Origin of the sequence: Bifidobacterium sp. UTCIF-38, from assembly GCF_006454495.1 — a bacterium.
Lineage (GTDB): Bacteria > Actinomycetota > Actinomycetes > Actinomycetales > Bifidobacteriaceae > Bifidobacterium > Bifidobacterium callitrichos.
In genome coordinates, this window is record NZ_JFAL01000008.1 from 57,672 (window position 1) to 141,038 (window position 83,367).

General features: G+C 64.7%; 78 protein-coding genes, 3 tRNA genes and 2 pseudogenes (1 of these 83 cut by a window edge). 53 read left to right on the plus strand and 30 right to left on the minus strand.

Annotated features, from left to right (window positions below; genetic code table 11):
* Nucleotides 1-1,000, minus strand: partial view of a septation protein SepH gene (gene sepH, locus BW11_RS04170; RefSeq protein WP_140444775.1) — the 5' portion only. Its footprint begins 71 nt before the window's first position; the window shows 1,000 of its 1,071 coding nt (coding positions 1-1,000); its start codon is at nt 998-1,000; the stop codon falls past the left edge of the window.
* 158 nt (nt 1,001-1,158) lie between these two features.
* Here sepH and BW11_RS04175 point away from each other — a divergent pair, with 158 nt between their 5' ends.
* Genes BW11_RS04175 through BW11_RS04185 form a run of 3 tightly spaced genes read left to right on the plus strand, consistent with a single transcriptional unit; the run spans nt 1,159 to nt 4,315 of the window.
* Nucleotides 1,159-1,452, plus strand: a complete 294-nt coding sequence (locus BW11_RS04175) for a DUF4193 domain-containing protein (RefSeq protein WP_043163868.1) — start codon at nt 1,159-1,161, stop codon at nt 1,450-1,452.
* 1 nt (nt 1,453) lies between these two features.
* On the plus strand, nt 1,454-1,936 hold the full coding sequence (gene dut / locus BW11_RS04180; protein WP_043163870.1) for a dUTP diphosphatase: 483 nt from the start codon (nt 1,454-1,456) through the stop codon (nt 1,934-1,936).
* A gap of 48 nt (nt 1,937-1,984) precedes the next feature.
* Complete coding sequence (locus BW11_RS04185; RefSeq protein ID WP_140444776.1) at nt 1,985-4,315, plus strand: bifunctional (p)ppGpp synthetase/guanosine-3',5'-bis(diphosphate) 3'-pyrophosphohydrolase; 2,331 nt, start codon at nt 1,985-1,987, stop codon at nt 4,313-4,315.
* An 89-nt stretch (nt 4,316-4,404) separates the two neighbouring features.
* On the opposite strand, the gene BW11_RS04190 is transcribed toward BW11_RS04185, so the two are convergent.
* The 5 genes from BW11_RS04190 to BW11_RS04210 form a co-directional block, all read right to left on the minus strand.
* Nucleotides 4,405-4,944, minus strand: a complete 540-nt coding sequence (locus BW11_RS04190; RefSeq protein WP_043163874.1) for a peptidylprolyl isomerase — start codon at nt 4,942-4,944, stop codon at nt 4,405-4,407.
* Nucleotides 4,945-4,975: 31 nt separating this feature from the next.
* Nucleotides 4,976-5,656, minus strand: a complete 681-nt coding sequence (locus BW11_RS04195; protein WP_140444777.1) for a methionine ABC transporter permease — start codon at nt 5,654-5,656, stop codon at nt 4,976-4,978.
* A gap of 2 nt (nt 5,657-5,658) precedes the next feature.
* Nucleotides 5,659-6,480, minus strand: a complete 822-nt coding sequence (locus BW11_RS04200; protein WP_140444778.1) for a methionine ABC transporter ATP-binding protein — start codon at nt 6,478-6,480, stop codon at nt 5,659-5,661.
* Between the two features lie 104 nt (nt 6,481-6,584).
* Complete coding sequence (locus BW11_RS04205) at nt 6,585-7,424, minus strand: MetQ/NlpA family ABC transporter substrate-binding protein (RefSeq protein ID WP_140444779.1); 840 nt, start codon at nt 7,422-7,424, stop codon at nt 6,585-6,587.
* Between the two features lie 190 nt (nt 7,425-7,614).
* A complete protein-coding gene (locus BW11_RS04210) occupies nt 7,615-8,427 on the minus strand; it encodes a Cof-type HAD-IIB family hydrolase (protein WP_181162488.1) in 813 nt (270 codons plus the stop codon).
* 61 nt (nt 8,428-8,488) lie between these two features.
* Here BW11_RS04210 and BW11_RS04215 point away from each other — a divergent pair, with 61 nt between their 5' ends.
* The 17 genes and pseudogenes from BW11_RS04215 to BW11_RS04295 all read left to right on the plus strand — a co-directional run bounded on the left by BW11_RS04215 (nt 8,489) and on the right by BW11_RS04295 (nt 26,197).
* On the plus strand, nt 8,489-9,640 hold the full coding sequence (locus tag BW11_RS04215; RefSeq protein ID WP_140444781.1) for a M20 family metallopeptidase: 1,152 nt from the start codon (nt 8,489-8,491) through the stop codon (nt 9,638-9,640).
* A gap of 20 nt (nt 9,641-9,660) precedes the next feature.
* Complete coding sequence (locus BW11_RS04220; protein WP_140444782.1) at nt 9,661-11,358, plus strand: NAD+ synthase; 1,698 nt, start codon at nt 9,661-9,663, stop codon at nt 11,356-11,358.
* A gap of 25 nt (nt 11,359-11,383) precedes the next feature.
* Entirely contained in the window at nt 11,384-11,608 is a 225-nt protein-coding gene (locus BW11_RS04225) for a hypothetical protein (RefSeq protein ID WP_043163887.1), read from the plus strand.
* A gap of 210 nt (nt 11,609-11,818) precedes the next feature.
* Nucleotides 11,819-14,194 (plus strand): formate C-acetyltransferase, encoded by a 2,376-nt coding sequence (gene pflB, locus BW11_RS04230; protein WP_043163889.1) that lies wholly within the window; start codon nt 11,819-11,821, stop codon nt 14,192-14,194.
* Between the two features lie 222 nt (nt 14,195-14,416).
* Nucleotides 14,417-15,295, plus strand: coding sequence for a pyruvate formate-lyase-activating protein (gene pflA, locus BW11_RS04235; protein ID WP_043163891.1), 879 nt, complete (start codon nt 14,417-14,419; stop codon nt 15,293-15,295).
* 49 nt (nt 15,296-15,344) lie between these two features.
* Nucleotides 15,345-16,010: a DUF3000 family protein gene (locus BW11_RS04240; protein ID WP_043163892.1), complete on the plus strand. Its 666-nt coding sequence runs from the start codon at nt 15,345-15,347 to the stop codon at nt 16,008-16,010.
* Nucleotides 16,003-17,316 carry an HRDC domain-containing protein gene (locus BW11_RS04245; RefSeq protein WP_043163894.1) on the plus strand — a complete coding sequence of 438 codons (1,314 nt, stop codon included), beginning with the start codon at nt 16,003-16,005 and terminating at the stop codon, nt 17,314-17,316. The genes BW11_RS04240 and BW11_RS04245 overlap by 8 nt, the downstream gene beginning before the upstream one ends.
* A 53-nt stretch (nt 17,317-17,369) precedes the next feature.
* On the plus strand, nt 17,370-18,737 hold the full coding sequence (tig, locus tag BW11_RS04250) for a trigger factor (protein ID WP_140444783.1): 1,368 nt from the start codon (nt 17,370-17,372) through the stop codon (nt 18,735-18,737).
* 240 nt (nt 18,738-18,977) lie between these two features.
* A complete protein-coding gene (locus tag BW11_RS04255; protein ID WP_140444784.1) occupies nt 18,978-20,393 on the plus strand; it encodes a chloride channel protein in 1,416 nt (471 codons plus the stop codon).
* Between the two features lie 72 nt (nt 20,394-20,465).
* Nucleotides 20,466-21,080 (plus strand): ATP-dependent Clp protease proteolytic subunit, encoded by a 615-nt coding sequence (locus BW11_RS04260; RefSeq protein WP_107040650.1) that lies wholly within the window; start codon nt 20,466-20,468, stop codon nt 21,078-21,080.
* A gap of 5 nt (nt 21,081-21,085) precedes the next feature.
* The gene (locus BW11_RS04265) at nt 21,086-21,787 is read left to right on the plus strand and encodes an ATP-dependent Clp protease proteolytic subunit (RefSeq protein WP_140444785.1); all 702 of its coding nucleotides are present in this window, start codon (nt 21,086-21,088) and stop codon (nt 21,785-21,787) included.
* Between the two features lie 90 nt (nt 21,788-21,877).
* The gene (gene clpX, locus BW11_RS04270) at nt 21,878-23,191 is read left to right on the plus strand and encodes an ATP-dependent Clp protease ATP-binding subunit ClpX (RefSeq protein WP_140444786.1); all 1,314 of its coding nucleotides are present in this window, start codon (nt 21,878-21,880) and stop codon (nt 23,189-23,191) included.
* A gap of 107 nt (nt 23,192-23,298) precedes the next feature.
* Nucleotides 23,299-23,372: transfer RNA gene (locus BW11_RS04275), tRNA-Arg, on the plus strand.
* Nucleotides 23,373-23,407: 35 nt separating this feature from the next.
* Nucleotides 23,408-23,481, plus strand: a tRNA-Arg gene (locus tag BW11_RS04280).
* A gap of 35 nt (nt 23,482-23,516) precedes the next feature.
* Nucleotides 23,517-23,590: transfer RNA gene (locus BW11_RS04285), tRNA-Arg, on the plus strand.
* 159 nt (nt 23,591-23,749) lie between these two features.
* A pseudogene (locus BW11_RS04290) lies at nt 23,750-25,102 on the plus strand (Na+/H+ antiporter NhaA); the annotation flags it as partial.
* 420 nt (nt 25,103-25,522) lie between these two features.
* Complete coding sequence (locus BW11_RS04295) at nt 25,523-26,197, plus strand: TIGR00730 family Rossman fold protein (RefSeq protein WP_219846721.1); 675 nt, start codon at nt 25,523-25,525, stop codon at nt 26,195-26,197.
* A gap of 39 nt (nt 26,198-26,236) precedes the next feature.
* On the opposite strand, the gene BW11_RS04300 is transcribed toward BW11_RS04295, so the two are convergent.
* The 3 genes from BW11_RS04300 to BW11_RS04310 all read right to left on the minus strand — a co-directional run bounded on the left by BW11_RS04300 (nt 26,237) and on the right by BW11_RS04310 (nt 30,000).
* Nucleotides 26,237-26,908, minus strand: coding sequence for an O-methyltransferase (locus BW11_RS04300; protein ID WP_043166595.1), 672 nt, complete (start codon nt 26,906-26,908; stop codon nt 26,237-26,239).
* Nucleotides 26,909-27,007: 99 nt separating this feature from the next.
* Nucleotides 27,008-27,973, minus strand: a complete 966-nt coding sequence (locus BW11_RS04305; protein ID WP_140444789.1) for a succinate dehydrogenase/fumarate reductase iron-sulfur subunit — start codon at nt 27,971-27,973, stop codon at nt 27,008-27,010.
* 98 nt (nt 27,974-28,071) lie between these two features.
* Nucleotides 28,072-30,000, minus strand: coding sequence for an FAD-binding protein (locus BW11_RS04310; protein WP_140444790.1), 1,929 nt, complete (start codon nt 29,998-30,000; stop codon nt 28,072-28,074).
* Between the two features lie 75 nt (nt 30,001-30,075).
* Between BW11_RS04310 and BW11_RS04315 the strand changes: the two genes are divergently transcribed.
* A complete protein-coding gene (locus BW11_RS04315; RefSeq protein WP_107043503.1) occupies nt 30,076-30,459 on the plus strand; it encodes an MGMT family protein in 384 nt (127 codons plus the stop codon).
* A gap of 7 nt (nt 30,460-30,466) precedes the next feature.
* Here the strand turns inward: BW11_RS04315 and BW11_RS04320 are convergent, their stop codons facing one another.
* Genes BW11_RS04320 through BW11_RS04330 form a run of 3 tightly spaced genes read right to left on the minus strand, consistent with a single transcriptional unit; the run spans nt 30,467 to nt 33,662 of the window.
* A complete protein-coding gene (locus tag BW11_RS04320) occupies nt 30,467-31,690 on the minus strand; it encodes a DNA-processing protein DprA (RefSeq protein WP_375137629.1) in 1,224 nt (407 codons plus the stop codon).
* A complete protein-coding gene (locus tag BW11_RS04325; protein WP_140444791.1) occupies nt 31,687-33,234 on the minus strand; it encodes a YifB family Mg chelatase-like AAA ATPase in 1,548 nt (515 codons plus the stop codon). The genes BW11_RS04320 and BW11_RS04325 overlap by 4 nt, the downstream gene beginning before the upstream one ends.
* A complete protein-coding gene (locus BW11_RS04330; RefSeq protein ID WP_375137632.1) occupies nt 33,234-33,662 on the minus strand; it encodes a YraN family protein in 429 nt (142 codons plus the stop codon). The genes BW11_RS04325 and BW11_RS04330 overlap by 1 nt, the downstream gene beginning before the upstream one ends.
* A 300-nt stretch (nt 33,663-33,962) precedes the next feature.
* On the opposite strand from BW11_RS04330, the gene BW11_RS04335 reads away from it, so the two are divergent.
* The 3 genes from BW11_RS04335 (at nt 33,963) to BW11_RS04345 (ending at nt 36,968) form a co-directional block, all read left to right on the plus strand.
* Nucleotides 33,963-34,712, plus strand: a complete 750-nt coding sequence (locus tag BW11_RS04335; RefSeq protein ID WP_140444792.1) for a DNA-binding response regulator — start codon at nt 33,963-33,965, stop codon at nt 34,710-34,712.
* On the plus strand, nt 34,709-36,109 hold the full coding sequence (locus tag BW11_RS04340) for a hypothetical protein (protein WP_140444793.1): 1,401 nt from the start codon (nt 34,709-34,711) through the stop codon (nt 36,107-36,109). The genes BW11_RS04335 and BW11_RS04340 overlap by 4 nt, the downstream gene beginning before the upstream one ends.
* An 82-nt stretch (nt 36,110-36,191) precedes the next feature.
* Nucleotides 36,192-36,968, plus strand: coding sequence for a hypothetical protein (locus BW11_RS04345; protein ID WP_140444794.1), 777 nt, complete (start codon nt 36,192-36,194; stop codon nt 36,966-36,968).
* A gap of 53 nt (nt 36,969-37,021) precedes the next feature.
* Here BW11_RS04345 and BW11_RS04350 read toward each other — a convergent pair whose 3' ends face one another.
* Entirely contained in the window at nt 37,022-37,894 is an 873-nt protein-coding gene (locus tag BW11_RS04350; RefSeq protein WP_140444795.1) for a PfkB family carbohydrate kinase, read from the minus strand.
* Between the two features lie 357 nt (nt 37,895-38,251).
* Here BW11_RS04350 and BW11_RS04355 point away from each other — a divergent pair, with 357 nt between their 5' ends.
* The 3 genes from BW11_RS04355 (at nt 38,252) to BW11_RS04365 (ending at nt 43,773) form a co-directional block, all read left to right on the plus strand.
* Entirely contained in the window at nt 38,252-39,568 is a 1,317-nt protein-coding gene (locus BW11_RS04355) for an O-acetylhomoserine aminocarboxypropyltransferase/cysteine synthase family protein (protein WP_043166599.1), read from the plus strand.
* A gap of 368 nt (nt 39,569-39,936) precedes the next feature.
* A complete protein-coding gene (locus BW11_RS04360; protein ID WP_140444796.1) occupies nt 39,937-40,992 on the plus strand; it encodes an ABC transporter ATP-binding protein in 1,056 nt (351 codons plus the stop codon).
* A gap of 45 nt (nt 40,993-41,037) precedes the next feature.
* Nucleotides 41,038-43,773 (plus strand): ABC transporter permease, encoded by a 2,736-nt coding sequence (locus BW11_RS04365; protein ID WP_140444797.1) that lies wholly within the window; start codon nt 41,038-41,040, stop codon nt 43,771-43,773.
* Between the two features lie 711 nt (nt 43,774-44,484).
* On the opposite strand, the gene BW11_RS04370 is transcribed toward BW11_RS04365, so the two are convergent.
* The 3 genes from BW11_RS04370 to BW11_RS04380 form a co-directional block, all read right to left on the minus strand.
* Nucleotides 44,485-44,694, minus strand: coding sequence for a hypothetical protein (locus BW11_RS04370; protein WP_140476345.1), 210 nt, complete (start codon nt 44,692-44,694; stop codon nt 44,485-44,487).
* Between the two features lie 106 nt (nt 44,695-44,800).
* Entirely contained in the window at nt 44,801-45,625 is an 825-nt protein-coding gene (locus BW11_RS04375; RefSeq protein WP_140444799.1) for a response regulator transcription factor, read from the minus strand.
* A 116-nt stretch (nt 45,626-45,741) separates the two neighbouring features.
* Nucleotides 45,742-48,231, minus strand: a complete 2,490-nt coding sequence (locus BW11_RS04380; protein ID WP_181162489.1) for a histidine kinase — start codon at nt 48,229-48,231, stop codon at nt 45,742-45,744.
* A gap of 148 nt (nt 48,232-48,379) precedes the next feature.
* On the opposite strand from BW11_RS04380, the gene BW11_RS04385 reads away from it, so the two are divergent.
* From BW11_RS04385 to BW11_RS04485, 21 genes and pseudogenes are all read left to right on the plus strand, one after another.
* On the plus strand, nt 48,380-49,891 hold the full coding sequence (locus BW11_RS04385; protein WP_140444801.1) for an alpha/beta fold hydrolase: 1,512 nt from the start codon (nt 48,380-48,382) through the stop codon (nt 49,889-49,891).
* Between the two features lie 42 nt (nt 49,892-49,933).
* Nucleotides 49,934-50,797 carry a pyrroline-5-carboxylate reductase gene (proC, locus tag BW11_RS04390; protein WP_140444802.1) on the plus strand — a complete coding sequence of 288 codons (864 nt, stop codon included), beginning with the start codon at nt 49,934-49,936 and terminating at the stop codon, nt 50,795-50,797.
* Between the two features lie 120 nt (nt 50,798-50,917).
* Complete coding sequence (locus BW11_RS04395; RefSeq protein WP_140444803.1) at nt 50,918-53,005, plus strand: bifunctional indole-3-glycerol phosphate synthase/tryptophan synthase subunit beta; 2,088 nt, start codon at nt 50,918-50,920, stop codon at nt 53,003-53,005.
* A gap of 27 nt (nt 53,006-53,032) precedes the next feature.
* A complete protein-coding gene (trpA, locus tag BW11_RS04400) occupies nt 53,033-53,905 on the plus strand; it encodes a tryptophan synthase subunit alpha (RefSeq protein ID WP_140444804.1) in 873 nt (290 codons plus the stop codon).
* Nucleotides 53,906-53,950: 45 nt separating this feature from the next.
* Nucleotides 53,951-54,880 carry a prolipoprotein diacylglyceryl transferase gene (gene lgt, locus BW11_RS04405; protein ID WP_140444805.1) on the plus strand — a complete coding sequence of 310 codons (930 nt, stop codon included), beginning with the start codon at nt 53,951-53,953 and terminating at the stop codon, nt 54,878-54,880.
* A 63-nt stretch (nt 54,881-54,943) separates the two neighbouring features.
* Entirely contained in the window at nt 54,944-55,612 is a 669-nt protein-coding gene (gene rpe, locus BW11_RS04410; RefSeq protein ID WP_043166536.1) for a ribulose-phosphate 3-epimerase, read from the plus strand.
* A gap of 99 nt (nt 55,613-55,711) precedes the next feature.
* A complete protein-coding gene (locus tag BW11_RS04415; protein WP_043166534.1) occupies nt 55,712-55,975 on the plus strand; it encodes a phosphoribosyl-ATP diphosphatase in 264 nt (87 codons plus the stop codon).
* A 106-nt stretch (nt 55,976-56,081) separates the two neighbouring features.
* A complete protein-coding gene (hisG, locus tag BW11_RS04420; RefSeq protein ID WP_043166533.1) occupies nt 56,082-56,933 on the plus strand; it encodes an ATP phosphoribosyltransferase in 852 nt (283 codons plus the stop codon).
* 34 nt (nt 56,934-56,967) lie between these two features.
* Nucleotides 56,968-57,588 (plus strand): CDP-alcohol phosphatidyltransferase family protein, encoded by a 621-nt coding sequence (locus tag BW11_RS04425; protein ID WP_140444806.1) that lies wholly within the window; start codon nt 56,968-56,970, stop codon nt 57,586-57,588.
* Between the two features lie 27 nt (nt 57,589-57,615).
* Nucleotides 57,616-58,599 (plus strand): DUF881 domain-containing protein, encoded by a 984-nt coding sequence (locus tag BW11_RS04430; protein WP_181162490.1) that lies wholly within the window; start codon nt 57,616-57,618, stop codon nt 58,597-58,599.
* The gene (locus BW11_RS04435) at nt 58,600-58,932 is read left to right on the plus strand and encodes a small basic family protein (protein WP_043166530.1); all 333 of its coding nucleotides are present in this window, start codon (nt 58,600-58,602) and stop codon (nt 58,930-58,932) included.
* Nucleotides 58,933-58,947: 15 nt separating this feature from the next.
* Nucleotides 58,948-59,814 (plus strand): DUF881 domain-containing protein, encoded by an 867-nt coding sequence (locus BW11_RS04440; protein ID WP_140444808.1) that lies wholly within the window; start codon nt 58,948-58,950, stop codon nt 59,812-59,814.
* Between the two features lie 90 nt (nt 59,815-59,904).
* Complete coding sequence (locus BW11_RS04445) at nt 59,905-60,342, plus strand: FHA domain-containing protein (RefSeq protein WP_043166528.1); 438 nt, start codon at nt 59,905-59,907, stop codon at nt 60,340-60,342.
* A gap of 57 nt (nt 60,343-60,399) precedes the next feature.
* Nucleotides 60,400-61,038 carry a MerR family transcriptional regulator gene (locus tag BW11_RS04450; RefSeq protein WP_140444846.1) on the plus strand — a complete coding sequence of 213 codons (639 nt, stop codon included), beginning with the start codon at nt 60,400-60,402 and terminating at the stop codon, nt 61,036-61,038.
* Nucleotides 61,039-61,081: 43 nt separating this feature from the next.
* Nucleotides 61,082-61,471 carry a hypothetical protein gene (locus tag BW11_RS04455; RefSeq protein ID WP_140444809.1) on the plus strand — a complete coding sequence of 130 codons (390 nt, stop codon included), beginning with the start codon at nt 61,082-61,084 and terminating at the stop codon, nt 61,469-61,471.
* A gap of 140 nt (nt 61,472-61,611) precedes the next feature.
* Entirely contained in the window at nt 61,612-63,039 is a 1,428-nt protein-coding gene (locus tag BW11_RS04460) for an SdrD B-like domain-containing protein (protein WP_140444810.1), read from the plus strand.
* Nucleotides 63,040-63,042: 3 nt separating this feature from the next.
* Nucleotides 63,043-64,026 (plus strand): branched-chain amino acid ABC transporter permease, encoded by a 984-nt coding sequence (locus tag BW11_RS04465; RefSeq protein ID WP_140444811.1) that lies wholly within the window; start codon nt 63,043-63,045, stop codon nt 64,024-64,026.
* Nucleotides 64,019-65,080: pseudogene (locus tag BW11_RS04470) on the plus strand (ABC transporter ATP-binding protein); the annotation flags it as partial. The gene BW11_RS04465 and the pseudogene BW11_RS04470, both read left to right, overlap by 8 nt.
* Before the next feature lie 74 nt (nt 65,081-65,154).
* Nucleotides 65,155-65,967, plus strand: coding sequence for an ABC transporter ATP-binding protein (locus BW11_RS04475; protein ID WP_375137630.1), 813 nt, complete (start codon nt 65,155-65,157; stop codon nt 65,965-65,967).
* Between the two features lie 298 nt (nt 65,968-66,265).
* On the plus strand, nt 66,266-67,543 hold the full coding sequence (locus BW11_RS04480) for an ABC transporter substrate-binding protein (protein ID WP_258184539.1): 1,278 nt from the start codon (nt 66,266-66,268) through the stop codon (nt 67,541-67,543).
* 164 nt (nt 67,544-67,707) lie between these two features.
* Nucleotides 67,708-68,322 carry a hypothetical protein gene (locus tag BW11_RS04485; RefSeq protein ID WP_140444813.1) on the plus strand — a complete coding sequence of 205 codons (615 nt, stop codon included), beginning with the start codon at nt 67,708-67,710 and terminating at the stop codon, nt 68,320-68,322.
* A gap of 122 nt (nt 68,323-68,444) precedes the next feature.
* Here the strand turns inward: BW11_RS04485 and BW11_RS04490 are convergent, their stop codons facing one another.
* Nucleotides 68,445-68,705 (minus strand): hypothetical protein, encoded by a 261-nt coding sequence (locus BW11_RS04490; RefSeq protein WP_140444814.1) that lies wholly within the window; start codon nt 68,703-68,705, stop codon nt 68,445-68,447.
* A gap of 291 nt (nt 68,706-68,996) precedes the next feature.
* Here BW11_RS04490 and BW11_RS04495 point away from each other — a divergent pair, with 291 nt between their 5' ends.
* From BW11_RS04495 to BW11_RS04505, 3 genes are all read left to right on the plus strand, one after another.
* Nucleotides 68,997-69,398, plus strand: a complete 402-nt coding sequence (locus BW11_RS04495; protein WP_140444815.1) for a DUF3592 domain-containing protein — start codon at nt 68,997-68,999, stop codon at nt 69,396-69,398.
* A 206-nt stretch (nt 69,399-69,604) separates the two neighbouring features.
* Complete coding sequence (locus BW11_RS04500) at nt 69,605-69,913, plus strand: hypothetical protein (RefSeq protein ID WP_140444816.1); 309 nt, start codon at nt 69,605-69,607, stop codon at nt 69,911-69,913.
* A 202-nt stretch (nt 69,914-70,115) separates the two neighbouring features.
* Nucleotides 70,116-70,307 carry a type II toxin-antitoxin system RelB/DinJ family antitoxin gene (locus tag BW11_RS04505; protein WP_043166511.1) on the plus strand — a complete coding sequence of 64 codons (192 nt, stop codon included), beginning with the start codon at nt 70,116-70,118 and terminating at the stop codon, nt 70,305-70,307.
* A gap of 793 nt (nt 70,308-71,100) precedes the next feature.
* On the opposite strand, the gene BW11_RS11790 is transcribed toward BW11_RS04505, so the two are convergent.
* The 12 genes from BW11_RS11790 to BW11_RS04575 all read right to left on the minus strand — a co-directional run bounded on the left by BW11_RS11790 (nt 71,101) and on the right by BW11_RS04575 (nt 81,969).
* The gene (locus BW11_RS11790; RefSeq protein ID WP_140444817.1) at nt 71,101-71,499 is read right to left on the minus strand and encodes a tyrosine-type recombinase/integrase; all 399 of its coding nucleotides are present in this window, start codon (nt 71,497-71,499) and stop codon (nt 71,101-71,103) included.
* 187 nt (nt 71,500-71,686) lie between these two features.
* Entirely contained in the window at nt 71,687-73,024 is a 1,338-nt protein-coding gene (locus BW11_RS04525; protein ID WP_140444818.1) for a sugar ABC transporter substrate-binding protein, read from the minus strand.
* A 208-nt stretch (nt 73,025-73,232) separates the two neighbouring features.
* The gene (locus BW11_RS04530) at nt 73,233-74,081 is read right to left on the minus strand and encodes an HAD family hydrolase (protein WP_140444819.1); all 849 of its coding nucleotides are present in this window, start codon (nt 74,079-74,081) and stop codon (nt 73,233-73,235) included.
* A 76-nt stretch (nt 74,082-74,157) separates the two neighbouring features.
* Entirely contained in the window at nt 74,158-75,615 is a 1,458-nt protein-coding gene (locus BW11_RS04535; protein ID WP_140444820.1) for a glycoside hydrolase family 1 protein, read from the minus strand.
* A gap of 80 nt (nt 75,616-75,695) precedes the next feature.
* Complete coding sequence (locus BW11_RS04540) at nt 75,696-77,627, minus strand: beta-glucoside-specific PTS transporter subunit IIABC (RefSeq protein WP_140444821.1); 1,932 nt, start codon at nt 77,625-77,627, stop codon at nt 75,696-75,698.
* Nucleotides 77,628-77,760: 133 nt separating this feature from the next.
* Complete coding sequence (locus BW11_RS04545) at nt 77,761-78,636, minus strand: PRD domain-containing protein (protein WP_043166499.1); 876 nt, start codon at nt 78,634-78,636, stop codon at nt 77,761-77,763.
* A gap of 601 nt (nt 78,637-79,237) precedes the next feature.
* Nucleotides 79,238-79,504: a hypothetical protein gene (locus BW11_RS04550; protein ID WP_140444822.1), complete on the minus strand. Its 267-nt coding sequence runs from the start codon at nt 79,502-79,504 to the stop codon at nt 79,238-79,240.
* A 330-nt stretch (nt 79,505-79,834) separates the two neighbouring features.
* The gene (locus BW11_RS04555; RefSeq protein ID WP_140444823.1) at nt 79,835-80,200 is read right to left on the minus strand and encodes a hypothetical protein; all 366 of its coding nucleotides are present in this window, start codon (nt 80,198-80,200) and stop codon (nt 79,835-79,837) included.
* Nucleotides 80,201-80,219: 19 nt separating this feature from the next.
* Nucleotides 80,220-80,585 (minus strand): YccF domain-containing protein, encoded by a 366-nt coding sequence (locus tag BW11_RS04560; protein ID WP_140444824.1) that lies wholly within the window; start codon nt 80,583-80,585, stop codon nt 80,220-80,222.
* A gap of 19 nt (nt 80,586-80,604) precedes the next feature.
* Complete coding sequence (locus BW11_RS04565) at nt 80,605-80,859, minus strand: hypothetical protein (protein ID WP_140444825.1); 255 nt, start codon at nt 80,857-80,859, stop codon at nt 80,605-80,607.
* Nucleotides 80,860-81,147: 288 nt separating this feature from the next.
* Complete coding sequence (locus BW11_RS04570) at nt 81,148-81,531, minus strand: DUF3592 domain-containing protein (RefSeq protein WP_258184542.1); 384 nt, start codon at nt 81,529-81,531, stop codon at nt 81,148-81,150.
* 21 nt (nt 81,532-81,552) lie between these two features.
* The gene (locus tag BW11_RS04575; RefSeq protein ID WP_107044464.1) at nt 81,553-81,969 is read right to left on the minus strand and encodes a DUF3592 domain-containing protein; all 417 of its coding nucleotides are present in this window, start codon (nt 81,967-81,969) and stop codon (nt 81,553-81,555) included.
* A gap of 225 nt (nt 81,970-82,194) precedes the next feature.
* Between BW11_RS04575 and BW11_RS04580 the strand changes: the two genes are divergently transcribed.
* Nucleotides 82,195-82,581, plus strand: coding sequence for a hypothetical protein (locus tag BW11_RS04580; RefSeq protein WP_140444827.1), 387 nt, complete (start codon nt 82,195-82,197; stop codon nt 82,579-82,581).
* Nucleotides 82,582-82,666: 85 nt separating this feature from the next.
* Here the strand turns inward: BW11_RS04580 and BW11_RS04585 are convergent, their stop codons facing one another.
* Nucleotides 82,667-82,945 (minus strand): hypothetical protein, encoded by a 279-nt coding sequence (locus tag BW11_RS04585; protein WP_140444828.1) that lies wholly within the window; start codon nt 82,943-82,945, stop codon nt 82,667-82,669.
* Between the two features lie 278 nt (nt 82,946-83,223).
* On the opposite strand from BW11_RS04585, the gene BW11_RS12025 reads away from it, so the two are divergent.
* A complete protein-coding gene (locus BW11_RS12025; RefSeq protein WP_375137631.1) occupies nt 83,224-83,322 on the plus strand; it encodes a DUF1963 domain-containing protein in 99 nt (32 codons plus the stop codon).
* Nucleotides 83,323-83,367: the final 45 nt, after the last annotated feature.

Below are 83,367 nucleotides of genomic sequence, written 5' to 3' on the forward strand. Positions count from 1 at the left end.
GGCCGTTTTCGTCCGAACCGGCGGAGGAGTCGGCGTCCGTTCCCGATGCCGCGGGGACTTGGCTGAGATCGGCTTCGGTGGGATCGGGAACAGGCGGCAGATCCCCGACCGCACCGTCGGCAGCCGGGGCGGCGGATGGCGCCTTGATGGAGATGACGGGAATATCGCCCATTGTGGCCGGCTGCGGCGCCTGCACGGTCCCGTGCCCGGAATGAGGGCCATTCGGATCCGCGCTACCCGTATCGGCTGCATCGTCGATGTTTGAAGCAGCATCCGTGGACTCCGCCGCACCCGTGCCGGTGTCCACTGCCGTGGGAACGTCGACGTCGTCGGACATTCCGGCCGCGGAGGTCATGTTTTCGGCGATGATCGGCGTCAGATCCGGACGGCGTCCGTCCACGTCGCCAAGTCCGAGGTTCTGCTCGCCGAGCAGCTTCTTCGCCGCGGGATTGAGGCACACCACGGTGTTGTCGTGCATGTCCCACGTCCATTCGGCACGCACCTTGCGCCCGGAGGCGAGGAACGTCGCCGAGATGTGCCAGGGCTCGTGGCCGCGGCGGGTGGCCTGCCACGCGAGCGTACCGCGGTCGACGCGTGCGAGCGAGAGCGTCATGTAGATGAGGTCCTCCACCGTGCGCACGCGGCTCTCCTTGGGTGCGGGCACGCGCTTGAACTGCTCGATCGCATACTGCTTCTCCATCTGCACCGATGCGGAGAAACGACGGACCAGAGCCTGATCGAGACCATAGCGTTCCGCTACCTGGGACGGATCCGCACCGGCACGGATCAGCTGCTGGATCTTGGAGATCGGCAGGGCGTCATTCGCCCTCGGCTGGCGTAGCTTGCGAGATTCCATGCGGATCTGCTTCGCCGCGAGAACCGCACGCTCCAACGCATCGTCCACCGTGACGACGAAACGCTCGCCCCCCGCCTCGAAGACCAGGTCGCCGGCATCGGAAACATGGTCGAGACGGGCCCCTCTCGGCGAATCCTCAGTCATGCGCGCACCACTTTCTGTAAAACTTGGGTCACTTCTTCAAGTATGCCCCACGTGTCGAACTTTACGAGTATTTCAAATCGTGTATCCTATGCCGAGTAAACACAGCTGGTCATAATAGTCCGCGCCCACGCGCGCGACGCACAGACGAAAGGATCGCGATGGCTCAGGATTATGATTCCCCCCGTAACAAGGACGAGGACGAGGAATCGCTGCAGGCTCTGGGGAAGAGCTCTCAGAACTCTTCGAGCGACATCGACGACGACGAGAACGCCATTGCCGAGGACTACGAGCTGCCGGGTGCCGACCTGAGCAACGAGGACTCCTCCGTGACGGTCATCCCGATGCAGGGTGACGAGTTCATCTGCTCCGAGTGCTTCCTGGTCAAGCATCGCAGCCAGCTCGCCTACATGACGGATGACGGCCAGCCCGTATGCCAGGAGTGCGCCGCCTGATATGACGTTCGATCCCGCATACAATGAGCCGGAGAACACCGAGGTTCTCGTCAAGCCGGTCGATCCGGATCAGCCGGCCGAACTCGCCGCGCTCGGCTACGCGCACGCCGGTGACGCCGGCGCCGATCTGAGGGCCGCGGAGTCGTTCGATCTCAAGCCCTTCGAGCGCGCTCTGGTACCCACCGGCGTCGCCATCGCCCTGCCGAACGGATACGTGGGTCTGGTCCATCCGAGAAGCGGTCTGGCGGTCAAGCAGGGCGTCACCGTGCTCAATGCCCCCGGCACCATCGATGCCGGATATCGCGGCGAGATCAAGGTGCCGCTCATCAATCTGGATCCCGAGCGCACCGCGCATTTCGAAGTGGGGGATCGCATCGCCCAGTTGGTCATCCAGCGGTATGTGGAGGCGAGATTCGTTCCTGCGCGGAGCCTTCCCGGTTCCGACAGGGCTGAACGTGGATTCGGCTCCACGGGTGTGGCCTGAGTCGCGTTAGGATAGAGAGCCAGAGAGCACGAACCGAGGGAGGTGGCCATGGCAGGCGATGACATGGAGTTTGATTCCGCACGCAAGCTGGGTTGCGAGGTCAGTACGGATCCGATCAACCCGCTGCTGCCGATCATGCAGGCATGCCGTGTCCACCACCCCGGTGAGGATCTGACCATTCTCGAACGCGCCTACCGTCGCGCGGTCATCCAGCATTCCGCCCAACGGCGCAAGTCCGGCGAGCCGTACATCATCCATCCGCTCGCAGTCGCCCAGATCCTCGCCGATCTCGGCATGGGTCCGTTGGTCGTCGCCGCGGGTCTCCTGCACGACACCGTGGAGGACACCGATTACACGCTCGACCAGTGCCGCTCCGAATTCGGTGACACCGTCACCGGGCTGGTGGACGGCATCACCAAGCTGTCCAAGATGGAGTACGGTGATTCCGCGCAGGCCGAGACCATCCGCAAGATGGTCGTGGCGATGAGCCGTGATGTGCGCGTGCTGGTCGTCAAGCTCGCCGACCGCGTGCACAACGCCCGCACCTGGCGCTACGTGAAGACCTCCAGCGCCGTCAAGAAGGCGCATGAGACGCTCGACGTGTATGCGCCGCTCGCCAATCGCCTCGGCATGAACGCCATCAAGACCGAGCTTGAGGAGCTGAGCTTCAAGGTCATCTACCCGAAGATCTACAACGAGATCGTCGTGCTCGTAGCTCGTCGCGCAGGGCAGCGCGACGTGTACCTCAAGCAGATCCTGGCCGAGATCCACGAGGACCTCGACGCCCAGCACATCAAGGCGTACGTGACCGGACGCCCGAAGGACTACTTCTCCATCTACCAGAAGATGATCGTGCGCGGCCACGATTTCGCCAACATCTACGATCTGGTGGGCGTGCGCATCATCGTCGATTCGATTCAGGACTGCTATGCGGCGCTTGGTGCCGTGCATGCGCGGTGGAACCCGGTTCCCGGCCGGTTCAAGGACTACATCGCGATGCCGAAGCTCAACATGTACCAATCGCTGCACACCACGGTGGTGGGCCCCGGCGGCAAGCCCGTCGAGATCCAGATCCGCACGTGGGACATGCATCGTAGGGCCGAGTTCGGCATCGCCGCGCACTGGAAGTACAAGGAGAACGGGCAGGCCGGACGCGCGTTGAGCTCGCCGGACAAGTCCGACCGCAAGCGTGAGGGCTCCGAGAGCCAGGAGCTGAGCGAGGCCGACAACCTCAAGTGGATCCAGCAGCTCGCCGACTGGACCTCCGAGACGCCCGACTCCAACGAGTTCCTGGGATCCCTGAAGGAGGATCTCGGTTCGGCCGAGGTGTATGTGTTCACGCCGAAGGGCAAGATCATCTCCCTGCCGGCCGCGGCCACGCCGATCGACTTCGCGTACGCCGTGCACACCGAGGTCGGCCATCGTACGATGGGTGCACGCGTCAACGGCCGTCTCGTGCCGCTCGACACGAAGCTCGAGAACGGCGACACCGTCGAGATCCTCACCTCGAAGTCAGACACCGCAGGTCCCTCGCGCGATTGGCTGAGCTTCGCCAAAAGCCCGAAGGCACGCAACAAGATCCGCCAGTGGTTCTCCAAGGAGCGTCGCACCGAGGCCATCGAGGAGGGGCGCGACGAGCTGACGCGCGCCATGCGCAAGCGCAGCCTGCCGATCAATACGCTCATGACCCCGGAGGCGCTGGTCGGCGTCGCCGACGAGCTCAACTTCCCGAACGCGGACGGCCTGTTCGCCGCGATCGGCGATGGGCAGATCTCCACGCAGAACGTCATCTCCCATCTGGTCAAGGATGCGGGCGCCGACGAGGTCGACGAGGAGATCGAGCAGGAGGCGCTGCCGCTCAAGCCGGTGGAGAGCCGCCAGAAGACCACCAGTTCGTCGGGCGTGTCCGTCAAGGGCGTGGGCGATGTGTGGGTCAAGCTGGCACGGTGCTGCATGCCGGTGCCCGGCGACAAGATCATCGGCTTCATCACGCGCAATCAGGGCGTGTCCGTGCATCGCACCGACTGCCAGAACATGATCGATCTTGAGAAGCGGCAGTCCGAACGCGTCGTCGAAGTGGAGTGGACCAGCACCAAGGGCGTGTTCATGGTCAAGATCCAGGTGGAGGCGCTGGACCGGCGCAACCTGCTCTCCGACGTGACGCGCGTGCTCTCCGATCATGGCGTCAACATCATCTCCGGTTCGATCTCCACCGGCTCCGATCGTGTGGCCACCAGCCAGTTCAGCTTCGAGATGGCCGATCCGCAGCATCTCAACACGCTGCTCGCGGCCGTGCGCAAGATCGACGGCGTCTTCGACGTCTACCGCATCACCGGCGCGAAGGACTCCGCCGAACCTCGTCTGCGCCGGATGAAGTAGAGCAGATCACAGGTCGTAATATCGAAGGCCCCTGATCCTTGAGCGGATCAGGGGCCTTCCCATGTTGCGTCTGGTGGCGAGGCGAACCGTCACTCGGCCACGTCGACGGACAGGATCACGGCCGGTTCGGTCGGACGGTCCATCGGATCGGTCGGCAGCGCCTCGAGCCTGTCGACCACGGCCTTCGAGTCATCGTCCGCGACCTCGCCGAAGATCGTGTGATGGCCGTCGAGCCACGGGGTCGGCACGGTGGTGATGAAGAACTGCGAGCCGTTGGTGCCGTGGACCTTGCCGTCCATGCCGCGGCGCAGACCCGCGTTCGCCATGGCCAGCAGGTACGGGCGGTCGAACTTCAGCGATGGGTCGATCTCGTCGTCGAAGTCGTAGCCGGGACCACCGGTGCCGTTGCCCAGCGGGCAGCCGCCCTGGATCATGAAGTCCTTGATGATGCGGTGGAAGGTCAGTCCGTTGTAGAACTTCTCGTGGGAGGGCTGGCCGGTGTACGGATCCGTCCACTCCTTGTCGCCGGTGGCGAGGCCGAGGAAGTTCTTCACCGTCTCCGGTGCCTTGTCGTCGAACAGGTTGATCGTGATGTCACCTTCGGAGGTGTGCATGATGATAGTGCTCATAACGCCCCAGTCTAACGTACTCGACAGCGTGTCAGCGCGCGTGGTGGTCGATGCGCTGCGCGACCCAGTCGCCGAGCGACTGGATGACCTGCACGAGCACGACGGACAGGATCACGGCCACGAGCATCACGTCGTACTGGTAGCGCTGGTATCCGTAGCGGATCGCGATGTCGCCCAGACCGCCCGCGCCGACGGTGCCGGCCATGGCCGAGTAGCCGAACAGGTTGATGAACGTGATGGCCGCACCGCGCACCAGCGAGGGCAGGCTCTCGAAGAGCAGCACCTTGGTGACGATCTGCCAGTTGTTCGCGCCGAAGCTCTGCGCCGCCTCGATCAGGCCGCCGTCCACGTCCGCGAGGGACTGCTCGACGACGCGCGCCACGAACGGGGCCGCGGAGATGACCAGCGGCACCATCGCGCCCTCGACGCCGAGCGACGTGCCGACGATCAGACGGGTGAACGGGATGATCGCCACCAGAAGGATGATGAACGGGATCGAACGTCCGATGTTCACGATCCAGCCGAGCACCGTGTTGAGTGCACGGTGCGGCCAGAGCGACTTCGGTCCCGTGATGGTCAGCAGCACGCCGAGCGGGATGCCGAGCACGTAGGCGAGCAGCGTCGACACGGCGGTCATGACGAGCGTGTCGCGCGTACCCTCGAGCAGCAGTTCGCCGTAGTCGGCGATGAATTGCGAAACGACCTGTCCCATGGTCAGCGATCCTCCCTCGTGCCGGCATCCTCGGCGTCGTCTTCGGTGTTGTTCCCGGCCTCATGCTGTTCATCGCGGCCGTTCTGCTCGTTCGCACTGGCGATCAGCGTCCTGAGGATGTCGCTCTTCGGGTGTGCGAACAGCTCCGCGGTCTCGCCGACCTCGACGATGTTGCCGCCGTCGATCATTGCCACGCGGTCGCAGATGTTGCGTGCCACGGACAGCGAGTGGGTGATGATCACCAGCGTCACGCCGAGCTCGCGGTTGATGCGGCGCAGCAGGTCGAGGATCTGCACGGTCGTCGTCGAATCGAGGGCGCTCGTCGCCTCGTCGCACAGCATGATCTTCGGTTCGTTCGCCAGCGCGCGGGCGATGGCGACGCGCTGCTGCTGACCGCCGGACAGCTGGCTGGGGTAGCGGTCCTCGAACCCCTCGAGACCGACCAGACGCAGCAGCCGGCGTCCGCGTTCGATGCGCTGCGCCTTCGGACGGTGCGCGAGCTCCAGCGGGAAGGTCACGTTGCGAAGCACGGTGCGCTGCTGGAACAGGTTGAAGTCCTGGAAGATCATGCCGATCTTCGTGCGCAGCTCGGCCAGCTCGCGGCCGGAGACGTGCGAGACGTCCCTGCCGTCGATGATCACCTTGCCCTCGGTGGGGCGCTCCAGCAGGTTGATCGTGCGCACCAGCGTCGATTTGCCGGCGCCGGAGGAGCCGAGGAAGCCGAACATCTCGCCGTCCTCGATGGTCAGGTTGATGTCGTGCAGCACCTCGTGCGCATCGGCGCCGGTGCCATAGCTTTTCTTCAGATGGTCGAATTGGATCATGGGTAGTCCTTGTCGTGGGGGAGACGCGGCGATGCCGCACGAGACGGGGCCGATGGGTCCCGTGCCGTGCGGCATCGTATCAAATGGGCGTCCGAACGATCCGATCAGAAGACCGGAACCACGGCTCCCTTGTAGTTGTCGTTGATGTAGTCGCGCACCGCGTCGGAGTTCAGGGCCTTCTTGAGCTCCTTCGTCTTGGCGGTGTTCTCGTTGCCCTCCTTGACCACGAGGATGTTCGCGTAGGTCTTCGCGGCCAGACCGTCGGCCTTCTCGAGTTCAAGCGCGTCCTTGGTCACGTCGAAGCCGGCCTGGATCGCGTAGTTGCCGTTCAGCGCGGCGATGTCGACGTCCTTGATGACGGTCGGCACCACGGCGGCCTCGAGCTCCTTGAACTGCAGGTTCTTCGGGTTGGAGGTGATGTCCTTCGGCGTGGCGTTGATGTCCTCGGGGTTCTTGAGCTCGATCAGCCCTGCGTCCTGCAGCAGCAGGAGGGCGCGGGCCTCGTTGGTGGCGTCGTTCGGCACGGCGACGGTCGCGCCGTCGGCCAGCGCGTCAAGGGACTTGGTCTTGCCCGGGTACAGGCCGAACGGCTCGAAGTGCACGGTCTCGACGGACACGAGGTGGGTGCCCTTCTCCTTATTGAAGTTGTCGAGGTAGGGCTTGTGCTGGAAGTAGTTGGCGTCGACCTCGCCGTCCTCGGTGGCGGTGTTCGGCTGGACGTAGTCGGTGAACTCCTTGACCTCCAGCTTGTAGCCGTCCTTCTCGACGATCGGCTTGACGGCCTTGTTGAGGATCTCGGCGTGCGGGGTCGGGCTGGCGGCGATGGTGATGGTCTTGTCGTCCTCGGAGCTGGTGGCGGTGGAGGCGTTGCCGCATCCGGCCAGTCCGAACGCTGCCAGCGTGATCGCGGCGATGGCGGCCGCGGCGGTCTTCGTGAAACGCATGATTCTTCCTCTCTCGATGCGTGATGCATGTGAAGCGCATGACGAACGGCGCATGCGCCTGTGTCGTCTCGTAACTATACAGACGTTGAGAGGGGAATCGTGCGGCGTGGTAATCGACGTTGGTTATAAGAGGTTATTTCGACCGTGTTTCGAAACGCTTGGGATTGCCCGGAAGATGGCGCTATCCCGCTCAGTCGAGCACGCCGAAGTGTCTGAGCGCGTTGAGCACGCCGTCGTGGTCGACGTCGTCGGTCACCCAGTCGGCCGCCTGCTTGGGCTCCTCGGTGGCGTTGCCCATCGCCACGCCGATTCCCGCGAACGTGAGCATCGTGGTGTCGTTGCCGCCGTCGCCGAAGGCCATGATCTGGTCGCGCGTCCAGCCGTAATGGTCCATGAACTTCCGAATGCCCACCGGCTTGCCGCCGTCGGCCGGAATGAGGTCGACGAAGTCGGGATGCCAGCGCACGCCCTGCACGTTGCGGCACCGGGAGACGATCTCGGCCTGCTCGTCGGGACCGATGTACGGGCTGATCTGGAACGTCTCGTGCGTCAGCGGCCGCGTATGCGGGTCGTCGATGAACACCTTCGGCGCGGTCCGGCCCAGCTGGCGCCAGGTGGCGCGCATCGTCTCGGTCACCTGATTGAAGTACACGTAGTCGGATTCGCAGTAGTTCGCGACGACGTCCGGATGGGCGTCAAGCCATGCGGTGATCGCGGTGACGTCGTCGGCTTCGAGCGGCTCCTTGGAGAGAAACCCGTCGTCGTCGCAGCAGTACTGTCCGTTGAGGCCGACGATGCCGTCGAATCTGATCGGGATCATGTCGAGCACGACGGTCATGTGGCTCGGCGCCCGGCCCGAGCAGATGAACACCTTGATCCCCTTGGCCTGCAGACGGCGCAGCGACTCGATGGTCGAATCCGGGACGATATGCGTGACGAAGCTCGTCAGCGTTCCGTCGATGTCGAAGAACACGCCCCTGATGTCGCTGCCTGCAGTCGTCACGATGAAACCTCCCGTCGATCATCTTCCAGTGTACAGGAGCGCAAGGGAGTATTTTGGAGGCATGACCGAGCACATCGAGTTGGATCCAAGTCTCATCGCAATCCGCCACTACCTGCATGCGCACCCCGAGCGCAGCTTCAAGGAGTTCGACACCAGCATCTATCTGGCCGACCAGCTGCGCGAGCACGGCGTCGAGATCCTCGACAATCCCCTGCCCACCGGAGTCGTCGGGCTGATCCGCGGCGAAGGTGGACCGGGGCCGCGCGTCGCGCTGCGTGCGGACATCGACGGCCTGCCCATCGTCGAGAACACCGGCCTCGACTTCGCATCCGTCAACAAGGGCGTCATGCACGGCTGCGGGCACGACCTGCACATGACCGGCCTGCTGGGCGCGGCCTTCTGGCTCGCCGCGCACCGTGACCGCTTCGCCGGTTCCATCAAGATCCTCTTCCAGCCGAGCGAGGAGACCGGCCAGGGGGCCCAGGCGATGATGGACGCCGGTCTGCTCGACGACGTGGACGCGATCATCGGCACGCACAACAACCCCAACTATGCGCCCGGTCAGATCGCCGTCGGCGCGGAGCCGATGATGGCGGGCTGCGTGCGCTTCCAGGTCACGCTGCACGCCGAAGGCACGCACGCCGGCTATCCGCACAAGGGCACCGGTCCGATCGAGGCGATGGCGAGCATGATCCTCGAACTGCAGACCATCGTCAGCCGCAACATCTCCGCTCTGGACCCGCTGGTGTTTTCCATCACCGAGGTGCACGGCGGACGCGTGTGGAACGTCGTGCCCGCAGAGGCCGGATTCCAAGGCACCGTGCGCTACTTCCACAAGGAGGACAGTCTGCTTGCCGAACGCCGGTTCCGCTCCATCGTGGGGCACACCGCCGAGGCGTTCGGCATCACCGCCGACATGGAGTGGGACGACTTCCAGGATCCGGTCGTCTCCGACGCGGCGCTGGCGCTGCCGGTCGCCGAGGACGTGCGCGACTACGCCTCGCTCGAGCCGATCCGTCCGTCCATGGCGGGGGAGGACTTCTGCGAGTTCGCCAAGACGACCCGCTGCGTGTTCGCGTTCATCGGCTCCAACGGCGAACCCGGATGCGCCGACTGGCACAGCCCCCGCTTCGTGGGACTGGACGAGTCCCTGCCCACGTTCGTGAACTTCTACGTCAACGCCGCGCTGCGCGTCGGACGGGAACTCGCCTGAGAGGCCCTAGGATAGGTGACATGACCCAGATTCGTTTTGCACTCGCCCAGATCGACACCTGCGTCGGCGCGCTCGACGCCAATGCGGACAAGGTGCTCGACTACTCCCGCAGGGCCGCCGAAGGCCATGCCGACGTCGTCGTCTTCCCGGAGATGACGCTGACCGGATACCCGATTGAGGATCTGGCCCTCCGCCGCACGTTCCGCCAGGCCGCATGGGACAAGGCCGACGAACTCGCCGACCGTCTCAAAAGGGACGATCTCGGCGACCTGTACGTCGTGGTCGGCACGGTCGGCACCGATCACGCCACCGACAAGCCGTACAACCGTCTCGTGGTCCTGCATGACGGCGTGGTGTGGGTCGGCTACGACAAGCACTTCCTGCCCAACTACGGCGTCTTCGACGAGTTCCGCATCTTCAAGGCCGGCGAACGCTCCGTCGTCCTCGACGTCGACGGCGCCCGACTGGGCGTGGCGATCTGCGAGGACATCTGGCAGGACGGCGGCCCGGTCTCCGAACTGGCCGGCCGTGACATCGACGCGCTCGTCACCATCAACGGCTCCCCGTACGAGGAGGGCAAGACCGACGTCCGACTCGACCTCGCGCACCGCCGCGCCGCCGAGGTCGATGCGCCGCTCGTCTACCTGAATCAGGTCGGCGGTCAGGACGACCTCGTCTTCGACGGCGGCAGCTTCGTCATGGACGCCGACGGCACGCTGCTCGCCCAGGCCCCGATGTTCATGGAGGACCTGTCCTACTGGACGCTCGACACCGACACGGTCCATCAGGCGAAGGGGACGATCGCGCCCCCGCTCGACCCGGACGAGGAGGTGTACACCGCCTGCGTGCTCGGACTCAAGGACTACATGGCCAAGAACCGCTTCACCGGGGTCACGCTCGGCCTGTCCGGCGGCATCGACTCCGCGCTCGTCGCCGCGATGGCGGCCGACGCGGTGGGCGGCGAGAACGTGCACGGCATCTCCATGCCCTCCATGTATTCGTCCGATGGGTCCAAGGACGACGCCGCCGACCTTGCCGCCAACATCGGCGCCCACTACGACGTCCAGCCCATCGAACCGCTGTTCGACGCCTACCAGCGGCAGCTGCATCTGGAGGGGGTGTCCGCAGAGAACCTGCAGGCCCGCATCCGAGGCGTCATCGTCATGGCGTACTCCAACTCGAAGGGACTGCTCGCCGTGGCCACCGGCAACAAATCCGAACTCGCCTGCGGCTACTCGACGATCTACGGCGATGCGGTGGGAGGCTACGCCCCGATCAAGGACCTGCTTAAGACGCGCGTGTGGGAGCTGGCGCGCTGGCGCAACCGCGCCGCCGCCGCGGGCCTCGGCATCGGAGGTTTGAAGATCGTGGGCAACGAGGGCGGCGACCCCGGAAAGCCCCTGAACGGCGGGGTGATGATTCCCGTCTCGTCCATCGAGAAGGCGCCGAGCGCCGAACTGCGCCCCGGGCAGAAGGACTCCGATTCGCTGCCCGAATACGCGCTGCTCGACAAGGTCCTCGCCGCGTACATCGAGCACGCTCACGGACGGGCCGACCTGCTCGCCGACGGCTTCGACGAGCAGACCGTGGACACGGTGATGCGTCTGGTGGACCGCGCCGAATGGAAGCGCCGCCAGTATCCGCTCGGTCCCAAGGTCACGGCGCTCGCGTTCGGCCGCGACCGTCGCCTGCCGATCACCAACGCGTTCCGCGAATAGTTGCGCGAAGAAGGAGCATGACATCATGTCCGATCAGGGCAAACAGTGGTATTTCAACAGCCGCACGGGGGAGCCGGAGCTGGGGCCCCAGTCGCCGATAGAGCAGCGCATGGGGCCGTACAGGTCCCGTGAGGACGCCCTCAACGCGTGGAAGATCTTCCAGGATCGCGAGACCATCTGGAAGGAGCAGGACCGTCAGTGGAACCGCCAGTGGAACGGTCCGCAGGACGACGGTCAGGCCGACGACTGACCCCGTCCCGACCATTCGCATCATGGGCCGGCTCCCCTTATCTGGGGAGCCGGCCCGATTTCACTCTTGGTGTGAGCGATCACTGTGAACGATAACGGAATGTGAGATAGCTCACGCGTATTTTGCGTTAACTTCCAGTGACCAACGGCTAGACTATGGAAGTAACGACGACAATGGTGCGTCGCAGGAACACAACACCAAGGAGTGGATATGACAGCTGTGGAATCTACCGCGCTCACTCAGGAGGAGCTGGACGCCAAGGCGTGGGACGGCTTCGAGGGAGGCAACTGGCAGAAGGACATCGACGTTCGTGACTTCATCCAGAAGAACTACACCCCGTACGAGGGCGATGAGTCCTTCCTCGCTCCGGCCACCGAGAAGACCAAGCACCTGTGGCAGTACCTCGATGACAACTACCTGGCCGTCGAGCGCAAGCAGCGCGTCTACGACGTGGACACCCACACCCCGGCCGACATCGACGCCTTCCCGGCGGGCTACATCGAGTCCCCGGAGGTCGACAACGTCATCGTCGGTCTGCAGACCGACGTCCCCTGCAAGCGTGCGATGATGCCGAACGGCGGCTGGCGCATGGTCGAGCAGGCCATCCGCGAGGCCGGCAAGGAGCCGGATCCGGAGATCAAGAAGATCTTCACCAAGTACCGCAAGACCCACAACGACGGCGTCTTCGGCGTCTACACCAAGCAGATCAAGGTCGCCCGCCACAACAAGATCCTCACCGGTCTGCCGGACGCCTACGGCCGTGGCCGCATCATCGGCGACTACCGCCGCGTCGCCCTGTACGGCGTCAACAAGCTGATCGCCTTCAAGAAGCGTGACAAGGACTCCGTGCCGTACCGCAACGACTTCACCGAGCCGGAGATCGAGCACTGGATCCGCTTCCGCGAGGAGCACGACGAGCAGATCAAGGCCCTGAAGAAGCTCATCAACCTCGGCAACGAGTACGGCCTCGACCTGACCCGTCCGGCCCAGACCGCCCAGGAGGCCGTGCAGTGGACCTACATGGGCTACCTCGCCTCCATCAAGTCCCAGGACGGCGCCGCCATGTCCTTCGGCCGTAACTCCGCCTTCCTCGACTGCTACATCGAGCGCGACCTCCAGGCCGGCAGGATCACCGAGACCGACGCTCAGGAGCTCATCGACAACATCGTCATGAAGCTCAGGATCGTCCGCTTCCTGCGCACCAAGGACTACGACAACATCTTCTCCGGCGATCCGTACTGGGCGACCTGGTCCGACGCCGGCTTCGGCGACGACGGTCGTCCGCTGGTCACCAAGACCTCGTTCCGTCTGCTCAACACCCTGACCCTCGAGCACCTCGGACCCGGCCCGGAGCCGAACATCACGATCTTCTGGGATCCGAAGCTGCCGGAAGGCTACAAGCGCTTCTGCGCCAAGATCTCCATCGACACCTCGGCCATCCAGTACGAGTCCGACAAGGAGATCCGCGGCCACTGGGGCGACGACGCGGCCATCGCGTGCTGCGTGTCCCCGATGCGCGTCGGCAAGCAGATGCAGTTCTTCGCTGCCCGCGTGAACTCCGCCAAGGCTCTGCTCTACGCGATCAACGGCGGCCGTGACGAGATGACCGGCATGCAGGTCATCGACAAGGGCGTGATCGACCCGATCGCCCCCGAGGCCGACGGCTCCCTGGACTACGAGAAGGTCAAGAACAACTACGAGAAGGCTCTCGAGTGGCTGTCCGAGACCTACGTCATGGCCCTGAACATCATCCACTACATGCACGATAAGTACGCGTACGAGTCCATCGAGATGGCCCTGCACGACAAGGAGGTGTACCGCACCCTCGGCTGCGGCATGTCCGGTCTGTCCATCGCCGCCGACTCCCTCGCCGCGATCAAGTACGCCAAGGTGTACCCGATCACCAACGCCGAGGCCAAGAACCTCGAAGGCCACGAGTACGAGTACGTCGAGGGCGCCGACGACGATCTGGTCGTGGGCTACCGTACCGAGGGCGAGTTCCCGATCTACGGCAACGACGACGACCGCGCCGACGACATCGCCAAGTGGGTCGTCTCCACGGTCATGGGCCAGGTCAAGCGTCTGCCGGTCTACCGCGGCGCCGTCCCGACCCAGTCCATCCTGACGATCACCTCCAACGTCGAGTACGGCAAGAACACCGGTTCCTTCCCGTCCGGCCACAAGAAGGGCACCCCGTACGCCCCGGGCGCCAACCCGGAGAACGGCATGGACTCCCACGGCATGCTGCCGTCCATGTTCTCCGTCGGCAAGATCGACTACAACGACGCGCTTGACGGCATCTCGCTGACCAACACCATCACCCCCGACGGTCTCGGCCGCGACGAGGACGAGCGCATCGGCAACCTGGTCGGCATCCTCGACGCCGGCAACGGCCACGGCCTCTACCACGCGAACATCAACGTGCTGCGCAAGGAGACCATGGAGGACGCCGTCGAGCACCCGGAGAAGTACCCGCACCTGACCGTGCGCGTCTCCGGCTACGCGGTGAACTTCGTCAAGCTCACCAAGGAGCAGCAGCTCGACGTTATCTCCCGCACCTTCCACCAGGGCGCCGTCACCGACTGATCCCTCGGCGATGGGCGACCGCATGAGGCGGTAGGACGAGGAAGGGGTGGGAGTCAAATCCCACCCCTTCCTTCATGGACGGGCGTCCCGTTCATGGATGGGGCCCCGCCTCCGACGCATACCGCACGACCCGCATGTCTCGCACGCCATCCACCGCAATCCAACGACCTACACCACACCACACCACCATCCCGCATCCGCATCATCTGGAGGAGGACAACGATGCCCGAAACCCAGTTCCGCACCACCACGCGCCACATGCTGCGCGAATCCAAGTCGTATGCGTCCCAGACCCTCATGGGGGGACTCTCCGGATTCGAATCCCCGATCGGCCTCGACCGCAGGGACCGCATCGCCGCACTCAAGTCCGGCGACATCGGCTTCGTCCACTCCTGGGACATCAACACGTCCGTCGATGGTCCGGGCACCCGTATGACCGTCTTCATGTCCGGCTGCCCGCTGCGCTGCCAGTACTGCCAGAACCCGGACACCTGGAAGATGCGCGATGGCCAGCCCGTCTACCTCGACGCGATGATCAGGAAGGTCGACCGCTACAAGGATCTGTTCAAGGCCACCCACGGGGGCATCACCTTCTCCGGCGGCGAGTCGATGATGCAGCCGGCGTTCGTCTCGCGCGTGTTCCACGCGGCCAAGGAGATGGGCGTGCATACCTGCCTCGACACCTCCGGCTTCCTCAACACCAACTACACCGACGAGATGCTCGAGGACATCGACCTGTGCCTGCTTGACGTCAAGTCAGGCAACGAGGAGACCTACCACAAGGTCACCGGTGGCGTCCTGCAGCCCACCATCGACTTCGGCCGCAGACTCGCGAAGGCGGGCAAGAAGATCTGGGTCCGTTTCGTGCTCGTGCCGGGACTGACCGACTCCGAGGAGAACGTCGAGCAGGTGGCGAACATCTGCGAGAGCTTCGGCGATGCCGTCGAGCACATCGACGTGCTCGGCTTCCATCAGCTCGGCCGGCCCAAGTGGCATGAGCTGCGCATCCCGTACCCGCTGGAGAACCAGAAGGGGCCGAACGCCGCGCTGCGCGAACGCGTCACGAAGCAGTTCGAGTCCCACGGCTTCACCGTGTATTAATTCACGTGTCGATACCACGAAACCCGAGGCGTGCACGTACGCTGGAGACATGGCCGACATCTATGCGTTTCCCACCGGCGTGAATCCGCGACAGGCCGGACGCAACGCCGCTCCGGACCTGCCGGGGCGGCCTGCCGGCGTGCCCGACGCCGTGTGGAACGCGGTCGAATCGGTCCGTTCCATGCCGAGACTCGACGACGTGCGCTACCGGGAGATCCCCGTCCCCTCGACGCTGTCCGACTACGGCATCGGCGTGGAGCTCGAATCTGGGCCGCACGGGGACGGCAGGGGCTTCCCGCATGATGCTGACCCGCTGACCGATGCCGCTACCGGCTGGATCATGATGCTGTATTCCAACGACTTCCGCTCCGACTGGGGCGCGCACTGGCGCTGCGTCGCCTTCGCGCGTCTGCCGCTGTCCAGCGTCGAGAACGATTCCCTTGCGCCAGGCATGTACTGGGATGACATGTGCGAGCGGATGGAAGGTGCCGTGGAGGGCGTCGAATGCGGAAGCATGGGCGGCACCGTCACCGTCACGCAGAACACCACGTTCGGCTCCCTGGGCGACGGCGATTCCGCCGGATGCGAGATGCGTGTATCCTTTACCCCGGCGGTCCCTACCGGAGTCCACTTCGACGCCGGCGCGTACGTCGCGGCATGGGCCCGCTTCCTGAGATCCACCATCCAATTCAACGAGGGCGCAACCGTTGACTGATTCCAGACAGGAACGACGATCCGAACCGAGACTGCAGACCGAGCCGCGCGGGGGAGTGCCTGCGGTCACCGACACGCTCGCCGGCTACCATCAGGCGTGCGAGGCGCTGGCGGCCGCCTCGGGCTCGCTGGCCGCCGACGCCGAACGGGCCTCCGGCTTCCGATACGGGCATGAGGACTGGCTCATCCAGTTCAAGCGCGAGGGCGCCGGCATCTTCCTGCTCGACCCCGTGGCGCTCACCCGGGCCGGTGCCGACTGGCACGAATTCAACGACGCCGTCGGCGATGCCGTCTGGATCCTGCACGATGCGATGATGGACCTGCCGGGCTTCGCCGACATCGGCCTGAAGCCGCGGCGGCTCTTCGACACCGAATTGTCCGCGCGCCTGCTCGGTCTGCATCGCTTCGGACTCGCCGCGGTCACCGAGCACTACCTCGGCATCACCCTCGCCAAGGAGCATTCGGCCGCCGACTGGTCGTATCGTCCGCTGCCCCGCGACTGGCGCAACTACGCCGCCCTCGACGTCGAGCTGCTGATCGAGCTCGAGCGGCTCATGCGCGCCGACCTCGAACGACAGGGCAAGATCGAATGGGCCGAGGAGGAGTTCCGCCACATCCTCGACGAGGGCACCTCCGGCGTGCCCCGGCACCAGCATCCGATCCCATGGCTGCGCATCTCCCACATCACCAGACTCGGACGCGACCGTCGCGGACTGGCCGTGGCCCGCGCCCTGTGGACCAAGCGCGACGAGCTGGCGCGCCGATACGACATCGCGCCGACGCTGCTGCTGTCCGACGCCTCCATCATCGAGGCCGCCGAGAGGAAGCCCCGCAACGCCCGCGAGTTCCGCATGGTGCGTTCGCTCAACGAACGCGTGCGCATCCATACGGGGGGCGAGCAGGACAAGATGTTCGAGCGCTACGCCCCGATCCAGCGCATCGTCAAGCCGTCCGTATGGAAGACCACGATCCAGGAGGCGCTGGCGCTGCCGGAGCGCGATCTGCCGTCCATGCCGGCCATGGGATGCCAGGGGGAGGGTGAGTCCAACGCGCCGCGCGCGATGCGCCTGTGGGACCGCCGGCCCGAACGTCGGGAGCGCCTGCAGCGCGTGCGCCGCGTCATCAACCAGATAGCCGAGGACACGCGCACGCCCGCCGAGGTCATCATCAAGCCGCAGATCGTGCGCAACCTGTGCTGGACCGACGATCCGGCCGGGCGGGACGTGGCCGCGTTCCTCAGGGAGCAGGGCGCGCGCGACTGGCAGGTGCGTCTGATCGCCGCGTCCGTGTCGCGCGCTATACTATGACGGTTGCCTTCGGGCAGATATAGGACACATACGATTTTTCAGGAGCGTTTAGCGTGAAGATCAGCGTTCGTAACCTCGAACCCACCAAGGTGAAGCTCACCATCACCGTCGAACCGGAGGAGTTCGACCCGTACCTCGATGCCGCCCGCAAGGACATCGCCAAGCAGGTGAACGTGCCGGGCTTCCGCAAGGGTCACGTTCCGGGCAAGATCATCGATCAGCGTTTCGGCTTCGGCGCCGTCGCCGGCCAGGCTGTCAACGATGGCGTGCCGGAGCTCTACTCCAAGGCTCTGGAGGAGAAGAAGATCCACCCGATGGCCCAGCCGGAGTTCGACGTCACCGACGTTCCGCAGTCCGCCAAGGACGAGACCAAGCTCAAGTTCACCGCCACCGTCGAGCGTCGCCCGGAGATCGAGCTGCCCGAGCTCGACGGCATGGAGATCGCCATCGCCGCCCCGGAGGTCACCGACGAGGACGTCGACAAGCGTCTCGAGACCCTGCGTCAGCGCTTCGGCACCCTGGTGGGCGTCGACCGTCCGGCCGCCAAGGGCGACTACGCGAACATCGACCTGTCCGCCGAGATCAACGGCGAGGTCGTCGACTCCCAGGAGGGCGTGAGCTACGAGCTCGGCTCCAACACGATGCTCGACGGTCTGGATGAGGCCCTCGACGGCCTGTCCGCCGGCGAGGAGACCACCTTCGAGGGCACGCTGGAGGCCGGCGAGCACGAGGGCGAGAAGGCCACCGTCAAGGTCAAGGTCAACTCCGTGAAGGCCGAGGAGCTCCCCGAGCTCGACGACGACTTCGCCCAGGAGGCCTCCGAGTTCGACACGCTCGACGAGCTCAAGGCCGACATCCGCAAGGCCGCCGGCGAGGACGCCAAGGGCCGTCAGGCCACCGAGGCGCGTGACGCCTTCCTCGCCAAGCTGGCCGAGGGCCTCGAGATCCCGGTGCCGAAGGGCGTGAAGGCCGCGGCCGTCGAGGAGCACCTCAAGGGTCTGACCCCGGATCCGGAGAAGGCCACCGACGAGCAGAAGCAGCAGGCCGAGGAGGGCGCCGAGAAGGAGCTCAAGGACCAGATCCTGCTTGACACGCTCGCCGAGAAGATGGACGTCCAGGTCTCCCAGGCCGACGTGTTCAACTTCCTCGCCTCCATCGCCCAGCAGTACGGCATGGATCCGAACGCCTTCATCCAGGCGATCATCAAGAACGGCCAGCTCGGCTCCGCCGTGCAGGAGGTCGGCCGCTCCAAGGGTCTGCTGGCCGGCATGCGCGCCGTGAAGTTCACCGCCAACGGCGAGGAGGTCGACCTGTCCGCCTTCCTCGGCGAGGCCGCCGAGGATGAGGAGGCCGAGTCCGTCGAGGCCGCGTCCGCCGCCGCCGCGGTCGCCGACGAGCTGTCCGCCAAGGACGGCGAGTGATCGGCGAATCGTGACCGGTCATCCGTCTGAACGGGTATGAAGGGGTTGGAGCCACATCGGTTCCAACCCCTTTCGCATTGTTCGCCCTCGCCTTCGAGCGGATACCCCGCGTATCCGTGCCGTCGTCGTCGAGTGCTTATGTAAACGGCGTCGTTACATGCCGGCGAGTATGGTGAAATAAAAATTTCACGGCATTGTCGTGTGAAAGAAAACAATGCTTCGATACGGGATGGGAGAGACATGCAGCGGACCGTTGACTTCAGGCGCATGGGATGGCTGACCTGCGCCACCCTGGCGCTCGGCGCACTGATAGGCGCGGGCGCCGGACTGCTCACGCTTCTGCTCTACGGCGTGGAGCACGTGATGCTCGGCTACATCGAGGGATCGGAGCTGCCCGGTCCGTTCGGCGTCCCGGGTGTGCGACGCGCGATCTCCGTGACCGTCGGACTCACGATCGCGGGCGTCATCTGGTATCTGCTGCGCACGAGGACCGCCAGAGTGCCGTCGGTCAAGAAGGCCGTGGCGGGGGCGCGCATGCCATGGTGGCAGACCATCGTGCACGTCGTGCTGCAGATCTTCATCGTCGGCTCCGGCGCGTCGATCGGCCGCGAGGTCGCCCCGCGCGAACTCGGCGCCATGCTCGCCCAGCGTTTCTGCGATCTGTTCCGCATCGGCGCGGACGGTTCCGACGCGGGCGCGATCGACCGGCGCATGATCGTGGCCGTCGCCGCCGGCGCCGGTCTGGGCGGCGTCTACAACGCCCCCCTGGCCGGCATGTTCTTCGCCGTGGAGATCCTGCTGGTCGACGTGACCATCGAGAAGGTCGCATTCGGCCTGGGCATGTCCGCGACGGCCGCGTTCGTCGCATCCCTGATCAAGGGACGCCACACCTTCTACGACATCACCGCGATGCAGCCCCAATCCACGCCCAGCCTGATGCTGTTCGCCCTGCTGTGCGGTGCGGCATGCGGCGTGGCGGGCGCCCTCTTCCGCAGGGGATCGTCATGGGCGAGCGCGCACCAGCCCAAGGACACGGCCATCCTGTGGCAGATGCCTCTGGCCGGCGTGCTGACCGGCCTCGTCGCGCTCCTCGTCCCGCAGGTCATGGGCAACGGACGTGCGGCGGCCCAACTGGGATTCTCCACCTTCCTGCCCGAGATCGCCGGTCTGTCCGGAGCCGCGCAGTCCGCGCAGTCCGCGGCCGCATCGCCGTGGACCCTGCTCGCCTCGAACGCGGGGAGTGCGCCGAACGCCGGCGGCACGCTCACGCTCGCCGGCTGGTGGGCCATTCTCGGCGTGCTGGCGCTCACCTTCGTGGCCAAGACCGTCATGACGCTCCTGACGATCCGCTCCGGCGCCTCCGGCGGCGTGCTCCAGCCGGGCATCGCCCTCGGCTCCACCCTGGGGGCGATGCTGGGACTCGTCTGGATGTTCGTCTTCCCGACCGACTCGGTGACCGCCTGCGCCCTGATCGGCGCCGCCGCACTGCTGTCGGCATCCCAGCAGGCGCCGCTGATGGCCATGTGCCTCGTCATGGAGCTGACCGAGGCGCCCATCTCCTTCTTCGTGCCCGTCGGACTGGGCGTCGCCGCCTCGGCGTTCGTCTCGCAGTGGATGCTGTCGCGCACTACGCGTCGAGCCGAAAACGGGCGCTGATGCGCCGGCCGTCGCTTGAAGGCGGTAGTCTTGACAGTTGTTTACGACTGAATATTCGAAATGGAGAACAAGGTGAGCAACACTCTTGCAACCCTTCCGACCATGGCGGGCGAGGACGCGCCGGCCGGATTCGCCGATCCGATCTTCAACCGTCTGCTCAAGGACCGCATCATCTGGATGGGCGAGGAGGTCAAGGACGATATGGCCAACCGCATCTGCGCGCAGATGCTGATGCTGGCCGCGGAGGATCCGAAGAAGGACATCTGGCTGTACATCAACTCGCCCGGCGGCTCCATCACCGCCGGCATGGCCATCTACGACACGATGCAGCTCATCGAGCCGGACGTGGCGACCGTGGGCCTTGGCATGTGCGCCTCGATGGGCCAGTTCCTGCTGAGCTCCGGCACCAAGGGCAAGCGCTTCCTGACCTCGCACGCCCGAGTGCTCATGCACCAGCCCTCGGGCGGCATCGGCGGCACCACCACCGATGTGCGCATCAACGCCGAGCTCATCATGGACATGAAGAAGACCATGAGCGAGCTGACCGCCGAGCAGACGGGCCACACCGTCGAGGAGATCTACCGCGACAACGAGTACGATCACTGGTTCACCGCCAGCGAGGCGCTGGAGTACGGTTTCGTGGACAAGATCATCACCACGCACGATTCGATGACGAAGGGAGAATGACAAGCATGGCAAGTGAGGAAGCGAGGTTCGCCGCCCGCGCCGACCGTCTGGCCGGCCCCGCCGGAGTCGTCGGCTTCATGCCGGCCGCCCGTCGCGAGGCCGCGTTCGCCCCGCAGAACCGGTACATCCTGCCGCAGTTCGAGGAGAAGACCCCGTACGGCTTCAAGAGGCAGGACCCGTACACGCGTCTGTTCGAGGACCGCATCATCTTCATGGGCGTGCAGGTGGACGACACCTCCGCCGACGACATCATGGCCCAGCTGCTCGTGCTCGAATCCCAGGATCCGAATCGCGACGTGATGATGTACATCAACTCGCCCGGCGGCTCGATGACGGCCATGACCGCCATCTACGACACGATGCAGTACATCAAGCCCGACGTGCAGACCGTCTGCCTCGGCCAGGCGGCCTCCGCGGCCGCCATCCTGCTCGCCGCCGGCACGAAGGGCAAGCGTCTGATGCTGCCCAACGCCCGCGTGCTCATCCAACAGCCGGCCATCGACCAGGGCTTCGGCAAGGCCACCGAGATCGAGATCCAGGCGCGCGAGATGCTGCGCATGCGCGAATGGCTCGAGAACACCCTCGCCAAGCACACCGGTCAGGACGTCGAGAGGATCCGCAAGGACATCGAGGTCGACACGTTCCTCACGGCCCAGGAGGCCAAGGACTACGGCATCGTCGACGAGGTGCTCGAACACCGCCAGTAGGCGGTTCCGCCAATACCCCCGGCCATTGGGCGCCGGGGGTATTGTTGTACTTCGACCACGGTAGCGCATACACCGATAGGGGGCAGATGCATGGGACGTGCGATGAGCTATGACGATGAGGTTCCGGCCTGCACGTTCTGCGGCAAGACCGAGCATCAGGTGCGCAAGCTCGTCACCGGTCAGGGGGCGGCGATCTGTGACGAGTGCATCGAGCTGTGCGTCGGCATCATCTCGGAGGAGCGCCGCAAGGACGCTGAGATCAACGCGCTGCAGCTGCCCAAGCCCATGCAGATCAGCGCGTATCTCGACCGCTACGTGATCGGCCAGCAGGAGGCCAAGCGGGCGTTGTCGGTCGCCGTGTACAACCACTACAAGCGGGTCAACATGGAGCTGGACGAGGCTGCCGGACAGCTCGACCGCGCCCACACCGGGGTGTTCGGCTCCGACGCCGCCGATCCGCTGGCGGACGTCGAGGTCTCCAAATCGAACATCCTGCTGATGGGGCCCACCGGCGTGGGCAAGACCTATCTGGCCCAATCGCTCGCCAAAGTGATGAACGTGCCGTTCGTCGTCACCGACGCCACCACGCTCACCGAGGCCGGATACGTCGGCGACGATGTCGAGACGATCCTCCAGCGGCTCATCCAGGCGGCCGACGGCGACGTGTCCCGCGCCGAGCACGGCATCATCTACATCGACGAGATCGACAAGATCGCCCGCAAATCCGGCGAGAACACCTCCATCACGCGCGACGTGTCCGGCGAGGGCGTCCAGCAGGCGCTGCTCAAGATCCTGGAGGGCACCATCGCCTCGGTGCCCGAGGAGGGCACGCGCAAGCACCGCGATCAGGAGACGGTGCAGATCAACACCCGCGGCATCCTGTTCATCTGCGCAGGCGCGTTCGTGGGACTGGCGGACATCGTCAAGAACCGTCTGGGGGCCCACGAGAGCGGCTTCTGCGCGACGTGGCGCGACAATCAGATTCCGGACAGGGAACTGCTGCGCCATGTCACCGCCGACGATCTCGCCGACTTCGGCCTGCTGCCCGAGTTCATCGGAAGACTTCCCGTCATCAGCGTCCTCGATGAACTGACCGAGGACGATCTGGCCGCCGTACTCGTGCAGCCGGCCAATTCGCTCGTCAAGCAGTACATGAAGCTGTTCGCCGTCGACGGCGTGGATCTCGCCTTCACGCAGAAGGCGATCCGCGCGATCGCCGCCACCGCGATCAGTCAGGGCACCGGTGCGCGCGGCCTGCGCTCGATCATCGAACGCACGCTGCAGGACACGATGTTCCGCCTGCCGAGCATGCCGGACGTCGGGCAGGTGATCGTCGACGAGGCGGCCGTGCTCGGCAGAGCCGAACCGAAGCTGGTGCGTTCGGAACAGCTCAAAACCGCATGATACCGGGCTTTTGGGCGGTCTTCCGCATCGATCGGCAATCGCGACACGCCGAGTTGCGGATCGATTGAAAGCATGTAATATATGTCGAGTTGCCTCGAGGACAACATGCGCCGGTAGCCCAGCGGATTAGAGCAGCTGACTACGGATCAGCAGGTCGCAGGTTCGAATCCTGTCCGGCGCACACCTCTTCACCGCAAGAGGATAAACAAGCGGTATGCGCCGGTAGCCCAGCGGATTAGAGCAGCTGACTACGGATCAGCAGGTCGCAGGTTCGAATCCTGTCCGGCGCACACCTCTTCACCGCAAGAGGATAAACAAGCGGTATGCGCCGGTAGCCCAGCGGATTAGAGCAGCTGACTACGGATCAGCAGGTCGCAGGTTCGAATCCTGTCCGGCGCACGCGCAACAAGCCCTGATGGTGTAGCATCGGGGCTTTTCCTTTTCTCCATCTCTTTTTCTGTCGATCATCCGACGACCACGTGACCAAGCTCGGGGCGAAACGCCGTTCATGACGTTCCGGTACCCTTGTATGGGTATGGCCTAGGAACGGGAGGGATGATGACGACTGATCGCGATAGCGGACACACTTCGGGATTCTGGGGAACCATCCACCGTATAGCGGCGTCCGATCGCGTATCCGGTCTGGTCATGCTCGGCTTCGCGCTCGTCGGACTGGTGCTCGCGAACCTTCCCGCCACGGCGCACCTGTTCGAGACGATCGCTGAGACGCATATCGCGGTCCCGTACACGAATCTCGACCTTCCCGTCGGTCACTGGGCGCAGGACGGCCTGCTGACCATCTTCTTCCTGACCGTCGGGCTTGAACTCAAGCAGGAGCTCACCACCGGATCGCTGGCCAATCCCAAGGCCGCGGCGGTGCCGATGCTGTGCGCCGTGGGCGGCATGCTGACCCCACCGGTGCTGTTCATCGCGGTCACCGCGCTGTTCTCGCAGTACGGTCCGGGATCGGTGGGCGACCTTCTGCTGATCACCACCGGCAGCAACATCCCGTTCGGCGAGATGATCCGAGGATGGGCGGTGCCCACCGCCACGGACATCGCGTTCTCTCTGGCGGTCCTCGCCCTGTTCGCCAAGGCGCTGCCCGGATCCATCAGGGCGTTCCTCATGACGCTCGCCACGGTAGACGATCTGCTGGCGATCATCCTGATCGCCGTGTTCTTCTCGTCGCTCAACGCCTGGTACTGGTTCATCGGCATCGCCCTGTGCGCTGCGGCATGGGCGTTCCTCGTTCGTCTCAAGCGCGTGCCCTGGCCGCTGGTGGCCGTCGTGGGACTGCTCGCATGGACCTGCATGTTCGAAGCCGGGGTGCATCCCACGCTGGCGGGCGTGCTGGTCGGATTGCTCACCCCCTCGCGTGAGATGCACGGCGAGGCCTCGCCGCGCGCCTCACGTTACGCGGAGAAGCTCCAGCCGTTCTCCGCGCTGCTGGCGCTGCCGATCTTCGCCCTGTTCGCGACCGGCGTGCACTTCGAATCGCTGACCCCCGAACTGATGCTCTCGCCACTGGTGCTCGCATTGATCGTGGCCCTTGTGGTGGGCAAGCCCCTGGGCATCATGGCGACGGCATGGATCGCCACGCACGTCGCGGGGCTCAGCATGGCCAAGGGGCTGCGCGTGCGCGACATGCTCCCCGCGGCCTGCGCCTGCGGCATCGGCTTCACCGTGTCGTTCCTGATCGCCTCGCTGGCCTACGACAATCCCGAGCTGTCGGCCGAGGCACGATTCGGCGTGCTGGCGGGATCGTTGATCGCCGCCGCCATATCGGGCGTATTGCTCAACCGTCAGTCCAGGCGGTACGAGCGTGCGAACGCCCGTCGCCGCATCGACGAGGAGATCGAACAGCTGGAGACCGAACACGTCACCATCCTTCCGGACGGCACGGTCAGGGTCGACATCGACGCGTTCACCCCCGAGCAGCTCGCGGAGCTCAAGGCACGTCGTGAGGAGAGAAGACGTCGTCTGGAGGGAGCGGCGAAGACGGCTTCCGATGATGGGTCGAAGCCCGTGCACCGGCGGCTGATCAGACGCCTGCGCTGGCGGCGTCGTCATCGCTGAAGACGGACGCGAATCCGAACACGGGGCAGGCCGGATGAGGGACGCCCCCGTGGCGGGCGTGGATAAGGATGGATATTGAGAAGGAGTCTGCCGATGAGCGGGACGAAGACAACAAACCGGACGGATCCAACGGGTGACGTGGACGCGACGGCCGTGCAGGATGAATCGCACACGTCGGGTGCGTCAGGGGCATCGGATGCGTCGGCGCCGTACGACCGGACGTATCAGCGCGGACCGGTCATCCTGCGCGGGGACATGATCCCCGCCGACAGTTCGACCGCCAACCTGCTGCGCTCCGATGAGAGCACCGACTGGCTGCACATGGATCCATGGCGCGTGCTGCGCATCCAATCCGAATTCGTCGACGGCTTCGGCGCCCTGGCCGAGCTCGGACCCGCCGTGTCGATCTTCGGATCCGCACGCACCCCGGCCGACTCGCCGGATTACGAGGCGGCCCGCGCCATGGGCGAGCGGCTCGCCGGCAGAGGGGTCGCGGTCATCACCGGGGGAGGCCCCGGCATCATGGAGGCGGCGAACAAGGGAGCGGCGATGGCCGGCGGCAAGTCGGTGGGGCTCGGCATCGAACTGCCGCACGAGCAGGGCATCAACGACTACGTGAACCTCGGCATGAGCTTCCGGTACTTCTTCGTACGCAAGCTCATGTTCGTGAAGTACTCGTCCGGCATCATCGTATGCCCGGGAGGCTTCGGCACGCTCGACGAGACGTTCGAGGTGCTCACGCTCGTGCAGACGCACAAGGTGGCGCGCATGCCGGTCGTGATGTTCGGCAGATCCTACTGGCAGGGCCTGCTCGACTGGCTGAACGGGCCGGTGAGGGACCGTGGCATGATCTCGGGCGTGGACCCGAAGCTGGTGACGATCACGGACGATGTGGACGAGGCGGTCGAGATCGCAGCCGGCGCCCTGTGACCGACCGGCACCAGCCGCGGCTCGGTTGTCCGTAACCGGTCAGTTCATGACGGCGACGAGCAGGCCCGTGCCGATCGCCGTCAGCGTGGAGGAGAACCGGTCGTCCGATTCGACGGCGTCGATCAGCGCCCTCATCGCGGTGGCCTTCTCGCCACGGTCGGCGGGATCGGGCACGCCGCCGTGGATCACGGAGTCCTCGAAGGCGAGCACATCGGTGAACACGATGGCGCCATGCCCGCGCAGCAGCCGCGGCGCCTGTTCGAACGTGGTCGCGTAGTTGCCCGCATCCCCGGAGACGACGATCAGATCATAGTTCGCGCCGTTGAGACGGGGGAGGAACACTCGGGCCGGCGCGTTCACCGCGCGCAGCTTCGTCGACGTGGTGTCCTGCGCGCGATCGAACGCCCTACGTACCAGGGCGATGCCCTGCGTGGACGAGTCGACCGCGGTCAGCTGGCCTTCGCCGTCCAGTCCGTTGGCGAGCTCGAGCGTGTCGACGACCGAACCGGTGCCCACGGCGATCACCGAACGGGCACGGGTGATGCGCACCAGCATGGACAGGAAGACGGCCTGCGAGGCGCAGGCCTGCGGCAGTCCCGACTCCTCGGCGCTGGAACGTGCGTCACGCATCTCCTGTGATTGCGCGGCGAGCGCGTGGTCCTCCACGTACCGCCATGCCTGGGTCAGATTCGTGTACTGCTTCCTATCCATAACCGTCCATGTTCCTTGAAGATGGGGCCGCCGGAGCCCCGAAAAGAATGGTCCCGTCCGTGGCGTCGGCGACGCTTCGCGCGACGCCGGCCACAGCCGCTAGCGTTCGCGCACCTTGGCGACGATCTGCCACATCTCCTCGCCGACGTCGATGCCGCGCGGGCACTGACGGGTGCAGGCGCGCACCGACTGACAGGCCGCCACGCCGTCGGCGGTGTCGATCGCGTCCATACGGGCCATCGACTGCGTGTCGCGCGAATCGTTGATGAAACGGCTGGCCCAGATGAGCGCGGCGGGGCCGATGAACGCGTCGCCGCCGGCGAACACGGGGCAGGAGCCCTCGCACACGCCGCAGGCGATGCAGTTGCTCAGCTGCTCGTATCTGGCCAGCTGATCGGGGCGCTGCAGGTATTCGAACACGTCCACCTTGCCGTCCTCGGTGGTGGCGAGCGTGCCGGACGCCTCAAGATACGGCCTGAGCCTTCTGATCTGGTCGAGCATCGGGTCGATGTCGGCGATGAGGTCGCGCTGCACGGGGAAGCCGGGCAGCGGGCCGAGTTCGATGACGCCGAGGCTGCCGTCCCCGGCGCATGCGTCGTCGACGTCATCGGCGGACCTGGGGTCGCAAGCGGGCTCGCCGGTATGGCGGAATCCCTCGTCGTCGGCCATGCCGGCCGCGGGGGAGGCGGGACGTTTCGCCCAGTCCCTGAGCGTGGCGGTGCACAGCAGGTTCGGGGTGCCGTTGATCGACACCGCATCCGAGCCGCACATGCCGTGGCCGCACGAATAGCGGAAGGCGAGCGTCGGATCGACGGTGCGCTTGATGGTCATCAGGCAGTCGAGCACGGTGTCCTCGGGGCGTGCCGGAATCGTGTACTCCTGTACCCACTGCTTGCCGCGGGGCCGGCGGCGCGACGCGGCCGCGGCGCCGGCCGATCCGCCGAACGGCGAACTCCTGCGGGCGAAGGGGCTGCCCGAGCGCGTCCTGTCGCGTTCACGCTCGGGGCGTGGCGCGAACCGGTTCACCTTCAAAGTCACCGTGGTCACGTTCGTGCTGGTCGTCATGCGCGCGCCTCCTGCCAAAAACACTGCCAAAACAACTCTCCATTGTGACACACCGCATGGTCGGGACGTCTCCGTGTCGGCCACGTGCCGACACGCGGTCAGTATTCGCGGCGCTTCGGCGGGATGTCGACGATATGCACCGGCTGCCAGAGCAGCTCGTACCCCGGAGCGTCGGCCCCGTGCGAGGAGCCCCTCACGGGGGTCGAACGGATCATGGAATGCGCGAGGAAGCGTTCGTCGTCGCGTTCGGGGAAGTCGAGGCGCCTGAGGGATCCGCGCGATTCGCGGCGGCCCGCGCTGGCCGAGAGCATGGCTCCCGCCAGCGCGGTCAGGTGGCGCACCTCCCAGATGGCGGTGATCTCCTGGTTGAACGCCGCCGTGGCGTCATGCGCATGCAGGGCGTCCGCCTCGGAAGCGACACGGGAGTCCAGTTCCTCCAGGGCGGCTTCGATGGACTGCGCGCTGCATCGGACCGCCAGAGCGCGTTCCATGAGCGATCCGAGCCGGGCCATGAGCCGATACGGGTTGTCGTCCGCCGGGTCGTGGGGCGCGGACGCGTCGAGCAGAGAGGCCAGCTCCTGCCTGCGGTGGTCCGCGCTGCGGTCCACCGCCTCGGACAGCATCCCGTCCAGCGCCAGCGCCTCGGGGTCATCCGCCGCCGTCGGATCGCCGGCCGGCTCGTGTGCGATCCGCTCGGCCATCGCCTCTCCCGCGCGCGTGCCGAACAGGCATGCGTCGAGTAGCGAATTGCCTCCCAGACGGTTGGCGCCATGCACCGAGACGCAGGAGCATTCGCCTGCCGCGAACAGTCCGGCGACCTTCGTGCGCGTTGCCTCGCCGTCGGTCCCATCCGTCGACCAGCGGTACACCTCGCCCCGTGTCGTCACGGGGATGCCGCCCATCGTGTAGTGCGCGGTCGGCTTGACCGGCACGTAGTCCCTGACGGGATCGATGTGCGCGTACTGCTCGATCGTCTCGACGACCTGCGGCAGCACGGCGTGCATGCGATCCGGGTCGATGCCCGTCATATCGAGCCACACGCAGTCCCTCGGCCCGTCCGGATCCTTCGGATCGGCGACGCCGCGGCCCGCGTCGATCTCCGCCATGATGGAACGTGACACCACGTCGCGGGCCGCCAGATCGGCGTGCCCCGGAGCGTAGCGCTCCATGAACGCCTCGCCGTCGGCGTTCCTGAGCACGCCGCCCTCGGCGCGCGCCGCCTCGGACAGCAGAATGCCCGTATGGGCCAGTCCGGTGGGATGGAACTGCACGAACTCGACGTCCTCCAGCTGCAGCCCCGCGTCCAGCGCCAGCGCCATGCCGTCGCCGGTCAGATCCCACGAGTTCGACGTGGTGTGGAACAGTCGGCCCGCGCCTCCCGTGGCGATGAGTACGTTGCGCGCATGCACGGCCTTGACGGCGCCCGCATGCGTGTCGAACGCGACCACGCCTGCCGCATGCCCCCCGTCCTCGGCGAGCACCAGATCGGTCACATACCATTCCTCGGCGAACGCGACGCCCTCGGCCACGCACTGCTGCCACAGCGTGTGCAGGATCTGATGGCCGATGCGGTCGGCCGCATACGCCGCGCGCCTGACCGGCTCGCCGCCGAACTCGCGCGTATGCCCGCCGAAGCGACGCTGCGCGATACGCCCCTCGTCGGTGCGGGAGAACGCCACCCCCTGACGTTCCAGGTTGATCACGGTCTGCGGAGCGTATTCGGCCAGCAGCCGCGCCGCATCCTGGTCGACGAGCCAGTCGCCGCCCTTGACCGTGTCGTAGTAGTGCCAGTGCCAGTCATCGGATTCGACGTTGCCCAGCGACGCCGCGATGCCGCCTTCGGCCGAACCGGTGTGCGAACGCAGCGGCTGCAGCTTCGAGACCACCAGGATCCTCGGCTCCACGCCCTGCCGTCTCATTCGCGCGACCGCCGGGGAGCGCAGCAGCCCCAGCGCCGCCGACAGGCCGGCGGCGCCCGCGCCCACGATCACCGCATCATACATTTCTTCCAACTGCTTCGGACTCATACCCCTCATTGTCACATAAGGGCGGACCGACCGCGAACGCCCGCGCACCGATAGGTGCGCAGTAGACTGGAACCCATGCAGACGCACGACGGCGACCATGACACCCGCACTTCCACGTTTGGCGAACCGACGTTCAGCGAACGCGTCTACCGGGTCGTGCGGCGCATCCCCCGAGGCAGGGTCGCCACCTACGGGCAGGTCGCCGCGCTCGCCGGTTCCCCCCGCGCCGCCCGGTTCGTCGGGTTCGCGCTGCACGCCAATCCCGAACCGGGGGTGATCCCGTGCCATCGGGTCGTGTTCCGTGACGGGTCGCTCGCACCGGGGTTTGCGTTCGGCGGTCCCGACCGTCAGCGGGCCCTGCTCGAGGCGGAGGGCGTCGTCTTCACGCCGGGGGACGGGGAGCCGGCCGGCGCGGACGGTTGGCGTGTGGATCTCGACCGCTGCCAATGGCGGGCGTAGCGGCGGTTCAGTCCTTGTCGCGTGTGTCCGCGGCCGTGCCGTGCGGCGGATGCGGCGGGTGGACGAGATCGGTGATCTCCTCGGCGCTCGTCAGCAGGATCGCCTTCGCGTCGGCGATGAGCTGGTTGCATCCGGCGTTGTGCGGCGTGGTGATGGGGCCGGGGACGGCGATCACCAGACGGTTCAGATCGCACCCCCATCCCGCCGTGTTGAGCGCTCCGGAGCGCAGTCGCGCCTGAGCGACCACCACCTGCGCGCCCAACGCGGCGATGATCCTGTTGCGCAGCAGGAACCGGCGTCCCTCGGGGATGGTCCCCGGACACAGTTCGCTGACCAGCGCGCCTCCCCGTTGCGTGATCGTGTCGAACAGGCGCATGTTCGACAGGGGGCCGATGTGGTTGAGCCCGCCGGCGAACACCGCCACCGTGCGTCCGGTTCGTTTCGGATCCCCCACCCCCGAGGCGCTCAGCGCGCCCCAGTGCGCGGCCGCATCGGCTCCCATCGCGCCTCCGGAGACGATCAGATGCCCGTCCGAGGCGGCGCGGAAGGCGATCTCCCTGGCCACCTCGCGTCCGTAGTCGGTGACGCCCCGCGAACCGACGACCGCCAGCGGCTGCTCGCAGCTGGTCAAAGCGGTCGCGTCCCCGATGCCCCACAGGCACAGGGGAGCCGCCCAGTCCCTGCGCGTGGACAGGTCCTGCAGCTGCATCGGCCAGTAGGGGGTGTGCGGGGCGATGATCCACTGGCGCCCGTCCATCGTGAACCATTCGGTCAGGGTCCTCCAGTCGGATGAGGGCAGCGCTTCGAGACGCGCACGCCATCCGGCGAGCGCACGGTGGAACGCGTCCATGCCCCGCGCGTTCACCCTGCGTCCCCAACGGGCCAGCCCCAGTGCGAACAGCTGGTCCAGACGGCTGTCCGAGGCGTTCGCCTGCGTGGAGCCGGTACGGGAGGCGAGGATGAGATCCAGTGCGACGCTGGGCGCTCCGGCGCCCTTGATGAGCGCGTACATCAGCGCGTCGGCGCCGTCCAGACAGAACGTGAGCGTGGCCCGGGCGAGCGTCTCCACGTCGGGCGGCGGCGGGGTCGGGCCCGGCGTCGGACGCGCATCGTCGGATCGCGTCGCCGTGATCCCATCCGTGATCGCATCGTTCGCATCGTTCGTGCCGTCCGCCGTCTCGTCAATGTCGCGGACGCCGTCCGCGGGAATCATGGTGTCGACGCCGCTCATAGCCGTGTCCTCAACGCGATGCCCTGACTGGTCTCCTCGCGTCCCGGCGACGGGATGCCCTTGAGATCGGCGAGCGTCCAGGCCAGACGCATCGCCCGGTCCGCGCCTCGCAGACTGAGCCGCTGGGATTCCAGCGCCCGGTTGATCGGGTCCAGCGCGTAGCGGGACATGTGGTCGCGCATCCACCGGCCCGACGCCTGCGCGTTGCAGACCCACCCGTACTGCTCGTAGCGTTCCGCGGCCCTGGAGCGCGCCTCGATCACACGTGCGCGGATCTCCGCGCTGGTCTCGCGCGGCTCGTCCACCTCCTCGTCGAGGATGATGCGCGACACGGGCGGCACCTCCACCTGGATGTCCACACGGTCGAGGATCGGCCCGGACAGGCGGGCGAAGTAGCGTCGCCGCTCCTGCGGCGTGCACGTGCAACGCTCCCCGGTGCCGTAGCTCATCCCGCACGGGCACGCGTTGGCGGCCATCACCAGCTGGAACGCCGCCGGATAGTACGTCGTGCCCTTGGCACGCGAAAGCGCCACGTACCCGGATTCGAGCGGCTCGCGCAGCGTCTGCAACGCGCGCGACGAGAACTCCGGCGCCTCGTCCATGAACAGCACGCCCCGGTGCGCACGGGTGATCGCACCGGGGGTCGCGAGCCCCGAACCGCCTCCCGCCAGCGCGGCGGTGGACGACGTGTGATGCGGCGCCTCGAACGGCGGCACGTCGCAGATGCCGTAGGCGGGCAACGTGCCGCACAGGGAGCGGATCGAAGCGACCTCCAGCTGTTCGGGCACGCCCAACGGGCACATGATCGACGGCATCCGGGAGGCGAGCATCGTCTTGCCGGAGCCGGGAGGCCCCACCATGATGACGTGATGGCCTCCGGCGGCCGCCACCTCCAGCGCCCATTTCGCGTAGGGCTGGCCGACCACGTCGCACATGTCCCCGGACGGGGGAGGCGTGAACGCGCCGGGCTCGGCCCCCGCTCCCTCGCACTCGCCCGCGGGACGTTCGACGTCAGGCAGACTGTAGCGGGCCCTGCCCCCCATCAGCTCGACGAGCTCGCCCACATGACGCACGCAGGTGACCTCGACGCCCGAGATCAGATCCACCTCGTCCATGTTGCCGGCCGGCAGGATCGCCCGTCTGATGCCGCGCTCGCGGGCGTGCAGGAGAATCGGCAGCACGCCGTTGATCGGCAGCACGGTGCCGTCGAGGTTCACCTCGCCCATCGTGATCGTCTCGATCAGACAGTCGTGGGGGATCGCGCCGGCTGCGCTCAGCACGCTCGCCGCGATGGCCAGATCGTGCGAGGAGCCGCGTTTCGGCATGGACGCGGGCGACATGTTCACCGTCACCCGGGTTTCGGGCCACCGGAATCCGGTCGCCTGGCAGGCGGACTTCACCCGCTCGCGCGCCTCGGACAGCGAGGCGTCGGGCAGTCCGATGATCGAGAAGTAGGGAAGCCCGGGACTGACGAACGCCTGAATGGACACGGTGAAGGCCTTCAGGCCGATCAGCCCGACGGAGAGCGCATTGCCGATCACCATCAGAACGCCCCCTTGATGAGATGGACGTCCGGCCGCCCGTCGCGCACCATGACGGTGAACACGTCGAAACGCACCCCGGTGTGCGCGATCCGATGGGCGGGGTCGACGAGCCACTGCACGCCCGCGCGACGCAGGTTCGCCTGCTTCGCGGCCGTCACCGCCTCCTGAGGCAGGCCATGACGCATGGTGCGCCGGGTCTTCACCTCGATGAACGCGAGACGGCGTTCGGGGCAGACGGCGACGATGTCGATCTCGCCGTAGCGGGAACGCCAGTTGCGATCCAGCACTCTCCAGCCGCGCGAGACGAGCCAGGCGGCCGCATACCGTTCGCCGAGCTCGCCGAGCTCGCGCGAGGAGAGCAGCGGATCATCGAACAGGGAGCCGATCTCGGCGAGCTCGTCGACCGCATCGGAGGCGTCGTTGCACATGCCGGACATGAGGGGCTCCGGCGGGCCCATAAGCATGGTGGTATCCATGGGAACCGACTATGCGCCCCCGGCATGCTCCGGGCAACGCTTGCGGGGATTGTGGACCGAAACCCATACGCCGGGCGTGTTGTGGACGGGATGTGGACGACGGGAAGGTTATCCACCGTCCCCGTCATCCACCCGTCATCCACCCGTCATCCTTGGGACTACAACACCGTTCGACGCGGCGACCCCAGCGGTGCTACGGTGAAGATACGAGGCCGCACGTGACGTTGCGCGCGGCGAGGGGAGAGCCAAGCCATGACGGGCGACACGAACACCGCAGCCGCATACAGCGACGCCACAAGTGCTAAGGACACCAAGAACACCGCGACCGCGGCCGCAATCCGCCCGATCGTCACCATCGGACTGCTCGACAACGACCGGTTCGCGCTCGCCTTCCTCGAACGGTCCCTGGCCGAGCTCATGCCCGAGGCACGCATCCTGTGGTCGACCACATCCGGACGCGCGGCCGTGCGCATGTGCACGACGCCGGACACCATGCCGAACGTGCTGCTGACCGACATGTCGATGGACGAGCTGTCCGGCCCGGCCGTGATCCGCGCCATCAGGATCAGGACCGCCCGGGTCGCGATCCTCGCCGTCACCTCGTTCTCCCTGGCCGTGTACGCCTCCAAGGCCGCCGAATCCGGCGCGCAGGGCATCGTCCCCAAATCCGTCGAGGCACCCATCATCGACGCCGTGCGCGCGCTCGCCGCCGGAGACACATGGAACCGGACGAACGACGACGTGTCCTTCCGGACCGCGGCCGACGCGCACGCGCTCCTCTCCGGCGGGCATGCGCCCCGCCAGTTCCTGCTCTCCGACCGGGAGGCCGAGGCGATGAACCTGTGCTCGCGCGGCCTGACCAGCGAACAGGTCGCCGCGGACATGCACGTGGGCGTCTCCACCGCCAAGACCTACCTCGCGCGCGCCATCCGCAAGCTCGGCGCCTCCTCGCGCGGACAGGCCGTCGCCCTGTGGACTGGAGCGTCGGAAGGGGAGCGATGAGCCTCAAGAACTCGACCATCGCGGCAACACGCATCCTTAAGACGCTGCACGCCAGGGCGTTCCGCATCCTCATCGCCCTGTTCGTGCTCGCCGCCACCCTGATCGAATGGGCCGCGATCCCGCCCATCTACCCGCTCACCCGGCTCCTGTGCACCATCGCGGTCATTGCCGTCATCCTCTCGCCGTTCCTGCCCCGCACCGCAAGCTGGCTCATCATCGCGGGCGTCATCGCCCGCCTGTTCGTCCTCGACCTGTCCGGACCGAACCCGCTGTGGGCCGCCTACCTCGCCCTCGCCCTCATCGGCTACGACAGCTCCATCCCCGTCGCGATCGGCGCACTGACGGCCATCTCGCTCGCCGAATGCGTGCCGGTCGCGCTCAACCGTTTCAACGCCCTGTCCGCAACATGGGTGGGCATGGTCAACTACGTAGGCATGTTCGTGTTCGCCACCATGATCGGCATGGCCCTGCGCTGGCGGCGCCAACGCGACGAAAGCCGCGAACGGGCCATGGACCTCGAACGCCGCCAATGGCGGCTCGACACGCTCCAGTGCAACACGCGCCTCGCCTCGCGCATCCACGACTCGGCCTCCGGCGGACTGTCCTACATCGCCCTGACCGCCCAACGCCAGCTGCGGCGCATCCCCGACGACGACACGCACGCCGGCGAGCGCGCCGACTGGCGGTTCGTCGACGAACAGGCACGCCACGTCCTCGACGAGATCCACCACGTCATCGACCTGCTCGAACGCTCCGAAGACGCCACGCGGCGCACACCTGCGACGGACGCCGGAACGGACGACGACCGGACGGGCGCCGAAACGGACGCGACGCCGGACGAATCCCCACGGCCGGACGGCGACGTGATCGGCGACGCCGTCCGCGAAGCTCGCCGACGACTGGACCATCTCGGCTTCACCGGAACCATGGAACTGCGCGGCGTCCCGGATCACGCGACGGCGGACATCCCACCGTCCGTGCGTCCGGACCGACGGCACGCGACGGACGAACCGGCCGCGCAGGCCGCGAACCTCATCGGCGAGATCGCCTCGAACATCATCCGCCACCTCGATCCGGCCGCGGGCGCCTACCACGCCGTCGTCACACTGGGAGAGCACGCCATCGAGATCATGGAAACCAACCCGCTGACCGCCACGCCCAAACCGGCAGGCGTCGCGCCGCACGGCAGCGGGCTCGAACTGCACCGGCGCATCATCACCCGACTCGGCGGCGAACTCAACACCAGCGCCGAGGGCGGCGACTGGATCATCTACGCGCGCATCCCACTGGACGGGGGCGACGAGCACCCCGTCACCACACCGCACACGCCATCCGATCGACGTCGTCCCGCGGACGACGGGACCGCTGGCACCGCATGCGGCGACGACATACCGTAGAAGCACACGGAAACAACGAACACGGGCTCCACGAGACGCGCCCGCACAGGCGCGACGAAACCCGCACGGCAAGGAGGCCGCCATGAACACGAGCACGACAACGACAACCACCCGACACCCGCTCCACGGATGGCGCCGACGCATCACGGTCATCGGCGCGGCGCTGGCCATATGCGCCGCGCTCGCCGGCTGCGCCGCCGGTGGAACGTCGACGGGCGCCGCAGCCGGAAAGGACACGTCCGCAGACGGCGGCACGCCGACGTTCACCGGACCATACGCCGACGAATTCAAGCGGGAATACGACAAGGCGCCCACCGATCTGGCGCGGGGCATCCTCAGGGACGGCAGGATCACCGACGCCGAGATTCAGGAGGTCTACGACGACTACAACACCTGTCTCGAACCCTACGGGCTGCAGGCCACGTACTCCGCGGACGAGGGCGAGACCGTCGCGCAGTACCGCGGATCCCTCTCCGACGACGAGCAGCTCGACATCATGAAGCAATGCCACGCGAAGACTGATGCCGGCATCATCTCCAGCCTGTACGTCAGCATGCGGAACAACCCCGAACGACTCGACGTCGAGGCCATGTACCGGGCCACCTACCGGTGCCTCGTCAAGCACGATCTGCTGCCCGCGCCGATCAGCGAGGACGACTACATCAGCACGATGACCGCCGTCGGCGCCAAGGGCGACAACGCCGGCTTCGAGGCCAATATCAAACGCGAGATGGAGTTCTTCAGCGCCTACTACCAGACCGACTTCGACGGCAACCCCAACCCCAATTTCAAATACGGGCAGAACACCGACAAGGGGCGCCTGTTCTACGAGTGTACGAGCGACCCGCTGCACCAGTGACTGCCGAGCGAGCCGTGCGCCGTCGGACTCGGCTCGGCCGCTCCGCCACCGGTTCAGCCGACCAGAGAGGTCAGGTCGGCCAGATCGAGTTCGAAGCTTACGCCGCGATCCTCGTAGTGCGGCTGGTTGCGGGTGTGCGCCATCGCGTGACGGACGAACTCGCCGGCGATGCGCGCCGATTCGGCGAGCCCGCGGCCGGCCATCAGCGCGCCGCACAGGGCCGAGGCGAACGCGTCGCCCGTGCCGTGGATCATGTACGGCAGCCTTTCGTGGGCGATCTCCCGCCTCGCGCCGACGCCGGCCGAGGCGGACGCAACGTAGTTGCGGATCATCCCGTCGCCGCGGTCGATGCCCTTCAACACCACGTTCCTGGCGCCGAGGGAGAGCAGCGCCTCCAGCAGGTCGTCGACCGCCGCATCGTCCAGATCACGGCCCGGATAGTCCCGGCCCGTGAGGATCGCCGCCTCGGTCAGATTCGGCATGAGCACGTCCGCACCGTCGGCGAGCGCGCCCATCGCCTCGCACAGCCGCGTCGTGTACGTGGGGTACATCTCGCCGCCGTCGCCCATCACCGGGTCGACCAGGCGCAGCGCGTCCGGATACTCGTCGTACAGGCGGCGGATGATCGCCACCTGATCGGGGGAGCCGAGGAACCCGGAGTACACGGCGTCGAGCTCGACGTCCTCGGCCCTCCACGCGTCGAGATAGCCGGAGAGCATGTCGGTCGTGTCGTGGAACGTGAACACCCGGTATCTCGTGTGCGCGGAGAACAGGGCGGTGGGCACCGGGCACACGTCGCATCCGGCGGCGGACAGGATCGGGATCGCCGCGGTCAGCGAGCACTTGCCGTAGCCGCACATGTCGTGCACGGCGGCCACGCGCGGAATGTAGTCGGGGTCACGCTCGTATAGGGTCATATCGCTCATCGGCGAATCCTCCAGTCTCAAGTCTCACGGTGTTCCGCAGTGTTCTGCGATGGCCGGGCGTCGTGCGCGCCGGCCCGTGTATCGCGCACGACTGTAGTCGGCGTGAACGCGAACATCCGATGGTGTCCGATCGGCGTGTCGCGCCCGTCGCGGGCGGTTTCCGGCCGGTTCGCACATGTCCGGATCCCAATGATTCCAACGTGTTTGAAGGGGCTATAGGCAACCCCGATAGCGTTCGGCTTGCGCCGTACGGCACCCGGGTCGTACCTTCATAACCAACACCTCGCCAACCGCCGAACACGGCAGGCGGGTGGCAAGGAAACCAGCACTTCGACCAACCCGAGAATGGAGCACATCATGGCCGAGAAGAACAAGAACTACCGTTTCGAAACCCTGCAGCTGCACGTCGGACAGGAGCAGGCCGACCCGGCCACCGACTCCCGCGCGGTGCCGATCTACGCGACCACCTCCTACGTCTTCCACAACTTCGACCACGCCGAGGCGCGCTTCGGTCTGGCGGATCCGGGCAACATCTACGGCCGTCTGACCAACTCCACCCAGGGCGTGTTCGAGGACCGCATCGCGGCCCTCGAGGGTGGCACCGCGGGCATTGCGGTCGCCTCCGGCGCCGCGGCCGTCGAGTACGCGGTGCGTAACATCACCCAGTCCGGCGACCACATCGTCTCCTCCAAGAACATCTACGGCGGCACCTTCAACCTGCTCAAGCACACGCTGCCGCGCGACGGCATCACCACCACCTTCGTCGACCCGGAGGTCCCGCAGAACTTCGAGGACGCCATCCAGGAGAACACCAAGCTCGTCTACTTCGAGACCTTCGGCAACCCGAACGCCGACCTGCCGGACTTCGAGGCCATCTCCGCGATCGCCCACAAGCATCATCTGCCGGTGATCGTGGACAACACGTTCGCCACCCCGTACCTGTTCCGTCCGCTTGAGCACGGCGCCGACGTCGTCGTCGAATCCGCCACGAAGTTCATCGGCGGCCATGGCACCACGCTGGGCGGCGTCGTCGTCGAGGGCGGCAACTTCAACTGGGCCGAGGTGCCGGGCAAGTTCCCGACCCTCACCGAGCCGGATCCGTCCTACCACGGCCTCAACTTCTACGAGGCGCTCGGCGGTGCCGCGTTCGTGACCCGCATCCGCGCGATCCTGCTGCGCGACACCGGCGCCACCCTGAGCCCGTTCGCCGCGTTCCTGCTGCTGCAGGGCACCGAGACCCTGTCCCTGCGCGTCGAGCGCCACGTCGAGAACGCGCTCAAGGTCGTCGAGTACCTGCAGACCGTGCCCGAGGTCGAGTCCGTCTCCCACCCGTCCATCGAGGGCCGTCGCGACCACGCGCTGTACGAGAAGTACTTCCCGAACGGCGCCGGCTCCATCTTCACCTTCGACATCAAGGGCGGTAAGGACGCGGCCCGCGTCTTCATCGACAACCTGCACCTGTTCAGCCTGCTGGCCAACGTCGCCGATGTGAAGTCTCTGGTCATCCACCCGGCCTCCACCACGCACTCCCAGGAGACCCTGGAGGAGCTCGAGGACCAGGGCATCCACCAGGGCACCATCCGCCTGTCCATCGGCACCGAGAACATCGAGGACATCCTCGACGACCTCAAGGGCGGCTTCGAGGCCGTCCGCGCCTCCGGTCTGGCCAAGTGAGCCCGGCGGACAGGATCCGATAGATAGGATCCCGTCGTACCGGTGGAAGGGGCGTCGCCCGCGTTTCGAGGGCGGGCGGCGGTACCGGACGATGGGAGGGGGAAGGCTCCCCAGGCCTGCCTGATCAAGCGGCGGCCGACACCGAACGTCATGCGGTGTCGGCCGCCGCTTCGCGTCGTGCGCCCGCAGGCCGCGTAGGCGGATGCACGACGGCGGGAGGGACACGCTCATCCGAAAGGATGAGACCAGTATGTGCGGCCTTCCGTAATTCAACCCTGCGCACGATGGGGTGCGCCAGGCGATGCGCATAGCGTGGAATCCAGGAGCGGACGGACCACGTCCGCGGCAAACATGTATGGAGCAACGCCATGAGCATCATGAACGAAACCAACACAGTCAGCGCAGCCTCCCGGCCCGATCCCGCCATCCAGGCGATCGACCTCGTCAAGGACTACGGCGAGGGGGAGAGCGTCGTGCACGCGTTGCGCGACGTCAACGTGACCTTCGAACGCGGCAGGTTCACCGCGATCATGGGACCGTCCGGATCCGGCAAGTCCACGCTGATGCACACGCTCGCCGGCCTCGACTCGGCCACATCGGGACGCATCATGTTCGAGGGACGCGACCTGACCCGTCTCAACGACAGGCAGCTGACCCTGCTGCGCCGCAACCGGATCGGATTCATCTTCCAGAGCTTCAACCTGCTGCCGATGTTCACCGCCGAACAGAACATCCTCATGCCGTTGACGCTCGCCGGAGCCAGACCGGACCGACGCTGGTTCGCGACCCTCGTCACCACGCTCGGCCTCGAACGCCGCCTCGACCACCGGCCGACCGAACTGTCCGGCGGCCAGCAGCAGCGCGTCGCCATCGCCCGCGCGCTGATCACCAAGCCGAAGCTCGTGTTCGCCGACGAGCCGACCGGCAACCTCGACTCCGTGTCCAGCGCCGAGGTGCTCGGCTTCCTGCGCCGGTCGGTCGACGAACTCGGACAGACGATCATCATGGTCACGCACGACGCGGTCGCCGCCTCCTACGCGGATCGGGCCATCGTGTTCGCCGACGGGCGGATCGTGGCCGACGAGCCGCATCCCACCGCCGAACGCATGAACCGGCTGCTCATGGCCGAACGCGAGAGGGCCACGCGCGCCGCCGTCACCGGCACGTCCGCGGACCGGCTCGCGCGTCTGGCCGGCACGCGCAACACGACCGCACTGCCGGTCACCGATGATGTGCTGCCGCCGACGCCGCCGGCGTCGACCGCGGCCATTGCGTCCGTCCCGGACTCGTCCGCGCTGCCGGGAGGCACGGCGGCGAACGGTTGGATGAGCGGGAACGAGGATGCCGTAGACCGTACCGGGCGCACGGGTCGCGGGACGCGAGGCCGTCGCCGCTCCTCGTCCGGCGCACGCCATGCACGCTGAGCGTTGATCCGTCAAGACACGTCGATCCGATCCGAAAGGCCCATCATGCTTTCACTGACCATCAGACTCATGAGGAAGAGCGCGCGGATGCTCATCCCCGCGGGCATCGCCATCCTCATCGGCACCGCGTTCATCGCCTCCACGTTCCTGTTCTCCAACGCGATGACCGCATCCCTGACCAGACAGACCACCGCCCAGTTCGGCGGCGCCGACTATATGATCGCGCCCAAGCCGCTCGACGAACTCGACAACAAGGCGCTCGAATACGCGTACACGCGCTCTGTCGGCGACTTCCACATCGATAGGATGCGCGCCACCGAGGGAGTGGACGGCGTGCGCGTCGACGCGTCCGCCACCGTGACCGTCACCAACGGCGACCGGAACGTGAACGTGCAGGCCATCGCCGCATCGGACGGCGCGAAAATGCTGCCGGTCAAGGTCACGCACGGCGACCAGCCGGCCGACAACCACGAAATCGCCCTGCCACAGTCGGCGGCTAACCAGCTCGGCGTGAAGGTCGGCGACACCGTGACGATCGACTCGCAGGCGGCACACGCCATGCGACAGGCCGCGGCACTGTCCGCCGGCACGCGGGCGGACAGTGCCGCAACGGCGGACGCCGCGACCCCGACGCCGACGGACGTGCCCCGATCCGCATCGGCCGGCGACGCCGTGCGCGTGGTGGGAATCACCACGGACCCGGATGGCGCCTACCCGCTCTACGGCGGCGCCGCCGTGCTCTCCGACGCGGACCTGGCCGTGATGGCCGGTGTCGACGACTTCAGTTCGATGAGCGTGCTCAACATCTACCTCGACGTCGCCGACACGTCATCCGACGCCGCGAAGGCCACGATCGCGCGCGTCGAGAAGCTCCTGCCCAGGCATTACACGATCCAGTCGCGCGCCGACGCGGCCGACGCGTCGGTCAGGAGCATGAGCGGCGGCGGCACCGACATCACCACCACGTTCCTGCTGAGCTTCGGCGTGCTCGCGATGCTCGTCGCCGCGCTCGTCATCGCCAACACGTTCCAGGTGCTCGTCGCCCAACGCCGACGCACCCTCGCCCTGCTGCGCACCATCGGCGCACGCAAGGGACAGCTGTACGCCTCCGTCCTGCTCGAAGCCGGCATACTCGGACTCATCGCCTCGGCGCTGGGCGTACTGCTCGGCATCGGCCTGATGGCCGGGGTCGGAGCCTCGGGCCTGATGAGCAAGGCCGGCCTGGAGAGGGGCGTGATCCTCAGCTGGCAGGTGTTCGTCGTCCCGATCCTCTTCGGCGTCATAATGACCATCATCGCCTCGCTCGGCTCCGCACGCTCCGCCACGGCCGTCACCCCGTTGGAGGCGCTGCGTCCGATCGAACTGACCACCACCCGCCGCGCCGGCATCCTACGCGCCGTACTGTCCACGCTGATGCTCATCGCCGGACTGGCCGGCTGCTGGTTCGGCGCATGGCAGATACGCGAGCTCAACGCCGGACACGACTCGCTGGCGAAGGACAACTACGGTCCGGTGCTGCTGGTCGCGATCACGGGATGCGCGTTCGTGTTCCTCGCGCTCGTCCTGTCCGCCACGTTCTGGCTGCCCGTGCTCATGCGCGGCACCGGCGCGCTCGTCTCGCTGACCGGTCCGAGCGCGAGGATCGCGCACGCCAACATCCAGAAGAACCCGCGCCGCGTCGCCGCCACCGGCGTGGCGCTGCTCATCGGCGTCACCCTCGTCTCCACCATCGCCACCGGCGCCGCCAGCGGCAAGCAGACCATGGCCGAGGCGATCTCCACCCGGTACAGCGTCGACATGATCGCCACCGGAAGCGACATGACCGACGCGCAGATCGAGAAGGCCTCCACCGTCAAGGGCGTGACCGCCTCCCTCACGGCGCCCACCGCCGCGGCGAGCGCGAAGACCGCCGACGGCAAGGACCTCACCATCCTGCTCGTCGGCGTGAAGGACACCGCATCCCTCACCAAGGTGATGCACGCCGACCTCAAGGGCGTGGAACTCGGCACGGACGACGTGCTGCTGCCCGCCTACTCGGCCACGGACGGCAGGAAACTCACCTTCCCGGCGAACAGGGGAACCACGTTCACGATCGCCTCCGCCGACGGCTCCACGACTCCGATCACGCTCACACCGAAACAGGCCGACTACCGCAGGGTCAGCTCCGACTACGGGGCCGTCGCGTTCATCGACGCCGACCGGTTCGGCAACGGAGGAATCCAGGCCAGCGGACGCATGCTCATGCTGGCCGTCGACGACCGGAACGACACGCCGCTGATCACCGTCCTCACCGACGTGCAGGCCGCGTTCTCCGCCAACCCCGGCATCACCGTCACCGGCCCCGTCGCCGAACGCGCCATGTGGGAGACCATCATCGACGTACTCATGTCCATGCTCGTCGGACTCATCGCCGTGGCCGTGCTCATCGCACTCGTCGGCGTGGCGAACACCCTATCGCTCTCCGTCATCGAACGCACCCGCGAATCCGCGACGTTACGCGCCATCGGCATGACCCGCGGCCAGCTCAAACGTTCGCTCGCCGTCGAATCACTCCTGCTCTCCCTCGTCTCCGGCATCGTCGGCGTGATACTCGGCACCGGATTCGGCTGGCTCGGATCATACATGGTGTTCAGCCTCTACGGGAAGGTCGCCCTACCCTTCGAATGGACGATGAACGGCACCGTGCTCGCCGTGGCCGCCCTGGCCGCGCTCATCGCCAGCATCGCACCCGCACGCCGGGCCGTCAGAACCCCACCGGTCGAGGCGCTCGCCGAAGCCTAGACCAGCCGTCGATCGCGAGTCGATCCGCGGCAATGGATTTACGGGAGCCTTCATGAAATACGATGAAGGCTCCCATTTTTGTTCCTCTCTGCGCCGATATCGGCTCTCGGGTGTGGCGTGGGTCCGTGGTCCGAGCCGCATGCGGACGGTGAACTGCCGTACCCGCCCGTCCCGCGGGATTCAGCGCGAAAACCGCAAGGAATCGCGTTGAGTTCCACGGATTTACGGGACTCAACGCAATTGCGCGAGGATTCGTCGTTGAGTCCCGCGCCTGAACCTCCACCCTTGCGACTGTCCTGCGACCATCCGTCGATCGCATGTCGGAAACCGTTGGAATTCCAACGTTTCCATACAGTGCTGACAGGGCGCTCCCGATCCACCACAGGTATCATCGGGTGCTGTCAAGGGATTCAGTGCGAAAAAACCGAAGAATCGCACTGAATCCCGCTGGTCCGTGGGACTCAGTGACGGGATCGGCCAAAGACGCGCTGAATCCCACGGGACGACGATACGGAACACCTCTTTTCGTTGACCTCACCCTTGTATGCGTACGCCTACATGGAATTGACCGCTTTGCGTACATCTTCGCAACATGGGCGGGCATTTTTCTCGTCCCAACTGTTCGAACATCCGGTTGAACAATGCCGTGTTCGCGATGCAGGATCGCACATCCGTCTGATGTTATATGCGCTGTTGTGCCTTAGCGTGGAGTCACGCAATCGAACAAGCCGAACCGCGAATACCATTGGAGATGTCCCATAGGAGAATAAGGAGAACTCCGAGCTGTTCGACCATGTACGCGTTATGCGGACGCACCTTGGTGAGGCGGTCGTCCCTGCCTATGGGGTGGGTCGCGCCGTCGATCAGGTTGACGGGTATGGTCCGATCGGCCATCGCGCTTTTGAAGATGAGTCGGAGCATCTTGTGCCCGTTCTGCTTACTGCCGATTGACCCGGGGAGCAGTCGGGGAAGGCCATACGGTCGATGACCTTCCCCGTATGAGCGTGGGCGTGAAGTCGGTGAGACATCACACCAGCCTGTTGTCATAGGCGAAAACGACAGCCTGCACGCGATCGCGCGCATGGATCTTCGACAGGATATGCGCCACATGCGTCTTCACCGTCGGCAGACTGATGAACAGCTTATCGGCGATCTCCTGATTGCTCAGACCATGCGCGATCTCGACCAGCACCTCGCGCTCGCGATCGGTCAGCAACTCCAGCTCCGGATCCGTATACGACACCGGATCAGACGGGTCGACCATACGACCGCCGGCAAGCGGAGCGTTCGCCGGAGCCGGCGATCCCGCGGAGAAACCGGAACGGACCGACGCCGACACCGCCGTCCGCCGCGCCGCGCTCGCCGACCCCTCCATGGGGGCGCCGAGGGGGAGCGTCCCGTTCTGCGCGTAACCGTCCCGCATCATCTTCTCGATGAGTCGTTTCGTGGCGGAGGGGGCGATGATCGCATTACCCTGGAACACGGTGCGGACCGAGGCGAGCAGCGTCTCCGGCTCCGTGTCCTTGAGCAGGAAGCCGGAGGCGCCGGCGTCGATCGCCGCCATCACGTACTCGTCCAGATCGAACGTGGTGAGAATGATCACGCGCGGCCCATGAGCGTCGATATCGACGATCCTGCGCGTCGCCTCGATGCCATCCATGTCTGGCATGCGCACATCCATCAGCACGACATCCGGATGGAGACGCTCGGCCAGTTCGACGGCATGCCCGCCATCCCCGGCCTGCCCGACCACGTCCATATCCGGCTGGGAGCCGATGACCATGGCGAATCCGGCCCTCACCAGCTCCTGATCGTCGGCGATGACCACTCGAATCCTGTTGCTCTGACTCATACCGTCCACCCTACCCGGTGACGGTGCGCACGCATGGAGCCGATACCCTGATTCTTCCCTGAATCATTCCCGCATCCCGACCGTTCCCGCCACATGACAACGAGTGGTGATGATGATCAGCCGGCCGAACGACTCCTCATCTGTTCGTCCAACGGCGCCGCGGGGGACAACGGCGCGGCATGACTGTCCTGCCGTCGGGATACGGACGTCCCATCGCTGAACCCGGTCTCACGCAGCACCGTCAGCAGACGACGCATATGCGCCAACGCCTCCCTGCCCTGCGCGCCGATGCCCGCGAACGATCCGGCGATCCGTTCCGCGGACGGCTGCGGCGACTCGTCCAGCATGACCAGCCCCTCGTCCGCCTTGGCGATCACCGCATCCAACGTGGACGCAACCTCCGAACGCATCGCCGCGCCGATACGCTCACGCTCCATGTTCGCGGCCAATACCCGCTGACGCTCCTCCTCGGCCCGCAGCGCCTCCTCACGCTGACGCAGCACCAGCATGTCCGACCCGCTCGAACGCCGCCATGCGGCCATCGCCATCGAAGCAAGACACAACAGCATCATCAGCATGCCGATCGGCAGCGACCCTGTCAGCAGAACCCACGACGAATTCGCATCGGGCAGACCGGAGCGAACCAGCCCCACAAGCGGTCCGATACCCTCCCGACCGGCCATCATCCGCACGCCGAACAGCCACGAATCCACGGCGGTCGCGACCAACACCCAACGCCAGGCACCATCACGACCATAGAGCACCGCCGCATGGACGGACGACAACGCGAACACGCCGACCACGGGAATCGACGTCAGCCACAGCAACGCCAACGCGCACAGCACCGCCATGGCCAGCGCGCTCCGCTCGGGGAACCGACGACGCAACGCGAACGGCGTAAGCATGACCGCCGTCAACACCACCGCAACCGCACGCCCCACCGGTTGCGCAACGGACGAGACATCGGCGAGCCCCGACTCGTCAAACATCGCCGGATAAAGCAGCCACGTCAGAATCGCCGCGGACAACACATCCATGAACAGATAATGCCTACCCGTCCACCACGCCAGATAGCCGATCCAATTCGAACGGGACACGCCGCCATCCGGAACCTCGTCGGCATCGGAACTCGCGATCGATCGACCCGCACGCCACGACCGCCACCGGACGGACAAACCGGACAAGACGGACGCCACCCATCCGAACGAACCCGACAGAGAGACAACGGAACCGACCGATCCAACGGGCAACGACGATTCATCCGAACGCACAGACGACTCCCCATGCGACGCGGCAACAGACGACAACGGGATACGAGCCGAAACCGTGAACCCGCCCGAATCCGCCGGGCCGGATTCCACATCGCCGCCCACCGCGACGACACGTTCACGCATGCCCAACAGGCCATAACCGGCACGATGCCCATCCAAAGCCGCCCTCGCACCAAGACCATCATCATGAATCACAATACGAAACTCATCCGGACCCCACGTCTCAACGATCGTCACCCGAGCACCCGGGCCGGCATGCTTGCGCACATTCGACAACGACTCCTGCACCAGACGAAACACGGCCACATCCGCATCAGGAGAGAACCGATCGGGACGGACATCACCCTCCACACGGCGATCAACCGGCGGCACGCCATCACACAGAACCCCAATACGCGCATACCCCTCATCCGCAGGACCACCGAACACCTCGAACAGACGATGCATATCCCGCTGGGCAATCAACGCCTCATGACGGATCGTCGACATCGTACGCTTCGCCACAGCGATGTCACGGGCACCCGCATACCGGCCACCATCCGACTGGACGATGATCGTCGACAGGGTGTGGGCGACCACGTCGTGCATGTCCCGGGCGATGCGTGCACGCTCGGCCAACGCCGCGATACGACGCTCCTCGTCCTCGCGCGCAGCGATCGATTCGTTGCGCTCTCGCATGGCGCGCAGGGTCGCCAGACGCGACCGGCGCCAGAAGGCCATGATGATCGCACTGACGAGACACACCGACACGGCGATCATCAGCAGACCCGCGTCGGCTCCGATGTCTTCGACACAACCACCGGAGTCGCCGCCGAACACGCCGCTGGTCGACGACCGACACGACGGCGGCCAAACGGGCGTCAGATCCAGCCCCAGGACGTCCGTGAGCGTCGCGCCACCGAACAACGGACCGAGATTGAACGCCAACGACCAGACGACGGACGCCACCGCGCCCATGATGAACGCGGTGACGATGAAACGCGGCGCATGACCGGGTGAACCGTGCACCAGCACCGAATACAGCATCAGCAGTGCATAGAAATCGCTATAGGAGGTCGCCGGTCCCAACACAAGATGGGCCGCGCACAACGCGACAAACAGCCACGCGGCCGCCTCCGGCCGCCAGCGTCGCATCGCCAGAGGAATCACGGTGAGAGACGCCCATAGATACAGGGCATCGGCGTCGGTGGCGAACAGCAGGCCGGGCGCGGTCGACGTGTCCGTACTGCCGGACAAAGGGAAACACAACCCGGTCAACAGCGCCGCCAGCAGAATATCCACCGCCAGCACATGCCCGCGTTTCCATTCGGCGAGCCGCTCCATCCATCCGTTCATGACATCCAAGGCTAGTGCGTGCGGCGTCCGTCGCCCATCATGCCATGGGATGAGATGCCCGCGAACCATGAAGAGACGGGTAGAGTTGACCTGTACGCGAACGCACGCGCCTGACCCAGGCGCGGTCGGCCGAACGAAGGGAAGACGCATGACGCTGCTCAACGAATACTATGTTCCGGGACTGCACATCGAAGACCGCTCCATCGACGTGCCGCTCGACTGGACAGGACACGAGCCGGGACACGGCTTCGACGGCGAGCCGATCAAACTCTTCTACCGTGTGGTCACCACACCCGAACACGTGCACGACGACCTGCCCCTACTGATCTTCCTGCAGGGAGGCCCCGGCGGCGCCGGCCCCCGACTGCTCAGCCCGCAATCCGACGGATGGATCGAAGAAGCAACAAAACACTTCCGCGTAATCCTGCCCGACCAACGAGGCACCGGACGATCCAACCGCGTCGACACCCACACGATGACACGCATCGCCGCCGCCCACACCGACGACAGCACCAGCGCGACCAGCGCCGCACGCGCACAGGCCGACTACCTCAAACTATTCCTCGCAGACTCGATCGTACGCGACTTCGAACACCTGCGCCGCACCGAATTCGGCGGACGCAAGTGGGTGACGATGGGACAGAGCTACGGCGGCTTCCTCACCCTCACCTACCTGTCACTATTCCCCGAAGGCCTCAACGCCAGCTTCACCACCGGAGGCATCCCGCACGTGCCCGCCGACGCCACCGAAGTGTACGAGCACACGTTCCCACGCATGGCAGGAAAGACCCGACAGTTCTACGAACGCTACCCGCAGGACGCCGCACGCGTCGCCGCGCTCGCCGACACGCTGCCGACCGTCGCGGAGGTGAACGAGTTCGTCGGCACGCTGACCGATACGGTGCTCGGCCAGCTGGGAGGAACCGCCATCGAGCATCGCCTCGGCGTGATCGCCGGCATGGCCGCGCACGGATTCCCGCTACTGCCCAACGGGGATCCGCTCACCGTTGAACGGCTGCAGTGCCTCGGCTCCGATTTCGGCATGAAGCCCAGCTTCGAACGCGTCCACTGGATCCTCGACGACGCCTTCACATCCGGTGACGGTTCGGTGTCCGCCGAGACCGATTCGGGTGATGCGTCGCTGTCCGACCTGAGCGACGAATTCCTCGCCAAGGTCATGAACGCCACCTCGTCGCGTCCGCTGTACTGGCCGTTGCAGGAGTTCATCTACGCCAACGGCGAGCTCGATGAGCCGATCCGTTGGGCGGCGCAGCGGGTGCGCGACCGTCACCCCGAATTCGATGCGGGATGCCGGCCTCTCAACTTCACCGGTGAGGCGATGTTCCCGTGGATGTTCGAACAGGAGGCCGCGCTCCGCCCGTTCAGGGCGGCGATGGACGTGCTCATGGAGGATACGCACTTCGGCGTGATCTACGACGAGGAACGTCTCGCGGACAACGAGGTGCCGCTGCAGGCGGGCGTCTACTTCGACGACATGTACGTCGACTCGGGCATGCAGCTCGACACGCTGAGCCGCATCGGCAACAGCCACTACTGGGTGACCAACGAGTTCGAACACGACGGCCTGCACGGGTCGGTCGTGTTCCGCCACCTGTGGCAGGAGGCGCTGGACCGCGGTGATCTGGAGATGCTGTTCTAGAGGAATACAGGTCATAGGAACACAGGCAGGAAAGGAACCATCATGGACGATACGGATGATCTGACCATCGGATTCATCGGCTACGGCAACATGGCGCAGGCCATCGCGCAGGGACTCGTCGACGCGGGCGTGGTGCGCGGCAGGCAGATCGTCGCCTGCGCCGCCCACTACGACAAGCTGGAGCGCAACGCCGCCAAACTCGGCGTCAGGGCACTGCGCAGCCCGATCGAGGTGGTCTCCGCCTGCGATGTGGTCGTCGTGGCGATCAAGCCCTATCAGATCGAAACGGTGATCGGACCGCTGACGCAGGAGCTTGCCAAGCCCGGAAGGTTCGTCGTGTCGATCGCGGCCGGCTGGGATCTGGAGAGGTATCGCACGCTATTCGACGCCCCCCGGACGCAGCAGTCGCAGACCGCCGCCGGCGCGGACGGCGGGGATGACGGGGATGCGCCCGTCGTGCATATCCAGTGCACGATCCCCAATACCCCGATGGCCGTCGGCAAGGGCGTGCTCGTCACCGAATCCGCGAACACGCTCACCGCCGATCAGACCGCCGTCTTCGAGAGATTGTTCGCGCCGATCAGCCTCATCGAGCGTGTCGATTCCGCGCACATGAACATCGCGATGGTCGTGGCCGGCTGCGCCCCCGCCTTCACCGACATGTACATCGAGGCACTGGGTGATGCCGGCGTCAAGTACGGCCTGCAACGGGATGCCGCATATCGTCTCGCCGCGAAGATGGTCGAGGGCGTCGGCGCTCTGTACATGGCCTCCGGCGCGCATCCGGGAGCCATGAAGGATGCCGTCTGCTCGCCTGGAGGCACCACCATCCGCGGCGTCGGACAGCTCGAGAAGGACGGGTTCCGTGGAGTCGTCATCGACGGCGTCGACACGATCATGGAATGATCTCGTAAGGTGCGGGCGCCGGGACGTCCGAAATCGCTCAGAATGTAGGACACGACGGCACTGTGAGACGGACCGTGGCCTAGAGTGACGCATGATCGACCACCACGACAAGGGAGGATCATGTCAGTATTGGACGAACTGGTTGCGGGTGCACTGGAGGACCAGCGCACCCGCGAGCGCAGCGTATCGCTTGAGGATGTGAAGCGTGCCGCACTGGCGGCCCCGGCCCCGATCGATGCGATGCGATGGCTCAAGCGCGCCGACGGCATCCCCGTGATCGCCGAGATCAAGCGCGCATCCCCGTCCAAGGGACACCTCTCCGACATCCCGGATCCGGCCGCACTGGCATTGGAGTACGAGAAGGGCGGCGCCAGCGCGATCTCCGTGCTGACCGAAGGCCGCCGGTTCCTCGGTTCCCTCGACGATTTCGACAAGGTGCGCGCCGCGGTGCATATCCCCGTGCTGCGCAAGGACTTCATCGTCACCGACTATCAGATCTACGAGGCACGTGCGCACGGCGCCGATCTGGTGCTGCTCATCGTCGCCGCTCTGGACGACGCGACGCTCGGGCATCTGCTCGAGCTGTCGCACGAGCTTGGCATGACCGTGCTCGTCGAGACCCATACGCGTGAGGAGATCGATCGTGCGATCGCCGTCGGCGCCAGGGTCATCGGCATCAACGCCCGCAACCTCAAGGATCTGAAGGTGGACGTTAACAAGTACAACGAATTGGCCGCGAACCTGCCGGACGACGTCATCAGAGTGGCGGAATCCGGCGTGTTCGGCGCCGTGGAGGTCGAGGACTACGGCCGTGCCGGCGCGGACGCCGTCCTCGTCGGAGAAGGCGTGGCCACCGCCGACGACCATGAGCTGGCGGTCGAACGACTAGTAAAGGCAGGAGCAAGAGTGAAAGCATCCGAAACCACCCCGTTGAGCGAACATCACGGACCGTACTGGGGACAGTTCGGCGGCCGCTACGTACCCGAGGCGCTGATCACCGCCCTGGACGAGCTGGAGCGCGTCTACGATGAGGCCAAGGCCGATCCCGAGTTCCACAAGGAGTTCATGACGCTTCAGCAGCGCTATGTGGGTCGCCCCTCGCCGCTGACCGAGGCGCCGCGCTTCGCCGCGCTCGTGAGGGAGAAGACCGGTCTCGATGCACGCATCTTCCTCAAGCGTGAGGATCTGAACCACACCGGCGCCCACAAGATCAACAATGCGCTCGGTCAGGCGCTGCTCGTCAAGCGCATGGGCAAGACCCGCGTGATCGCCGAGACCGGAGCCGGTCAGCATGGCGTCGCCACCGCCACCGTCTGCGCTATGTTGGGTCTCAAGTGCCGCATCTACATGGGCCAGATCGACGCGCGCCGTCAGGCCCTCAACGTGGCCCGCATGCGCATGCTCGGAGCCGAGGTGGTCGAGGTCACGCTCGGCGACCGCATCCTCAAGGACGCCATCAACGAGGCGCTGCGCGACTGGGTCACCAACGTCAAGGACACCCATTACCTGCTCGGCACCGTCGCAGGTCCGCACCCGTTCCCCGAGATGGTGCGCGACTTCCAGAAGATCATCGGCGAGGAGGCCAAGCAGCAGCTTCAGGACTGGTACGGCATCGACCATCCCGACGCGGTGTGCGCGTGCGTGGGCGGCGGCTCCAACGCCATCGGCGTGATGAACGCCTTCCTCGATGACGAACGCGTCAACCTGTACGGCTACGAGGCCGGCGGCAACGGCCCCGAATCCGGCAGGCACGCCATCCGCTTCGCCCCCGGCACGGGTCAGCTCGGCATGTTCCAGGGAGCCAAGAGCTATCTGCTGGAGACCGATGAGGGACAGACCCTCGACACCTACTCGATCTCCGCCGGACTCGACTACGCATCCGTCGGCCCCGAACACTCGTGGCTCAAGGACATCGGTCGCGTCAACTACTCGTGGGCCACCGACGAGGAGGCCATGAACGCCTTCCGCGACCTGAGCCAGACCGAGGGCATCATCCCCGCCATCGAAAGCTCGCACGCGGTCGCAGGCGCCTACAAGGCCGCCGCCGACCTCAAGGCCAAGGGATACGACAAGGCCGTGATGATCATCAACATCTCCGGACGCGGCGACAAGGACATGGCCACCGCCGGCAAGTGGTTCGGATACCTGACCGATGATCAGACCAAGGCGCTCGAAGTCACCGGAGCGCACGGCAACACCGTGGCCTGAGACAAGAGGAAGAGGAGATTTCCCATTATGACGAACGCAGCAACCACGCCATCCGGACAGCCGCTTGGCATCAGCCACAAGCCCAGCCAGACCGAGGCGCTGTTCACCCGGTTCAAGACTGAGAACAAGCCCGCCTTCATCGGATACCTGCCGTACGGGTTCCCTGATCCGGACACCTCGCTCGAGGCGTTGCGGACCATGGTCGAACACGGGGTGGATGCCGTCGAGATCGGTCTGCCGTACTCCGACCCGGTGATGGATGGACCGGTCATCCAGGCCGCATCCTCCATCGCCCTCAACAACGGCGAGACCATCAGGCGCGTCTTCGAGGCCGTCGAGACCGTGGCCAACGCCGGCGGAGTCCCGCTGGTCATGAGCTACTGGAACCTGATCTACCATTACGGCGTCGAACGGTTCGCCACCGACTTCGAGAACGCCGGCGGCGCCGGTCTGATCACCCCCGACCTCATCCCCGACGAGGCCGGCGAGTGGATCGAGGCGTCCGACAGGCACGGTCTCGACCGCATCTTCCTGGTGTCCCCGGATTCGTCCACCGAACGTCTCGAGATCGTCTCCCGCAACGCCCGCGGCTTCGTCTACGCCGCCGCGCGCATGGGCGTCACCGGAGAGCGCGCGCAGCTCGACGCCTCCCCGGAGCTGCTCGTCGAACGCACCCGCAAGGCCGGTGCGACGAACGTGTGCGTCGGCATCGGCGTGTCCACCGCCGAGCAGGGCGCGAAGGTCGGGGCCTATGCGGACGGCGTCATCGTCGGTTCCGCACTCGTCCACACGCTGCTTGCCGACGACAACAGGACCGCGCGCGACAAAGCCGAGGGGCTGAGGCTCCTTGCCGCCAAGAGTGAGGAACTCGCCCAAGGCATCCACGGCGCGCGCAGCTGACAACGGTTCCGACGCGGATTCGCATGCCGCGCGTAGGATGAAACCATGAATCTCGCGTATATTCCCTCGCCGACGTTCTCCAAGTTCCAGATCGGCCCGGTGACCATCCGCATGTACGCGGTGTGCATCCTCATCGGCGTATGCTTCGCCGTCTGGATCCTCACTCGCAGGTGGAAGCGTGTGGGCGGCACCTTCGATCAGGTGCTCGACACCACGTTGGTCACCGTGCCGTGCGCGTTGGTTGGAGCCCGCCTCTACCACGTGTTCACGACCCCCGACATGTACTTCCCCCCAAACGGGGACCCCGCCGACATCGTCAAGGTGTGGGAGGGTGGCATGGCCATCTTCGGTGGCATCGGCGTGGGCGCTCTGGTCGCGTTCCTGTGGTGCCGGCATCGACACTACCCGTTTGCGATGTTTGCCGACTGCCTCGCTCCGGGACTGCTCGTCGCGCAGGCCATCGGCCGACTCGGCAACTGGTTCAACCAGGAGCTGTTCGGCTGGCCGACCACCCTGCCGTGGGGCCTCAAGCTCAACGACTCATCCGACGCGATCGGCCGCACCGAGGTGTGCTATCAGGGGACGGCATGCCCCACCGGCACGCTCTTCCACCCGACGTTCCTCTATGAGATGATCTGGAACCTCATCGGCGCGGCTCTCATCGTCTGGATCGGCCGTCGGTTCGCAGACCGACTCAAGGCGGGGCAGCAGTTCGCCATGTACATGATCTGGTACGGTCTCGGCCGCAGTTGGATCGAGAACGTCCGCATCAACTACTCCACGGTGATCCTCGGCCTGAGGACCAACGTGTGGACCGCGATCCTCGTGTTCCTCGCCGGATGCATCCTCTTCGTTGTGCTGCATCGCATCGGCCAGGACACTTCGACGCTGAGCGAACGACTCGTCGCGGTCACGGCGGACGAGTTCGAACGCCAGCGTCTCGAAGAGGAGCAACACGGGAAGAACAGGCGTTGAACTTCCGGCGACATTCTCGCCAATGCACGACATCGTCCGAATTGATAGATAAGGTATGAAATCATGAAGAAGATTGAAATCGCACCCAGCATCCTGTCCGCCGACTTCTGCAACCTCGAGCGTGACCTCAAGGCCATCGCCAACGCCGATCTGGTCCACGTCGACGTGATGGACCATCATTTCGTGCCGAACCTGACGCTTGGCGAGCCGATCGTCAAGCGCATCTGCGAGGTCACCGACCTGCCCGTCGACGTTCACCTCATGATCGAGGATCCGGATCGCTGGGCCCCGGAGTACGCCAAGCTCGGCGCCTCCTCCGTGTCCTTCCACATGGGCGCCACCCACGCTCCGGTCCGTCTGGCGCGCCAGCTGCGGGACATGGGCTGCAAGGCCTGCTTCGCCGTGCGTCCGGCCGAACCGGTCGAGCCCATCTTCGACATCCTCGACGAGTTCGACATGATCCTCATCATGACCGTCGAGCCCGGCTTCGGCGGTCAGAAGTTCCTCGACAACCAGATGGCCAAGGTGCGTCGTCTGCGCGACGAGATCACCCGCCGTGGCCTGTCGACCAAGATTCAGGTCGACGGCGGCGTCAGCCCGAAGACCGCGCACATCGTGGCCGAGGCCGGTGCCGACGTGCTCGTGGCCGGTTCCGCCGTGTACGGGGCCGACGACCGTGCGGCAGCCATCGACTCCATCCGTGACAAGGCGGCCGCCGCCTACCGCGACTGAGCGCGACGCGACGAAGGGCCCGCATCGGACGAGCCGCGTCACACGCGTCACATACCGCGTATAACGCCACACAACAACAGAAAGCATCAATCACACATCATGAAGACGTTTGAATCCCTGTTCGCCGAGCTGAGCGAGAAGGCCAAGACCCGTCCCGAAGGATCCCTGACCGTCGAGGAGCTCGACAAGGGCACCCACTTCATCGGCAAGAAGATCGTCGAGGAGGCCGGAGAGACCTGGATCGCCGCCGAATACGAGGGCGCCGACCGTACGGCCGAGGAAATGAGCCAGCTGCTATACCACGTGCAGGTCATGATGATCAAGCACGGCCTCACGCTCGAGGACGTCTACAAGCACCTGTGACCGCGTGCTCCGCGCAACATGACCAACGGTCATGACATGACTAGCGGAGCACCTCCCGTGACACTCATCAAGCCGCGTGAACCATGGCGGCACTAAGGGGAAAACCATGCTGAGAATCGCCGTACCCAACAAGGGCATGCTGTCCGAGCCCGCTTGGAACATGCTGTCCGAGGCAGGATACCGACTGCGTTCCAATCCACGACAGCTCGTCGTCGAGGATCCCGATAACGACATCGAACTGTTCTACCTGCGTCCTCTGGACATCGCCGTGTACGTCGGCAGCGGCACCATCGACTGCGGCATCACCGGCGAGGACCTGCTGAAGAACTCCGGCACCGAGGCGCTCGAGCACATGCCTCTCGGATTCGGAGCCTCCACGTTCCGCTTCGCCGCGCCCAACGAGTCCTCCTTCTCCAAGCTGGAGGACATCGAGGGCAAGCGGGTCGCCACCTCCTTCGACAAGCTGGTTCACGATTATCTGGTCGAACACGGCATCAACGCGCAGACCATCCATCTGGACGGCGCCGTCGAATCCTCGGTGCAGCTCGGTGTCGCCGATCTCATCGCCGACGTGGTGTCCACCGGAACGACGCTGCGCAACGCCGGTCTGCGTATCTTCGCCGATCCGATCATGCATTCCGAGGCCTGCCTGATCCGTTCCCCGCGTCTCGATCCGAAGGACGAGCGCCTCACCGTGCTCAGCCGCCGTCTCGAAGGCGTGCTCACGGCACAGCGCTACGTGCTCATGGACTATGACATTCCGATCTCCAAGGTCTCCGCAGCCGTGGCCGCGGCCCCCGGTTTCGAAAGCCCGACGATCTCCCCACTGCACGACAAGCAGTGGAACGCTGTGCGCGTCATGGTTCCGAAGGCCAAAGTCAACCAGATCATGGACAAGCTCTACGAGGTGGGCGCCCGCGGCATCATCGTGACCGCGTTGCAGGCGTCCCGCATGTAGCCGTACGGCCCATGCGTGTACAGTGAATCGAAGCATGACCGAGCACAACGTCACATCACGGTACAGTCCGGAGGCGAAGGACATCTATCTGACCGTCCCGAACCTCATCAGTCTGCTACGCATCATCTCCATTCCGTTCATCGCATGGCTGATGGCACGACATGAGATGGTGCCGGCGCTGATCGTACTTGCGATATCGTCCGCATCGGACGGCGTCGACGGCATTCTGGCGCGCAAGCTCGACCAGGTCAGCAAGATCGGGCAGATCCTCGACCCTCTGGCCGACCGTCTGCTCATCTTCTGTTCGATTCTGGCGCTCGGAGTGGCGGGCATCATCCCTTGGTGGATGCTCATCGTCGTCGGGCTGCGTGATCTCGTCATGGCGGTGCAGGTGCTGTGGATCGCGCAGTACGGGTACGGCCCCCTGCCCGTACATTTCGTGGGCAAGGCCGGTACTGCGCTGCTCATGATGGCGATCGTCGCCCTGACCGTGGCCGACCTCGGAACCGGATCACTGTTCCGACTGCTGCATCTGGCCGCACTGGCCGCCGGCATCTGGGGCATCGCCATGTACTGGCTTGCCGGATACATCTATTTCCGTCAGGGTGTCACCGTGCTGCGTCAGGAACTGCCGCGCCAGCATGGCAGGGCCTGAGTCGTGGAGTAAGCAGGGCGTAGCGTGATGAACGATCTCGAGCCGATGCCGGCATCCTATCCGGTGGATCGCGCACAGTCCGTGCCCCGGCGCCGATCGACGTTCTCGCGCACCTATCGTGGGCTGATCACCCATCATCTCGCCCCCGGCCCCGATGTCGACGAGAGGGAGCGGGAACGTCGTCGTCGTGTTCGACAGGACGAATCGCTGCGTCTCATCGACGATCTGACGAACCGTCCCCTCGACCCCATCTATCTGGATTCGAATCTGGCCACGCATCGGGATACCGCATTGTCGAAATGGTCGATGCGCATCCTGTGCTTCCTCGTATGCATCGGCGTGGGGTTCCTCGGCAGCCTGTTCGTCCAGCAGCTGCATTCCGATCCGCGTCGGGAGGTGCGCGCGTCCCTCGCCTCGCAGCTGGAGACGTCCCAATCCAACGTGGATATGCTCTCCGGACAGATCAACGACCTGCGATCCAAGGTCGAGGCTCAGTCCGATCGACTGGACGTCACCGGTTCGAGCGAGACCGTGCTCAATGACGAGATGGCCAGCGGTCTAGTCAAGGTGACGGGGGAGGGGATCACCCTGACGGCCTCCAACCCGATCGCCGCCGCCAATGATGGTGCGAACGGTGCATTGCCCAGAGAGAGCGCGGGCAGCCATCTGCGCGTCATCACGGACGGTGATCTTCAGCTGCTGGTCTCGCTGCTGTGGCAATCGGGGGCGGAGGCCATCTCCATCAACGGCCATAGGCTCGGGGTCCAGACCTCGATCCGCACCGCAGGAGGCGCCATTCTCGTCGGCCTCGACGCGGTATCCAGCCCGTACCGGATAGAGGCGATCGGCAACAGCGGCGATCTGTCCGCATCCGTCGGACGTAAGCGGCTCGGCGCACTCTATGACGCCTATCAGAACGCCGGCATCACCCTGCAGGTCAAGGAGTCGAAAGGGCTTACACTGGAAGCGGCCGTAGTGGGCGATCTCAACTACGCAAGGAGGGCGGAATAGATGGCGGCGGTTCTGGGTCTGATCATCGGCGTGGTGATCGGTGTGTTCGTGCAGCCCGACATCCCCGTGTGGGTGCAGCCGTACCTGCCGATCATGGTCGTCGCCGCGCTCGATGCCCTGCTGGGTGCAGCCCGCGCCTATTTCGAACGCCGCTTCTCCGATCGTGTGTTCATCATCTCGTTCTTCGCCAACGTGATCACCGCCACCCTGCTGGTGCTGCTCGGCAACCAGCTTGGCGTCGGCTCGCAGCTGCAGACCGCAGTCATCGTCGTGCTCGGCATCCGCATCTTCTCCAACGTGTCGGCCATCCGCCGGTTCATCTTCCGAAGCTGACGGGGTGACATGCGTATGGTGGGTATGAGACGGGACGGACGCGACGGGCGTCGTAACGGCGGGGAGACGCGTGACGACACCGTCACGCGGATGAAGGCGCATGTCGAGGCGGAGGGGCGCAACGACGACCTGGCCACCGGGTCCTTCCCCCAGGTGGGACGTGCGGGGAATGGCAAGCGTTCACTGGGAGGCTCCGGCCTGCGGGCCAAGCTGCTGTCCTCTACGCTGGTGGTCCTTATGTGTGCGCTGCTGGGATTCGGCTACATGACGCAGATCAACAACACGCAGTCCACATACGAGACGCTCAGTGAGGACGAACTCGTCAGACTGATCAACGAGACCAGCAATCAGGCGCAGCTGCTGGAACAGCGCAAGAACGAGCTGTCCAGCCAGCTGTCCAGTCTCAAGGCGGCGGCCGACCAACGCGAGCAGGCCGAGAAGATCGCCAAGCAGAACGAGGAGACCAGCGGCATCATCTCCGGTAGACTCCCGGCGCAGGGCGAGGGAGTGGTCATCACGATCATGCGCGGCACGAAGCAGAACATCGACGCCGCGAGCCTGTTCACCCTCATCGAGGAGCTGCGCAACGCCGGAGCCGAGGTCATCTCCGTGGGCGACGTTCGCGTCGTCACCTCCACGTCGATCACCGCCGACGCCGACGGCAACCTGATATGCGACGGCGTCACTCTGGACACCCCGTACGTGATCCGTGCGATCGGCAATCCCGCAGACCTGCAGAACGCCGTCAATATCGCCGGAGGCATTGGATCCAGACTCAAGGTGATGTATGGCTCGCGGGTCACCGTCACGCAATCCGATGACGTGACCATCGATGCGGTGCGCGACCCCGCGACATACAAGTATGCGAAAGCCGCGGAGTGAACGGGGCTCTCGGCGTTTCCCACGACTTCAGCACGCCTCGCGCGAGTTGGTCGATGCGGAATGGAAATCATTGGCTTAGAATGATGAATTATGACTGAACCGATTCCTAGCGCAGGCGAAACGACCATCATCGGTCTTCCCGCCATTACCATTCCCGTGACCGCCACCGGCGACCGTCCTCTCACCCAGGAGGATCTGGATACCATCTCCCGTCTTTCCCCGGGTACGGCGCTGCTCATCTCCACGCGAGGGGCGGTCTCCGGATCGCGATATCTCCTCGACGAAGACGAGGTGAGCGTCGGGCGTGATCCGAAGTCCGACATCCTGCTTGACGATTCCACCGTCTCCCGTGCACACGCGGTGTTCCGTCGTGTCAACGGAGTGTTCTCCGTCATCGATGCCGGATCGCTCAACGGCACGTACGTGAACCGTCAGCGTGTCGATCAGGCGACGTTGAAGAATGGCGACGAGATCATGATCGGCAAGTTCCGTCTCGTATTCTTCACCCAGTCGGCGATCGTCGCCTGAACACCGGTTCGGGCGAATCCATCAGAAGGACCACATGGGGGAGCGGCGATGACCGACATGGACGAGACCAGACCGCGACTGCGCATATGGTCCGACGGTCCAGCGGTCGGCGATGACGACGCCGTGCAGGGGGAGCTGTTCGCCACTCCGGAGGACAGTGAGCCCAAACGCGGCTATCGCGGCACCGTCGCATCCAAGGTCGCCGGCATCACCTACCGGCAACTGGATTACTGGGCGCGCAAGCAGATAGTGGAGCCGTCGATCACCCCGTCGCACGGTTCCGGCTCGCGCCGCCTCTACTCGTTCAAGGACGTCGTTATCCTCGCCGTATCCAAGCGTCTGCTCGATGCCGGAGTGAACCTGCAGAACGTCACCGCGGCCATCGGATTCCTCACGCAGCGTAGCACCAGACAGCTGGAGAACATCACCATCATGTGTGACGGCCAGCACGTGCACGAATGCACCACCAACGAGCAGATGCTCGATCTGCTGCAGAGCGGCAAGGCGGTGTTCGCGGTGTCCGTAGGATCATTGTGGCATCAGATCCGACAGGCGCTGGAGGGGGAGGACTATGTCGATCTCCAGACCCATCCGGCCGTCCGATCGACCGGCCGTCCTATCGATGATCTGACCGCGGCACGCATGCGCCGGAAACTCGAGGCGCAGCGGCTGGCCCGGCACAGCGCGGTCGCATGATGCGGGACCGTGATACGGGCGATACGGGTGAAAGGGGTCTGACATGCTGGATCTGATGCCCGCCATGCTGTGGTGCCTGGCACTGCTGGCATCGGTGGCCGTCATCATCACATGCGTCATCCGAGGACGTCTGCTGCATCGGTATTCCGGTGCAGTCCCCATCGTCTCATGGAATGTGGTCTACGCGCATGTGGCCTGCGTCGTTCTGGGTTCCTCCCCGTACATGGTGTACGTGTGGTATGCCGACGGGGACGCATTCGACCCCGATGTACGTGACTTCTACGCATCATGGGGCTGGCCCAGCGCCGTCGTCTTCATCCTGCTGCTGATCGTCCAGTGGATCTGCATGTACGTGCAGGCGCGTCGCGCCGCGCGCAGCCAGATGGATGCCGTTCTCGGATCGGTGCATGCGTCAGACCGGTCCGATCTCTGATTGCTTCGATTGCTCTGATTGCGGACATTATCCGCACGTAACGAATCGGCATCTACGGAAACGAGGGAGAAACAGAGGCGCAACGGCGCGCGTAACTTGCCTCTCTAGATTGTGGAAGCAAATCCAGAGAGGACATTCACATGGCAGCCGTAACCATACAACGGCGTCATCGAATGGGATTGCTACTGTTCGCATGTACAGCGGTTTCGACCCTACTGATGGCGTTTCTTATCATCATTCCGCCAGTCCCCGCGCAAGCGGCCGAGGCGGTTCCCGCCTGCAACCCCTCCGCGACGAACGGATGCGTCAACGGCATCCTGCAGGATGCGGGCAAGACCCCGATCGCCGGAGTGGAGATCACACTGAGCGGAACCGAAACCGCGACCACCACCACTGATGCCAATGGCAATTGGGCGTTCAGCGTGTCCAAGGACGGTACATACACCGTCACCATGGACAAGTCGGTCGCCGAGAAGCATGGGCTCAAGGCCGCAAGCGCCACCGTCGACGTCAAGATGAACAGCTTCGACAAGGCGCGGCAGGTGGTCCGCTTCGACAAGCCCGCACCGAACGCTTCGACGAACGCGAGCGGCGGATCCTCGTCCGATGCCTCCGGATCGTCCGGTTCGACATCGTCGAATACGGGATCGGCCTCAGGTGATGGGGGTTCGTCGATCGGCGCCAACATCGGCGCCAGATTCTGGCAGCAGCTGTTCTCCGGCGTGATCTTCGGCCTCATGCTCGGCCTCATGTCCGTGGGTATGAACTTGGTCTACGGCACCACCGGCCTGAGCTCCTTCTCCCACGGCGAGCAGGTCAGCCTCGGTGGTCTGATGGCGTATGTGGGTACGCAGGTGCTGCACTGGCCCCTCATCCCTTCGGCGATCTTCGCGGTCGCGGTGGGCGCGCTCACCGGATGGATCCAGAACGAGATCGTCTGGGCTCCGCTTCGACGCAAGCGCGTCGGCACCATGCAGCAGATGATCGTCACGATCGGCCTGTCCATGGCGCTGCAGTATCTCTTCCAGTTCTTCTTCGGCGGCGACATCAAGGGCATCGTCAGGTCGGTGCCGTCAAGCTTCAGCCTCGGTCCGATCACCACCGATGCTCCGACGCTCATCTCGGCAGGCATCGCGATCGTCGTCATCGTCGGCGTCAGCCTGTTCCTGTACAGGACGCGCCTCGGACGTGCCACCCGCGCCGTGTCCGACAACGCGGCGCTGGCCGCCGCGTCCGGCATCAACGTCGAACAGGTGGTGCGGATCGTGTGGATCATCTCCTGCGCGATGGCTGCCCTGTCCGGAGTGCTGTTGGGCGTATACCTCAACGGCATCTCATGGAACACCGGTGCGACGCTGCTGCTGCTGATGTTCGCGGCCGTCACCCTTGGCGGCCTAGGCACCGCGAACGGCGCGCTCGTCGGATCCCTGATCATCGGCATCGTGGCGGATATGAGCTCGCTCATCATCCCCAACGACATGCGTTACGCCAGTGCGCTGGCGATTCTCATCATCGTCCTGCTGGTACGTCCGCAGGGCATCTTCGGCAAGCAGCAAAGGGTGGGCTGAGACATGGACCTCATGACCGTCATCACCAATACGCTGGGCGAGCTCATCGCCCCGACCACGGCGGCATACGCGTTGGCCGCCATCGGATTGAACATCCACTTCGGCATGACCGGACTGATGAACATGGGCCAGGCGGGATTCATGCTGCTCGGCGCATACGGATTCGCGATCGTGCAGATGATGGGAGGCAACCTGTTCGCCTCGCTATGCGCCGCGATCGCACTGGCCGTGATCTACGCGCTACTGCTGGGCATCCCGACCCTCAAGCTCGGACCCGACTACCTCGCCATGGTCACGCTCGCGGCCGCTGAGATCATCCGCATCATCGGCAGATCCACCGCGATGACGGAGCTCACGGGTGGTTCGGCCGGCATTTCGCCGCAGGACTTCACCACGCAGTTCGAAGGCATCTCACCGCTGCCGCAGGGGTCGACCACGTTCCTACTGTGGACGTACTCGAACAACATCGCTGATTCATGGTGGCTGCGCATCGTGGCCTGGGTCCTCGTGGCGGTCGCCGCCCTCCTATGCTGGCGCTGGTTCCACTCGCCGTGGGGGCGCGTGCTCAAGGGCATCCGCGAAGATGAGAACGCGGTCCGCTCTCTCGGCAAGAACGTGACCGTCTACAAGATGCAGGCCCTGATCCTCGGCGGCATCTTCGGTGCGCTCGGCGGCGTCGTCTTCGTGCTGCCGCGCTCGGTCCAACCCGATTCGCTGGGACGAGCGGTCACCTTCTACGCGTGGACGATCCTGCTGCTGGGCGGTGCCGCCACGATCTTCGGACCGATCGTCGGCTCGTGCCTGCTGTGGGTGCTGCTCACGTTCGTCAAGGAGCTGATGCGCGGCGCGATCCCGGACACGGTGATCTCATCGAACCAGGTCGAATCGCTCGGCTGGGTGATCGTAGGCGTCGCGCTGATGTGCCTCGTGATCTTCAGACCACAGGGTCTCCTGGGAGACAGAAAGGAACTGGCCTTCAATGTCTGACAACGCATTGCACAGGACGACTGGTGCGGATTCCGGCAACAGGAACGAGGAGACGATCGCCGGCGTGACCGCCGCCAACCTCTCCGAACGGGACGTGAACCCAACCGAACCCGGCAAGCCGTTCCATGATCTCGCCCAATGGGCCACCAAAGCCCCTGAAGGTGAGCATCTGATCTCCACCGCGTACGGCGACAAGGTCCGCGAGGATCTGGAGTTCGTCGAAAACAAGCCTGGAGTGCACAAGCCCGACCCGATTCTCGTGGCCGACAAAGTGACCCGTCGATTCGGCGGCATGACCGCCGTCGACGTCGACCATTTCGAGATCGAACGCCATGGCATCACGGCGCTCATCGGACCGAACGGCGCCGGCAAGACCACGTTCTTCAACCTGATGACCGGCTTCGACACCCCCAACACGGGCTCATGGCAGTTCGACGGCAAGGATCTGGCCCACGTACACCCCGAACAGGTGGCTCGCATGGGCATGGTCCGCACCTTCCAGCTGACCAAGGTCATGAGCCGTCTGACGGTCCTCGACAACATGCTGCTCGGCGCGCCGGTCCAACCCGGTGAGGGCATGTTCCGTGCGCTCATCCCCGGATTGTGGCGCAGGCAGGAGAAGGCCAACATCGACAAGGCCGAGGCGCTGCTGGAGCGTTTCCTGCTGATCAAGAAGAGGAACGACTTCGCCGGATCGCTTTCCGGTGGCCAGAGGAAGCTGCTGGAGATGGCCCGCGCGCTGATGTCCGACCCGCAGCTTGTCATGCTCGACGAGCCGATGGCCGGCGTCAACCCGGCGCTGAAGCAGTCCCTGCTGGACCACATCATGGCGCTGCGCGAGGAGGGGACGACCGTGCTGTTCGTCGAGCACGACATCAACATGGTCCGTCACATCGCCGACTGGGTGACCGTCATGGCCGAAGGCAGGATCGTCGCCGAGGGGCGGCCGAAGACCGTGATGAACGATCCCGCCGTCATCGACGCCTACCTCGGATCCCACGCGAACATCGATCTGGGAGATGACTCCGTTGTAGCCGATCTGGAGGCGGGAGACGTGAACGGACCTGGATCCGTGGGATCCGCCGGATCCGCCGGATCCGACGACGAACAGAAGGGGGAGCACTGATCATGAGCGACACAGATGTCATGCCGACCGCAGACACCCGTCCGCGCGCCGAAATCCACGTGGGGGAGCCGGAGGGCGAACCCCTGCTCGACGCCGTCGACCTCGTCGCCGGATACATTCCCGGCGTCAACATCCTCAACGGGGCGTCCCTGACCCTGCACCAGGGCGAGATCGTCGGCATCATCGGCCCGAACGGCGCCGGAAAGTCGACGCTGCTCAAATCCCTGTTCGGTCTCGTTCACATCCATTCCGGACACCTGATCCTCAAGGGGAGGAACATCACGAACCTGCGGGCGGACAAGCTCGTCTCCCTCGGCGTCGGCTTCGTGCCGCAGACCGAGAACGTGTTCCCCAGCCTCACCATTGCCGAAAACATGCACATGGGCGCCTATCAGGCGCCGAAGAAGTTCAATGAGCGCTTCGACTACGTGTGCTCGATTTTCCCCAGACTGGGGGAGCGCAAGGACCAGCTCGCAGGATCGCTGTCCGGCGGCGAACGGCAGATGGTGGCCATGGCCCGTGCACTGATGATGAACCCCTCCGTACTGCTGCTCGACGAGCCGTCCGCCGGTCTGTCCCCGATGCTGCAGGACGAGACGTTCATCCGCGTCCGTCAGGTCAACAAGGCGGGAGTCTCGGTCATCATCGTCGAACAGAACGCCCGACGCTGCCTGCAGATCTGCGATAGGGGATACGTGCTCGATCAGGGACGCAACGCCTACTCCGGTCGAGGCCGCGACCTGCTTGAGGATCCGAAGGTGATCTCCCTGTACTTGGGCAATCTCGAGGAGGAGGTCAAGGAGGAGGGCCGATGACGGTGCGTATACGTCCTTTCGGAGCCACTCGACGTGCCTGAGCACGCCTTCGAGCTGCCGAAAGGACGTCTCCGCACACGTCATCGACCCTCCTTCCCATTTTGGTCGATGATTCATGTTTCCGTAGGTTTTCGGACTTCATGCGACGGTTACATGGCAACAATCTGGGCGAATCACGCGGAGTCTAAGGTGAATCCCAAGATTCGAGAGGGAAACGGGGAAACGAAGACTCGCGTCGATAATCACTGACATCGAACACCATTGCCCGTTAAGGGCTTGAGAGGAAGTGGTGATTCATATGTTGAATTCCAAGAAGATGATGATTACGGTTACGGCGGCCGTCGCGGCTGCGGTGATGGCACTCGCCGGATGCGGTTCGTCCAGCTCCGGTTCGAGCGGCACAAGCGGCGGTGATTCCGGCTCCGGCAAGGTCGACACCTTCACGCTTGGCGGCCTGTGGCCGGAGACCGGTTCGCTCGCCTATCTGGCGCCTCCTGAACTGGCCGCGGAGAAGCTCGCCGTCAAGGACATCAACGCCGCCGGCGGCGTGCTCGGCAAGGATGTGACCACCGTCGACGCCGATACCTCCGATGCGGACCATGCCGATCAGAACACGTCCGCCACCCAGTCGGTGCTTTCGAAGAAGCCGTCGTTCATCATCGGCCCCGCCTCCAGCTCCGTGGTCAAGAACGTGTACAAGTCCATCACCGAGCAGGAGATTCCGATGCTTTCCATGGGTGCCACCAGCTCGGACTTCTCGGGTCTGAGCCCCTACTTCTTCCGCACCGTTCCGCCGGACACCGTGCAGGGCACCGTGCTCGGCCAGGTCATCGCTCAGGATGGCGTCAAGAACCTCGCGGTCGCGGTGTTCAACGACGAGTACGGCACCGGTCTGCGTGACACGGTCGTAAAGACCGTCAAGGACGCCGGCGTCAATATCGTCTACGGTGAGAAGGACGCCTTCGACCCGACCGAAACGAACTTCTCCTCGATCGTGACCGCCATCAAGGCCTCCAAGCCCGATGCGATCGCCGTGATCGCCTTCGATCAGACCAAGCCGCTCATCAAGGAGATGGCGTCGCAGGGCATCGACACCCACAAGCTGTACTTCGTCGATGGCAATACGGCCGACTACTCGAAGGATCTCGACGCCGGACTGCTGGAAGGGTCCAAGGGCACCATCCCGGGCGTCATGGCATCCGACGAGTTCCAGAAGCAGCTCGTGGCAGCCTACGGCAAGGATATCAGCACCTTCACATACGGTGCCGAAACCTATGACGGCATCATCCTCGCCGCGCTTGCGGCGCAGAAGGGTGGATCCGCCGATGGTGAAACCATCCAGAAGAACATGGCCGCGGTCTCGGGCGCGAACGGCGGAACCGAGTGTTCGACCTACAAGGATTGCCTCGCCGCGCTGAAGTCCGGCAAGGACATCCGCTACAAGGGCGTCACCGGCATCGGCCCGTTCAACAAGAGCAACGATCCGAGCTCCGCCAACATTGGCGTATACAAGTTCGATGCGAAGAACGTCCCGAACTTCGATCACGCCCAGGAAGGCGAGGTTCCGTCCAACTGATTCGGCGTCGTCTGATTTCCGGCTGACGGCGTCTGTTCGGACGGACCGTTGTCGGATGCGCCTCGGGGAGGGTGCCCCGTCACATGGCTAACTTCGAATGCCATGTGACGGGGCACCCTCCCTTGTTTGGACGTTCATCCGCGTGTACGTGTCCGCGACGTCGTATGATCAAGCCATCCCAACGAAACCCAGTCGAAAGCGTCACATCCATGTCTCCCGTCGACCAGTCCATGCTTGCCGTTCTCATGTCGTCCGCGGCGTTGCTTATCATCGCCGGCCTCACACCCCTGCCAGTGCTTATCGCCACCCGCACTCCGTTGGCGGCGGTTCTTCGGCGTATCCGTCTGTTCTCCGGCCGTCGTGCACTGCACGTGGCCGTAACCGGCGCTGACGGGCGATGCGCAACCGGTACGCTCCGGCCTGCGGCCGACTGGACGGGGATGCTGGATGCGACAGTGAGCGCGCGCGATGTCCGCGGCATGGTCGAAGGACTGTCATGCGGGGAGGCGCTCATGCAGTGGATGTTGGCGATCGTGCGTGACGGGCGCATCCGGATTCGTGCCGCCGCCCTCGCATTCGCCGCGAATCTTCCCGAGGGCCGGAGGCTGCGTCGTCGTGCGGCGACGCTCGTACGTACCGGCAGGCTGAAGGATATCGTGGCCGCCGTATTCGGACCCGACGGTGCATGGGCCGCCGATAAGACGATGCTTGGCATCGGTCCGTCGGCTGGGATGACTGTGCGTTGCGGGAACCACGCGGTGACTGTCGAAAGGGCGTGATGCGACTGGCGTTCTTGTCGGTAATGACGGCAATCGCCGTATAGCATTGGCGGACTTCGCCGTCTCGTCGCGGGCTCGTCGTGGGCTATTCGGATTCCTTTTTCTCGATGAATAACCCGGTATCAGCCGTCATTGGAGCCGTCGATGTCGCCATCATCCGATTGATCATCGCTCGTGTCAGCCGGTGTCTGCTTTGCCGACGTCGGTTCGGCGGTTGCGACCTGTTCGCCGCATGCGGTCATCGAGAAGAGCAGCGCCGGGCAGGCGAGCAACAGCAGTGCGGTTCGCAACGTCTTGGCTTTTGAATCGGTGGTCATCGTCGTCAATCCCCTTTGATGAATGATGTGGCTCCCCATTGGGCCGCTGTTCTTCAATTCTCTCATGTGCGGTGAGGCTACGCGTGGTCGACATGCGTGAGAGTGGTCACACGCCACTGGTGTGTGATGGATCTGGTGGACTGAGGCATGTTCACGGTGCCGTGATGGTCATCACGTCGGTTTTCGCCTACTGACTGTCTTCCGGGATGCCGAAGGATCTGCGCGGCTGGTTCGGGTTGGACATGATCGGGCCTCCTTCGACGTGGACTGGACGGGGGATGGGGGCTATGTGGCCGCGAGGGTGGGCGTGGGATAATAGGAGCGTTGGGTTTCACATGGGCAACAAGGGGGTGCGTCATGTTCGAAGGTGTCATCACGTTGCTGCTTGGCCTGTTCTTTCTCAGCCTGACGGTGTTCGCCGCGTTCGACGAGCACCGGTTGAACAGGCGAGCCACCGCCACGACCACGGGCACCGTGCTGCGCGAGGAGATCATCAAAGGCGACAACGGCATCATCGAAGACAGCCATTACGTGATCGAATACGAGGTGGGCGGCGACATGTTCGAAGTGACCACACAGAAGGGGGACCACAAGCCCGGCGATCGGATGGACGTCGACTACGACCCGGCTCATCCGAAGACCGCGCGAGCCACCGCCGACCGGAAAGACCGCGTGGACGGGATGCTTTTCATCCTCATAGCGGTATTCGCCATACCGACCGCCATCGGCGCGTGGCTTATCGTGTCGAACATCGGATGAATCGCGGGTGCGCTCGTTGCAATCTTCCGGTTGCACCGATGTGCGCCGCACCCGCCTTTGGCGGGGCGTGGCATCCCCGACGCATAGCGGGACGGGTCCGCTGGTTTCTTCTACGACTTCCTGCCGATGAGCGTCGAATGGGTCCGTTAGACCAAAGTGTGCATTTCTAACTTACATAGTAGCTACTACGTAATTACAATGGAGTTATGAGCAAGTGGAACAAGGCAGCAAGACTGGTCAGCGGGGTCCGGGATGGGCTCGCGCTGCTGGATGATGACGAGCGTCGCCGGGCAATTGAGGCGCTGCGTTCCATCGTGTACGAGGACATGTTCGGCACGGGTTCGCAGGAACTGCCAGCCGACGCCTGCGTGAGGTGCGGTTCCATCGGCATCGTCCGCGGGGGTATACAAAAGGCGGCAATCAGCGCTGATGCTGCAAAGATTGCAGCCGCACGTTCACGGCCAACATCGGCCGCGTGCTCGGCATGTCCAAACTGCCGGTGGAGACGTGGATGACGTACGTGGAGGCGTTCATCGACCAGTTGCCATAGCGGACCCACCGAACAGCGTGGAACCATCGGACGTCAGATCCGCAACGGCGTGTACCGGCTCACGCGCAGCATGTACGTGCGCATGCCCATGCCCGTGTGACGGACGATAGCATGTATCAATCGGATGGACTACGATGTAGCTACCAACCCGATTGGAGGACAATCCTATGAGCGTGCCGACTACCACCATGAGAATCGACCCAGAGTTGAAGGACGAGGCCAACAAGGTGCTTGGTGAACTCGGCCTGAGCCTGTCCGGAGCCGTGACCATCTTCCTCAAGGCCGTCGTACGCGAACAGGGACTGCCCATCGATATGAGCATCAAGCCGGGCAAAAACGATGGGAGCAATCGACCGTGATGACAAAACACGCCTGTTGTGATGTCATTCAGGCAAGGGACCCGCAGCAGGGTCTTTCATGCGGGGACGGCGAGGGGGACGGCCATGAATCAGCGGACGGACTTGACTGCAATGACCCATGAACACGCAACCATGGATGATCGGATTCGCCCCCGCCGGCTCCTGGCAGTGCTGATGGCAGCCGTCTTGGCCGTTACCGCCATGACGGGCTGCGCCGCCGGCGGTGGCGAATCCCCTCCCAGCTCCGCCACTACAAATCCTGGATACGCTCCCGAGGCGAAGCCGCCAACACAATCCACGAACGACATACAGCAGCGCACCGACCTCCATAACGAGCACGTATCCTCATGGAACCGATACGAAGTGGCCTCGGACCACTCGGTTCGCGTGTTCTTCTACATGGGCGACCCGCAGTGCCACGGCGTACGAGCGGCCGTCGACGAAGACGCCACCACGGTGCGAATCACCCTTTACGAGGGAACCCTACCCGACGCGCCAGCCGAATGCACCACTCTCGCGGCGAGCACATCCCTTCTCATCACTACACGAGAGCCCGTCGGAACACGCTCAGTCATCTCTGGCAACTGACGATACCGTCCGCTAAAAACTTCTCCTGCAACAGGTCAAAAACCATAGCATGGGTTCCATGCGTTCACGCAGTGGCGGACAACCTCATGTTAATAGGAATGCACACTTTGGCCTAACAGACCCTAATCGAATGGGCGAAGAGCCGATGCCGGGATTGCCCGGTCATCGACCAGTGTCTCAGGTACGCGCTGGATCACAACGAGATCTACGGCGTGTGGGGCGGGATGGCCGCCGCATGGGGGAGCAGCGGCGACCCGTTCGACTCGACGGCGTTCAGACGGACCGCGTGAGCGGGGGTCCGCGTCTTGCCGCCGTCATTGATGAGCTTCTCCATGCCGTCGACCGCCTTGGCGAGCATGAGCGCGTCGGTATGGGTGTAGATCATGTCGGTGGTGTCGATGTCGGCATGGCCGATGAGCTTCTTGCGCACAAGGTCGGGAACGCCGTTGCGGGCCATCATGGTGGCGGCGGTGTGGCGCATCGAATGGATGCTCGTGTAGGAGAGTTTCACCCGGTCGAGCGCCCGCGCCCATGCCTCGCGCGCCGTCTCGCGGATCAGAGGGTTGCCGCGCGATGATGTGAACACGAGCGCGTCCGGGCGCATGCCGCGGGTCCAGATGATGACGCGGACGACCGGGGCGACGACACGGACGATGATCAGAACGACTCGAGCGACGACGATTCCACTGACGATAACGACGACTGAAAAGTCGCATGAAAGACGTGAAGGCCGCCCCCGAACCACCGGTCCGGGAGCGGCCTTCACGTCATATCGGAATGACCGGCGTCGATCACTCTTTCACGGTGAACCCTTGCTGCTTGCCGTAGTCGACGAGCTTGGACTGCCATTTGGCGACCGCGTCATCCAATTTGCCACCGCCTTGGAACACGGGGCCGAACTCGTCGCCGAACGCGGTCATCGCGTACCCCCAGAACGGCGGGAATGCGAAGGATTCCTTGACGTCGAGCGCGGACTGGGCGAGCACCTTGTTGTACTCCTGCCCGCCGAAATACTTGGACAGCTCGTCGCTGCCTTTAAGAAAGTCCTCATCTTCGAGGCGCGCCTTGTTGGACGGGAAGCCGCCGGCATCCGTGTAGGCGGCGATACCCTCCTCGTCATGGGAGACGAACTCCAGCCACTTCCACGCCGCCTTCTTGTTCTTCGACGATGCGGCAAGCGCCAGCGTGGAACCGCCGTTCGACGAGTTGATCGTCTCCGCCCCCGGCCAGACGGGCGTGGGCGCGACCCTCCAGTCGCCCGCCGCGGCGGCGGAGCTGCCGGCCAGATTCGCGGGCATCCACGCGCCGGTGATGACGGCGGCGTTCGTGCCATCGGCGAAGCTGCGGAACCATTCGTCGGACCAGCTAGGGATGTTCGTGGCGATCAGCCCCTCGTCGATCATGTGCTGCCAATAGTCGTTGACCTTTTTGATCGTCTCGTCGTTCTTCAGACTGATGGTGAGGTTTTCGCCGTCCATGGCGAACGGCTTGGCGCCCGCCTGCGCCCAGAACGCGACGATGCTGTTCGAATCGTTCGTATCACCACCATAGGAGCTGATGTAGTAATTGTCGCCGAGCGCGTGGATCTTCTTCGCAGCCTCGTAGAACTCGTCCCACGTCTTCGGCGGTTCGCTGATGCCCGCCTTGTCGAACGTGGCCTTGTTGTAGAACATGGCCATGGGGCCGGAGTCCATGGGCACTCCATAGATGCCGTCACTCACGTTCACCGAACTCCACGGGCCGGACGTGTAGTCGTCCTTCCAACCGCTGATCGGATAGGATGACAGATTCTCCAACGCTCCTTGGTATCCGTAGACGATCTGGGGGAGCGTCGAATACTCGAACTGGACGACGTCAGGCATGCCCGATCCGGCCTCGAACGCGTTGGTGAACGACGAGGTCGTCTTCGGCGCCGTGCCCACGTTCGTGAGCTTGATCGTGATGTTCGGATACTTCTTCTCGAACTTCGCGACCAGCGGCTTCAACGCGGGCTCCCACGCCCACACGGTCACCGTGCCGCTCGCCTCGCCCTCCGTATCCGCCGCCTGCTGCCGGGATGTGCCGCACCCCGACAACGCGACCATCGCCGCCGCCGCCACGAGTGCGACGGTCCGTCCTCCTGTGTTCATGATGTGCTCCTTGCCTTCACTTCATCGTGATCCCGGTATCCCCGATAAGGGGATGCCGCGCCGTCCCGGTTGCGTCGTCGCGTCCGATACGGTTGTTTTCCGATTGTAGTCTTCACGGCTTGGAAAAACAGGATTTGTCGCTACGAATATTTCGCTGTTCGTCCTGTTCTGTGGCGGGTTTTTCCGGATGGGGAGAATGGGGTTGGGGTCAGTGGGTGAGTCCGAGTTGGGCGAACATGCGGGCGATGCCGTCGTCGTCGACGTGCGGGGCGGTCAGGTCGGCGACGTGGGTGAGTTGCGGGGTGGCGTTGCCCATGGCGATGCCGATGCCGGCCGTTTGGATCATCTCAAGGTCGTTCTCGGAGTCGCCGAAGGCGATCGTATCTTCGACCCGGATACCATAGTGGGCTGCGACAGTGGTCAGGCCGGTGCCTTTGTCGATGCCGGGGATCATGCCTTCCCCGTTGGCGGGCGCGTCGAGGCCCATGGATCCTTCGACGATGTGCAGCCGATCGCCGACGAGCCGGCGGATCTGGTCGAGGGTGATCGTGGAGTCGGGTGGGGCGTGGAACGTGCATTTCGATGCCGGCATGATCTCGCCCAAGGGTACGCCTGATCGTGTGGCTTCCTGTCGTGCGGCCGTGAGGGATCGCCATTGGTCGCCCCCGTATCCGGGGTCGATGTCGCGTCGGATGCGTTCGATCAGTCGCAGGTATCCGGGTGACGCCCACAGTCCCTGGGAGGATTGCCACATGTGGTTGATGCCGAGCCGGTCGAACATGTCGGCGACTTGGGTCACGGTCGTCTTGTCAAGGAGCCGGTCCTGGAGGAGTGTGCCGTTGATGTCGATCCTCGCGCCGGCCGAGGAGATGATCCCGTCGAACCCGATGTCGAGGATGTTCCGGCCGATCTGCGGCAGGGCGCGCCCTGTGTCGATGAACACGTGGCATCCGTTGGTTCGGGCCGTGCGGATCGCCTCCACGGCCGATGGTGGGATGTGTTTGCTGCTGTCGCACAGGGTGCCGTCGATGTCGAGGAACACCAGTCTGCCTGTCATGCCCGTGATGTCCTTTCCTATAGGAGGGGCCGCCGGTCCGTGTCATTTCGGATCGACGGCCCCCTTATGCCGTTGCTTACAGGTTTTCGAGGTGTTCGCCGTTGGTGGTGATGACCCTCTTGTACCAGTCGTAGCTGTCCTTGCGGATGCGCCGGCCGGTGCCTTGTCCCATGTCGTCGAGGTCGACGTACACGAACCCGTAGCGTTTGGTCATCTGCGACGTGGACGCGCTCACGAGGTCGATGGGCGCCCATGCGGTGTAGCCCATGAGTTCTACGCCCTCGTCGACGGCCTTGCGCATTTCCTCGAAGTGACGTCGGAAGTATTCCACGCGATACGGGTCGTGGACGTGCCCGTCCTCGGTGAGCGTGTCCTTGGCGCCGATGCCGTTCTCCACGATGAACAGGGGTTTGCGGTACCGGTCGTACAGTTCGATCAGGGAGATGCGCAAACCGACCGGGTCGACCTGCCAACCCCAGTCGCTGGTCTCCAGGTACGGGTTCTTCACGCCGAGAACGGTGTTGCCGGGCGTGCGTTCCGCGTTCGGGTCGACGGACTCGGTCATGCTCATGTAGTAGCTGAACGACAGGAAGTCGACCGTGCCCTCGCGTAGCAGTTGCTCGTCGCCGGCTTCCATGACCGGATACCAGCCGTTGCGTTTCAATTCCACGCTTTTCAGACGCGGGTACGCGCCGGTGAGCATCACGTCGGAGTAGAAGTGGTTGTCGAGGTTCTTGTGCTGGGTGGCGGCCACGTCCTCGGGCGCGCAGGTGCGCGGGTAGGTTTCGAGCTTGGTGAGCATGCACCCCATCTTCGCGCCGGGGACCATGTCGTGGAGGAGTTTGGTGACGATCGCGGAGGCGACGAACTGGTGGTGGAGCGCCTGATAGCAGCAGCGGGTCTCCTCCCCGTCGCACAGTTCGGGGATGATGCCGGCGGTGATGAACGGGTGGCGGATGATGCTGTCGACCTCGTTGAACGTGAGCCACAGTTTCACGTCGTCACCGAACTCCGTGAAGCAGGTGCGGGCGAAGCGGACGAACAGGTCGATGACCCGGCGGTCGGTCCACCCGTTGTAGTTGAGGGCCAGGTGGAGGGGCATCTCGTAGTGGTGGAGGGTGACGAGCGGTTCGATGCCGAGCTCGCGCATCGTGTGGAACAGGTCCTTGTAGTAGGCGATGCCGGCCGGATTGGGTTCGGTCTCCTCGCCGGTGGGGTAGAGGCGGGTCCATGCGATGGACGTGCGGAACGTCTTGAACCCCATGTCGGCCATGAGCTTCAGATCATCCTTGTACGTGTGGTAGAAGTCGATGCCTCGACGTTTCGGATAGTACGTGTCATCCTTGTCGGCCATGGCGGCTTTGATACCGTCGAGGCTGACGTGCACGTTCCGCTTGTAGTCCTTGACGTCCACGTTCGGCTTGTAGGTGGCGACGTCGTCGACGGACATGCCCTTGCCGTCCTCGTTCCATGCGCCTTCGAGCTGGTTGGCGGCGACGGCGCCGCCCCAGAGGAACCCTTCGGGGAATCCCATGATCAATGTCCTTTCACGATAAATGATGTGTAGTGGGGGCCGCAGGGGGAGTGGCCCCTGCGGCCCGATGCGGTGGATGGTTACTTGGTGATGACGGTGTAGAGGGCGTCGCCGGTCTTGACGGGGCCTTCGTGCGTGCCGGTGACGGCGTAGCGTCCGCCGTTGGCGACGACGATCGGCGTGGTCAGGTCGTAGCCGGCCTTCGTGATCGCGTCCCTGTCGAACGTGAGCAGGAGGTCGCCCGCGTTGACCCGGTCGCCTACCTTGACGTTCGTGGTGAAGTGCGCGCCCTGCAGTTTGACGGTGTCGAGGCCGACATGCATGAGGATCTCGGCGCCGTTGTCCAGGGCGAGGCCGATCGCATGCCGGCTGTCCGGCACCATGCACACGGTGCCTGCGGCCGGGGCGCGCAGTTCGCCCGTGATGGGCGTGACCGCGAGGCCGTCGCCGAGGACCTTGCCGGCGAACACGTCGTCCGCGACCTTGTCGAGCGGGATGACGGTGCCGTCCATCGGGCTGGCGAGCTGCACGTCCACCACATCGGAGGCCGGCATGACCGTGGCCGTGGGCGCAGGGGTCGAAGCGGCAGAGGGGGCGCCGGCGGACACGGTGGCGGCGACGGACGTCTTGGCGGGATCCTTGAACAGGATGAGCGTGATGAGGAACGAGGCGAGGATGGCGACGGCGAAGCCGATGAACGCGTACGTGAGGTTGTTGGTGAGCTTGCCGTTCGGGTCGATGAACATCGGCATGCTCGCGAGGCCCGGGCCGACGGCGGTGAACGCCTGAACGCCGAGTAGGCCGATCGTGAGGCCGGCGATGCCGGAGCCTGCGACCACGCCGGTCATGGCGCGCTTGTGCTGCAGGGTCACGCCGTACAGGGCGGGTTCGGTGATGCCGAACAGGGCGCTGATCGCGGCGGACAGTGCGGTGGCCTTGAGGTTCTGGTCCTTGGTGCGCAGGAACACGGCGAAGCAGGCGCCGGATTCGGAGATGTTGTGGGCCAGGGAGGCGGGCATGTACAGCAGTTCGCTGCCGGCCTGGGCGAGGGCGGCGAGGGCGTACGGGATGAACGCCTTGTGCATGCCGATGGCGATGCAGAACGGCAGGACCATGGCCAGGAGCGCGACGGCGATGAACCCGAGCTTGCTGTACACGGCGAGGATGAACGCGGTCAGCAGGGTGCCGGCGTTGTAGCCGAGCGGGCCGAGCAGGAGCAGGGTGACGGGCACGACGATCACGAAGCACATCATCGGCACGAAGAATATGCGGATCGCCTTCGGCGTGTACTTGTTGAACAGGCGTTCCACGAAGTACAGGAACAGCACGGACAGCAGGGCGGGGAACACCTGGTACGCGTACGTGATGTTCTGCAACGTGAAGCCGAACAGCTTGGTGCCGCCTTCGGCGCTCAACGCGGCCGTGATGTTCGGGATCATGAGCGCGCTGACCGCGGAGATGGCGACGAGCTGGTTGATCTTGAGGCGCTTGGCCGCGGTCGCCGCCACAAGGAGCGGCAGGAAGTACAGGGGCGCGTCGCCGATCGCGAGGAAGATCGTGTACACGGAGCTCTTGGAGTCCATCCAGCCGAGCATGGAGAACAGGGAGAGCAGCGCCTTGAGCACGCCGCCGCCGGCGATGGCCGGGACGAGCGGCTGGAACACGGCGATGAAGAAGTCGAGCGCGGCCCTGCCCGCACGCTTCATGTTGAAACGGCCGGGCTTCGCGTCCGCGGGGGCGGCGGCCGCGTCGGACGGGGAGTCCGATCCGATGCCGGGCATTTTCATGATCTCGTCGTACACTTCGACGACGTCGTTGCCGATGATGACCTGGAACTGGCCTCCCATGGCCACGCCCAGCACGCCGGGCACTTGTTTGAGGGCCTCCGGGTCGGCCTTGGACTGGTCTTTCAGGGTGAAGCGCAGTCGGGTGGAGCAGTGTTCGAGCTGCTGCACGTTGCCTGTGCCGCCGACCAGTTCGACGACGGCCGACGCTGTCTTACGGTAATCCATGACGAACTCCTTTATTCGTGGAATGGTGGTGTGGTCTGCTTGTCTGTCGGTTGCCCCGCTCCCGGTTCGGGCATGGCTTGCGCCGGCCCATGCGGTCGGACCGCGTGGGAACAGGGTGTGTGTGGTTGATTCCTTATGCCGGTTGGGCGGTGGGGGAGTCGAACGCGTTGGGGCGGACGTCGCGCACCACGTTGGCGATGTGGTAGGCGAGGTAGCCTTTCTCGGCGTCGGTGACCTTGGCCTTGTAGTTCATTTCGATGAACAGGGCGATCTTCGACGCGCAGTCCGCGGCCTGCGGGTACTCCGTCAGGGAGAGCCGGTACAGCATGGTGTCCGCGTTCTCCTGGGATTCGCGCTTGTCGAGCACGCGTTTGACGAAGAACTGCAGGTGGCGCATGAACCGCTCGTAGTGCAGTGACGTCTCGTCGAACTCGATCGAGAAACGCACGCGGATGATCTCGAGGATCGTGGCGATGAGCCTCGGGGCGCGCATGGTCACGTCGAAGTCGTGGTTCATGGACGCGTTGACGATGTGCAACGCGATGGACCCGACCTCGCTGTCCGAGATGCGCACGTCCATGTGCCGTTCGATGATCGCCCTCGCCTTCGAAGCCAGGGCGTACTCCCGCCGGTAGATCTGCTTGATTTCCATGAGGAACGGGTTCTGCAGGACAAGGCCGCGCTTCTCGCGCTCCAACGACAGGCAGATATGGTCCATCAGCGTGATGTAGATGTTCTCGCTGAGTTCCAGATCGGACTCCCGTCGGATCATGGCGACGATCTCCTCGGTGATGGTGAAGTAGACGTCCGGGACCGTGTCGAGCAGTTCCTCGACCCGGTTGAGCACCGTCTTGTCCTCGGGCAGGAAACGCTTCTCCACCTTGGACTCGTCCAGTTCGTCACCGTTGCGTCGGTTGAAGCAGATGCCCTTGCCGGTGACGACCATCTCCTGACCGTCCTCGGACAGCACCACCGCGACGTTGTTATTGCAGACCCTGAGAATCCTCATCGGGCGACCTCCTCTCCACCAAGAGGGGAGACACGGACGACCGCACATGGCATACCGGGAGACACAGGGTTGATGTTCGGCATGATTCACCTCCTCGTCAAAAAGACTTCGTTATCTTTCTGTTCAAGAAGCCAGATCACGCCCACTGAAGGTAACAATTCTCAGCAACTTCGAAAGTGAATATAGCATGAACGCCGATATCGGGCAATCCCGGCGTGTCCACATGGGAAGGGCGGCATACTGGCCGTTTTAGTGCGGGTCGTCGTCCGGGAACCACAGGTTGAACGGGTCGGCGGGGTCGGGCCATCACACGTGGTCGTGCGTGCACGCCCACCCGTCCATACGCCCGTCGGGATCGTGGTGCATGGTCAGGGCGTCCGCAGTCGGCGCACCGCCATGCGTGGACGGGCAATGGCGGGGACGGGGCGCGCTTGGGATGGTGTCGCGTGACGCCGGTCGGTCGTGTGGTCGGGTTGACGTCGCCGTTCGTGAACGTCATGCAGATCCAGTTGTTGACGGCGGCCATGCGGGCGGTCAGGAACGCGTCATGTTCCCTTGAACGACCGGTTGGACACGTCCAATGCGATGAAGTCAAGGTCGGTCAACGGTTCTCCTTGTCGTCGGTGAAGTCGCCGAGGCCGCGCCCGTTCACCTCGTCGGGGAGCGGCTCGTCGCCCTGCGTGTGCAGGAACATGGCGCGCCCGTCGCGGCGGCGCACGCCGATGTAGGTGACGTCGAACCCGGCGCCGGGGTAGAGGGTGTCGAGCGCGTCATGCAGTTCGCGTCGCGCCCGGTATCTGCCGTTCGCCGTCCTGGACAGTCCTCCCGATCCCTTGTCGCGTCTCGTCGATTCGTTCCGTCGCGCCATTCGCGTTCCTTTCGCCGTGTGTCCCCGGGGTGTTTCCACGACCCCTTATGCGTCCAACGTCGTGTGACTATCGTGTGATTATCCGAGCCGAAAATAGCCGTTCTCAGCCAAAAATAGCCAACACGCCCATAATGGCGATACGAGGCGGAACCCTCGGAAACATTGACGTTCCAAGGGATGCGGGGGATTCGCCCAAATCCTTTCTGACATAACGTACATTATCGGCTAACTTGGTATAGGGTGAAATACAAGCTCTGTCATGGTTATTGCGCGTGCGTTATGTGCGGACCGTCGCATCGATTGCGCTGGGTATGCCACGTCGTCTTCCGTCTACCCCGGTATCACCGGTGCCGGGTCGATCATATCCGCCACGGCGAGGAATCCGATGAACGCAACCGGCAATGCGACTATCGCCAATATCCACTCGGCGAGCACACGCGCTATCCCGACGATCATGCGCCGACGCAATTCGGCTGGGTCAGCCGGTGCGTCATCCAGAAACGACATGAAGAATGAGATGATCCAGCAAAGCAGACCAAGCGCATAGCATATGAACGCCATGACTACGGCCGTCTGCCCCAGCTGTGCCACCATGTCGAAGAACGGCGGAATCCAGAACGCCGCGACCGGCGCAATCAGCGCGAAACCGGCGATGCGAAGACCGCGGACGATGAGAGACTTGCTGATGTGCGGCATCTTTAAGAAACGATACGGTTCACGCGTTCACGATCTCCGCACCGAACGGCCAGAGGGCGAGCTTGGCCATCTTGAACGATTGGATACCGAACGGGATGCCGACGATCGTCACGCAGTTGAGTAGTCCGGCGACCACATACCCGATCGCCATCCAGATTCCAACGAGCACGACCCAGATGATGTTCGCGAACGTCGATCCCGCTCCCCCGCCGTATCGCACGGTCTTGCCGAACGGCGTCAGGGTCAGTCCCGCCATCTTGAACGCCTGCAGCCCGAGCGGAATGCCGACGATCGTGACGCACAGCACGAACCCGATGACCGCCCAGCCGATGGCGATCTCGATGCCGCCGAGCACGATCCACAGAATATTGCCGATCAGTCGCATACGTGCACTCCCCCTGCCGTCACCGGTTCGCCCATGCGGCGGTCCAGTCCTCGGCGTCCGATAGACGGTCGAAGCTCTGATGCAGGATCCCATCCACACCGAACGGCTGGACCGGCATGTCAGCCGGGATCAGCCGGCGCGGCACCTTGACCGACGCGTCATACGGCAGGTTCGGCGAAAGCTTGGCGATACGTGCGGTCACACCATTCCTCGCTCCCGTCAGATGTGCGGCGAACGTGAACGGATGGGACTTGTCGATGATGAAATTCAACATGATGAAACCCCTTTCAAGAACAGGGTATGAAAGTCAAACGTAAACGGCGGGCATTCCGGGTGTCCCGTGGAAAAACAGAAAGCATTGTAGAAGTAGGAAGCGCCACGGACCCGTGCATATTCATGGAATCACCCGCGTAAGCGGAACACATTGTATATATGTCTTGCTTTTACCATAATCCAAGCCGGGGACGGCCGGAACGGACCTGAACACGAACAGGACGCATGCAATACGTACGCATACGCCGGCCGTCCACCTGTTCGGATTGCCGCGCCACCCGACTTGCAGCTATAGCAAAGCGATCGTCGACAATTCGACGCCGATCGCCAGCAGCGGAGCGCCAGCCCCTATCTTCAGCATCGGACCGACGTATGACGGTCGATCGACATCCAATCGCGCCGTATGCGGACGGGACGGGTCGCACACGACGGTGACGGTCTGGCCGGGGCGGAACCTCACGGTCTGGTCCCACCCCTTCGAAACGATCGTATATGGCACGCCTCGGATCAGATACCGGACCACGAGATTCCATGTGCCGTCACGCGTATTGCGTAGACGACGGACGATCACGCCGGTCATGGCCAGTCGGCATCCCGACCGCAGCCGACGCACACGGGCAAGACCGATGACACCGGCTGCAACGGGCATGGTGCCGATGAGCATGAGAACCACGCCCAAGGCGAACATCGGATCTCACGCACTGGCGGCGGCAAGCGCCGCACCGGCCACCAGACAGACTGCGCCCGCAGCCGTCAGAGTACGCGCCATGGACCCGATGTGTCGGTCGGCAGGCAGGTAGGCGACATCCGGATGAGTGGGATCATATGCCACGTCGGTACGCTCGTCCAGATGCATGTCAGGCAACCCGGCCGTGGCCGCGGCCAGCACCGTGCGTTCACGACCGTCGGCGTCATATCGGATTTCCGGCGTCAACGTGAGATTCCAGTCATTCTCATGCTCGACGAAGCGAATGACCGTGCCGCGCGTACGGGCGGTGCAACGGGAATGCAGCATGCGGATACGCTGCAGGACGACAAGTGCGATGAGTAGGACAATAAGACCGGCTGCGAACAGCACGCCACCGACGATGGCCGACGACGAACCGAACATGGCGAATCACTCCTTTGTGGGCTTTCATGGCTTATTCTTCCACATGATCTTGACTATGATCCTTCGGAAGATCAGCGCTCGACGTGATGCATCATGCGTGATGCATCACGCGTGACGTACGCCACAGTCGATTCGGGTGCGCGGAATGGGCGGATATGGGATGATTTAAGGGACGACGGCCGTGGTGGGAGCCGTCATACGGCACGATCGATAAAGGAATCGACCATGACCAATTCAATCAAACGTAAGTTCACCATTCTCGTCGGAACGACCGCGGCATTGCTGCTGGTGCTGGGCGTATCCGCATGCGGGACGACGTCCTCGCCCCAACCGGCGTCCGGAGGCACGCAGAACGAACAATCCACGTCGAACGGCGACGATCAGAATGACGTCGGCGATGAGTCGAATGACGATGCAGACGACGCCGACGATGCGTCGGACGATACGGGAGACGACACCAACGACGGTTCCGACGATCGGGATGATGACCAGGACGACGGCGATGACTCAGATGATTCGTCGGACGACGATGCCAACGATGATAGCGACGACGATCAGAATGACACCGACGACGATACCGACGACGGTGACGATGCGGATGACGACAACTGACCTTTCATAGGCGCCGGCCGTCCCCCGCGATCGATCTCGATCCGACGAGACACAGTAGGTACATGGCCCGTCGGATCAAGATCGATCAGGCCGCGATGGTCTGACGCAGTGATCCGGTGAGCCGATCCGCCCAAGCGCAAGCCTCGTGCAATCCGGCGAAGGAGCCGTGCACGATGACGCGTTTCTTGTCCACAGTGGACTCGTCGCGTGTGACCATCTCCGGCAGCTCATAGAACCCCGGGATTACCACCGTCACGTCATAGGCGAGACTGGGTGCCAGGCGGGTGATCTTCGCGGTGACCCCGGCGGGGCCGCCGATCATCGTCGCCGCATAATCAAGATTCGTATGCTGTTTGACGAACATAGTGTGAACGGTAACAACCCATTGTTACGTAGCGGCCGACACATATCCATAATGTCGTCCATATCACATGACATGTCCACATTGCGCACATCCACAGCGCATACGACGGATCAGGAGCTGACGGCACCCGCGCAGTACCAGTACGATTCGACGCGATTCCGCGTAGACTGGAACCGTACCGGATACTTCGGGAAGGGAACCGGCATGGACACAAACAATGATGTGACGACGATGACCTCGTCCAGCTCGCCCAGATCGACAGCATCGAATTCTCGATGATGTTCGGCGACAACGGTATCGGCCACATCCTCATTCCCCGCGACGCGTTGCGCGCCTGGGACCTGTCCCGCGCCGTCTATCAGTGGGACTGCTACTGAATCCTGCTGTCGAGGCTGCCGACACACACCACAGACAATATTTCT

Coding starts and splice junctions, on each gene's coding strand:
- BW11_RS04340 (WP_140444793.1), top strand. CDS start 34,709: ATGAGCCTCAAGAACTCGACCATCGCGGCAACACGCATCCTTAAGACG.
- BW11_RS04455 (WP_140444809.1), top strand. CDS start 61,082: ATGCTGGATCTGATGCCCGCCATGCTGTGGTGCCTGGCACTGCTGGCA.
- hisG (WP_043166533.1), top strand. CDS start 56,082: ATGCTGAGAATCGCCGTACCCAACAAGGGCATGCTGTCCGAGCCCGCT.
- BW11_RS04545 (WP_043166499.1), bottom strand. CDS start 78,636: ATGAGGATTCTCAGGGTCTGCAATAACAACGTCGCGGTGGTGCTGTCC.
- BW11_RS04435 (WP_043166530.1), top strand. CDS start 58,600: ATGGCGGCGGTTCTGGGTCTGATCATCGGCGTGGTGATCGGTGTGTTC.
- BW11_RS04225 (WP_043163887.1), top strand. CDS start 11,384: ATGTCCGATCAGGGCAAACAGTGGTATTTCAACAGCCGCACGGGGGAG.
- BW11_RS04475 (WP_375137630.1), top strand. CDS start 65,155: ATGAGCGACACAGATGTCATGCCGACCGCAGACACCCGTCCGCGCGCC.
- BW11_RS04525 (WP_140444818.1), bottom strand. CDS start 73,024: ATGAACACAGGAGGACGGACCGTCGCACTCGTGGCGGCGGCGGCGATG.
- BW11_RS04430 (WP_181162490.1), top strand. CDS start 57,616: ATGAACGATCTCGAGCCGATGCCGGCATCCTATCCGGTGGATCGCGCA.
- BW11_RS04380 (WP_181162489.1), bottom strand. CDS start 48,231: ATGAACGGATGGATGGAGCGGCTCGCCGAATGGAAACGCGGGCATGTG.
- BW11_RS04310 (WP_140444790.1), bottom strand. CDS start 30,000: ATGAGTCCGAAGCAGTTGGAAGAAATGTATGATGCGGTGATCGTGGGC.
- BW11_RS04450 (WP_140444846.1), top strand. CDS start 60,400: ATGGACGAGACCAGACCGCGACTGCGCATATGGTCCGACGGTCCAGCG.
- BW11_RS04575 (WP_107044464.1), bottom strand. CDS start 81,969: ATGTTCGGTTCGTCGTCGGCCATCGTCGGTGGCGTGCTGTTCGCAGCC.
- trpA (WP_140444804.1), top strand. CDS start 53,033: ATGACGAACGCAGCAACCACGCCATCCGGACAGCCGCTTGGCATCAGC.
- BW11_RS12025 (WP_375137631.1), top strand. CDS start 83,224: ATGTTCGGCGACAACGGTATCGGCCACATCCTCATTCCCCGCGACGCG.
- BW11_RS04530 (WP_140444819.1), bottom strand. CDS start 74,081: ATGACAGGCAGACTGGTGTTCCTCGACATCGACGGCACCCTGTGCGAC.
- BW11_RS04395 (WP_140444803.1), top strand. CDS start 50,918: ATGTCAGTATTGGACGAACTGGTTGCGGGTGCACTGGAGGACCAGCGC.
- BW11_RS04365 (WP_140444797.1), top strand. CDS start 41,038: ATGCTTTCACTGACCATCAGACTCATGAGGAAGAGCGCGCGGATGCTC.
- BW11_RS04360 (WP_140444796.1), top strand. CDS start 39,937: ATGAGCATCATGAACGAAACCAACACAGTCAGCGCAGCCTCCCGGCCC.
- rpe (WP_043166536.1), top strand. CDS start 54,944: ATGAAGAAGATTGAAATCGCACCCAGCATCCTGTCCGCCGACTTCTGC.
- BW11_RS04330 (WP_375137632.1), bottom strand. CDS start 33,662: ATGTGCAACGACGCCTCCGATGCGGTCGACGAGCTCGCCGAGATCGGC.
- BW11_RS04205 (WP_140444779.1), bottom strand. CDS start 7,424: ATGCGTTTCACGAAGACCGCCGCGGCCGCCATCGCCGCGATCACGCTG.
- BW11_RS04220 (WP_140444782.1), top strand. CDS start 9,661: ATGACCCAGATTCGTTTTGCACTCGCCCAGATCGACACCTGCGTCGGC.
- BW11_RS04440 (WP_140444808.1), top strand. CDS start 58,948: ATGGTGGGTATGAGACGGGACGGACGCGACGGGCGTCGTAACGGCGGG.
- BW11_RS04585 (WP_140444828.1), bottom strand. CDS start 82,945: ATGTTCGTCAAACAGCATACGAATCTTGATTATGCGGCGACGATGATC.
- BW11_RS11790 (WP_140444817.1), bottom strand. CDS start 71,499: ATGCGCCCGGACGCGCTCGTGTTCACATCATCGCGCGGCAACCCTCTG.
- BW11_RS04195 (WP_140444777.1), bottom strand. CDS start 5,656: ATGGGACAGGTCGTTTCGCAATTCATCGCCGACTACGGCGAACTGCTG.
- proC (WP_140444802.1), top strand. CDS start 49,934: ATGGACGATACGGATGATCTGACCATCGGATTCATCGGCTACGGCAAC.
- BW11_RS04555 (WP_140444823.1), bottom strand. CDS start 80,200: ATGCCGCACATCAGCAAGTCTCTCATCGTCCGCGGTCTTCGCATCGCC.
- BW11_RS04300 (WP_043166595.1), bottom strand. CDS start 26,908: ATGGATAGGAAGCAGTACACGAATCTGACCCAGGCATGGCGGTACGTG.
- BW11_RS04185 (WP_140444776.1), top strand. CDS start 1,985: ATGGCAGGCGATGACATGGAGTTTGATTCCGCACGCAAGCTGGGTTGC.
- BW11_RS04375 (WP_140444799.1), bottom strand. CDS start 45,625: ATGAGTCAGAGCAACAGGATTCGAGTGGTCATCGCCGACGATCAGGAG.
- BW11_RS04320 (WP_375137629.1), bottom strand. CDS start 31,690: ATGAGCGGCGTCGACACCATGATTCCCGCGGACGGCGTCCGCGACATT.
- BW11_RS04490 (WP_140444814.1), bottom strand. CDS start 68,705: ATGAGAGAATTGAAGAACAGCGGCCCAATGGGGAGCCACATCATTCAT.
- BW11_RS04540 (WP_140444821.1), bottom strand. CDS start 77,627: ATGGATTACCGTAAGACAGCGTCGGCCGTCGTCGAACTGGTCGGCGGC.
- BW11_RS04305 (WP_140444789.1), bottom strand. CDS start 27,973: ATGACGACCAGCACGAACGTGACCACGGTGACTTTGAAGGTGAACCGG.
- BW11_RS04350 (WP_140444795.1), bottom strand. CDS start 37,894: ATGAGCGATATGACCCTATACGAGCGTGACCCCGACTACATTCCGCGC.
- dut (WP_043163870.1), top strand. CDS start 1,454: ATGACGTTCGATCCCGCATACAATGAGCCGGAGAACACCGAGGTTCTC.
- BW11_RS04415 (WP_043166534.1), top strand. CDS start 55,712: ATGAAGACGTTTGAATCCCTGTTCGCCGAGCTGAGCGAGAAGGCCAAG.
- BW11_RS04535 (WP_140444820.1), bottom strand. CDS start 75,615: ATGGGATTCCCCGAAGGGTTCCTCTGGGGCGGCGCCGTCGCCGCCAAC.
- BW11_RS04325 (WP_140444791.1), bottom strand. CDS start 33,234: ATGGTGATCGGCAATGCGCTCTCCGTCGGGCTGATCGGCCTGAAGGCC.
- BW11_RS04295 (WP_219846721.1), top strand. CDS start 25,523: ATGATCCCCGCCGACAGTTCGACCGCCAACCTGCTGCGCTCCGATGAG.
- BW11_RS04335 (WP_140444792.1), top strand. CDS start 33,963: ATGACGGGCGACACGAACACCGCAGCCGCATACAGCGACGCCACAAGT.
- BW11_RS04315 (WP_107043503.1), top strand. CDS start 30,076: ATGCAGACGCACGACGGCGACCATGACACCCGCACTTCCACGTTTGGC.
- BW11_RS04465 (WP_140444811.1), top strand. CDS start 63,043: ATGGACCTCATGACCGTCATCACCAATACGCTGGGCGAGCTCATCGCC.
- BW11_RS04190 (WP_043163874.1), bottom strand. CDS start 4,944: ATGAGCACTATCATCATGCACACCTCCGAAGGTGACATCACGATCAAC.
- BW11_RS04345 (WP_140444794.1), top strand. CDS start 36,192: ATGAACACGAGCACGACAACGACAACCACCCGACACCCGCTCCACGGA.
- BW11_RS04485 (WP_140444813.1), top strand. CDS start 67,708: ATGATCAAGCCATCCCAACGAAACCCAGTCGAAAGCGTCACATCCATG.
- BW11_RS04505 (WP_043166511.1), top strand. CDS start 70,116: ATGAGCGTGCCGACTACCACCATGAGAATCGACCCAGAGTTGAAGGAC.
- BW11_RS04500 (WP_140444816.1), top strand. CDS start 69,605: ATGAGCAAGTGGAACAAGGCAGCAAGACTGGTCAGCGGGGTCCGGGAT.
- BW11_RS04480 (WP_258184539.1), top strand. CDS start 66,266: ATGTTGAATTCCAAGAAGATGATGATTACGGTTACGGCGGCCGTCGCG.
- BW11_RS04355 (WP_043166599.1), top strand. CDS start 38,252: ATGGCCGAGAAGAACAAGAACTACCGTTTCGAAACCCTGCAGCTGCAC.
- BW11_RS04265 (WP_140444785.1), top strand. CDS start 21,086: ATGGCAAGTGAGGAAGCGAGGTTCGCCGCCCGCGCCGACCGTCTGGCC.
- BW11_RS04385 (WP_140444801.1), top strand. CDS start 48,380: ATGACGCTGCTCAACGAATACTATGTTCCGGGACTGCACATCGAAGAC.
- pflB (WP_043163889.1), top strand. CDS start 11,819: ATGACAGCTGTGGAATCTACCGCGCTCACTCAGGAGGAGCTGGACGCC.
- BW11_RS04240 (WP_043163892.1), top strand. CDS start 15,345: ATGGCCGACATCTATGCGTTTCCCACCGGCGTGAATCCGCGACAGGCC.
- BW11_RS04215 (WP_140444781.1), top strand. CDS start 8,489: ATGACCGAGCACATCGAGTTGGATCCAAGTCTCATCGCAATCCGCCAC.
- BW11_RS04370 (WP_140476345.1), bottom strand. CDS start 44,694: ATGCTCCGACTCATCTTCAAAAGCGCGATGGCCGATCGGACCATACCC.
- BW11_RS04460 (WP_140444810.1), top strand. CDS start 61,612: ATGGCAGCCGTAACCATACAACGGCGTCATCGAATGGGATTGCTACTG.
- BW11_RS04200 (WP_140444778.1), bottom strand. CDS start 6,480: ATGATCCAATTCGACCATCTGAAGAAAAGCTATGGCACCGGCGCCGAT.
- BW11_RS04560 (WP_140444824.1), bottom strand. CDS start 80,585: ATGCGACTGATCGGCAATATTCTGTGGATCGTGCTCGGCGGCATCGAG.
- BW11_RS04425 (WP_140444806.1), top strand. CDS start 56,968: ATGACCGAGCACAACGTCACATCACGGTACAGTCCGGAGGCGAAGGAC.
- lgt (WP_140444805.1), top strand. CDS start 53,951: ATGAATCTCGCGTATATTCCCTCGCCGACGTTCTCCAAGTTCCAGATC.
- BW11_RS04445 (WP_043166528.1), top strand. CDS start 59,905: ATGACTGAACCGATTCCTAGCGCAGGCGAAACGACCATCATCGGTCTT.
- BW11_RS04550 (WP_140444822.1), bottom strand. CDS start 79,504: ATGGCGCGACGGAACGAATCGACGAGACGCGACAAGGGATCGGGAGGA.
- pflA (WP_043163891.1), top strand. CDS start 14,417: ATGCCCGAAACCCAGTTCCGCACCACCACGCGCCACATGCTGCGCGAA.
- BW11_RS04175 (WP_043163868.1), top strand. CDS start 1,159: ATGGCTCAGGATTATGATTCCCCCCGTAACAAGGACGAGGACGAGGAA.
- clpX (WP_140444786.1), top strand. CDS start 21,878: ATGGGACGTGCGATGAGCTATGACGATGAGGTTCCGGCCTGCACGTTC.
- BW11_RS04565 (WP_140444825.1), bottom strand. CDS start 80,859: ATGTTGAATTTCATCATCGACAAGTCCCATCCGTTCACGTTCGCCGCA.
- BW11_RS04495 (WP_140444815.1), top strand. CDS start 68,997: ATGTTCGAAGGTGTCATCACGTTGCTGCTTGGCCTGTTCTTTCTCAGC.
- BW11_RS04580 (WP_140444827.1), top strand. CDS start 82,195: ATGACCAATTCAATCAAACGTAAGTTCACCATTCTCGTCGGAACGACC.
- BW11_RS04255 (WP_140444784.1), top strand. CDS start 18,978: ATGCAGCGGACCGTTGACTTCAGGCGCATGGGATGGCTGACCTGCGCC.